General features: G+C 59.9%; 91 protein-coding genes (2 of these 91 running past the window's edge). 44 read left to right on the plus strand and 47 right to left on the minus strand.

Annotation, left to right across the window (positions count from 1 at the left end):
- A protein-coding gene (locus CLV84_RS07400) for a PKD domain-containing protein (RefSeq protein ID WP_104419076.1) crosses the window boundary here: on the minus strand, positions 1 to 3,017 show its start. 8,563 nt of this gene lie to the left of the window's left edge; the window shows 3,017 of its 11,580 coding nt (coding positions 1-3,017); it begins with the start codon at positions 3,015 to 3,017; the stop codon falls past the left edge of the window.
- A gap of 409 nt (positions 3,018 to 3,426) precedes the next feature.
- Complete coding sequence (gene tyrS, locus CLV84_RS07405) at positions 3,427 to 4,758, minus strand: tyrosine--tRNA ligase (RefSeq protein ID WP_104419077.1); 1,332 nt, start codon at positions 4,756 to 4,758, stop codon at positions 3,427 to 3,429.
- Between the two features lie 150 nt (positions 4,759 to 4,908).
- Between tyrS and CLV84_RS07410 the strand changes: the two genes are divergently transcribed.
- Positions 4,909 to 6,231: an ABC transporter permease gene (locus CLV84_RS07410; protein WP_104419078.1), complete on the plus strand. Its 1,323-nt coding sequence runs from the start codon at positions 4,909 to 4,911 to the stop codon at positions 6,229 to 6,231.
- Between the two features lie 9 nt (positions 6,232 to 6,240).
- Here the strand turns inward: CLV84_RS07410 and CLV84_RS07415 are convergent, their stop codons facing one another.
- Both CLV84_RS07415 and porV read right to left on the minus strand, forming a co-directional pair.
- Positions 6,241 to 7,284: a DUF1015 family protein gene (locus tag CLV84_RS07415; RefSeq protein ID WP_170067606.1), complete on the minus strand. Its 1,044-nt coding sequence runs from the start codon at positions 7,282 to 7,284 to the stop codon at positions 6,241 to 6,243.
- Between the two features lie 295 nt (positions 7,285 to 7,579).
- Complete coding sequence (gene porV, locus CLV84_RS07420; RefSeq protein ID WP_146088742.1) at positions 7,580 to 8,791, minus strand: type IX secretion system outer membrane channel protein PorV; 1,212 nt, start codon at positions 8,789 to 8,791, stop codon at positions 7,580 to 7,582.
- 186 nt (positions 8,792 to 8,977) lie between these two features.
- On the opposite strand from porV, the gene CLV84_RS07425 reads away from it, so the two are divergent.
- From CLV84_RS07425 to CLV84_RS07455, 7 genes are all read left to right on the plus strand, one after another.
- Positions 8,978 to 9,526, plus strand: a complete 549-nt coding sequence (locus CLV84_RS07425; protein ID WP_104419080.1) for a hypothetical protein — start codon at positions 8,978 to 8,980, stop codon at positions 9,524 to 9,526.
- 145 nt (positions 9,527 to 9,671) lie between these two features.
- The gene (locus CLV84_RS07430; protein ID WP_104419081.1) at positions 9,672 to 9,911 is read left to right on the plus strand and encodes an acyl carrier protein; all 240 of its coding nucleotides are present in this window, start codon (positions 9,672 to 9,674) and stop codon (positions 9,909 to 9,911) included.
- Between the two features lie 84 nt (positions 9,912 to 9,995).
- A complete protein-coding gene (gene fabF, locus CLV84_RS07435) occupies positions 9,996 to 11,261 on the plus strand; it encodes a beta-ketoacyl-ACP synthase II (RefSeq protein WP_104419082.1) in 1,266 nt (421 codons plus the stop codon).
- Positions 11,262 to 11,310: 49 nt separating this feature from the next.
- On the plus strand, positions 11,311 to 12,054 hold the full coding sequence (gene rnc / locus CLV84_RS07440) for a ribonuclease III (protein ID WP_245911409.1): 744 nt from the start codon (positions 11,311 to 11,313) through the stop codon (positions 12,052 to 12,054).
- Positions 12,055 to 12,132: 78 nt separating this feature from the next.
- The gene (locus tag CLV84_RS07445; RefSeq protein WP_170067607.1) at positions 12,133 to 13,308 is read left to right on the plus strand and encodes a sensor histidine kinase; all 1,176 of its coding nucleotides are present in this window, start codon (positions 12,133 to 12,135) and stop codon (positions 13,306 to 13,308) included.
- A complete protein-coding gene (gene mnmE, locus CLV84_RS07450) occupies positions 13,305 to 14,705 on the plus strand; it encodes a tRNA uridine-5-carboxymethylaminomethyl(34) synthesis GTPase MnmE (RefSeq protein WP_104419084.1) in 1,401 nt (466 codons plus the stop codon). The genes CLV84_RS07445 and mnmE overlap by 4 nt, the downstream gene beginning before the upstream one ends.
- 291 nt (positions 14,706 to 14,996) lie before the next feature.
- Positions 14,997 to 15,419, plus strand: a complete 423-nt coding sequence (locus tag CLV84_RS07455; protein WP_104419085.1) for a hypothetical protein — start codon at positions 14,997 to 14,999, stop codon at positions 15,417 to 15,419.
- 84 nt (positions 15,420 to 15,503) lie between these two features.
- Here CLV84_RS07455 and CLV84_RS07460 read toward each other — a convergent pair whose 3' ends face one another.
- A complete protein-coding gene (locus CLV84_RS07460; protein ID WP_104419086.1) occupies positions 15,504 to 16,223 on the minus strand; it encodes a glycoside hydrolase family 73 protein in 720 nt (239 codons plus the stop codon).
- A 149-nt stretch (positions 16,224 to 16,372) separates the two neighbouring features.
- Here CLV84_RS07460 and CLV84_RS07465 point away from each other — a divergent pair, with 149 nt between their 5' ends.
- Entirely contained in the window at positions 16,373 to 16,873 is a 501-nt protein-coding gene (locus CLV84_RS07465) for an OmpH family outer membrane protein (protein ID WP_104419087.1), read from the plus strand.
- Here CLV84_RS07465 and CLV84_RS07470 read toward each other — a convergent pair.
- From CLV84_RS07470 to CLV84_RS07490, 5 genes are read right to left on the minus strand one after another with little or no spacing between them, the layout of a single operon-like run.
- Positions 16,851 to 17,993: a M50 family metallopeptidase gene (locus tag CLV84_RS07470; RefSeq protein WP_170067608.1), complete on the minus strand. Its 1,143-nt coding sequence runs from the start codon at positions 17,991 to 17,993 to the stop codon at positions 16,851 to 16,853. The genes CLV84_RS07465 and CLV84_RS07470 overlap by 23 nt on opposite strands.
- A 10-nt stretch (positions 17,994 to 18,003) precedes the next feature.
- Positions 18,004 to 19,056: a lysylphosphatidylglycerol synthase transmembrane domain-containing protein gene (locus CLV84_RS07475; protein WP_104419089.1), complete on the minus strand. Its 1,053-nt coding sequence runs from the start codon at positions 19,054 to 19,056 to the stop codon at positions 18,004 to 18,006.
- A 19-nt stretch (positions 19,057 to 19,075) separates the two neighbouring features.
- On the minus strand, positions 19,076 to 20,383 hold the full coding sequence (locus CLV84_RS07480) for a Gfo/Idh/MocA family protein (RefSeq protein WP_104419090.1): 1,308 nt from the start codon (positions 20,381 to 20,383) through the stop codon (positions 19,076 to 19,078).
- Between the two features lie 35 nt (positions 20,384 to 20,418).
- Positions 20,419 to 21,825: an alpha/beta hydrolase family protein gene (locus CLV84_RS07485; RefSeq protein ID WP_104419091.1), complete on the minus strand. Its 1,407-nt coding sequence runs from the start codon at positions 21,823 to 21,825 to the stop codon at positions 20,419 to 20,421.
- 33 nt (positions 21,826 to 21,858) lie between these two features.
- Positions 21,859 to 23,370 (minus strand): family 20 glycosylhydrolase, encoded by a 1,512-nt coding sequence (locus CLV84_RS07490; protein ID WP_104419092.1) that lies wholly within the window; start codon positions 23,368 to 23,370, stop codon positions 21,859 to 21,861.
- A 422-nt stretch (positions 23,371 to 23,792) separates the two neighbouring features.
- On the opposite strand from CLV84_RS07490, the gene CLV84_RS07495 reads away from it, so the two are divergent.
- Both CLV84_RS07495 and CLV84_RS07500 read left to right on the plus strand, forming a co-directional pair.
- Positions 23,793 to 25,949, plus strand: coding sequence for a TonB-dependent receptor (locus CLV84_RS07495; protein WP_104419093.1), 2,157 nt, complete (start codon positions 23,793 to 23,795; stop codon positions 25,947 to 25,949).
- 67 nt (positions 25,950 to 26,016) lie between these two features.
- Entirely contained in the window at positions 26,017 to 27,153 is a 1,137-nt protein-coding gene (locus CLV84_RS07500; RefSeq protein ID WP_245911411.1) for a S1C family serine protease, read from the plus strand.
- Positions 27,154 to 27,232: 79 nt separating this feature from the next.
- On the opposite strand, the gene CLV84_RS07505 is transcribed toward CLV84_RS07500, so the two are convergent.
- From CLV84_RS07505 to CLV84_RS07535, 7 genes are all read right to left on the minus strand, one after another.
- Positions 27,233 to 30,367, minus strand: coding sequence for an ExeM/NucH family extracellular endonuclease (locus tag CLV84_RS07505; protein WP_146088743.1), 3,135 nt, complete (start codon positions 30,365 to 30,367; stop codon positions 27,233 to 27,235).
- A 636-nt stretch (positions 30,368 to 31,003) separates the two neighbouring features.
- A complete protein-coding gene (locus CLV84_RS07510) occupies positions 31,004 to 33,886 on the minus strand; it encodes an ExeM/NucH family extracellular endonuclease (protein ID WP_104419096.1) in 2,883 nt (960 codons plus the stop codon).
- A 97-nt stretch (positions 33,887 to 33,983) separates the two neighbouring features.
- Complete coding sequence (locus CLV84_RS07515; RefSeq protein ID WP_104419097.1) at positions 33,984 to 34,610, minus strand: hypothetical protein; 627 nt, start codon at positions 34,608 to 34,610, stop codon at positions 33,984 to 33,986.
- A gap of 34 nt (positions 34,611 to 34,644) precedes the next feature.
- Positions 34,645 to 35,319: an NrtR DNA-binding winged helix domain-containing protein gene (locus CLV84_RS07520; protein WP_104419098.1), complete on the minus strand. Its 675-nt coding sequence runs from the start codon at positions 35,317 to 35,319 to the stop codon at positions 34,645 to 34,647.
- A gap of 2 nt (positions 35,320 to 35,321) precedes the next feature.
- A complete protein-coding gene (locus CLV84_RS07525; RefSeq protein WP_211295200.1) occupies positions 35,322 to 36,080 on the minus strand; it encodes an SDR family oxidoreductase in 759 nt (252 codons plus the stop codon).
- Between the two features lie 36 nt (positions 36,081 to 36,116).
- Entirely contained in the window at positions 36,117 to 36,947 is an 831-nt protein-coding gene (kduI, locus tag CLV84_RS07530; protein ID WP_104419100.1) for a 5-dehydro-4-deoxy-D-glucuronate isomerase, read from the minus strand.
- A 117-nt stretch (positions 36,948 to 37,064) separates the two neighbouring features.
- Positions 37,065 to 37,649, minus strand: coding sequence for a M23 family metallopeptidase (locus tag CLV84_RS07535; protein WP_146088745.1), 585 nt, complete (start codon positions 37,647 to 37,649; stop codon positions 37,065 to 37,067).
- A gap of 128 nt (positions 37,650 to 37,777) precedes the next feature.
- On the opposite strand from CLV84_RS07535, the gene CLV84_RS07540 reads away from it, so the two are divergent.
- Entirely contained in the window at positions 37,778 to 38,764 is a 987-nt protein-coding gene (locus tag CLV84_RS07540) for a DUF4861 family protein (RefSeq protein WP_104419102.1), read from the plus strand.
- 3 nt (positions 38,765 to 38,767) lie between these two features.
- Here the strand turns inward: CLV84_RS07540 and CLV84_RS07545 are convergent, their stop codons facing one another.
- Positions 38,768 to 39,448, minus strand: coding sequence for a T9SS type A sorting domain-containing protein (locus CLV84_RS07545; protein WP_104419103.1), 681 nt, complete (start codon positions 39,446 to 39,448; stop codon positions 38,768 to 38,770).
- A 327-nt stretch (positions 39,449 to 39,775) separates the two neighbouring features.
- Here CLV84_RS07545 and metG point away from each other — a divergent pair, with 327 nt between their 5' ends.
- Positions 39,776 to 41,929: a methionine--tRNA ligase gene (metG, locus tag CLV84_RS07550; RefSeq protein ID WP_104419104.1), complete on the plus strand. Its 2,154-nt coding sequence runs from the start codon at positions 39,776 to 39,778 to the stop codon at positions 41,927 to 41,929.
- A 127-nt stretch (positions 41,930 to 42,056) separates the two neighbouring features.
- Here metG and CLV84_RS07555 read toward each other — a convergent pair whose 3' ends face one another.
- Complete coding sequence (locus tag CLV84_RS07555; RefSeq protein ID WP_104419105.1) at positions 42,057 to 45,449, minus strand: transglutaminase family protein; 3,393 nt, start codon at positions 45,447 to 45,449, stop codon at positions 42,057 to 42,059.
- Positions 45,450 to 45,630: 181 nt separating this feature from the next.
- Here CLV84_RS07555 and CLV84_RS07560 point away from each other — a divergent pair, with 181 nt between their 5' ends.
- The 6 genes from CLV84_RS07560 to CLV84_RS07585 all read left to right on the plus strand — a co-directional run bounded on the left by CLV84_RS07560 (position 45,631) and on the right by CLV84_RS07585 (position 51,667).
- Positions 45,631 to 47,091: a circularly permuted type 2 ATP-grasp protein gene (locus tag CLV84_RS07560; protein WP_104419106.1), complete on the plus strand. Its 1,461-nt coding sequence runs from the start codon at positions 45,631 to 45,633 to the stop codon at positions 47,089 to 47,091.
- Between the two features lie 187 nt (positions 47,092 to 47,278).
- Complete coding sequence (locus CLV84_RS07565) at positions 47,279 to 48,268, plus strand: alpha-E domain-containing protein (RefSeq protein WP_104419107.1); 990 nt, start codon at positions 47,279 to 47,281, stop codon at positions 48,266 to 48,268.
- Between the two features lie 12 nt (positions 48,269 to 48,280).
- Positions 48,281 to 49,066, plus strand: a complete 786-nt coding sequence (locus tag CLV84_RS07570) for a peptidase (protein ID WP_104419108.1) — start codon at positions 48,281 to 48,283, stop codon at positions 49,064 to 49,066.
- A gap of 33 nt (positions 49,067 to 49,099) precedes the next feature.
- Positions 49,100 to 49,765, plus strand: a complete 666-nt coding sequence (locus tag CLV84_RS07575) for a phosphatase PAP2 family protein (protein ID WP_104419109.1) — start codon at positions 49,100 to 49,102, stop codon at positions 49,763 to 49,765.
- A gap of 117 nt (positions 49,766 to 49,882) precedes the next feature.
- Entirely contained in the window at positions 49,883 to 50,626 is a 744-nt protein-coding gene (locus CLV84_RS07580) for an electron transfer flavoprotein subunit beta/FixA family protein (RefSeq protein WP_104419110.1), read from the plus strand.
- Positions 50,627 to 50,710: 84 nt separating this feature from the next.
- Positions 50,711 to 51,667, plus strand: a complete 957-nt coding sequence (locus CLV84_RS07585) for an electron transfer flavoprotein subunit alpha/FixB family protein (protein WP_211295201.1) — start codon at positions 50,711 to 50,713, stop codon at positions 51,665 to 51,667.
- Positions 51,668 to 51,791: 124 nt separating this feature from the next.
- Here CLV84_RS07585 and CLV84_RS07590 read toward each other — a convergent pair whose 3' ends face one another.
- From CLV84_RS07590 to CLV84_RS07600, 3 genes are read right to left on the minus strand one after another with little or no spacing between them, the layout of a single operon-like run.
- Complete coding sequence (locus tag CLV84_RS07590; protein ID WP_104419112.1) at positions 51,792 to 53,351, minus strand: helicase HerA-like domain-containing protein; 1,560 nt, start codon at positions 53,349 to 53,351, stop codon at positions 51,792 to 51,794.
- A 5-nt stretch (positions 53,352 to 53,356) separates the two neighbouring features.
- Positions 53,357 to 54,259, minus strand: a complete 903-nt coding sequence (locus CLV84_RS07595) for a DNA/RNA non-specific endonuclease (RefSeq protein ID WP_104419113.1) — start codon at positions 54,257 to 54,259, stop codon at positions 53,357 to 53,359.
- Positions 54,260 to 54,283: 24 nt separating this feature from the next.
- Positions 54,284 to 55,309, minus strand: coding sequence for a DUF2279 domain-containing protein (locus CLV84_RS07600; protein ID WP_104419114.1), 1,026 nt, complete (start codon positions 55,307 to 55,309; stop codon positions 54,284 to 54,286).
- Between the two features lie 134 nt (positions 55,310 to 55,443).
- On the opposite strand from CLV84_RS07600, the gene rpe reads away from it, so the two are divergent.
- The 6 genes from rpe (at position 55,444) to CLV84_RS07630 (ending at position 60,241) form a co-directional block, all read left to right on the plus strand.
- On the plus strand, positions 55,444 to 56,118 hold the full coding sequence (gene rpe / locus CLV84_RS07605) for a ribulose-phosphate 3-epimerase (RefSeq protein WP_104419115.1): 675 nt from the start codon (positions 55,444 to 55,446) through the stop codon (positions 56,116 to 56,118).
- Between the two features lie 93 nt (positions 56,119 to 56,211).
- Positions 56,212 to 56,796, plus strand: coding sequence for an adenylyl-sulfate kinase (gene cysC, locus CLV84_RS07610; RefSeq protein WP_104419116.1), 585 nt, complete (start codon positions 56,212 to 56,214; stop codon positions 56,794 to 56,796).
- Entirely contained in the window at positions 56,793 to 57,701 is a 909-nt protein-coding gene (gene cysD, locus CLV84_RS07615) for a sulfate adenylyltransferase subunit CysD (RefSeq protein ID WP_104419117.1), read from the plus strand. The genes cysC and cysD overlap by 4 nt, the downstream gene beginning before the upstream one ends.
- Positions 57,702 to 57,812: 111 nt before the next feature.
- Positions 57,813 to 59,075 (plus strand): sulfate adenylyltransferase subunit CysN, encoded by a 1,263-nt coding sequence (cysN, locus tag CLV84_RS07620; RefSeq protein WP_104419118.1) that lies wholly within the window; start codon positions 57,813 to 57,815, stop codon positions 59,073 to 59,075.
- 7 nt (positions 59,076 to 59,082) lie between these two features.
- The gene (locus CLV84_RS07625; RefSeq protein ID WP_146088746.1) at positions 59,083 to 59,901 is read left to right on the plus strand and encodes a hypothetical protein; all 819 of its coding nucleotides are present in this window, start codon (positions 59,083 to 59,085) and stop codon (positions 59,899 to 59,901) included.
- A 73-nt stretch (positions 59,902 to 59,974) separates the two neighbouring features.
- On the plus strand, positions 59,975 to 60,241 hold the full coding sequence (locus tag CLV84_RS07630) for a hypothetical protein (RefSeq protein WP_104419120.1): 267 nt from the start codon (positions 59,975 to 59,977) through the stop codon (positions 60,239 to 60,241).
- On the opposite strand, the gene CLV84_RS07635 is transcribed toward CLV84_RS07630, so the two are convergent.
- On the minus strand, positions 60,238 to 61,560 hold the full coding sequence (locus CLV84_RS07635; RefSeq protein ID WP_104419121.1) for an ABC transporter permease: 1,323 nt from the start codon (positions 61,558 to 61,560) through the stop codon (positions 60,238 to 60,240). The genes CLV84_RS07630 and CLV84_RS07635 overlap by 4 nt on opposite strands.
- Positions 61,561 to 61,570: 10 nt before the next feature.
- Positions 61,571 to 62,515, minus strand: coding sequence for an ABC transporter ATP-binding protein (locus CLV84_RS07640; protein WP_104419122.1), 945 nt, complete (start codon positions 62,513 to 62,515; stop codon positions 61,571 to 61,573).
- Between the two features lie 138 nt (positions 62,516 to 62,653).
- Between CLV84_RS07640 and CLV84_RS07645 the strand changes: the two genes are divergently transcribed.
- Together CLV84_RS07645 and CLV84_RS07650 are read left to right on the plus strand one after the other, a co-directional pair.
- Positions 62,654 to 63,559 carry a diacylglycerol/lipid kinase family protein gene (locus CLV84_RS07645; RefSeq protein WP_104419123.1) on the plus strand — a complete coding sequence of 302 codons (906 nt, stop codon included), beginning with the start codon at positions 62,654 to 62,656 and terminating at the stop codon, positions 63,557 to 63,559.
- 215 nt (positions 63,560 to 63,774) lie between these two features.
- A complete protein-coding gene (locus CLV84_RS07650) occupies positions 63,775 to 66,921 on the plus strand; it encodes a BspA family leucine-rich repeat surface protein (RefSeq protein ID WP_104419124.1) in 3,147 nt (1,048 codons plus the stop codon).
- Positions 66,922 to 66,931: 10 nt separating this feature from the next.
- Here CLV84_RS07650 and CLV84_RS07655 read toward each other — a convergent pair whose 3' ends face one another.
- Complete coding sequence (locus CLV84_RS07655) at positions 66,932 to 69,022, minus strand: ComEA family DNA-binding protein (protein WP_104419125.1); 2,091 nt, start codon at positions 69,020 to 69,022, stop codon at positions 66,932 to 66,934.
- On the minus strand, positions 69,016 to 69,957 hold the full coding sequence (locus tag CLV84_RS07660) for an NAD(P)-dependent oxidoreductase (RefSeq protein ID WP_104419126.1): 942 nt from the start codon (positions 69,955 to 69,957) through the stop codon (positions 69,016 to 69,018). Before CLV84_RS07660 ends, CLV84_RS07655 begins: the two co-directional genes overlap by 7 nt.
- A gap of 92 nt (positions 69,958 to 70,049) precedes the next feature.
- Between CLV84_RS07660 and CLV84_RS07665 the strand changes: the two genes are divergently transcribed.
- Complete coding sequence (locus CLV84_RS07665) at positions 70,050 to 72,641, plus strand: TonB-dependent receptor (RefSeq protein WP_170067609.1); 2,592 nt, start codon at positions 70,050 to 70,052, stop codon at positions 72,639 to 72,641.
- A gap of 170 nt (positions 72,642 to 72,811) precedes the next feature.
- Positions 72,812 to 73,930 carry a DNA polymerase III subunit beta gene (dnaN, locus tag CLV84_RS07670; RefSeq protein ID WP_104419128.1) on the plus strand — a complete coding sequence of 373 codons (1,119 nt, stop codon included), beginning with the start codon at positions 72,812 to 72,814 and terminating at the stop codon, positions 73,928 to 73,930.
- Between the two features lie 1,389 nt (positions 73,931 to 75,319).
- Here dnaN and CLV84_RS07675 read toward each other — a convergent pair.
- Positions 75,320 to 78,592, minus strand: a complete 3,273-nt coding sequence (locus CLV84_RS07675; protein ID WP_104419129.1) for a S41 family peptidase — start codon at positions 78,590 to 78,592, stop codon at positions 75,320 to 75,322.
- A 109-nt stretch (positions 78,593 to 78,701) separates the two neighbouring features.
- Here CLV84_RS07675 and CLV84_RS07680 point away from each other — a divergent pair, with 109 nt between their 5' ends.
- Both CLV84_RS07680 and CLV84_RS07685 read left to right on the plus strand, forming a co-directional pair.
- The gene (locus CLV84_RS07680; protein ID WP_104419130.1) at positions 78,702 to 79,088 is read left to right on the plus strand and encodes a hypothetical protein; all 387 of its coding nucleotides are present in this window, start codon (positions 78,702 to 78,704) and stop codon (positions 79,086 to 79,088) included.
- A 196-nt stretch (positions 79,089 to 79,284) separates the two neighbouring features.
- Positions 79,285 to 80,517 (plus strand): M16 family metallopeptidase, encoded by a 1,233-nt coding sequence (locus CLV84_RS07685; RefSeq protein WP_146088747.1) that lies wholly within the window; start codon positions 79,285 to 79,287, stop codon positions 80,515 to 80,517.
- A 152-nt stretch (positions 80,518 to 80,669) separates the two neighbouring features.
- Here CLV84_RS07685 and CLV84_RS07690 read toward each other — a convergent pair whose 3' ends face one another.
- The 5 genes from CLV84_RS07690 to CLV84_RS07710 form a co-directional block, all read right to left on the minus strand.
- On the minus strand, positions 80,670 to 82,421 hold the full coding sequence (locus CLV84_RS07690; RefSeq protein ID WP_104419132.1) for a sulfatase family protein: 1,752 nt from the start codon (positions 82,419 to 82,421) through the stop codon (positions 80,670 to 80,672).
- A gap of 236 nt (positions 82,422 to 82,657) precedes the next feature.
- Positions 82,658 to 83,908 carry an Nramp family divalent metal transporter gene (locus CLV84_RS07695; protein ID WP_104419133.1) on the minus strand — a complete coding sequence of 417 codons (1,251 nt, stop codon included), beginning with the start codon at positions 83,906 to 83,908 and terminating at the stop codon, positions 82,658 to 82,660.
- A 14-nt stretch (positions 83,909 to 83,922) separates the two neighbouring features.
- Positions 83,923 to 84,660, minus strand: coding sequence for a phytanoyl-CoA dioxygenase family protein (locus tag CLV84_RS07700; RefSeq protein ID WP_104419134.1), 738 nt, complete (start codon positions 84,658 to 84,660; stop codon positions 83,923 to 83,925).
- A gap of 835 nt (positions 84,661 to 85,495) precedes the next feature.
- Positions 85,496 to 85,900 carry an Hsp20/alpha crystallin family protein gene (locus CLV84_RS07705; protein WP_170067610.1) on the minus strand — a complete coding sequence of 135 codons (405 nt, stop codon included), beginning with the start codon at positions 85,898 to 85,900 and terminating at the stop codon, positions 85,496 to 85,498.
- Between the two features lie 52 nt (positions 85,901 to 85,952).
- A complete protein-coding gene (locus CLV84_RS07710) occupies positions 85,953 to 86,471 on the minus strand; it encodes an RNA polymerase sigma factor (RefSeq protein ID WP_104419136.1) in 519 nt (172 codons plus the stop codon).
- 118 nt (positions 86,472 to 86,589) lie between these two features.
- On the opposite strand from CLV84_RS07710, the gene CLV84_RS07715 reads away from it, so the two are divergent.
- The 5 genes from CLV84_RS07715 to CLV84_RS07730 all read left to right on the plus strand — a co-directional run bounded on the left by CLV84_RS07715 (position 86,590) and on the right by CLV84_RS07730 (position 90,595).
- On the plus strand, positions 86,590 to 87,672 hold the full coding sequence (locus tag CLV84_RS07715; protein WP_170067611.1) for a DUF3616 domain-containing protein: 1,083 nt from the start codon (positions 86,590 to 86,592) through the stop codon (positions 87,670 to 87,672).
- A 113-nt stretch (positions 87,673 to 87,785) separates the two neighbouring features.
- Positions 87,786 to 88,358, plus strand: coding sequence for an RNA polymerase sigma factor (locus tag CLV84_RS07720; protein ID WP_104419138.1), 573 nt, complete (start codon positions 87,786 to 87,788; stop codon positions 88,356 to 88,358).
- On the plus strand, positions 88,355 to 88,960 hold the full coding sequence (locus tag CLV84_RS21490; RefSeq protein WP_146088749.1) for a hypothetical protein: 606 nt from the start codon (positions 88,355 to 88,357) through the stop codon (positions 88,958 to 88,960). The genes CLV84_RS07720 and CLV84_RS21490 overlap by 4 nt, the downstream gene beginning before the upstream one ends.
- The gene (locus tag CLV84_RS07725; protein WP_104419139.1) at positions 88,957 to 89,841 is read left to right on the plus strand and encodes a hypothetical protein; all 885 of its coding nucleotides are present in this window, start codon (positions 88,957 to 88,959) and stop codon (positions 89,839 to 89,841) included. The genes CLV84_RS21490 and CLV84_RS07725 overlap by 4 nt, the downstream gene beginning before the upstream one ends.
- Positions 89,834 to 90,595 carry a hypothetical protein gene (locus CLV84_RS07730; RefSeq protein WP_104419140.1) on the plus strand — a complete coding sequence of 254 codons (762 nt, stop codon included), beginning with the start codon at positions 89,834 to 89,836 and terminating at the stop codon, positions 90,593 to 90,595. Before CLV84_RS07725 ends, CLV84_RS07730 begins: the two co-directional genes overlap by 8 nt.
- A 232-nt stretch (positions 90,596 to 90,827) precedes the next feature.
- On the opposite strand, the gene CLV84_RS07735 is transcribed toward CLV84_RS07730, so the two are convergent.
- The 4 genes from CLV84_RS07735 to CLV84_RS07750 all read right to left on the minus strand — a co-directional run bounded on the left by CLV84_RS07735 (position 90,828) and on the right by CLV84_RS07750 (position 97,963).
- On the minus strand, positions 90,828 to 91,088 hold the full coding sequence (locus tag CLV84_RS07735; RefSeq protein WP_104419141.1) for a hypothetical protein: 261 nt from the start codon (positions 91,086 to 91,088) through the stop codon (positions 90,828 to 90,830).
- Positions 91,075 to 93,345, minus strand: coding sequence for a T9SS type A sorting domain-containing protein (locus tag CLV84_RS07740; RefSeq protein ID WP_104419142.1), 2,271 nt, complete (start codon positions 93,343 to 93,345; stop codon positions 91,075 to 91,077). Before CLV84_RS07740 ends, CLV84_RS07735 begins: the two co-directional genes overlap by 14 nt.
- 313 nt (positions 93,346 to 93,658) lie before the next feature.
- A complete protein-coding gene (locus CLV84_RS07745; RefSeq protein WP_104419143.1) occupies positions 93,659 to 96,154 on the minus strand; it encodes an FtsK/SpoIIIE family DNA translocase in 2,496 nt (831 codons plus the stop codon).
- Positions 96,155 to 96,457: 303 nt separating this feature from the next.
- Positions 96,458 to 97,963 (minus strand): DASH family cryptochrome, encoded by a 1,506-nt coding sequence (locus tag CLV84_RS07750; RefSeq protein WP_104419144.1) that lies wholly within the window; start codon positions 97,961 to 97,963, stop codon positions 96,458 to 96,460.
- Positions 97,964 to 98,048: 85 nt separating this feature from the next.
- Between CLV84_RS07750 and CLV84_RS07755 the strand changes: the two genes are divergently transcribed.
- Positions 98,049 to 98,879: an alpha/beta hydrolase gene (locus CLV84_RS07755; RefSeq protein WP_104419145.1), complete on the plus strand. Its 831-nt coding sequence runs from the start codon at positions 98,049 to 98,051 to the stop codon at positions 98,877 to 98,879.
- Here the strand turns inward: CLV84_RS07755 and CLV84_RS07760 are convergent.
- The 5 genes from CLV84_RS07760 to CLV84_RS07780 are packed head-to-tail and all read right to left on the minus strand — an operon-like array spanning position 98,876 to position 104,160.
- Entirely contained in the window at positions 98,876 to 100,024 is a 1,149-nt protein-coding gene (locus tag CLV84_RS07760) for a mechanosensitive ion channel family protein (protein ID WP_104419146.1), read from the minus strand. The two genes, CLV84_RS07755 and CLV84_RS07760, sit on opposite strands and share 4 nt — an antisense overlap.
- A gap of 54 nt (positions 100,025 to 100,078) precedes the next feature.
- Positions 100,079 to 101,344 carry a hemolysin family protein gene (locus tag CLV84_RS07765; protein ID WP_104419147.1) on the minus strand — a complete coding sequence of 422 codons (1,266 nt, stop codon included), beginning with the start codon at positions 101,342 to 101,344 and terminating at the stop codon, positions 100,079 to 100,081.
- 9 nt (positions 101,345 to 101,353) lie between these two features.
- Entirely contained in the window at positions 101,354 to 102,358 is a 1,005-nt protein-coding gene (locus CLV84_RS07770) for a sugar phosphate nucleotidyltransferase (protein ID WP_104419148.1), read from the minus strand.
- 54 nt (positions 102,359 to 102,412) lie between these two features.
- Positions 102,413 to 103,465 carry a type IX secretion system protein PorQ gene (porQ, locus tag CLV84_RS07775; RefSeq protein WP_104419149.1) on the minus strand — a complete coding sequence of 351 codons (1,053 nt, stop codon included), beginning with the start codon at positions 103,463 to 103,465 and terminating at the stop codon, positions 102,413 to 102,415.
- Between the two features lie 35 nt (positions 103,466 to 103,500).
- On the minus strand, positions 103,501 to 104,160 hold the full coding sequence (locus tag CLV84_RS07780) for a toxin-antitoxin system YwqK family antitoxin (RefSeq protein WP_104419150.1): 660 nt from the start codon (positions 104,158 to 104,160) through the stop codon (positions 103,501 to 103,503).
- 202 nt (positions 104,161 to 104,362) lie between these two features.
- Between CLV84_RS07780 and CLV84_RS07785 the strand changes: the two genes are divergently transcribed.
- Positions 104,363 to 104,917, plus strand: coding sequence for an FKBP-type peptidyl-prolyl cis-trans isomerase (locus CLV84_RS07785; protein ID WP_104419151.1), 555 nt, complete (start codon positions 104,363 to 104,365; stop codon positions 104,915 to 104,917).
- Positions 104,918 to 104,926: 9 nt separating this feature from the next.
- Entirely contained in the window at positions 104,927 to 105,925 is a 999-nt protein-coding gene (locus CLV84_RS07790) for a hypothetical protein (RefSeq protein ID WP_104419152.1), read from the plus strand.
- A gap of 13 nt (positions 105,926 to 105,938) precedes the next feature.
- Here CLV84_RS07790 and CLV84_RS07795 read toward each other — a convergent pair whose 3' ends face one another.
- Positions 105,939 to 106,550 carry a DUF4294 domain-containing protein gene (locus tag CLV84_RS07795; RefSeq protein ID WP_104419153.1) on the minus strand — a complete coding sequence of 204 codons (612 nt, stop codon included), beginning with the start codon at positions 106,548 to 106,550 and terminating at the stop codon, positions 105,939 to 105,941.
- Positions 106,551 to 106,638: 88 nt separating this feature from the next.
- Entirely contained in the window at positions 106,639 to 107,448 is an 810-nt protein-coding gene (locus CLV84_RS07800; RefSeq protein ID WP_104419154.1) for a beta/alpha barrel domain-containing protein, read from the minus strand.
- 123 nt (positions 107,449 to 107,571) lie between these two features.
- On the opposite strand from CLV84_RS07800, the gene CLV84_RS07805 reads away from it, so the two are divergent.
- Positions 107,572 to 107,793 carry a hypothetical protein gene (locus tag CLV84_RS07805; RefSeq protein WP_104419155.1) on the plus strand — a complete coding sequence of 74 codons (222 nt, stop codon included), beginning with the start codon at positions 107,572 to 107,574 and terminating at the stop codon, positions 107,791 to 107,793.
- A 91-nt stretch (positions 107,794 to 107,884) separates the two neighbouring features.
- Here CLV84_RS07805 and CLV84_RS07810 read toward each other — a convergent pair whose 3' ends face one another.
- Both CLV84_RS07810 and CLV84_RS07815 read right to left on the minus strand, forming a co-directional pair.
- Positions 107,885 to 108,496, minus strand: coding sequence for an L-threonylcarbamoyladenylate synthase (locus tag CLV84_RS07810; RefSeq protein WP_104419156.1), 612 nt, complete (start codon positions 108,494 to 108,496; stop codon positions 107,885 to 107,887).
- Positions 108,497 to 108,665: 169 nt separating this feature from the next.
- Positions 108,666 to 109,904 (minus strand): ABC transporter permease, encoded by a 1,239-nt coding sequence (locus tag CLV84_RS07815; protein ID WP_170067612.1) that lies wholly within the window; start codon positions 109,902 to 109,904, stop codon positions 108,666 to 108,668.
- 128 nt (positions 109,905 to 110,032) lie between these two features.
- On the opposite strand from CLV84_RS07815, the gene hscA reads away from it, so the two are divergent.
- Positions 110,033 to 111,913, plus strand: coding sequence for a Fe-S protein assembly chaperone HscA (gene hscA / locus CLV84_RS07820; protein WP_104419158.1), 1,881 nt, complete (start codon positions 110,033 to 110,035; stop codon positions 111,911 to 111,913).
- Position 111,914: 1 nt separating this feature from the next.
- Here the strand turns inward: hscA and CLV84_RS07825 are convergent, their stop codons facing one another.
- Positions 111,915 to 112,238: an Hpt domain-containing protein gene (locus tag CLV84_RS07825; RefSeq protein WP_104419159.1), complete on the minus strand. Its 324-nt coding sequence runs from the start codon at positions 112,236 to 112,238 to the stop codon at positions 111,915 to 111,917.
- 361 nt (positions 112,239 to 112,599) lie between these two features.
- On the opposite strand from CLV84_RS07825, the gene CLV84_RS07830 reads away from it, so the two are divergent.
- Genes CLV84_RS07830 through aat form a run of 3 tightly spaced genes read left to right on the plus strand, consistent with a single transcriptional unit; the run spans position 112,600 to position 114,098 of the window.
- Positions 112,600 to 113,070 (plus strand): redoxin domain-containing protein, encoded by a 471-nt coding sequence (locus CLV84_RS07830; protein ID WP_104419160.1) that lies wholly within the window; start codon positions 112,600 to 112,602, stop codon positions 113,068 to 113,070.
- A 29-nt stretch (positions 113,071 to 113,099) separates the two neighbouring features.
- The gene (locus CLV84_RS07835; RefSeq protein ID WP_104419161.1) at positions 113,100 to 113,396 is read left to right on the plus strand and encodes an ATP-dependent Clp protease adaptor ClpS; all 297 of its coding nucleotides are present in this window, start codon (positions 113,100 to 113,102) and stop codon (positions 113,394 to 113,396) included.
- A gap of 3 nt (positions 113,397 to 113,399) precedes the next feature.
- The gene (aat, locus tag CLV84_RS07840) at positions 113,400 to 114,098 is read left to right on the plus strand and encodes a leucyl/phenylalanyl-tRNA--protein transferase (protein ID WP_104419162.1); all 699 of its coding nucleotides are present in this window, start codon (positions 113,400 to 113,402) and stop codon (positions 114,096 to 114,098) included.
- Here the strand turns inward: aat and CLV84_RS07845 are convergent.
- Positions 114,095 to 115,343, minus strand: the 3' portion of a protein-coding gene (locus CLV84_RS07845; protein ID WP_104419163.1) for a Gfo/Idh/MocA family protein. It continues 167 nt past the right edge of the window; only the last 1,249 of its 1,416 coding nucleotides appear in the window; its start codon lies beyond the right edge, outside the window; it ends in the stop codon at positions 114,095 to 114,097. The genes aat and CLV84_RS07845 overlap by 4 nt on opposite strands.

The raw sequence follows: 115,343 nt of genomic DNA on the forward strand, positions 1-115,343 counted from the left end.
GCGGGTTCCACGTTGCGGACCAGCACCACGATATCCTGGTAGTCAAAACCGGTGGTGGCCTGCTCGAAAGCCAGTAGGTAAGCGTGCTCCTCACCGGGGACGGGGTAAACCCGCAGGTGGCGCTTGACCGCGCTGTCGAAGGTGTTCAGGGAGGGATGTCCGTACACCACGCGGCCACTGGAGGCCGGCCAGAGGCTGTAGAATCCGAATGCCACCGGTCCGGGGTCGAAAGTTTGGTTTCCGCTTACTTTGGGTTGAATGGTCTGTCCGTTATCCGCCACCGAATTGCTTACCGTGAAGAGGGGAATGGTTTGTGAGGGGGTATTGCTCTCGTACCAGCCGAAGGCTACGATCGGATCCACGGATTCGTTTTCGAAGACGCCGAGCACTTCGAGTTCGACGGGGCCGTCGGAGGCACGTTGGAAGGACGACAGGTCAACCTCGTCACCGAGGAGCTGATCGTAAGTGCCGCCCGCCAGGTCGATGGGGCTGGTCAGTGGGTCCCGGTCCCCGACATCGATAGGTAAACGGTGGACATTAACGATTTGCTGAAGCGAGGGCTGCTGCCCCGTCTCGCTACCCTGGCGTCCGAGACCGCTCAGCGCTACGACTACCGGTCGGGCATTCACTCCCGTAACGGTCAGGGTCGAAAATTTCACGCCGCTCGAGGTGGGGCGGAAAAGGAGATCGACGGACGCCGAGTTGTTGGGGGGCAGGTTAGCGGAGAGTGCTGCTGCATCCAGTGAGAATTGGCTTGCATCGGACCCGGAGAGGGTCACCGTCGCCCCTTCGAGCGCGGCGTTTCCGACGTTGGCGACGTACACCGTGATCCGGACGGAGTCGCCTACCCGGGCGTCGGTCGTGATCGCTTCCGGGCTAAGGGTGATGGCCGGCTGGGCGGTGGCCTGATTGCCGGGCTTGAGCAGGACGATGGTACCCGTTCCGAAGTCCGATACGTACAGGTTCCCGGTTTCGGGATCTTCCACGAGGTCCAGGGGGTCGGTGAAGCCGGTGAAGCCCGGGATGCCGATTTTTTCGGTACGAATGTCTCCGTTCGGCCCGTCGGGGATCAGCGCGATCAGGTCGCTTCCCCCGCTGTACCGGCAGACGAGCAGGGCGCCCTGCAACTTTCCGTTTTCTGCGTTGCTGCGGTATTCGATCACCCCGTTCGGAGATTTGTTAAAGGCGAAGTCGTAAGCCGCTCCCCGGTAGTTGGCATCCTGGACTACACCGGCCGGGTAGGTCGATACATCCTGCGATCCGCGGTTCATGACGAATTCGCCGCGCAGGGGGTTGGGGTGGCCGTAGTAGCCCCGGCTGCGGCTGGGGTCGATCCGGAAGAGCCAGTCCCGTTGCGAATTATTGCCCAGTACTCCCGGAACGATCGGGTAGTTGCCACTCGGATGGGCGCTGGAATAGAGGCTACCGTCTGGTCGTCGGGTGCCGTCGATGGACGCGGGGGAGTTACTGCCGGCCGCGGTACCGTTGGCGGGGATGTAGAGCTGACCGTTGGAATGCCATACCAGATCGTAGGCGTTGCGTATGCCGGTGGCGAACAAGGTCAGGGGCGCATCAAGGTAGAAGGGATTATAGGTTCCGTCGTCCGGGAATAGCTGGTCGTTTTCCGTGTAGGTGCCGCTTCCACTTCCGAGCCGTGGATTTTGGGGGTCCGCTTGATTGATGGCCGCGGCGTCCATGGTTGTTTTGGCGTCGAGGGGCCATTCGCTTTCCGGCAATTTATCGAGGTCCAGTCGCAGGGCGGCGGCGGATAACAAGCGTTCGCGCCGGTTTCCCCATGCGTTGTCCGGGGCCCCGCCGGCGCTATTGCTGCCCTGCAGGAAGTATAGCACCCGCTGCTCCCCCGGCCGGAAGGCGATGCTGTTCGTGAGGTGATCGCGGCGGGAACGGGGTAAACGGGTGACTACGAGGTCCTCTTTTTCGAGGTTCGGTCCGGACAGCCGGCTGAGTTTTCCGTCCCACGCCGGCGCATTATTGAGTCCGCCGGAGCAGTGGGTGACGAAGGCGACCAGGTTCGAAGCCGTTGCGGTGGGGGAGAAGGTGAACCCGACGGCGGAGCGCAGGCCATAGGTGTCGGTCAGCACGGTCAGCGTTTGCCGGTTCAGGAGCTCCCCGGCGGGGCCCATTTCCCACCGGTCGATTTCCCCCGTGATGGCGAGGGCGTAGAATTTACCGTCCGGGCCGATGGTCAGCGAGGTGTAGTTTCCGCCCGTGGCCACGGCTCCGGCGGAGGTGAAGGCGACCTGGTCCAGGTTGCTGCCGGTGACTCCGCCGCTACCCCCGGTGGTGAAGGTCGAATGGAAGAGTTCGAAGGGGGCCCCGGTAAGGTCAGTGACCCCTTCGATCGTGAAGCGGTAATCCGTATTGGCCTCAAGTGGAAGAAGGGGGGTGAGATTGATGGCATCGCCGCCGCCGGTGCCGTTGACGGTGGCCGGCACGCGGGCGCCCCCCGGCAATTTCGTGAGGTAGACCGTGGATGGCGTGATGCGCTCGTTGGCTACCCCGTAGATGCCGTCGAAGGCATTGGGCAGGGCCAGCGCATTCGCGGAAATGGAAACGTTAGTGGATACCCCCTGGCTGCCCGACGGGGGAAATACCCCCGTTACCCGGGGCTGCCCGGGCGCGCTAGCTTCTACGGAGAGGGATACCGAGACCTCTGCGGCGGCGTACCCAGGCGCGGTAGCGATCAGGTTGGTCTGGTAGGTGCCGACGGCCAGTCCGGACCGAATGCCGATCGTAAACTGACCGGTAGCCGTGAGGGCGGGGTAGATGAGCCAATCGCCTGCGTGGGGATCATCCGACAGGGTGATCAGCGGTTGGCTTCCGTCGGCGGTCGATAAACCGATCAAGGCGGTCGGGGCGGGGCCCGTTCCCTTTTCAACGAAATTGATGTTTGCCCGGTCAAAGGAAAGCGTCGCGGTCGACTGTGCGGTTACCCGTTGCGGGACGAACAGGAAAGGCAATACAAACCCAAGGGCCGTAAGGTAAAGTGTATTCATTGTGTTGTCGAGTGTCGCTCTGGGGTGAGCTGGAAATGAACCAATCAAGCAAAACCGGCGATCAGCACCGGATGGATAAAAGCATAGTGTACCGCTACCGATATCAAGGATCGGTAGCGGATATCTTCCAGGTTCTAGGTAGGTGGGCTCCCTACGTCATGCTAGCCTCCGCACCAGAAAATTGCCGGATTGCGGAAACTAGGCATTCGGCGACGCGTAGGGGTGGTGAGCCAAAAAGCCCGGGGGCTAAACGTGTAGGTAGTGTTGCGTAAGCGCGATCGTGTACAATATTACAAGATAAAGGTAAGTAGCCTTCCGGCATTGAGCGTGTTAAATTACAAAAATATACGTTTCAACATTCGGTCGTGGTTTTGGGCAGTTCCTTTCTCTTTGCCGGTGGGAGACGGGCCTATTGAAACTGGAATAGGTACCGCTTCTTCTTCCCGTTTTCCACCATCAGGTAACGATCGTGCAGGAGATCGGTAGCGGCCACTTCGGCTTCTGCTTCCCCGATCTTTTCTTTGTTGACCGCGATGGCATTCCCCTGGATTGCGCGCCGGGCCTCGCTCTTGCTGGCCGTGACGTCGCTGTGGTCGGAAAGCAGGTCGACAAGGGCAACCGGCAGGATCGCCCGGTCGACGCTGAAGGTGGGAATGTTCCCGCTGAGGGCCCGGAACGCCTGGCTGTCGAGCGCCTGGAGGTCCTCCGGCGTGGCGCCCCGGCCCCACAGCAGATTGGTTACCCGTTGGGCGGTCTGTAATCCTCCCTCCCCGTGAATGCGCTCCGTCAACTCGGCGGCCAGGGCGGTTTTGATCTCGGTCACTTCCCGGTAACGGTCCTCCCCGCCGAGGTGGGCATCTACGGTGGCACAGTCAGCCAGGATCGCTTCCCTGTCGCGGAGGGAGAAGTATTTCAGGTACTTCGCCACGTCCGCGTCGTCCGTCCGGAGCCAGAACTGATAAAAATCATAGGGGCTGGTCAATTCGGGATCCAGCCAGATATTGCCCTCCGCGCTCTTGCCGAACTTGCTGCCGTCGGCCTTGGTGAGCAGGGGGGTGGTGACCGCGTAGGCCTTTTCCTCCAGGTTGCGGCGCACGAATTCGGTTCCGCTGGTGATGTTGCCCCACTGGTCCGAACCGCCCATCTGCACGCTTACGCCCCGCTCCCGGAACAGTTTCTGGAAGTCGTAGCCCTGTAGCAGCTGGTAGCTGAACTCGGTAAAGGACAGGCCGGTCTCCAGTCTGGTTTGTACGCTGTCCTTGCTCAGCATGTAGCTGACGGTGAGCGTCTTCCCCACCAGGCGCAGGAAGTCCAGAACGTTCATGTCCTTGTAGAAATCCAGGTTGTTGACGATCGTAGGTTGTTTACCGGCTTCCGCTACGGCCGTAGCACCCGCGCCCGGCGCCCTGGTTCCCCTGGCAAACAGGCGCTGCATCTGCTCCTGCTGGTGGGCGAGGTTGCGGTCCAGTTCGTCGTAGGTTTTCAGGTCCCGCTCCTGTTCTTTGAAGCTGGGGTCGCCGATGCGCCCGGTGGCACCGCCGAAGAGGACGACGGCTTCGTGCCCGGCCCGCATCCAGTGGAGCAGCAGCATCACCTGGACGTAGTTGCCGATGGTGAGCGAGGGGGCGGTGGGGTCGAAGCCGATGTAGCCACGCCGGGGCGCTTCCTGCAGGTGTTCGCGGATGCCCGGGGTGAGCTGGTGCAGCATGCCGCGCCATTCGAGTTCGGCGATAAAATCCATGGGGTAGGGGTTGCGGGGTCGGTTATGAGCGCGCAAATATAGCATCCTGCCGCAAGCCCGTGTTTTTATGGGCGCGCTCCCGATAGCGATCGGGAAAGGAGCAAGGCCGCCGACGTGAGACTGGGGGTTTTGGCTTTATCTTCGCGACCCATGAATCTGCCCTTATTCCTGGCGCGGGGTGTTGCCAAGGGCGGCGGTCAGTCGATCAGCCGTACCATTATCGCCATTGCCGTCGTGGCCGTGGCCATCTCCATGGCTACCATGGTACTCGCCAGCGCCCTGATCTCCGGCTTCAAGTCGGAAATATCGGTCAAGATATTCGGCTTCTGGGGGCACGTGCACATAACGGAGGAGAAGGCCGCCAACGACATTATGCTCACGGCCGAGTACCCGATCAGCAGCCAACAGGATTTTTATCCGAGCCTGGAGGAGATCGGTCCCATCACCTACCGCGATTTCGAAAACCCTTTCGGTGACAATACCTCCGAACTCCGCACTACCCAGGGGGGGATCCGGCACATCCAGCAGTTCATTCTCCTGCCGGGCATCGTGTCGGCGTTCCAGGAGGGGGAGCGGCTGGCGAGTACCGAGCCATTGATTCTGAAGGGGATCGCTCCGGATTTCGCGTGGGAGGATTTCGGCCAGTACCTCATCGAGGGGCAGCGCCTGGAGGTAGTGCCCGATACGACCTCTCGGGAAATACTGATCTCGAATTCCACCGCCAAACGCCTGCGGCTCGGCGTCGGGGATCGCCTCGATTTCGTTTACTTCAGCGGGCTACGCGAGGAGAAGAGTCGGGCCTTTACCGTGCGCGGTATCTATAAGACGGGCCTGGAGGAGTACGACAGCAAATTTGCCCTGGTAGACATCAAGCAGCTACAGGGGCTCCTTAATTGGGCGCCCGACCAGATTGGCGGCTTCGAGGTGATCGTGGACGATATCGACGACCTGGAGGCTTTTTCCAATTATATCCACTACGACGTGCTTCCCCAGAATTTGTACGCCGACAGCATCCGCAATAAGCTTCACGAGCTGTTCAACTGGCTGGATATCCAGGATTATAACGGTATCATCATCCTTATCCTAGTCGTACTGGTCGCCATCATCAACATGATGACGGCCCTACTGATCCTGATCCTGGAGCGGACCAACATGATCGGCACCCTGAAGGCGCTCGGCCAGGACAACTGGAACATCCGGAAAATATTCCTGTACTACGCCGCCTTTATCGTCGTGGTGGGGTTGTTGCTCGGTAATCTCATTGGATTGGGGCTGGCGTGGGCGCAAAAAACCTTTGGCATCGTTACGCTGGACGAAGAAAGCTATTACCTCTCGGTTGCGCCCATCAAGTTGGAATGGATCACCATCCTGGGCCTTAACCTGGGTACCTTTGCCGTGACGCTGCTCTTCCTCGTGCTGCCCTCCTATTTGGTTACGAAGATTGATCCCGTCAAGGCGATTCGCTTTAAATAGGAGCGGACACTATTCGGGAATCCACACCAGCAATCCGCTGGGCACCCGGGGTTCGAAACGGGTGCTCTTCGGGGGGAGGGTTTTGCCGGCCTGCACTTCGGAGAAAAAGCGGTCGCGGGTAATCGGTTTACCCAGGAACTTGGCCCGCCCGTGGTGGTCAGGGCTGAAATAAACTTCGCCGGCCAGTACCGCGGGCGGGTCGAGCGATTCGAATCGGCGGTCGGTGCGCGTATCCGTAATGCCGAAGACCTCGGGCAGGACGACCTGGTTGAGCCAGCCCGGATCGGTATCGGATACGGAGGTGTCCCGGCGGGTCAGATGGTAATGTACCCCCCGGTAACTGTACAACCATTGCCCGCTCGAGGCCACCAACCGGGGCCGGTCCAGCCTTTCACAGAAAAAGTGTTTTCCTAATTCCGCTAGCAGGGCTTCCGGCTCGCGGTCTTGCACGTCGATCACCCGCAGGAAGGTGCCGATGGTGAGGCGATCCGCGCCTGCTACGACGACGGGGATGTACTGAAATTCCTTGAGGCCGTCGGCCGCGAGGGCCGCGTGGGTGTACGCCCGGTGGTGGCCGTCGGCAATGACCAGGGGGCCGGGCAGCGCGACCGGCCGCCGTAGGGCGACGGGGGAAGCGGATAGCCGATAAATATGATTTTCACCGTAAAAGATGACCTGCCGGTCGCTGTCGTCCAGCGATTTGGGCGGTTCGAGGGTGCCGAGCGTCGGTACGGTGAGCAGGACCGGCTTACCCAGGGCACCACGATCGGCGGTCACCATCCGTTGCTGTCTCTCGAGCCGGGCGCTCAGGGTGCGTTCGTGGGGAAGCACGGTGCCATCGTGGAAAGCCGAAGCTGGCAGTAGCCCGCATATGGCGGTGATTTGGTGGCCACTTTCGCCGTTGCGTACGCTGAGGACGGGCCATCGCGCGCCTTCGGTAGCGACGAAGGGAAAAGGATGGAGCCCGCGGATTCCGTTGCGGGTTACCGGTAAGGCTTCGGTAATGCCCGGTGGTAGGTGATAGTAGCGGGGAAAGGGTAAGAGCTGGGGCATAGGCAATGGGACCGGCAAAATAAGTCTTGGCGGACAAACTGCTAAACAACGCAATGGCATCTGCTTCCCCCCCTTCCCGGGCGGGCGGCAAAAGCCGGTGCCGGGAAAAGAGAAAGGCGTGGCACGAGTGCCACACCTTTCCTGAACTAAACCCCAGTTATAAAAAATCTTGATGGTTGCGGCGTTATGCCGGCGAACTGATGCAATATACGTGGTTTACTCCGATAATATTGCAGCCTGGTACAAACTTTAACTTTACAACCCCATGAACGTGGGGTAGGGAAAATTAGTTTGCCTAGCCCTCCGTTTCGGCACCAAAATCGAAGAGGAGACTGAAGCGAAGCGTATTGTCGAGGGGGTTACGCTGGTTGCTGGTGGGCACCAGGTAGCTCAGATTAATACCGAAGATGTTGTACTTCAGTCCGAGACCGGCGGTAAGGTAGCGGCGACCGCCCTTGGTACCGTCTTCGTGGAAATAGCCGGCCCGGACGGCGAATTGCTGGGCGTACCAATATTCCGCACCTACCGACCAGGTGAACTCCCGTAGTTCTTCGCCAAAACCATCGGGCGCGTCGCTGAAGCTGGTGAGGATACCGGAGATGGGGGAGAGGTCGTCAACCTCGGTTTGGGTGCGGGTGCAGTTGGTTGCTCCGTCCGGGCAGGGGGTGGGAACCAGCAGTTTATTCGTTTCCCCGGTGATCGTGATCTGGTTGTACTGATCCAGGTTCATGGTGTAGGCAACGCCTACGCCGAGGTTAGCGGGGAGGAAGTCGCGGATGGTATCGAGGGTGTAGGAAATTTTGCTTCCGATATTGGTTATGGCACCACCGATGGCCAGGATGTTCCCGCTGGGACCGATGGGCTCGCTGCGGTAGCTGACGCCTAGGTCGGCGGCGACGGACTGGCCGGCTTCGATGACCTGGCCGTTGACCTCCTGGCCTGCCGCCAGATTGGAGTTGATGTATTTGGCAGTGATCGACAGGCCCAAATTCGGGGTAAGCCGGCGGGCGTAGGCTGCCGCGAACTCGAATTCGTTGGGCTTGCCAGTACCCAGGCTTTCTCCTCTGATATCGGTGTACAAAATGTCACCCAGGCTGAAATAGCGGAGACTGGCTCCGATCGTCTGGTTCTCGTCCAACTGTTTGAATCCGGAGAGGTAAGCTAGGTAGACGTCGTTCAGTCCCAGGGCCTGCAGCCAGGGGGTATAGGTAGCGCTTAGCGCGGTCTCCTGGTCGGTAAAGGCCAGGCGGCTGGCGTTGTAGTGCATGGCGTTGGCGTCCGGGCTGAGTGCCACGCCGGCGTCGCCCATTGCGGCGCCGCGGGCATCCGGGGTGATGCGGAGAAAGGGAACGGCGGAAACGACGGTATTCACGCAAGGGCCGCCCGTGCCGGGAGCAACGTTACCATCCGGGCCGGTCACGCAGGCGGTACGCCCCTGTGCGTAAAGGGCAGGGGAGAGCCCACCCAACAGCAGGAGGGCGAGAAGCTTAGGGAAGAGTTGTTGCATAGGTTGACAAAGATTCACATGCATGGGGGTAGCGGTCGACTACTCCTGATGAGGTTTAAGGCAATGGTAACGCGGTCAGGATGCCGCTTATTTTATCTTCCGGGGGGCAAGCGACCCTCCGGGGGAAAATCGGTGCAAAAGTAGGGCAGGCTATTCACAACCGATCGGCATTTTCGTTAAAGGGGTATGCAATCCCGATATTACCTGCTCCTGCTTGCCGCGTGGCTGCTGAATGCACCGGCCGCGGCCCAACTGGAATACCATCCCTACTTCGGACTATTCTCCGGCGATGCTCAAATCAGCCTCATCGGTGACGACGACGGCGTGGACGTATTCGATGGGCAGCGGTACGCCGTTGGCTTAGACGTTCTGGTGGGAGCGGGGCAATTGGCGCCCAGCGTGGGGTTGCTGTTCCGGCCGGGCCGCTACGAAAGCCCCACGGCCGAACCCTTCAGCCGGCACCGATTACAACTTCCGCTGGGATTGGCCTACCGGGTGCTCCCGCCGGCTTTCGATATCAACCTGGTGCCCTCGGTAGCCATCATTCCCGGTTTGGCACTCGGGGATGGGGTGGGGGAAGACCGGTCGGTGGATTGGAGCGGCCGGATCGGGATTCGATTATGTATCGATTGGTTTACCTGCGGGGCGCACTACTTCCGGACGTTTACGGATCCCTTCCCCGGCGGCGAACACGAAGCGGGCCGGGTGCTATATACGGTAGGCGCCCGCTTTTAGGCAATCCGTCCGCTTCGGCGCCGAATTGCGCCCAGGAGTGTTACCTTGTCGCCGGGCTAAGCGCCAATTGCCGCTGAACTTGCGCAAGTAAACCTTTCGGGCTTTCTTTGCGGCCGCATTTATTCACAAAAGCCACCATTCTACCATGGCAAGTATTGAAGAGAAAGTAAAGCAGATCATCGTTGACAAGCTCGGCGTTGACGAATCCGAAGTGACCCGCGACGCGAGTTTCCAGAATGACCTGGGCGCCGATTCGCTCGACACCGTCGAACTCATCATGGAGTTCGAAAAAGAATTCGACATCAGCATCCCGGACGAGCAGGCGGAGAACATCCAGACCGTCGGCCAGGCGATTACTTATTTAGAAAGCAGCGTGGACAAGTAACTTTTTCCTCCTGCGTTCCTGCCGCCGCCCGATTACCCTGCCAGGTAGCGGGCGGCGGTTCTTATTTTACAGACCCAGCCAACCATGAACAGAGTAGTAATTACCGGCATCGGCGCCCTCACGGCCATCGGCAATTCCGTACCCGAGTACCTCGAAGGGCTCCGCAGCGGGCGCAGCGGTGCCGGCCCCATCACCCACTTCGATGCCGAAAATTTTAAAACCCGCTTTGCCTGCGAGGTCAAGGATTGGGATCCCACCACGCGGATCGACAAACGGGAGGCTCGCCGGCAGGATCGGTACACCCTCATGGCGCTTTTCTCCGCCGACGAAGCCCTCCAGATGGCCGGTCTTCTCGGGGAGGATGGAAACACCATTAGCGCCGTCGACCCGGACCGGGCCGGATGCATCTGGGCCAGTGGGATTGGCGGACTGCGGTCGCTTGAAGAGCAAATCGAGATCTACGAAGGGGGGGACGGTACCCCGCGCTACAATCCGTTCATGATCCCACGAATGATTGCCAACATGGGCGCCGGCCACATCAGCATGCGGTACAATCTGCGGGGCCCCAGCTACGCTACCGTTAGTGCCTGCGCCTCCGGCGGTCACGCGCTGGCCGCCGCGGCGGACGACATCCGGCTGGGCCGGGCCGACGTTATGGTTACCGGTGGTTCGGAAGCCGTTATCAGTAAAGTGGCCATCGGTGGTTTCAATAGCATGAAGGCGCTTAGTACCCGCAACGACGACCCGGCTACCGCGTCCCGTCCCTACGATGCCGATCGTGACGGCTTCGTGCTCGGCGAGGGCGCGGGAGCCATCGTACTCGAAAGCCTGGAACACGCCAAGGCCCGCGGCGCTACCATTATCGCGGAAATCGGTGGCTACGCCGCCAGCTCCGATGCCTACCACATCTCCGCCCCCCATCCGGAAGGAGCCGGTGCGAAAATGGCGATGATCAATGCACTGAAAGACGCCGGACTACAAGCCGAGGACGTCGACTACATTAACACCCACGGTACCTCTACCCCGATCGGCGATACGGCCGAGTTAAAGGCGATCAAGCTGGCCTTCGGAGAGGCAGTGTACGGGGCCAATATCAGCTCCACGAAATCGATGACCGGCCACCTGCTGGGCGCGGCCGCCGCCATCGAAGCCGTCGCCTGTATCCTCGCCATCCAACACAATTTCGTGCCGCCTACCATCAACCACTTCAGTAAGGATCCGGACATTGACGAGAAACTGCAGCTAACCTTCAACGAGGCAGTAGAAAGACGGGTTGACGTGGCCATTAGCAACACTTTTGGTTTTGGCGGACACAACTCGGCCACTATCTTTAAGCGTTATAGTGAGTAAAGTGTCTGTTTAACCCGATTCCGCCCGACTTCCTATCCCACCGCTAGTAGTGATTAAAGCAATCAGAAGATTATACAACCGCTTCTTTTCTCCGGAGAAGGAGTTGGCCAGGAGATTGCGCCGCTTGCTCGGGTTCACCCCCGCGTACCTAAATGTCTTTAAGCTGGCCTTTGCGCACAAAAGCAACAACGACCCGCAGGCTAAAAGTCCGTACGGAGGTAAGAATAACGAGCGCCTCGAATACCTGGGCGATGCCGTTCTGGGAACCATCGTGGCGGAGTATCTCTACAAGAAGTACCCTACCGCCGACGAAGGTTTCCTGACGAAAATGCGCTCCAAGATTGTCAAGCGGAAATCGCTCAACACCATCGGTTACGACATGGGGCTCGATGAGTTACTAAGTACGTACAACAATACGCGTATCGCCCGGTCGATGCTCGGTAACGCGGTGGAGGCCCTCGTCGGCGCGGTGTACGTGGAGCAAGGTTACGTAGGTACGATGCATTTCGTGGTTCAACGCATGCTGCGCGATTACGTCGACATCGAAACCCTGGAAACCTACGACGACAACTACAAGAGCCAACTGCTGGAACACTGCCAGAAGAACGGACAAAAGGTCGACTACGAGATCCTTAAGCGCTTCAAACAGGATAAGCGCGACCGCTTCCGGGTGGCCGTGACGATCAACGGTCAGCAGATGGCCGTGGGGGAAGACTTCAACAAGAAGAGCGCCGAGCAGTTGGCCAGCCGCCGTGCCCTTAAGGACCTCGGCCTGAAAGTAGAAGCCAACTAACCCGTTACCGTTCCGTGGCCTAGTTTTGTGTTCCTGATTACGAGCAATGCTGCTCCGAGCCGGTGAACCTGCCCGACCATGACCCTCCCGACCACCTTTCGTTGGCCCATCTACCTGTCCGTGATCGGGCTGGCGATCGTAGTGGCCTCCGTGTGGTACACCAACCGGCTGGCCAACCAGCTTTCCGTCATCGAAGAAAATTACGTCCGCTTCTTCGAGGCTTCCGTCCGGGATATCAATAACTTCGAGAATGCAGCCGCCGATGCGGACTTTGGCGTACAGGGAGAGATCATCGGCAACAATACTACCATACCCGCCATCTGGGCGCTCCAGGGCGGCGGCTACGTCGAAGCCATCAACTGGGGGGGGCGGGAAGCGGATACCAGCTACATTTTGGAGCAGCTCGATTACCTGAAGGAGAACGGGAAGCCACCGGTCGAGATGCCGTACGGGGGGTTAATGTATTTCGGTACCAGTACACTGATTCAGAAGCTGCGGTTGTTTCCGTACATCCAATTGGCCCTGATCGGCACTTTCCTGGTGGTGGGCGTCTTCGGTATCAACCAGGCCAGGCGGGCGGAGCAAAACCGCGTTTGGGTCGGAATGGCCAAGGAAACCGCCCACCAACTCGGGACTCCCATTAGTGCCATCATGGGCTGGATTGAGCATCTCAATACCAGTTACGCGGACAATCCCGAATTGATGGAGGTCTCCGGCGAGCTGAATAAAGACGTGCTGCGACTGGAGATGGTAGCCAATCGCTTCAGTAAGATCGGTGCCACCCCCGAACTCCACCCCACGAATATTTACGCCGAACTGGACCACTGCCGGCAGTATATGCAGAAACGGGCCCCCCGTAAGGTCGTATTTGATTTTCCTACGGCGGCGGAAGGCAATTTGCCCGTAGCGATCAATCCCCTTCTGTTTGACTGGGTTATCGAGAACTTGCTCCGCAACGCCCTGGATGCCATGGACGGTAAGGGGCGCATTAGTAGCAAGGTGACCGAAAAGGACGATAAGGTGACGATCGACATCACCGATACCGGTAAGGGCATTACCGCGCGTAACGTCCGCCGAGTTTTCGATCCCGGGTTCACCACGAAAGCAAGGGGGTGGGGACTTGGTCTGAGCCTGGTCAAACGCATCATCGAGGAGTACCACCGGGGGAAGATCGTAGTGCTCCATTCCGAGCCGGGTAAGGGGACCACTTTTCGCATCACCCTTCCACGGGCCAAACAATTACCCCACGCATGAGCCAGGATGTCATTATTGCCGTTGCCACGCCGGCCGGGGAGGGGGCCATCGGGGTCGTCCGGCTCAGCGGTAGCGGATGTATCGGGATGCTCGATCCGTACTTCCCCAGCCGAAAACTAATCGATGCCCCCGCGCGGCGGGTTTATTTCGGAACCCTGGTGGACCAGAAAGGCGAAGCCATTGACGAGGTTGTCATGACCCTTTACCGGTCTCCCGCCTCCTACACCGGCGAAGATGCGGTGGAGATCAGTTGTCACGGCAGTCCGTACATCTTACAGCGGATAGTCCGGTTAGGAAACGAAGCGGGTGCACGCCCCGCGGCTCCCGGAGAATTCAGTCAGCGGGCATTTCTGAACGGTAAGCTCGATCTGAGCCAGGCCGAAGCCGTCGCCGATCTGATCGCTTCCCGATCCGCCGCCGCTCACCGCATTGCCCTTGGCCAGTTGCGCGGTGGAGTGAGTAACGAGATCGCCGAGTTGCGGGCTAAATTGATCGATTTCGCCAGCCTCATCGAACTGGAACTCGATTTCGGTGAAGAGGACGTCGAGTTTGCTGATCGGACTGCCCTATCGCGGTTGGTGGCCACGATCCGGGGGCGCATCGATAGCCTGACCACCAGCTTCCGATTGGGTAACGCCATTAAGGAAGGGGTATCAACGGTTATCGCCGGTCGGCCCAACGCTGGCAAATCCACCCTCCTGAACGCCCTGCTGAACGAGGAACGGGCTATCGTGTCGAATATTCCGGGTACCACCCGGGATACCATCGAGGAAACCGTAAACATCGGCGGTATTCCGTTCCGCCTGATCGATACCGCCGGCATCCGGGATGCCACGGACACGATCGAAGCCATGGGGGTCGAGCGTACCCTGCGGCAAGTAGCGGTAGGCAATATCCTCGTCTACGTCTTCGATGTAGTCGAGACCGACCCGGCTACCCTGGCCGCCGACCTCGATCGCCTGTACCGCGAGGAGCTGGAACTGGTGGTCGTAGCCAATAAAATGGACCTGAACCCCTATACCAAGTACGAACATTACTTCGGTGATGGCTACGCCGGAAAGTGGGCGGTGCCGCGGGAGCGGTGGATTCCCATGATCGCCAGCGAACGCAGTAATCTGGATTACCTGCGCCAAACCCTGAGCGAAGTCGTCACCGGGGGGCGGGGTGGGGTAGACGTCCAGGAAGTGATTCTCAGCAATGCCCGGCACTACGATGCCCTGCGGCGCGCCGATGGGGCGCTGGAGCGGGTAGCCGACGGTCTGGATTCCGGGCTCTCCCAGGATTTTGTAGCCATGGACATCCGGCAAAGCCTGCGGGATCTCGGGGAGATCACCGGCGAAATCACTACCGATGATCTGCTCGGAAATATCTTTTCCAATTTCTGCATCGGAAAGTAACCAGCCCGAAATTTTCGCTACCTTGGTGTCGTTCGTCAACCATCGGAATACCAGTTGGTTAGTCTCTCGAAGTAAAGGTTGCTATTTTGAATTCAGGAAATTTAGATTTTACCGATTGCCCGGAGCGCGATCGCCTAGAGGATATCTCCTCCGGGGCTACCGCCTCCCGAGCCCTTGCGCCTTCTCCGGAGCAGGCTACTGACTCCGCGGAACGCGCCGCCATCCGGTACCGGCGAAATCGAACGGAATCCGTGCAACTTTGTGAAGCATTTCATGCGTTCTACGCGTCCCATGCCTCCTTTCACCTCGACCTTTAATCGGTATTACGTCTACGCGTTGCGCCCGGAAGTGCCGCTTCCCTTCGAGTTCGTGTGCTGCCTTAGTTCCACGGAACTACAGCCCCGCTACCGGGTCGATAACGTGACCTTCGCACCCCTCATACCCGGCGGCCCGTACGCCGATAACGATCCCTTCCGCGTACCGCTCGACCCGGTGCCGGGAAACAACGGGCTCCGGATCACCCGTCGCATGTACGTGGCGGTTGACGCCCTCCAGACCATTAAGAAGGACGTATTCCTACCTAGCTCTCTCGGCCGGGTCAGTGCCACCGAGGAGCGGGAGATCCGGGAGAAGCTGGCTGCCTGGCTGGGACTTTTGCCGGTCGGAGATAGCGATCGGGATCGGTCGATCGATACACTGGCTGCGAAAGAGTAACTTTCCGAAACGTAAAATGCCCGCCCCCTCGGGGACGGGCTCTATACACTCAAACGTCAAACCTATAGTGTCTCAATAAGTGTCTCATCGGTCCAACCGGTAGAGCTGGAGATTTTCAATCGTCCGGATCAGCTTATCGGCGTACTTCGGGTCGGTAGCGTATCCGGCCTTGCTCAGTCCGCGGGCCCAACCACGGTAATCCTTGGAATCCAGGCTGAAAAGCGGGCGGTACCGATCTTTCTGCAGCAGCTGGCTGTGGGCGAGATAGCTTTCCTCCGGACTGGAGAAAATGCGGAAGAAGTCTTTGTGGTGATCGTCGCTGTGGTTGCTGCAGTGTCCTTTTTTGCACTGTTTGCTGAAGCATTTGAGCCCGAAGTGATTGTTGTTTCGGAGGGCGAGGGTGCTTTTGCCAATGCCGCTTTCCAAGATTCCCTGGGCCAGGGTAATACTGGCGGGAATGCCGTGGTCCTCCATTTGGCTCACGGCGATGTTTCCATACTGGGCAACGTAATTGAGCTGTTCCCGCTCCCGCGCCGTCCACTCCCGTTTTTCCGGGGTGTACCCCACCAGACTGGCAATGGAAGTTTCCGAATCCGCACTCCCGAATACGGAGGGAGCGGCCAGGCCGAACCACTCGCCACCGTTGATGCTCAAGGAAAAGCTCAACTCCTTGCGCGTGGCGAAGATGGCCAACAGGGCCAAAACCGCTAGCTTAGTCCAGGGGCTGGTAAATTGTCGATAAAGCCGGCGGTATATCCCGTTGAGGTAATGGCGCCAGCCGGCCGGTATGGGAAGGTAGATCATGGGAACGGCTTGAGTGCACAAGGTACGGGCATTTGTTTTAAATTAGCAAATAAAACAACAAAAAGTTCGCTACGCCTTTAACGGTCCGTTGGCAGTTCGGGCGTGCTGCGTCCCCTATCTTCGCGGCGAGACATTATCCCTACCAATTTATGCGCCAACTATTCCTTGTTTTATTCCTGAGTATTTCCGCTTTCGCTCCGCTCACCGCTCAGCAGTACGGTCATCTCAATTTCGCCAATTTACTTTCCGAAATGCCGGGGACGAAGGCCGCCGAAACCGAACTCCAAACCTATAATCAGCAGCTGGTGGAGCAGGGAGAAAAGATGGTGGCCGACCTACGCGCCCGCGTAGAGGAAGTCCAGGCGCAAGCAGAAGATCTCCCCCCGGTGCGACTAGAGGAGCTCCGCGCCGAGTTATCCCAGCAGCGGGACGAGATCGCCACCTTCGAGCAGCAGGTGCAGATGAATCTGGAACAGAAACGGCAGGAACTGCTCGGCCCGCTGATCCAGGAAGCCCGGGACGCCATCACCGCCGTGGCGGAGGAAAATGGCTACGTGATGATTTTCGACACTTCCCAGTTCAATACGGTCCTCTTCGCCGAAGACAGCGACGACATCATGGCCCTGGTCAAGGCGAAGCTGGGGATCTGAACCGCTTGTAAAAGCGCCGCCGAGAACGATCCAATAACCGAATAACGTCCTCGGTGAAGACGAAGCCGACAATCTCCCCCCCATCATAAATGGCCGCGCCGTAAACGTTGGCTTCGACGATCCGCTCCGTCAGTTCCAGCAGGTTGTCCGTGGGGCGGGCGGTGATGAACTCCGCTTCGTAGTAGTAGCGAACCGGGTGGTCGCGGTGGCCCTCCCGCTGAAGCACCTCCTTTTCTACGAAGCCGCTCAATTCGTTGTAGTTGTTGTAGACCGGCAGTACCGTGGCGTCGGTTAGCGCGAAGGCGGCGCGGGCCCGGGAAACCCGGTCGGTGACGTAAATCCGCCCTGCGGCTGACGGGCGGAGTACCTCTTCCATCACGGAGCGGGTCAGGCGGCGGCGCTGCCAGCCGCGATTTAGTTCGACGGCGGAAAAGGCAATGATGAACAGGGAACTGATGCCCAACAGGGGATCGCCCAGGAAATACGACACCGCGATGAGTCCGGCGCCGATCGTGATCCCCATAACGGTCGTGATGACCGTAGCCGCCCGGTCCGACAGCCCGCGTTTCAGCAGTGCACGCAGGATCCGTCCTCCGTCGAGGGGGTAGGCCGGTAACAAGTTACCCAGCGCGAGAACGACATTCACCGCCAGGGTGATCCCCAGCAGCCGCTCCGCCAGGGCGGGCATAACCACCAGGTTGCTGCTCTGGTCGAGATAGTAGCGGATGAGCATGGCCCCGTTGGGCTGACCGACCAGGACGAGTAGGGCCAGTGCGGCCACCAGCAGGTTAGCCAGCGGGCCCGCCGCGTAAATCAGGACCTGGTCGCGGGTGCGTTCCGGCTCGTCGGGGATGAGTGCGCCGCCGCCTAAGGGAAAGAGAATGATTTTCTCCGCCCGGATACCCCGCGCCCGCGCCGTAAGGGCATGTCCCAGCTCGTGGATTAGCACGAAAAAGAAGAGCAGCAACGTAATTCCCGACCACCATTGCACCTGCGTCCAGCGCAATCCAAATCCCGGTTGGTAGGCGTAAAATAAAATGGCCAGCGGCACCAGGACGAACGACCAGTGCAGCTCCGTTGGAACCCCGAAGATGCGGCCGATACGCCAGGTAGCGAACAAGGAAAGGAATTTAGGCGGGTGAGTACGAACGGTTGATGCGCGGGAGGAATAACAAAGCAATCAGCCCGATCAAAATGTTGCAACCGATGTTGATCGTAAAGAACGAAATATTCGCCCAGGCAAAGCCGTCTTCACCCGGCAGCCCGTATAATTCCAACGCGCTCTGCGCCAAATAGTGGTAGCTGCCCATGCCCCCCGGGCTGGGAATCACGATACCCCAGCCGCCGGAAACGAAGGTCGTCAGCGCCGCCTCCATGCCCAGACCGGCCGTCGGCTCGTAGGCCAGAAAGACGCACAGGCTCATCACGTAATACATCACCCAGATGTTGATGCTGTGGAGTACGAACAGCCAGGGACGCTTTACCGTCGCAATCGTTTTTAGCCCCTCCCAGAATCCCCGTAAAATGGCTTCCAGCTTCGTCCCCACCCGGGAGTCGCGCAACCGCCGGCGCTGAAACCAGGCCAGGGCCAGGGCCAGTACGAACAACACCACCATGGGTACGATCCAACCCTCCAGCACCGCCAGGCGATCGCCGACCGAAGCGTTCGCTTCCAGCCACGACCAGATTCGGTCGCCGGCAACGAGTACGGTCAGCCCCGAAAGCAACAGCAGCATCAGCACGTCGAGGGTGCGGCCCACCACCACGGTGCCCACTACACGCTCTACCTTGATGTTTTCGTACCGCGCCATGGCCGCCGGGCGCACGATCTCGCCCAGCCGCGGGAAGCCCAGGTTAGCCAGGTAGCCCAGGTTGATCGTCAGGAAGGCGTTGATCAGCCGCGGCTCCTTGCCGAGGGTACGCAGCAGCATGTTCCAGCGCAGCGCGCGGCTCAGGTTACTGACGCAGAAGGCCAGCAGGGTCATGCCGAGCCACCAGAAATTGGCGTTGGCGAAGTCCCGCAACACCTTATCGATGAGGCTGCATTCTTCCCCAACCACGCCCCTTAGCGCGCAATCCGCCGCGTAGGCCGCTTGCTGGTTGCGGTAGACGAGGTACAGGATCCCGAAACCGAGGCTGACGAAGACGACAAATTTTAATACGTTGGAAAGGGTCTGCGACATGGGCGCGAAGATAGCTTCCTCAGGGATGTCGGTAGGGGGAGCGGTAGGTCCGCGTCAGGAGGTCGTCGTCGCCCCCTTCCAGGGTCTGTCGTTCCGGGTTGTAGCGCATCGGCCGGTCGGCCACCATCGCTACGTTGCCCAGGATGCAGGCAACGGTACTGATTACCCCTTCCTCGATGTCGGCAATCGGTCGGCCGCCCGTCTCGATGGCACGCAGAAAGTCCTGGAAATGCGCCCGCGTGGCCGCCGCGGTGTGGAGCTCGATGCCCTCCTCGGTGACGTCCTCGGGGTATTTGTCTTTCTCGTAAACGGCTTCCCCGCGTAGGGGCGCTCCTTCGTGGGGGGTGAACACGTATTTATGCACGTCGGCTTGCAGCGTTCCCTTGTCGCCGTAGATGGTCATCGCCCAGGGGAAATCCGGGTCGGGGGCTTCCCCCCAGCTGCGGTGTTGCCAGACGCAGCTCAGGTCATCGTACTGGAAGGTGACCGTCTGGGTATCGCTGATGGTGGCGTCCGCCGCTTTCTGCACGTAAATCCCGCCCGTGCTGCTCACCTCCCGCGGGTAGCCTAGCCCCAGCATCCAGCGCGTCATGTCGTACATATGGACGCACATGTCCCCCACGATGCCGTTGCCGTAAGCCCAGAAGGAGCGCCAGCGGCGGTGGGGTAGGCCCCGGTACGGCAGTAGCGGCGCGGGGCCGGTCCACTTATCGTAGTTGAAAAAGTCGGGAACCGGCTGAACTTCCCGGACGGCATTGTCGCGCATCGGGTAATAGCAGCATACCTCCACGTGGCCGACGGTACCGAGTTTGCCGGCGTCGACGATCGTTTCTTTCGCCTCCACGAGGTGGGGGGTACTCCGGCGCTGGAGGCCGACCTGTACCACCCGCTTATGTTGCCGGGCGGCACGGAGTACCGCTTCGCATTCCCGGACGTCCGCTCCGACGGGCTTCTGCAGGTACACGTGCGCCCCCGAGCGGATGGCGGCGATGGCCTGCAGGGCGTGCCAGTGGTCCGGCGTGCCGATGAGCACGATCTCGGGTTGCTCCCGGTCGAGTAGTTCCTGGTAGTCCTCGTAGCGGTTGGGGTTCGCCCCGGGCAGCCGTTCGCGCAGCAGTTCGGCGGCCCCGTCCAGCATGTGGCGGTCCACGTCGCAGAGTCCGACCACCTCCACCTCCGCCACCTGGATCAGGCGCATCAGGTCGCTCTTTCCGTACCAGCCGCAGCCGATCAGGGCAACGCGTAGGGGCGCGCCGGCGCGCGGGTGCAGGGCCTGCGGCAAGGCGAAAAGGGCGGGGGCGGTCTGGAGAAAGGTGCGGCGTTTCATTCCGGATTCCGGTCGGTTTAGTGCGTAAGTTAGCGTTAATCGAAGCGTTGATTCAGCCACTCGGTTACCACCCGTAGGGCCGCTTCGTCGATGGTGGTCGCTATCGTGCCGTACTCCGCCGGCAGTCCCGAGGTGGCGGGTTGCAGCAGGTGGTTTAGGCCGGGTAGCTGTTTGGCGGTGACGTCCGGGTTTTCCGCTTCGGCCAGCGCCCGTTCGATGCCCTGCAAGTTCCGCGGACTCACTTGCGTATCTTTTTCCCCGTTGACGGCGAGCACCGGTACGCTAATTCGCCGCAGGTAGGGTAGAGGGTCGTGCGCCAGGAAATAGCGCATCCAGGGGCTGGTCAGCTCGTTGGCGAAGGTTTCGGCGAAGGTCTCCGCGTCTACGATGCTTTCCCGCGCCGGGGCGGGAAGCGCGGGGATCACGCTTACAATGGTGTCTCGCAACCCCCTGCGAAAAGCTCCTTCGTCCATATCCGGATGGGCCTTAATGTAGGAGGTAGCCGCCGCCATGACAGGTTCCGTAGACGGCATGACGCTGCCGAGGAGGCGACGCTGATCGGCCATCAATTCATCGATGGGCAGTCCTGGGGCGGCCAGTAGGATGATAAAGTCGGCTTGCTCGGGTTCCGCTGCAACTATCTGGGCGATCATTCCCCCTTCGCTGTGGCCGACAAGCCCGATCGCCAGTTCATCCTCCGTAAAGCGCTCGTGCAAAAACCGCAGGGCGGCAGTCGCGTCGCCGGCAAAGTCCAGACTGGTGGCGGCAGCAAAGTCACCGCTGCTTTCCCCGACCCCGCGATCGTCGTAGCGCAGCACGGCGTAGCCATTTCGGGTGAGCCGGTCGCTGAGCACCAGAAACGGGCGGTGGTTGATACTAGGCCCCAGATATTCGTTCCGGTCCTGGGGCCCGCTGCCGGAAACTAGGACTACGGCGGCTTTCGGCGTCGCGGAAGTAGGCAGCGTAAGCTCCCCGGCGAGGGTCACGCCGGGCGCACCGCCTGGAAAGCTGACCGCCTCGCGTTGGTAGGGGAATTCGGTAGGTTCCTGCGGTCGCGGGATTGCTTCTTCCGGTGTCAGCAGGCTGGTGTAGGCGGCAGGGCGGTCACGGGTCCAGGTGAGGGGAGCGGAGAACGCGCCCTGCCAGAAGGTTCCCGTGAGTTTTTCTTCGCTCTGCATGCCGGCAAACCGGATGGCAAAATTCGACACCTCGAAGAGGATGCTGTCTGCGTTGACTACAACCGAGGAGAGGGGGATTCGTACGTCCGATTGGGCGGGACTGAGGAGGCCGCCGGTGTAGCCCTCCGGCGTTTCCGTGATCTCCAGATCCAGCGGAATTTGCCGTCCACCGGCCTCCAGAATGGCGTACCAGTTTCCGGATACCTGGGCGCGTACGGCTGAGGTGGTCAGGAGGAACAGCAGGAAAGCAACCGGGATGCGCATACGTTTGAAGGTACCCTTTTCCGGGTAACGGGCTTACTGTACGTTATCCTGATCGGCGAGCGCCCGTGTTTCATAGGTGCCGATTCCCTGTTCCCTGAGCCAATCCTGGTGCGCGGCCAGTCGGCGAAGGAAATCCGGGTAGTCGCGCTTTTCCTGGGGTGTCCAACCGATCTCCGCGTGGGCGAGCAGGCGGGGGAACGTTAGGTAGTCGATGTCCTCCAGGTTGCGGATGGTCTCCCCCCAGAGCGGACTTTCGACGCCGAGGATGTCCCCGTCGGTGAGCCCTTCGGCCACGGTGGCGGGGTCCCACTGGTAGGCGGAATCCACTTCGATGTAGGCGGCCCAGTGCAGGCCGATCCGGGAGGTGCTGTCGTACTGCATATCCAGGTAGGTCCGGGTAGCCGGGCTCATGATCACGGCATTGCCGGCTTCCCGGGCTCGGAGGGCGTAGTCGGGGTGGGCCCACAACTGGACAACCGTTTCTTCCGCCAGCTCGGAGGTGGCTACCTCGTCCCACCCGATCGGGATTTTGCCGTTCTCCTGGACGATTTGTTGGGCACGATTCACGAAGTTTACAAAATCCTCGTGCTCGGTGGCATCGCTTTCGTCGCCGCCTAGGTGGAAGTATGGGCCGGGGGTAAGGGCGCCGATCTCCCGCACGACATCGTCGATGAAGGTATAGACGGAGTCCTGGTCGGTATCCAGGGTGCTGAAGCCAACGTTCGTACCGGTGTAGGGTTCCCGGGCGACACCGTCGGCGTTGAGGATGGGGTAGGCCGAAAGCGCGGCGTTGGTGTGGCCGGGCATATCGATCTCCGGCACGATGGTGATGCCGCGCGATTGGGCGTAATTCACGATTTCACTGTAATCGTCCTGGGTATAGAACCCGCCGGGGGTGCCGTCTACTTCCGATTGACCGCCGATCTCGGTCAGTTTGGGCCACGATTTGATCTCGATGCGCCAGCCCTGGTCGTCGCTGAGGTGGAGGTGGAGGTGGTTGATCTTGTAGGGGGCAATGCGGTCGATCACGGCCTTCACCTCCTCGACGTCAAAGAAATGACGCGCGACGTCCAGCATGTACCCCCGGTAGTCGAAGCGGGGCTCGTCGGTGATGGTGCCCGATGAAATAAACACTTCTCCCGCATCGCCACCGGAGAAGTGAAGCACCTGGCCGAGGGTTTTGGCGGCGTTGAGCATGCCCTCCCGGGTGCCGGCCTCCAGCTCGATCTCTTCGTTCTTGAATTCGATGCGGTAGGCCTCCCCCTGTAGCGTCTCCGAAATGGCAAACTGGAGCGGAAGCGCCAGCTCCGGCCACCGGTCGGAGAGGTAGCGCTGGGCATCGCCGATGGTCGGGTTCAGGCTGGGCAGCACCTCGCCTTCGTAGCTGTCGTAGTAGTAGACTTCGTCGCCCCCGTCAATAGATACCGGGAGCGGAATGAGCGGCAACACATCCAGGTCGGGTACGTCCTCCGGCTTCGTCGGCGGGTCTGACACACAGGCGGTCATCACTAGAAAAAGGAGGGCTGGGGCTAATCGTAGTATCATCTATTACCTAGGTTGCCGGGTGAAAATACGGTAAAGCCGGGGTTCGCTTTCGCCGAATTACGGGGGCCGGGGTAATCCGACCTTAGGCTGCGGTCACTACGGGCCGATTGGGCTATGTTCCTCTCGCTCGGTTCAGACAGCGTGTTTTTACGAACTTTCCGAGCCCTGGTCCCCCTGTTCGCCAGGTGGGAACCGGTGGTAGCCATCCCCTCCGAGCGTTCGGCCGGGGCGGGAGCGGGGAAATTGTCCAGCTTCGTCGGAAAGCGAAAACATTTCGCCCAAACCATCCGGAAAATTAAAAGGCGAACTACCTTTGCGGCGACAACGGGGTGCTGTCCCGATCCGGGACGGCTGAGATCATACCCTTTGAATCTTATCAAGGAACCTGCCCGGGTAATGCCGGGAAGGGAAAACAAGTCCGCATGAAGCGTCTGCTACTTAGTGCTATCGCACTACTTTCCATCCAGTTTTTACGTGCCCAGGAATCCGTCGACACCATCTCCAGTGTCTACGACTTCGATTACCCCATCACCGTAACGGCCACCGCCGCCCGGGCCGAAACCCCGGTGACCTTCGTCAACCTCGACCGCGAGGACATTGCCGTCCGCAACCTCGGCCAGGACGCCCCCTACCTGCTGAAGTGGACACCCTCGGTGGTCGTCAACTCCGACGCGGGTACCGGCATCGGCTACACCGGCATCTGGATCCGCGGCAGCGACCCCACCCGCACCAACATCACCATCAACGGCATCCCCTACAACGACTCGGAAAGCCAGGGCGTCTACTGGGTGAACCTGCCCGACTTCAGCAGCTCGGCGGATATGATCCAGATTCAGCGGGGGGTGGGCACCAGTACCAACGGGGCAGGTGCCTTCGGTGCTTCGATCAACTTTACCACCGTAGGCGAAGAAAGCGACCCCGGCATTCACCTCGACGGCGGCGTGGGCAGCTTCGGCACCCGCCGTGGCGTCGTCCGCTACCGGGGCACGACCGACAATGGGTACACCATCGACGCCCGCTACAGTAAAATCCATAGTGACGGTTACATCGACCGGGCCTCCGCCGACCTGGACGGCTACTACGCCGCCGTCAGCAAGAAGGTAGGTAACGGACTGATCAGCCTGGTAGCCTTCGGTGGCCACGAGGTCACCTACCAAAGCTGGAACGGCGTCACCCAGACGGAGATCGATACCTTCGGCCGCACCTTCAACTCGGTAGGCACCGAAAAAGCGGGCGATCCCTACGATAACGAGGTCGACAATTACCGCCAGAACCACTACCAGCTTCACTACAATAGCAAGCTCACCGATGCCCTCGACCTGACCCTCAGCGGCCATTACACCCGCGGCCTGGGTTACTTCGAGCAGTACAAGGCCAATGAAACCCTGGCGGATTACGGCATCGAAGCGGAGGTGGACGAAAGCGACCTGATCCGCCGCCGCTGGCTGGACAATCACTTCTACGGAACAGTATACAGCCTGCGCTACCGCCAGGATCGCTGGGATCTCACCTTTGGTGGTTCGGCCAACGAGTACCTGGGCGGCCACTACGGCGAGGTCATCTGGGCGCGCTACGCCGGCGACTCCGAGATCCGTGACCGCTACTACGACAACGATGCTACCAAGCGCGACTTCAGTAATTACCTGCGGGCAAACTACCGCCTGGTTGACGAGGTAAGCGTTTACCTCGACGGCCAGGTCCGCCACGTGCAGTACGATTTCATCGGCCTCGACGAACGCCTCAACCAGCTCGAGCAGGACGCCAGCCACACCTTTTTCAACCCGAAAGCAGGACTGGTCTACCTCCCCGCCACCGGCACCCGCCTGTACGCCAGCTTCGGCGTAGCCCAGCGGGAACCCAACCGGAACGACTTCGTGGACAATCCGGTCTCCACCCGCCCCGTAGCCGAGAAGCTCTACAATACCGAGATCGGATTTAGCCGCATGCTTTCCCGGGCCAACTACGGGATCAACCTGTACTATATGGATTACCGCGATCAGCTGGTCCTGACCGGTGCCCTCAACGACGTCGGCGAATACATCCGGACCAACGTACCCGAAAGCTACCGCCTGGGCGTCGAGCTCCAGGGTGGGGTGCAGGTCGTACCCAACCTTACCGTAGGCGGCAACCTGACCCTGAGCCGCAACCGGGTGAACAGCTTCACCGAGCTGCTCGACGACTGGAACGAGGGCGGACAGGTCGAAGTCGTGCGCGAGGACACCCCGCTCAGCTTCAGCCCGGACGTAACCGGGGCCCTTGAAGTGGCTTACGACCGGAAATTCCAGCAGCACCGGATCGGCGCCGCCCTCCAGACCAAGTACGTAGGCGACCGCTACGTCGACAACAGCGGGGCCGACCAGAGCAAGCTCGACGGCTACTACTACAGTGACCTACGCCTGTCTTACGGACTCAACGACCGCTACCGCCTCACCTTCATGCTGCGCAACCTCACCAACCAGCTCTACAGCAGCAACGGTTGGAGCTACCGCTACCAACTGGACGGTGCCGCGAATACGATGCTCGGTATGTACCCGCAGGCCGGCCGGAACTTTATGCTCAGCTTAGGGATCGATTTGTAGGAAATAACGTTTTCGAAACATCCCGCGGTGACGGTAAGTCGTTATACAGTCCGTCAAACCGCGAACCGTGAGAAACTTCCTGCTCTCTTTCCTGATCGTACTGGCCGCCTTCGCCGCCGGCCGCTACCTGTTTCCCGCCGAAACGGAATCTGCTTCTCCCTTCCTAAACGTCGTGACCCGCAACACGATGCCCGATCGGGCCAGCCGCCCCGACCGGGTGGCCGTGGAGGACGTGGATTTCGCCTACACCGATGAGGAACAACGGACCATCCGTCTGTTCGAAGAAGCCTCTCCCGCCGTCTGCTTCATCACGACCAAGGCCATTCGCCGCTCGTTCTGGAGCTACGGAGAGGTGGAAAGCGGCTCCGGATCCGGCTTCCTCTGGGACCGGAACGGACACGTGATCACCAACTTCCACGTCATCAACGGCGCCAACACCAGCTCTATCGCCGTTACCCTCAGCAACGGTAAAACCTACGACGCCAGCGTCGTCGGTTTCGAAAAGGAGAAGGACCTGGCCGTACTGAAGATCAACGCTCCGGCGGCGGAACTCCAGCCGATCCGCGTGGGTAGCAGCCAGTCCATTCGGGTGGGGCAGTCCGTCTTCGCCATCGGCAACCCCTTCGGCCTCGACCAAACCCTCACGACCGGTGTGGTCTCCGCCCTCGACCGCGAGATCCGCAGTCAGGCCGGCGTGCCGATCAAGGGCGCAATTCAGACCGACGCGGCCATCAACCCCGGTAACTCCGGCGGCCCCCTGCTCAACAGCGACGGCGAACTCATCGGAGTGAATACCTCCATCTACAGCCCCTCCGGCGCTTCGGCGGGCATCGGCTTTTCGATTCCGGTGGACGTGGTGCGTTACGTGGTGGACGATGTCATCCGCTTCGGGGAAGTACGACGCCCGGTGTTAGGAGCGGACTTGCGTCAGTATGGCCGGATTAAGGGATTGATCGTAGTAACCGTTGATCCCGAAAGTAGCGCTTCCAAGGCGGGCCTCCGAGGGCTTAGTCAGGGACAGCGGGGTGGGTATGTGCTTGGTGATGTGCTGGTCGGCATCAATGGAAACCCGATCCGGACGACCTCTGATCTCTACCTGGAATTGGAAAAATATCAGCCCGGCGATTCCGTAGCCCTCAACCTCATGCGGGGCGACCGGAACATTGAAGTGACTGTCCGTCTAGGTAGCACCGTAGACGGGTAGGCGTCACAACAGCCGACTACCAAAAGGAAAGGGGGAACCAGCGATCGCTGGTTCCCCCTTTCTCGTAAGACCAGTGCCCTTACGGCACCAGGATCTTGACGGGCTCCCGCGCAACTTCCGCATCCGTAAGATAGAGCAAGTACATACCGGCCGGCAGCGCCGCGGCATTCACTTCCCCGCCGGTGTTGGCAAGCTGACCGCGCTGCAGCACCTGGCCGCTAAGCGACACCAGGGTGAACGTGGTCGCTTCCGTATAGGTAGCAATCCGGTAGACGCCGGGACCCGTTGCCTGAGCCACTGCGGCAAGCGACTTTCCTAATAGCGCGACACTCACTTCCTCGGAGTAACGCGCCGTTCCGTCCGCTTCCACGACCCGCAGGCGGTAGGTATTCGCTCCGCTCGGGGCCGTCTGGTCGTTGAAGACGTACTTACGGTTGCCGTTGCTGTTGCCGCCTGAAACCCGGACCGTACCGATGGTGGTGAAAGTCCCGTCTGCAGTCAGCCGCTCGATGGCGAAGTAGGAAGCCGTGATGTCGCTGACCGTCTTCCAGGTAAGCTGGACCTTACGGCCGAGCGCGCGACCCGTGAGGTTGACGACGTCCTCGGATAGTGCGGGACCGAGATCAAGGCCCACCACGATGGGATTGTGGTCGCTGAAGCGGAAGTAATCCGGTGCGAAAACATCCCCGCCCGGTCCTTCCAGGTTGTAATCCACAGCGGTGGGTTCGGCGGCGTTGACGTCCCAGGCGGCCGCGCCGGTCAGGGCATCACTTAGGCTGTTGCTGGCGAGGGCGTAGTCCAGGCTGCCCCACTGGCCCATGAAGCCATAGGAGGCCGCGCCACCGCCGCAGGGGAAGCTGGCGGGGTCGGCAACGGCAACCTTGGTGTTGAAGTAGCCGGCGGCGAGGATGGTCTGAATGGGATCCTCCATACGGTAGGCGTTCAGGTCGCCGAGGATCAGGATGTCCTCCTCTTCCACGCCGGTAGGGTAGGTAGCCAGCCAGGCGGTTAGCTCCCGGGCGGCCGCGTCGCGAATGGCGTTGCAGTTGCCGGCACCGTCACCCGCGTCGTCGTTGCAACCGCTTCCTTTGCTCTTGAAGTGGTTAATGGCCACGGTGAGTTCCTGGCCGTAGTTTTTGCTGGTCGGATCGATGACGCGGAAGGTCTGGGCCAGTGGAACCCGGTTGGTACCCGGGCCTATGAATACGGAAGCCGGCGTATCCAGCGCTGCGGCGAACCCGCTTTCTTCCACCCGGTCGGGGCGGTAGATCAGGGCCACCATGATCTGGTCGGAACCGGTATTCGGCGATACGACGTAGCCATAATCCACGCCACAGCGCTCGGCGATAGCGGCGATCAGGGCTTCCAGGGCCACGTAGTCGTTGTTCTCGATTTCGACCAGTCCCACGATGTCGCCCCGCAGGGCGCAGAGGGCGCTCACGATCTTCGCCTGCTGCCGCTCGAATTCCTCCGCATTATCGGCACCGCGTTGGTTGAGGGTCGTGAAGTAGTTCAGCACGTTCGCGCTGATCACCCGGATCTCACCGCCTACTTCGGGTGGGCCTTCGGGGCGGACGTTACCGCCGAAGGTCACCGCCTCCGTTTCCGTCGGCTGGATCCGGTATTGGTTGAAGCCGTATCCGAGGATCCCCGTCAGGTTCTCGATGGTCTGACCGGACCGTAGCGTATTCGACGCGGTCAGTTCGGTGCCGTCCGGCAAAAGGATCGGCGTCAGGTTGCTACCGTTACGTCCGTCGTCGATCAGGATCCGGTCGTTTTCCTGGGCGGCGGTGTAGGCCGCGAATGCCGCCGCATCCGGCGCGTTGCATTCGGTGAATTGGATCAGGCGCTCACCGGAGGTAACCGTAATTTCTCCGAAGCGCGCGAGGTCGAAGGTTTCCGTCACTATCAGGTCGACGGGGGCTACCCGCATGCCTTCGAGGGCTTCCAGGCTGCTGTCGGCCAGGGGAAGGGACAAGCTTACGGCAGTCGGAAGCGGCAGGCCGGTAGCCAGTAATTCGTAGGTGACGCCACCCAGCTGAGTTTGGCCCGAGAACTCGGCGGCCTGCCCGCTTAGTTTCAGCAGGTCACCTACGCTCACGTCCGCATTGTCCGAGAAAACAAAGATCCCTTCCGAAGTGGTCGGGTTGCCGTCGCTGTCGGCTTCCTCTTCCTGCAGATAAAAGCCCCGCAGTCCGCCATTGCCGCCGTCGTTGAATACGCCGGTGACCACCGCTTCCACGGTCACGGTCTCCCCGAGCAGGGGCGTGGTGAAGCCGGGGCCCTGCACCGTGCTGATCAGCACCGTACCGGCCAGGTCGTCGTCCGCAACTACGATGGCGGCACTCCCCGTAGCACGATAGGTAGCGTCGGATACGCTCACCAGTGTCAGTTCGATGGTTTCCTCGCCCTCAATTTCGGCGTCGTCAATGACGATCAGGTCGACGGAGAAGTCGGTCGTCCCCGCCGTCAGGGTGACGCTGCCACCGTTCGGGTCGGTGTAGTCCGTGCCAAGTTCCGCCGTGCCGCTCAGGGTATAGGTGACGTTTACGGCGGCGTCGGCCGGTTCGGATAGGGTGATCAGGAAACCGCCGTTGCCGGCCGGTTCGGCGAGGTTCGCTCCGCTGGTCACGGTTACCGTGGGCCCGGCCGCTCCCGCCGAGTAAGTGCCGAAAGGAATGGCGGCTCCCATTTCCGCGTAGCTCAGCCCGTCGAGCAGGCCGTTGCCCCCGGTCCATTTGTTGAGGTCGAATACCGGTGTCGGACCGGTATTATCCGTACGGTAAAGGAAGCCGTCCTGGTAAACGTTGGACGCATCGCCCAGTGACCCGCCGATCAGGTCGATCGGGGTGCCGGCCAGTTGGAGTTCGAATTGGTCGTTGCCGTTACCGCTGATCGTGCCGCTCACGATCGGGTCCGCAAAGTCGCCCGCCGTGCCGAAGGTTTCCGCGAGGGCCGTGGCGTTATTCGTCAGGTAAACGAAGCGATCGGAATAGACGCCGGAAAGGCTGAGCGGGGTTCCGGAAGTGCCGCCGTTGGCGTACCGCACGATGGTGTAATTCCCGAGATCCACGGTGCCTTCGACGTACAGTTCGATGGCCTTGGGCAAGCCGCCGGTCGCATCGCCGTCGACGATCCCCGTCAGGATAACCCGCTGGGAATGAAGGGGTAGGGCGATGCTAAGCAGCATCGCAAAGAGTAAAAGTGCTCGCATAGACTGAGTAATCTGGTAGTTAGGTCAAACCGGCCCGGGCAGTTTCCGGACCGGCCGCGAAAGTACCTATCCCGGCTCAGTCATAGGTTAACGGCGTATGAAGTTTGTGACCGTTCCGGACAGTGTAGCGGTTTGCGAAGTTCCGACCGTTTTTTTTGCGCCGGAGCGCGGGTGTCAGGTAACTACCGGCATGAAAGTATCCTGTGGACCCAGAAGCCTAACCGGTACTAACCTGGCCTAATGCTCTGTTAAGTTAGCATCTGCAGGTTATCTGCGATCTCTTTTGGCGCGATGCTTCGGAAAAAATACTTCTGGATCGTTGCGACCCAAAAGTAGGGGACCACAGGGCGGGCAGGGTTTACCGCTCGTGCCTCGCCGCTCAACAAGTCCAATATTACGGACCTCAATCCTTAACAAGGTTACAAGCTATTCAGGACCGCAGCGCGGCCCAACCCAAATTGCCCGGAGTACAACTCCGGGTAGGTGGAGGTAAAACGCCATCGACTGCAACGCAGTCGAACCCCAGCGCCCGAACAAGGGGATAGGCTATTGATTAGTGAGGTGGTTAGCCTTGCATGTAAAGCGAGCCAGGGGCAACTCTTGGCGGAAAGGCTCCATCGCTAAGTTGACGGAAGATTAGGGCGTGAGGATCTTGAAGGTCACCGGCCCCTTACCGGCTTCCCGCACCGTCAGAAAATAGATGCCGGTGTGTAATCCGGCGGTAGTGATCGCGTTCGCTTCGCCGCGGGTTACCGTTCCGGTGGCGAGGACTTGTCCGCTCAGGTTCGTTAGGAAATAAGCGGCCCGGCCGTTCAGTCCCGTGAGGGTGTAGGTAGTGGCGTCGCGACGTTCCAGGCGAATCGTCGAGTTCTCCGTAGCCCCGTAGCCGACCCCGTCGATGATGGGGCTGAAATCCAGGTCTACGATAATTGGATCGTGATCGCTGAAGCGGTAAAAGTCGGGGGCGTAGAGGGAATCACCGGCACCTTCCTGGTTGTAATCCAGTATCTCCGGCTCGGGAGCGTTCACGGTCCAGGCCGTAGCCATGGTAACGAAAGTGGTCAAGGACGCACTGGCGAGGGCGTAATCGAGGCTGCCCCAGAATCCACCGAAAACGTAGGAGGGCGGGCCGCCGGCGCAGGGGAAGCCGGCGTCCGTCAGGGTTTTGGTGTTCACGTAGCCCGCGTCCAGCAGTACGTCGATCGGGTCTTCCATCCGGTAGCTGTTCAGGTCGCCGATGATCAGTACCCCGGTATCCGCTACGCCGGTCGGGTTGGTAGCCAGCCAGTCGGCGAGTGCTTCGGCCGCGGCCGTGCGGGTACCGTTGCAGTTGCCGGCCCCTCCGTCATCGTCGTCACCTTCCCCGCAGCCGCTGCCCTTGCTCTTGAAGTGGTTGACGCAGACGGTAAAGACCCCGCCGGGGTTGCCATCCGTAGTATCGATTACCCGGAAGGTCTGGGCGAGCGGCACCCGGTTGGATCCCGGCCCAACGAAGAGGCTCTCCGGCGTGGCAAGGGTGGCCGCCGTCCCCGCTTCGGCGATGCGTAGCGTATCGTAGATCAAGGCCACCATGATTTCGTCGTCGCCGGTGTTCGGAGATTCCACGTAGGTATACCCGCGGTCGCTCACGGAGTTTAGGGTATCCACCAGTCGCCGCAAGGCTACGAAGTCGTTGTTTTCAATCTCGATCAGGCCCACCACGTCCGCGTCCATGGCATTCAGGGCGGCGACGATTTTGGCTTCCTGGCGGCGCAGTTCCGTTTCGGTATCCGCCCCCCGGCTACCCAGGGTCGTGAAGTAGTTCAGTACGTTGGCGCTCACCACCCGCACTTCTCCCGTCTGTTCCGGTGCCGTGACCGGTCGCTCGTTCCCGGTTAGCGTCACGGCGGTCCGGTCGGTGGGCTGGATGCGGTAGCGGTTGAAACCGTAGCCGAGTACGCCGGTAAGTCCGGCAATGGTTTGACCGGCACGGAGCGAATTATCGCCGGCAAGCACGCTGCCATCGGGCAACAGGATGGGCTGTGCATTCGTGCCACTGCGGGCGTCGTCCAGCACGATGACGTCCCGTTCCAGGCTGTCGAGGTAGGCATTCAGGGCCTGTGGATCGGGATCGTTGCATTCCGTAAATTGAACCAGCCGTTCTCCGGAGGTCACCTCCACTTCCCCGAAGCGGTCCAGGCCGTTCAGGTTGGTGATGACCAGATCCTGTGGCTGGACGAGCATGCCCTCCAGGCTTTCCAGCAGGGAATCCGGAGTGGGGAGCATCAATACGGTAGGGGCGGGCACCGGGAAAGCATTCCCGTTGATGACTAACGTTGCACCTGCGTCCGCGCCATCCAACTGCGTTTGCCCGAAAAACTCTTCTACCTCCGCGGTCAACGTCACCCGGTCGCCAACCATCACCTCCGCATCGGGAGCGTACACGAAAATGCCCTCGGAGGTCATCGGGTCGTTGTCGGTATCCGCATCTTCCTCCTGGAGGTAAAAGCCGTCGAGTCCGGCGGTGAAGTCGGCGGTCACGATCGCATCCACGGTGACCACGTTGCCCACCAGCGGCGAGGCAGCGCCGTCACCCTGCACGAGGTGGATGCCGATGGGGTCGGTTCCGAGGTCGTCGTCAATCAGGTCGAGGGTAGTACCCGGACCGGCGAGATAGGAGCTGTCGGACAGGTAGGTGATCCGTAAACCGATGGTTTCGGTTCCCTCGATCAGGGCATCGTCAATGGCGAGAAACAGCACGCGCTGAAAGCGTTCGCCGGTGGGAAAGCGGAGCGTATCCGACACGCTTTCCCGCTGGTAGTCAGTACCCTCAGTGGCGGTGCCGTATAGCTCGTAAGCTACGGTAAGTTCGGAGGCCGGCGCTTCGGATAGTTCCACCGAGAAGCCTTCATAGGTCTCCGTTTGCGATTCGTTCAGTGGCTCTCCGGAGATCGTAATCGTCGGCCGGGGTTCGCCGGGAGCGTAGGTGCCGAAGGGAACGAGGGCGCCGATTTGGGCGGCATCCAGGCCGTCGAGGAGGTCGTTGCCGGGGATGTCCCAGTCGGCTGCCGTCCAGCTACCCGTGGCCGACGTACCGCGCTTGCGGTAGAGGTAGCTATCCTGGTAAATATCGGCCTCCGGCCCACCGATCGGTCCACCGACCACGTCCACCACCGTACTGCCGGCCACCAGCGCGAAGGCGTCGTTGCCGGTTCCGGTCACCGCGCCGCTGGCGATCACGTTGGCGAAGTCGCCCTGGTCGCCAAAGGCGGCGGTGAAGTTCTCCGTCCCGTTGACCACGTAGACGAAAGCATCGGTGAAGGTCCCAGTCAGGGCAATGTCGGTAGGGTCGGTGCCGCCATTAGCGAAACGCTGGATGCGGTATCCGGAGAGGTCGACGGTCCCCTCTACGTATAGTTCAAGGGCTCGTGGCGTCGCTCCGCTGAGGGTGCCGTCCAGGAGACCGGTAATGATTACGCGATCCTGGGCATTGACTTGGCACCAAAGCAGGAGAAACAGGAGTAGGGTAGAGAAGCGCACGGCACGGGGATATTGGTCAGGGAAGGCGCTAATATACCCAGCCGTTGGCGTCCGGCCGGCAGCCGGCGGATTAAATCACGGTAAATTAATCCGGTTCCTAATTGATCGTGTACGGCATCCGCTTACTGGCGTTGCGCATCAGCGTTTCCACGAGATTCTCTGGTGAATTGAATACGGTACCGTTCGCTTCCCAGTCGTAATTCCACACCATTCCTTCCTGGGCGTCGTGCAGATCCATATTCACCGTGGTGCTGTTGGTGGTGCCCCAGGCGCCGAGCAGGACGCCGACGGCGATGGCGGCCCCCTGGCTCATGGGCTTGCTGGTATTAAAGCGGGTAATCAGGATGCCATCCACCTGCAGGGCGGCGGCGATTTCGGCCGGGGTAAGTTCCCGACTGTCGAGCGTATACCCGGCCCGTTCCAGTTTGGCGTTGGTGGTTTCGGGATCCATTATTTCCAGCCGGCGGATTTTACCCTGCTGCTTCCGGCGCAGCATCCAGCTGTATATCTCGCGCTGAAAGGTATAGGTATCTTCGCGGGCGGCCGCTTCCAGCTGGGCGGGATCGTCCTTGGGGCGTCCTTTAATCGCCACACTTGGCGGCAGGATGGCGATGATCTGGTGCCGGCTCGTCGTCGCTGCCATGTTCGGTGCCTCGTAAACTTTGGGGCCGCAGGAGGTAAAAACGAGCACGAATAGCAAAAGCAGGGTAGCGGTAAACTTCATTTTCAAGTGTGAAGGTGAGGTAAAGGAAGGAGGGCTATCGCGGGTACGACAACGCCGCGGAGAAGCGCTCGCGGTCGATACGGTATAGCAAAGGTCCTCCCTTAACGCCCGACCGCTTTTCCTTCGTCTCCACGAGAAAATCATAATTCTGAATCTTCCGACGGAAATTCCGTTTGTCCAGGGGCTCCCCGATGATGTCTTCGTACAGCCGCTGCGCCTCGGTCAGTGTAAACCGTTCGGGCAGTAAATCGAAAGCAAGCGGACGGGTGCGCAGGTGCCATGTGAGCCGGTCGTGGGCATCCACCAGGATCCGGTGGTGGTCGAAACCGAGGGGCGGTACGTTAGCCACCGGATGCCACGACGCATCACTGGCGTGTCCCCGCGCTACCGGGGTGTGTTGGTGTGGCTTGACTAGGGCGTAATACGAGGTGGTCACTACCCGCCGGACGGGGTGGCGGTCGGGCTCGCTGTAGGTGGCTACCTGCTGCAGGAAAATATTTTTTACGCCCACCATATCCAGCAGTACCCGCCGGGCGGTGGCCTCCAGGGTTTCATCGCTGCCCATTGCCCCGCCGGGAAGCACCCATTCATCGGCGAAGGGCTCCACAGCGCGGCGGACCAGCAACACCCGCAGTTCTTTATCGGCGAATCCGAAGATGACGCAGTCCGCCGTATGAGCCGCCGCATTCGATGTCGGTGTAACCCGCATGCCTAGCGACCCATCCAACCACCGTCGACTACGAGGATGGTCCCGTTGACGTAGCTCGAGGCTTCGCTCGCCAGGAAGACGGTCGGCCCCACGAAGTCCTCCGGCGTCCCCCAGCGGTTAGCCGGGATACGCGCCAGGATGGAAGTGGACCGTTCCTCGTTGTCCTGCAGGGCCTGGGTATTGTCGGTGCGGATATACCCGGGTGCGATGGCGTTGACCTGCACGCCCTTTCCGGCCCACTCGTTAGACAGAGCCATGGTCAACTGGCCGATAGCCCCCTTGGACGCGGCGTAGCCCGGAACGGTGATCCCCCCCTGGAAGGTCAGTAAGGAAGCGGTAAAGATGATCTTGCCGCTGCCCCGCTCGATCATGTCGCGACCGAACTCCCGGGAGAGAATGAACTGGGCGGTCTGGTTGACCTCGATCACCTTGTCCCAGTATTCATCCGAGTGCTGGGCGGCGGGTTCCCGCAGAATGGTTCCGGCGTTGTTCACCAGGATGTCGGGGGTGCCGTGGGCTTCCTTGACGGACTTGACGAAAGCATAGAGGCGGTCGCGATTAGAGAAATCACAGCGGTAGGCGGTAAACTTCCGCCCGGCGGCCCTGACCGCTTTTTCAATGGCGGAGTCAGGGCCCAGGCTGGCGGATACGCCGATGATGTCGGCACCGGCTTCGGCCAGTCCGAGGGCCATGGCGTAACCGATACCGCGTTTGCAACCGGTAACTACGGCGAGCTTGCCGGAAAGATCGAATAGATTCATGGGGAAAATTGCGGAGTGGAGAAAAGGCGGATGTAGTTAGCGGATGTCGCCGAGCGTGGCGGCGTCCATGTCGCTGAATGCCTGGTTCTCACCGGCCATCCCCCACACGAAGCGGTAGTTGGCGGTACCGGCACCGCTGTGGATGGACCAGGGCGGGGAGATCACGGCCTCGAAGTTGCGGACGGCCAGGTGACGGGTTTCGTCCGGTTTGCCCATGAAGTGCATCACCAACTCGTCGCCGGGTACGTCGAAGTAGAGGTACACCTCCATCCGGCGTTCGTGGGTGTGGGGGGGGAAGGTGTTCCAAATGTTCCCGCTGAGGAGCTCGGTGAAGCCCATGACCAGCTGGCAACTCGGGATGCCGTTCTCGTGAATGTACTGGTAGAGTACCCGCTTATTGGCGTGTTCGTCGTCGCCGAGGTCGACCCGGTTGGCCTGGTCCTGGGTGTTTCTGGTAGTCGGGTACTCCTTGTGGGCCGGGGCGCTGTTCAGGTAGAAACGGGCCGGGCTGCCGCCGTCGGCACTGGCGAAGGTGACGCTTTTGGATCCGCGACCTACGTAGAGGCAATCGAAGCGGTTCATCTCGTAGGCCGTCCCGTCGACGGTGATCGTTCCCTTGCCACCCAGGTTCAGTACGCCAAGCTCGCGACGCTGCAGGAAGAAGTCGGCCCGCAGATCGGCGTCGTTCTCCAGTTGGAGCGAACCGGAGGTAGGCACGGCACCGCCAAAGATGAAACGGTCGTAGTGGGAATGAACGAGATTGACCTGTCCTTCCTGCATGAGCCCGGAAGCGAGAAACTCATCGCGCAGTTCCTGGGTGTTCATTCGGGTGAAGTGATCGGGGCGGACGCCGTAACGGGATTGCATGGGAAATAATTTAGTGTGTCAAATGTACACGGAATACTTTGTATACGTCCAGCCCCGCCGTACGGTTCGGCAACTGAGGCGCTGATTACCCGCCGATCGACCTATTTCCGCGGCTACTTATTCGGTCAACGACCAGTACCGAAGCGGATCTACCGGGCTTTTTCTTTTTCCGACCAGCACTTCGAAGTGCAGGTGGGGGGTCGTTCCTTGGGCGTTACCGGTATCCCCGACGGTGGCCAGCGTATCTCCCGCGCTTACGGCGTCAAATTCGCCTTTCCGCCATTCGTCGAGGTGGGCGTAATAATAAAGGCGGCCCCGCACGTCCCGCAAATACAATTGCCGGCCGCCGCTTCCGCCGGAGTTGATGCGTTCCACGAAACCGTCCGTGACGGCCACCACCGGCGTGCCCTTCGGGGCCTTGATGTCGATGCCTTCGTGTAACCGTTGGCTGCCCCGGCGGTCGCCGAAGACGCTGATCACGGCCGCGGTGCCGAAACCGGCCACCGGGAAGGTCAGCCCGCCCGGCGTGTCGCCATCATCGGGCAGGGGGACGGTCCCTTCCGTCGCCACGATGGGCTCCTCCTTGATCACGAAGGTCCGATCGCCTACGGTGAGTTCCGTAGCCGGTAGCTGGCGGTGGACGAAGAAAGCCAGCAAGCCGCAAATAACCACGGCTTCCAGCACGAGCATTTTCGTCAGCATAGCGGTGAGCGTTTCCTTTCGCAAACGGGGAAGGCCTCCCAAAAGTTAGTTAAGGCCGGCTCCCCGAAGTTTGGCGGCGGATCGAAATTCTCCCACCCACCGTACCTTTTCTCCTAAATCAACTTGCCATGCCCGGACGAATGCATTCCTTCCCCTACCTACTTTTATTCCTGCCAACCTTGTTGCTGGTCGCCTGCGGGCCTTCCCCCACCGACGATTCGGGTTCGTCCGCGACCGATACGCCACCAGCCGAACCGAATACCAACATCCGGATGGCCCGCGCCGACGGCGACGCCTGGGTAGAAATGGAGGAAGTCACTCGTGACCCCGACCATCTCGGTCAGGAGATACCCTTCGTGTACCAAATGGAGGGGCCGGCCTGGGAAAACGAAAACGTGGGCTTCCGCCTCTACTTCGACGAGCGGAACGGAATCGATATTTTCGGCAAGCATAGCCGGGAAATGATCCTCGATAGCATCGGCAACCGCCGCGAGTTGGGCGCCCAGCAGAATTACCACGAGATGGCCGACTGGGGCATGGATGTGCTGAAAGTCGGTACCTCCCTCGGGGCGGGCAGCATCGCCCTGATGATCGGCGACAGTATTTACCGCCTCGGCGACGTCGCCGAAGAGCACTACCGCAAACTCGAGGAAGGCCCGGACGGATCCCGCTTCCTGCTCGACTACAACGGTTGGGAGGTGGCTGGCCGGACGCTGGATCTCGACTGGGAGATCAGCATCGAGCCCGGTACCTGGGGCTACGAATCCTCCGTCACCCTCACTGGACTCCAGGGCGATGAGGAACTCCTCACCGGAATTGTCAACCTCCACATCGATACCCTGTACACCGAGGACCGCGGCGATCGTTTCGTAATGTATACGTACGGTCCGCAGGCCGAACTCGACCATACCTTAGGCATGGCGGTCACCGCCGATGCTTCGCAGGTACTCGGCCACGGGGAGTTGGCACCCGATGCCACGCCGGTGGCCTCCACTTATTACGTGCGGCTGCAGTTGGAGAACGGCGAACCCACTACGTACCGCTTTACTGCCGGGTGGGAGCCGGGCAACCCGGCCTTCGGGGAGCAGTCGGCCTTCGTGGAAGCTATTTACTAGCCGCTACTGGACCACTACCCGGTGGGATTGGTTCCCCGCTTTCAACACGTACGTACCGCTGGCGATATTGGCGGGCAACGTTAGCTCGGAGATCGAATCCATATCGTCACGATAATTGGCGACGACCGTCCCCTCCAGGTTATAGAGGGTTGCTTCGTGCACCCCTTCCGGGCTCACCAGGCCAAGGGTTTGTCCGGGCTTCACCGGATTTGGATGTACGAGCGCGGCGTCGGGTTTGGCTACTTGTACCGAGCGGATGTCATAGTGGGTGAGCGTTCCGTCAACATCGTACTGGGCCAGGCGGTAATAATTGGTGCCGACAGCAGGATACTGATGCACATAGAAGTATTCCCGCAGCAGTCCTTCGTAGCTCGTCTGTGGCTCCGTGATCACGATCAATGGCTCGAAGGACGCACCGTCCGCGGAGTGCTCCACCACGAAGTAGGCGTGGTCTTCCTCTTCGTGGGTCGTCCACCGCAGCTCGATGGATTTGCCATCATGGCGGGCGATCCAATTGGAGAGCGCAACGGGGGGGACCAGGTTACCGGAGCCTGGTTGCGGCCCGGCCGTTTGGAAGAAAGGCGTAGCGTACGGGGTAACGGTGGAAGCATCGAGGGTGAATACCCGAGCGTGGGCTTGGCCGCCAAAAATGGCGACAAGCAAGAGAAAGTAAAATTCTCGCATTCGAAATGTGTTTGTAAAGTGTTCTATCAAAAAATACCCGGAACAATCCGGCAAAAAAGGGTCGCAACGGCTCATCACTTCCGTGCGGCTGTCTATAAAACGGACCGCCGGAGGGAGGAGTATCTTAGCGTGGCGTTTTCGAAAAAACAGAATTGTCAGGTTGACTTTATACCTTTTTAGCCTATTCGTAACCTATAAATAGAGCTTTGTCACCGATAAACGGCGATAATTTTATTTGAGAATCTGTTAAAAAAGCGCCGGGCTACCTTTGTTTCCCCCTGCAGGCCAGCTTCCCCGGCCTGCTTAGTCACCATTTTACACGATCCCATGCCGCATCTGCTTACTTCCGCCCTTCCCTACGCCAACGGTCCGTTACACCTGGGGCACCTGGCCGGTGCCTACCTGCCCGCCGACATCTACGCCCGCTACCTGCGGCTGATGGGTAAGGATGTCCTATGGGTATGTGGCAGCGACGAACACGGTGCGGCGATCACCCTCCGCGCCAAAAAGGAAGGCATCGACCCGAAGCAGATCATCGATAAGTACCACGAGCTAAATAAACACAGCTTCGCCGCCCTGGGTATCAGCTTCGACTACTACCACCGCACCAGTGAGCCGCTACACCACGAAACCAGCCAGGATTTCTTCCGAAAGTTGGATCAGAAGGGCGGTGAGTTCATCATCCGTTCCACGGAGCAGTACTACGACCCCGAGTTCGGGCAGTTTCTGGCCGACCGCTACATCAAGGGAATCTGCCCCAAGTGCGGTTTCGCGGAGGCCTACGGAGATCAGTGCGAAAACTGCGGCAGCGACCTGTCGCCCACCGAGCTCATCGACCCGGTATCGGTGCTGAGCGGCGCCAAACCCATTCTGCGGGAAACCAAGCACTGGTACTTCGACCTGGCCCGTCACGAGGAGTTCCTCCGTACCTGGATCCAGGAAGGTACCATCGACGGCGAACCGCAGCACGATCCGCGGCAGTGGAAAAAGCACGTTATCGGTCAGTGCATGAGCTGGCTCAACGAGGGGCTGCAGCCGCGCGCCATCACCCGCGACCTCGACTGGGGCATCAGCGTTCCCCATCCCGACGCGGAGGGCAAAGTGCTCTACGTCTGGTTCGACGCCCCCATCGGCTACATCAGCAGCACCAAGCAGTGGTGCCTCGAGAACGGTCGCGACTGGAAGGACTACTGGCAAAACCCGGACACCGAGCTGGTCCACTTCATCGGCAAGGACAACATTGTCTTCCACTGCCTGATCTTCCCGGCCATGCTGCGCGCCCACGGCGACTACGTACTGCCTAAGAACGTGCCCGCCAACCAGTTCCTCAACTTCGAGGGCGACAAGTTCAGCAAGTCGCGCGGCTGGGGCATCGAGCTCCACGAGTACATCGAGGAATTCGATGCTTTCCCGAACGGGGAAGACGCCTTGCGCTGGGCGCTTATCCGTAATCTGCCCGAGCAATCGGACGCCGATTTTACCTGGGACGGCTTCACCGAGTACTACGATAAAGACCTGGCCGACAAGCTGGGTAATTTCTTCAACCGCGTGACCGTACTGACCCACAAGTTCTTCGACGGGGCCGTGCCCGCGCTGGCGGAAGCGGGCGCCGGTGCGCAGGTGCAAAGCAAAATCCGGGAAGCCACCGCCTCCATTGGTAGCCACATCGAAGCCTTCCGGTTTAAGGATGCCGCGTCGGCTTTTGTCGAGCTCGCCTCCTACGGGAATACCTACCTCCAGGATGCCGCTCCCTGGTCGCTGGCCAAGCTCGACCCCGAGGATCCGCGCATCGGCACTATCCTGTTTAACTGCAACCAGATCGCTGCCGCCCTGGCCCTGCTGGCGCATCCCTTCGTGCCACTGGTCAGTGCCAAACTACGCACCGTACTTAAGCAGGAAGTGGCCGATAACGGCGACTGGGCCAAAACCCGCGACTTGCTGGAAGCCGGTAAGCCGCTGCTCGAACCGGGCCACCTCATCGGAACGGCCGGAGTACTCTTTCCGAAGATTGTCGATCGCAAGGACGATACGCTCCAAAACCTGATCCAACGGCAGCGGGACAAGCTCACCGCCGCCCTGGAGCGTCGGGATGGCGCGACCACCCTTACTGCCCCGCCGGCCACTCCCCAACCCCTCGAACGACCCGCCGAGAAAGCCGAGGTATCCTTTGACGACTTTACGAAACTGGATCTGCGCACCGCCACCATCGTATCGGCCGAGGCCGTCAAGAAATCCAACAAGCTGCTGCACCTCACCATCGACCTGGGGGGGGAGCGCCGCAGCGTCGTTAGTGGGATCGCCAAACATTTCGACCCGGCTACCCTGATCGGGCAGCCGGTAGTGGTGGTGACCAATCTCGCGCCCCGTAAAATGGCCGGCGTGCTGAGCGAGGCCATGATCCTCATGGCCGAGGACGCCGACGAAAAGTTGCAGTTCGTCGCCCCGCCCGCCGGCTTCGGCAACGGGTGGACGGTGCGGTGAGCCCGTGGTCTGCCGAGCGCAGCGGTAGGAAAGTTCGTCCGCCCACGGGTGGTGGAGGAAAAGGCATCCTAAAATGACTACAACCCAGTCTCCTGGGCAGACGTGGCGCCCGGCGGATTAGGAGGCGCTACACCCACCGCAGATCCAGCGTACGCCCGAACTCTTTCTTCGGCGGCACCCGTTTGATCTCGATACTTTTTGGTGGTTGGTAGTTGTCGTTGACGTAACGGGAGGCGGTGGTCGCGGCAGCCTGCTCCACCACCTGCTCCGTTTGCCGGGGGGTATGGTTGTGCTCCCAGAAACGATTCACGCGGCGACTTTCCGCCTCGAGCGTATTGACCGGAAAGGTATCGTAGCTCCGGCCGCCGGGGTGGGTAACGTGGTAAGTGCACCCGCCGATGCTGCGCTCGTTCCAATTGTCGTAGACGTCGAAGACGAGGGGTACGTCCGGCTTAACCGTGGGGTGAAGGGCAGAGGGCGGATTCCAGGCCTTGTAGCGGATCCCGGCCACGTACTCCCCTTCTTTCCCGGTAGCCGACAGGGGGATCTCCGTGCGGTTGCAGAGGATGCTGTAGCGGTCGGGGTTCAGGTTGGTGACGCGGACTTGCAACCGCTCCACCGACGAATCGACGTACCGGGCCGTACCCATGCTACCCAGTTCCTCCCCGAGCACGTGCCAGGGTTCGATGGCGCTGCGGAGTTCCAGCTGCATGTCACCCTGCTTGATCTGCCCCAAGACCGGGAAGCGGAATTCGAAGAAGGGTTCCAGCCATTCCAGCTCGAAGGCGAAGCCGGCTTCGCGCAGGTAATCGCATACTTCCCGCAGATCTTCCCGAACGAAGTGGTGGAGCAAAAATTTATCGTGCAGCGCCGTACCCCAGCGGATCAGCGGGCGGCGGTAGGGCTTCGCCCAGAAGGCAGCGGTTAGTGCCCGGATAAGCAGTAGCTGCGTTAGGCACATATCCCGGTGGGGCGGCATATCGAAGCCGCGCATCTCCAGGATGCCGAGCCGGCCGGAAGCGCTGTCGGGACTGTACAATTTGTCAATGCAAAATTCAGCCCGGTGGGTATTCCCCGTGACGTCGATCAGCAGGTTCCGGAACAGCCGGTCCACGATCCAGGGGGTAGGATTTTTGTGGCGATCGAGCTGGGAAAAGGCGATTTCCAGTTCGTAGAGCATGTCCGGCCGCCCCTCGTCCACTCGCGGTGCCTGGCTCGTCGGGCCGATGAACGCCGAACTGAAGAGGTAGCTAAGGCCGGGATGATTCTGCCAGAAATTGACGAAGCTCCGCAGCAGATCGGGCCGGCGGAGAAGGGGGCTGTCGGCGGGGGTAGTGCCGCCCAGGGTGATGTGATTGCCCCCGCCGGTGCCGGTGTGGCGGCCGTCGAGCATGAATTTATTGGTGCCCAACTGGCTTTCCTTCGCCAGGTCGAAGAGGGTAGTATAGTTGCCAACGATCTCCCGCCAGGCGGTGGCGGGGTGGACGTTGATTTCCACGACGCCGGGATCCGGAGCCACCACGAGTTTCGTAAGCCGGGCGTCCGAAGGCGGCTGATACCCTTCGATGACGACCGGAATGCCCTCCTCGCCGGCCGTGCGCTCGACGGCGGTGAGCAGGGCCGTGAAGCTCTCCGCGCTTTCCAGGGGCGGCAGGAAGACGTGCAGTCGTCCTTCCCGGGGCTCCAGGCAGAGGGCCGTGCGGATCGTCTCCATTCGGTACTCCGGCTCGAATCCGTTTTTAGATCCATTTACCGCTGCCGCTACGGGGGGAGTCTGGCGGGTGATGCCGGGAGCGAGGGGCTCCGGCGATGCGCCGTAATCGGGTAGGGCGGGGAGGGTTTCCTGGGGGCTGGCCGGTAGTTCCGCCGGTTGCTGTTCCGCCACCCGGTGGGGTAGCCGGTCAAGGGGAAGCCGAAAGCCCATTCCGGAGTTACCGGGCAAAAGAAAGATGTGACCGCGTTTCATTTCCCAGGGGCAGCTCTTCCACTGCCCTTCGTTGTGGTCGAAGGTCAGGGGAAGGACGTAGCCACGGGGTTTTTCCATGCCAATTTCCAGCAGTTGCTGTAGGGTTTGGCGCTCGAGTTTGTCGGCCGGGTCCACCCGGCGGGGGTCGATGTTGACCGGCAGATTGCCCGTCTCCCAGAGGAAATAAAAGTTGTCTTCGTAGGCCGGCTGGCAGTTTTCCGGAGCCAGGTCCAGCTTCCGGGCCAGGGTGCGGCCGAAACGGTCGGCGGTGGTGGCCTTCGCCTGGTAATCCTCGGTAGGGTCGGCCAGCAGGGCGTCATCCTTCCAGAGCGGCGCACCGTCGGTCCGCCAGTAGATCGCGTACTGCCACCGGGGAATCGGTTCGCCCGGGTACCATTTACCCTGGCCCTGGTGAATGAATCCCCTGGGCGCGAAATGCTGCTTCAGTTTGGCGGTAAGTTGGTAGGCAAGCTTGCGCTTATCGGCGCCGTCGGCGGCCTCGTTCCACTGCTCCGATTCCATGTCGCGGTCGGAAACGAAGGTCGGTTCGCCCCCCATGGTCAGGCGGACGTCCCCCTGTTCCAGGGCATCGTCCACCCGGTCGCCCAGTGCCAGGATCTTTTCCCATTCCGCTTCGGAGTATGGCTTGGTGACCCGGGGCGTTTCGTGCACCCGCTCCACGACGTTGGCAAAATCGAAAGTGACCTCGGCCGGGTCGCTGAATCCGCTCAGGGGAGCCGCGCTGGCGGGGTCGGGGGTGGCCGCCAGGGGGATGTGCCCCTCCCCGGCGAACAGGCCGCTGGTGGCGTCCAACCCTACCCAGCCGGCCCCGGGGAGGTAAACTTCCGCCCAGGCGTGAAGATCGGTGAAGTCTTCGTCCGGCCCGTTCGGCCCGTCCAGTACTTTCTCGTCCGGGGTCAGCTGCACCAGGTAACCGGAAACGAAGCGGGCGGCGAGGCCGAAGCGCCGTAAAATTTGTACCAGCAGCCAGGCCGAATCCCGGCAGGAGCCATTGGCTTGCCCGAGGGTGGTTTCGCAGGTCTGCACGCCGGGTTCCATGCGGACGTTGTAGTGGATGTCGCGTGCCAGTTGTTGGTTGAGCCCTACTAACCAGGTTACGGTTTGCACCGGTTCCTGCGCTCCGGCGCCCCCAAATTCCTGGATCCACCGGTCGAGCAACGGCCCGGATTCACTGAGCTCGAGGTAGGGAGTGAGTTCTTTTTTCAGTTGCTCGTCGTACGTAAAGGGGACGGTCTCCGCGTATTCCTCGAGAAAAAAATCGAAGGGGTTGAAAGTGACCATGTCCGCGATTACCTCGACGTCGATGTGCAGGTGGTCGGTTTTTTCCGGGAATACCACCCGCGCCAGGTAGTTGCCAAAGGGGTCCTGCTGCCAGTTGATGAAGTGATTTTCTGGAGAAATTTTCAGGCTGTAGGCCTGGATGGGCGTACGCGCGTGGGGAGCGGGCCGCAGCCGGATGACCTGGGGGGATAACTTCACCGCACGGTCGTAATCGTAGTGGGTTCGGTGTCGGAGAGCAACGCGAATGGGCATGGGGCGGCTGGTTTGCTGGGAAGTAGGAAGTCCTGGTTCACGGAGGGGGAAAGCCGGAATCCGGGAGTACAAGGTATACCATATATCAGCGATGTTCGTACTTTGTTGGGGTAAGTACAGCCTCGCACTTCCCGCGATCCGTACTTGCGCGCCTTTGAATCCCCATTAAACCAGGTCTCCCATGAGCCAGCCGACCGGACTCTTTGCGGGCTACACCGTTCCGGACGGTACGCTCGACGAGGTGTTCACCTCCTTTACGCACGCCTACCCAAACTATCCGGGGATTCAGGAAGTATTCAACGAATTGCACGCCGGCGACTTCCAACGGCTCAACGAAAGCGCCAAGCTATCTTTCCTTAATCAGGGCATCACCTACGCCGTCTATTCCGAAGAAGGTGGCGGGAGGGAAAAGATCTTCCCCTTCGACCTCTTTCCCCGCATTATCGACAACAAAGAATGGAGTATGCTGGAGCGGGGGCTCGAGCAGCGCAACCGCGCCCTGAACCTGTTCCTGGGCGACGTTTACGGCAAGGCCGCCATCCTGCGGGAAAAGGTCGTCCCGGCGGAGCTGGTCAAGAGCAGCAGCCACTACGTGAAGGCGATGGAAGACTTCCGGCCGCCGGCCGATATCTACACCCACGTTTGCGGAACGGACCTGGTGCGGCATACCGACGGCGATTTCTACGTGCTGGAAGATAACCTGCGCAGCCCCTCCGGCGTCAGCTACGTGCTGAGCAACCGGGAAGCCATGCGCCGCACCCTCTACGGTATGTTTCGCCACGTACCGGTGGAGGCCGTGAACGAGTATCCGGCCATGCTGCTGCGTACCCTCCATTCCGTCGCTCCGGTACGGGAGGATAGTCCGCGCTGCGTGGTGCTCACTCCCGGTCCCTTCAATTCCGCTTACTACGAGCACAGCCTGCTGGCCCGCCTCATGGATTGCGACCTCGTGGAAGGCCCGGACCTTTACGTGGACGACGATACCGTTTACCTCAAAACCATCGAGGGGCGCAAGCGGGTGGACGTCATTTACCGCCGTATCGACGATGCCTTCCTCGACCCGGAGGCCTTCCGAAAGGATTCCATTCTGGGGGTCGCCGGCCTGATGCGGGCCTATGCGAAGGGCAGGGTCGCGATCGTGAACGCCCCCGGCACCGGCATCGCCGACGATAAGGCCATCTGCGCCTACGTTCCGGATATGATCAAGTTTTACCTGAAGGAAGACCCCATCATCAGCAACGTACCGACCTACATCTGCGGCCGGCCCGAGGATCTGAAGTACACGTTGGAGCACCTCAAGGAATTGGTCGTCAAACCGGTCGATATGTCCGGCGGATACGGCGTGATGATCTGCGACCGGCTGAGCAAGGCCGAACTCCAGGAACTCGCCGCTAAAGTCACGGCCGACCCCCGCAACTTCATTGCCCAACCGAAGATCATGCTCAGCACCCACTCCACGTACATCGAGGAGCAGAACCGCTTCGAACCCCGCCACATCGACTTGCGCACCTTTACCCTGCTGGGGGCCGATAAAACCCGCATCCTCAAGGGCGGGCTCACCCGGGTGGCGCTCAAGGAGGGCAGCCTGATCGTCAACAGCAGCCAGGGCGGAGGATCGAAGGATACCTGGGTGATTTGCTAGAATCCTTTAATTAGTGAATGGGTGAATGGTTGAATTAGTGAATATGCGGACCCTGCTTTGGTACCTGAACGCCGGTGGAATGTGTATCGGAAAGGACATACCTAACTTACCAGCTTTGGCCGGGCCCGCGCCATTCACTACTTCAGTCCTTCACTAATTCAGTCCTTCACCCACTAATCAACCCGGCATGTTAGCCAGAATCGCTTCTACTCTTTACTGGACCGGCCGCTACATCGAGCGGTCCGAGCACCTGGCGCGTTACCTGCGCGTGCAGTATTTCTCGATGCTCGACGCGCCGATGAACCAGAGTAAGGATTTCGTTCTGAAGTCGATCCTGACCATGTACGGCTCCGAGTTCGAGGAGGGGAGCAAGCTGGTCGAGTCGGAGGTACTGCAACGGGTGGGCATGGATTATTCGGTTCGGACCAGCATTCGGTCCACCGTCAAAATGGCCCGCGAGAACGCGGGCAGCGTACGCCACGTCATCTCCACGGAGCTGTGGGAGGCGATCAACTCCTTTTACCTGTACAGCGACCGGACGAACCCCCAAGATTTTGCAGTCCGCGGACTCTACGAATACACCACCGAAGTCGGGCGGCAGTGCGCCATCATTCGCTCCCGCATCCACGATACGCTGTTGCACGACCAGGCCTGGGTGTTCGTCAAGCTGGGCATTCACCTGGAGCGGGTAGCGCAGGTCATCCGGATCGTCAACAGCAAACTCCACGATGCCGATGTCATTTCCGACTCCGGCGGGCCGAACGAGAACAAGGTGCTCAAGCTGTACCAGCAAACCATTTTGCTTAAGGTGGTCGAGGGCTTCGACATGCACCGCCGGGCCTACCAGCGCCGGCAGACACGGCGGACCACCCTCGAATTCCTGATCGGCCACCCGCAATTTTCGCGCTCCATTACCTACAATCTGGAGCGCGTGCTCGGATTGCTGGCGCGCCTCAACGGAGGAGAAGACGTCCGGGAGCCGGTACAGTACCGCGCCGGCAAGCTTTACGCTTACTTCCGTTACCTTGACTACGACGTCATTAGCGACAACCCCATCGAAACCCTCAACTCAGCACTCGCGGAAGTCTACGCTCTGCACGACGACATCGAACGCAGGTACTTTAATGCGGTTAGTACACCGACTTCCACGCAGTCGCAATCACAGCATCAGCGCTAAACTCCAACTTACATGACCTACTGTCTGGGCATCCGCGTAAAGAAAGGCCTGGTGGCCATTGCCGACACCCGGATCACTTCGGGGAACGAGACCACCTCGGCGAAAAAGATCTCCATCCACAAACAGGGAAAGAACAACATCTTCCTTATGACCAGCGGGCTGCGCTCGGTTCGGGATAAAGCCGTCACCTACTTCGAGGAAGTGCTCGAGAACGAGTCGATCCACTTCGACAAGATGTACAAGGCCGTCAACGCCTTCGGCGAGCAGCTGCGCCGCGTGGCCGAGGAAGACAAGGCCAGCCTGGCGGCCTCCGGTTTGTCGTTCAACCTCTTCACCATCGTCGGCGGCCAGCTGGAAAGCGACAAGGACCATAAGCTCTACCTCCTCTACCCGGAAGGCAACTGGATCGAGATCGGCGAGGCTACTCCTTTCACCATCATCGGGAATTCGGGCTACGGCAAACCCATCCTGAACCGGACCCTCACCTACGATTCTCCCCTCAACTTCGCCATCAAGTGCGGCTTCCTCAGCTTCGACAGTACGCGGGTGAGCGCCAACGACGTGGGCTATCCCATCGATATGGTGATCTACCACAAGGACACCGGCTTCATGCACGAGACCCGCTTCGACGAAAAGGATACCGGTCACCTGGCCAGCATGTGGGGCAGTAAACTGCGGGACGTGATCCACGAAATTCCGGACGACTGGATCGACGACCTGGTGACCAGGGTCGAAAAGCAGGGGGAAGACAACCGCGTCCGCCAGATCCAGGTACAGCAGCAACAGCAACACCACTAAGTTCGCTACCGGGGCTTACTATCTTCCGTATTCATGCCATTCCAACTCCGCGCCGAACGTGAAATTGTATTGCTGCTCGCGGGTGCGGGTTTTTTGGCCGCGGCGGTTTGGGCGGACCGGCACGACGTCGAACCGGTGTATTCACCGTACTCCGGGAAATACCAGGGGCACGAGATCAATCCGATTGACCGCCTGGGCTACACCGTTAAGAACGAACGTGCCGGCGATCTGGCGGACTTCGGCCTGTACGGCGGCCCGACCTTGCCGCTCTTACTGAGTTTCGATCCGGTTACCCGCAAGCATTACCCGGCAATCCTGCTGATTTGGTTCGAGACGATGTTGCTGACCTTTGCCCTGAGCAGCCTGGTTAAAAACACGGCGAACCGCCCCCGCCCGTACATTTATAACGCCGACTGGATGCCCGACCGGATCCTCACCCGCAAGGATCGGGCGGCCTTTCTTTCGGGGCATACGGCCAACGCTAGCGCCGGGGCCGTACTTTTTGCCGCCCTCCTGGGGGCATATGACCGGCCGCTGGCACGATACGGACGTTGGCTGGCCGTGGGCGTGGCGGGCCTCACGGGGTATCTCCGGGTGCGGGCGGGGAAGCATTGGCCAACGGATGCGCTAGCCGGGATAGTTTTGGGCGGCGGGATCGCAGGTGCCATGGTACGCATACACCGTAAGGCGAATTGGTAAGGGGCGGAAGCGCTTTTCGGTAAACTATCCGCATTCCCGCGCCGTTGCACTTGCGAAAATTCGCTGGTCGCACTTTTGGGCGTCCGGTGCCTTTATATTTGCGCTTAAACGATCTACATGAAATTGCTAGTCTGCGTCAGCAAGACGCCGGAAACCACGACCAAGATTCAGCTCACCGCCGATGGGAAGAACATCGACACCACCGGGGTGCAGTATATCATGAACCCCTACGACGAGTGGTACGCCCTCGTGCGCGCGCTGGAGCTCAAAGAGTCGGCTGGCGGCACGGTGACCATCCTGAACGTGGGCCCGGCGGATAACGATTCCATCATCCGCAAGGGCCTGGCCATCGGCGCGGACGATGCCGTACGGATCGACGTCACCGACGAAAAAGACAGCCTATTCACGGCCCGGCAGATAGCCGAGTACGCCCGCGGTAAAGACTATGACATTATCTTCTTCGGCAAGGAAACCATCTCCTACAACGCCTCCGAGGTAGGTGCCATGGTCGCCGAATTTCTCGATCTGCCATACATAGGCGACGCGATCGCCCTGGAAATGGAAGGGGGAAGTGCTACCGTCACCCGGGATATCGAAGGCGGAGAAGAAGTGATCGAAGTCGCCACGCCCATTGCTTTGAGCGCCGCTAAGGGACTGGCCGAGCAACGTATTCCCAACATGCGGGGCATCATGATGGCCAAACGCAAGCCACTGGAAGTGGTAGCTGCCGTCGACTACCCGGACACTACCCGCATTGCCGGGTACACCAAACCGGAGGAAAAGGGTAGCGTCAAACTGATCGACCCCGAAAATATGGACGAATTGGTGCGGTTGCTGCACGAGGAGGCCAAGGTTATTTAGCCAGCAGTACCTATCGCCATTCAATCACCAACAAAATAATGCGGTGCCATACCGATCAAGCGCCGCCCCCAAAATAGCATCATCATGGTCTTAGTATACGCCGAGCCAACCAACGGAGCCTTTAAAAAAGTAGCCCACGAACTCGTTAATTACGCCAGGAAAACGGCGGACGTATTAGGCGTCGAATGTCATGCTCTCGTTCTGGGCGACACGCCAGGTGCCGAAGCCCTCGGTGCCTACGGTGCCGGCACCGTTCACCGGGTTATTTCTCCCCAACTGGAAGCCTTCGACGCCGCGGTCTACACCGTCGCCATTGCCGATGCGGCTAAAAAACTGGGGGCTACCGTCATTATTCTTCCCCACAACAGTACCGGGAAGAACATTACGGGGCGGCTGGCTGCTCGCCTCGAAGCCGGTTCCGTAGCCGGAGCGAACGCGGTGCCGATGATGAAGGATGGTTACTTCACCGTGACCAAGCCCGTGTTTTCCGGGAAGGCCTTCGCCGACGTGCAGTTGCTCACCGACGTCAAAGTGATCAGTCTGGCCGGCAACTCCATCCGGGTGGAAGAAACGGGTGGCGAAGCTACCGTTACCGATCTTGCGATCGACCTGCCCGCAGCGAAGACCAAGGTCGTAAAACACCAAGTGGCTACCGGTAGGGTGCCGCTGCCCGAAGCCGAGCTCGTCGTGAGCGGCGGCCGTGGCGTCAAGGGCCCCGAGCATTGGGACGTCATCACCGACCTCGCCGAAGCGCTGGGTGCCACTACGGCCTGTAGTCGCCCGGTAGCCGACAGCGACTGGCGTCCCCACCACGAGCACGTCGGACAAACCGGCGTAGCCATCCGCCCGAACCTATACATCGCGGCCGGTATCAGCGGCGCGATCCAGCACCTGGCCGGGGTGAATAACTCGAAAACGATTGTCGTCATCAACAAGGACCCCGAAGCACCTTTCTTCAAAGCGGCGGATTACGGCGTCGTAGGTGACCTCTTCGAAGTGCTGCCCCGGCTTACGGAGGCGGTGAAGAAGTTTAAGGGGTAGGCTGCTCGTTGGGGCCCCTGGCCCGCCGAGCGATAGCTGCTGGTCTACCCAGGGGTGGGTTGGAATGCTGTCGACGCGTGGGTGGACGAACTCCGCTTTGCTGCGTTCGGCAGACCACGGACGATCACCGCCGCCGCAATCCTAGTACCCCCAGTATCCCCCGCGTCACCTCGCGGGCCACCGTCCGGCTGACCTGGCGCGCCAGCGTGCTGTCCATTACTTCTTCCAGCATCGATTTTTGTCTGGTTGGCCGTCCCTGGCGGGTAGAAGTAGTCCGGGATGCTTTTTCCCGTTGATCCTGCATGGCTTCCCGGTGTTCGGCTTCCTTCGCGCGCGCGAGCTTCTTCTCCAGGATTTCGTAGGCGCTCTCCCGGTCCAGGGTCTCGTTGTATTTCCGCACCAGTGAGGAAGCATCCACCAGTTTCCGGATTTCCTCCTTCGTCAGCACGTCCATTCGGCTTTCGGGGGCCCGGAGCAGGGTCCGGACCAGCGGGGTGGGGCGGCCTTTGCGATCCAGTGCGGTGACGAAAGCTTCCCCGGTACCGAGCTCGGTGAGGGTTTGGTCGGTATCGTAAAATTCGGTGAGCGGGTAGTTCTCACTGGCCAGCTTGATAGCCTTGCGGTCCTTCGCCGTAAAGGCGCGTAGGGCGTGTTGCACTTTCAGGCCCAGCTGACTTAGCACAGCGGCGGGAATGTCCGCGGGGTTTTGGGTGACGAAAAAGAGGCCCACCCCCTTCGAGCGGATCAGTTTGACGATGGCTTCCAGCTGGTCGAGTAGCGCATCGGTGGCTTCGTCAAAAACCAGATGGGCTTCATCGATGAACACGGCCAGCTTCGGGCGATCCAGATCACCCTCCTCGGGAAAGGTGGCATAGATTTCGGCCAGCAGCTGGAGCATGAAGGTAGAGAAGAGTTTGGGCCGGTCCTGCATATCGGTCAGCCGCACGATCGATACGACGCCCCGGCCGCGTTCGTCGAGTCGGGTCAGGTCCGCGACCTCGAAGCTCCGCTCCCCGAAGAAATCGTCGGCACCCTGGCCTTCCAGTTCCACGATGCGGCGCATGATGGCCCCCACCGAAGCGGAGGAGATGTGCCCGTACTCCTTTTCGACTTCCTCCTTGCCTTCGTTGGTAACGTACTGTAATACTTTCCGGAGATCCTTCAGGTCGAGTAAGGGCAATTCGTTATCCTCCGCGTATTTATAGGTGAGGGCGATGATGCCGGACTGCGTATCGTTCAGGTCCAACATCTTTGAAAACAGGACCGGTCCGAATTCCAGTACGGTGGCCCGCAGTCGGGCACCCGGTTCGTCGCTCAGGCTCAGTAATTCCACCGGGCTGCCACTTGCGGTATAAGGAATACCGATGGCGGCGTGGCGCTCGTCGATCTTCGGATGGCCGGCGCTGGCCACGGCGATCCCGCTGAGGTCGCCCTTGATGTCCATCAGCAGGCTGGGTACCCCCTCCCGGCTGAGCTGCTCAGCGATGATCTGTAAGGTTTTGGTCTTGCCGGTTCCCGTCGCGCCGGCGATCAGCCCGTGGCGATTCAGCGTACCCAATGGAATGCGGACCAGGGTGCCCGCTTCAGCGGAATCTCCCAGCATGGCGCCACCGAGCACGAAGGCGGGCCCTTCGAAGGTGTACCCCGCTTCCATTGCCTGTTTAAATGCTGCCTCGTTTGCCATGCTGTCTATTTTACGTTGTTCCAAAGATTGATTCGACGGTCGAACCGCTGTTTGCTGAAGTGCCAAAGGTCGGGGTTGGCGGCTTCCTCGATCCGGGCTTCCAGGTCGGGGGGCATGAGCTCCGGGAAGAAGTCGATATCCGTGACCGTTTCGACGGAATCGATGGTGACCACGTAATCCGGCAGCGGACGAAAACTGACCGCGTTGGGAATGATGAACCCGATGCCTTTTTGCTCCGGGGCTTCCAGGTCGAGGATCACTTTGTAGTAGGACCGAGGTATGGCGATGCGGTTGTCGTGACCGATGTACCCTTTGGGTGCTTCGGTCATGACCGGACCGGTGACGATATACAGGCGTTGCTCCCGATCGGCCCAATCCCGGATCAGCTCCTCCAATTCCCGCCATACCCCCTGGTTGAACTGGCGGGCCTGGGGGCTGATATTGGAGAATAGAAAGGTCTCGTCGGCCCAATCTTCCCGCCAGGCAAAATCGGCGAAGGGGGCGAGATGGCCGCGGTCGTAGCCGCTGCCCCGATAATCGTCGTCGGTAGCCGAACGGGAATCGATCAGCGGGTCGGGTCGGAAGTTATCCTGTCGGGCGACCCACTGTCGGTCGAGGCTGTCGCCGTCAAGAATGTAGGCTACCCACGCGGCCTGCTTCCATTCCTCGTCGTAAAGGAGGGAAAACCCACCGTGGCGAATAACCGGCCCGCTGCCGCCTTCCGGTAGGTACCAATTCTTGGCATCGTACTGGGATGGCCCTGGCACCTGCGCTCCGGCGCCCTTGCGCCAGTCGTGAAACGCCCAGATCAGGCCGAACAGGATGAGGGCGAAGATGGTGACCTTGACAAGGGTGGTGCCGGCCGCCGCGCCGCCCCGGGTGCTATGGTTCCTGCGAAGTTTAGCCATCGGTCACAAGGTAGCCTGCCGGATTTACATGATCCAGTGGGCGCTGAATTTCCCTTTGCTGTACTCCAGCGCGGGGGCGGGAAGCTTGAAGGAATCGAGTATGCCAAGCACCAGGCGTACCCACCGCTTGCGGGTCGGGATACGGCTGAAGTAAATGTCGGGACTAAGGTAATACTGGCGGTAGCGGTCCTCTCGGTACGCAAACCGGTGACCATTGTCGCTCCAGGAGTTGTAATAGGCTCCGTAAACGTTCTCCGAACCGTAGCCGACCGCCAGGTTCAGCCACCCGGGCAGCCCGCTATTGGGTAAAAATGAAGCCGGGTTGACCGACAGCCAGTAGGTCAGGGCGTTGTAGTCCTTGATGTAGCGCTCGAAGGGATAGTCGCCGAAACGGACTTGGCTGATGTAACCGAGGTTAGAGGTGTATTCGCCATTACCCGAAGGGATGGGGATATCCGGATGCGGCCGCAAGTCGTTACTCACTTTGATGAGTATCCGTTGCTCCTTCCAGGCGATGTCCTGGAGGGTGAAGACCAGGCTACCGGCAACGTTGGCGCCCATATCGCTCCAGCTGAAGCCCCACTCGTCGCTAAAGCCATCGAAGACCTCGATGGTCCCCTGGAGTAAATTCGCCACGCCGAGCGTGGTATACCGGGCCGCGGGTCGCTTCAGTCCGGCCCACCGCAGGCCGGCGAAAACGTGCCGGCTATACATGTAGGCGGAGTAGACGTGGCCACCCTTGTCCATCTGGTTCCACTCCGGCCAGTCGTTGAAAGTGTGGAAGCTGGCACCGGCGTAGTCCTTGTACCAGATGTCGTACAGCCCGTAGCTGAACGCACCGTAAACGATGGCACCCGTACCCGCCGCGGTGTAGAAACGGCCGGGGTGGAAGGTATCGGCGGGCGTCAGCCAGTTATCCTTCTTGGCGTAACCGGCCAGGGGGTCGCGGTCGGTATAGTCGAAGCGGGAGGGCGCGCTCGCCTGGGCCTCCAGGATGCCGGAGGCCGTCACGCATACATACAGCAGTAAATAGGGTAGCAGTCTCTTCATTAGCGGTCGCGTGCCACCTTAACGCATACGCGGCTTAGTTTAGCGCGGATTGGATTTGGAGGGGTAAAGGTGCAAAATTTGGCAGGAGATTCGACCTTAAGCCCGGTCTGGTGGTTCGGTAACAAAGTTTCCGTATGTCGCATTTTGTCGCTCCCTCCTTACTGGCCGCCGATTTTCTCCATTTGGATAAAGCCATCGATCTGGTGAATACCAGTGAGGCCGATTGGTTTCACCTGGACGTCATGGACGGCAGTTTCGTGCCGAATATTTCCTTCGGCCAGTTCATTATCGAACAGATTGCGGGGCGGGCGGAGAAGTACGTGGACGTGCACCTCATGATCGACGACCCTTCCCGCTACATCGACAGCTTCGCCCGGGCGGGGGCTAGTGGCCTCACGGTTCACGCCGAAGCCTGCACCCACCTGCACCGGGTGATCCAGCAAATGAAGGAAGCGGGTGTTAAAGCCGGGGTCGCGCTCAATCCGCATACCCCGGTCAGCGTACTGGAGAACGTGATCGAAGACCTTGACCTGGTGCTGATCATGACGGTCAACCCCGGATTTGGTGGCCAGCAGTTCATTTACCAAAGCATTCCGAAGGTGCGGCAGACCGCCGAATTGATCACTACCCACAACAGCCGCGCCCTCATCGAGGTCGACGGCGGCATCGGCGAACAGAACGCGGCCAAGGTACTCGAAGCCGGCGCGCGGGTGCTGGTGGCGGGCAGTTCGGTCTTTAAATCCGACGATCCGGCGGAGGCCATCCGGCGGCTGAAGCACATCGATGCCAACCCGGTAGCCTACGTGTGACCGCGAAATATGAAGATTACATCCTGGTTAAAGCTTGTCGCAAAGACGGCAAAAACTACTTCGTTGCTTTATCTTTGCGACTGATTTCCACTTATGGCTGACAACATTCACCCTATACACGATCGCCTGGTCCAACGACAGGAGCGGGAAGCGGCCAATGGCCACCGCGGCGGCGTGATCTGGCTCACTGGTTTATCGGGAAGCGGGAAGAGCACCATCGCCGCCGAAGTAGAGCGCAAACTCTTTGAGCGGGGCGTGTTCGCGCGGGTGCTCGATGGCGACAACGTCCGCGACGGGCTTAACGCCAATCTCGGCTTTAGCCTTGAGGACCGCAAAGAAAACACCCGCCGCGTTGCCGAGGTCGCCAAACTCTTCGCCGAAACCGGTGCCCTCGTACTCTGCTCCTTCGTGAGTCCCACCCGCGAAATGCGGCAAATGGTCGCCGATATCGTGGGGCAGGACGACTTTATGGAGGTATTTATCAATACCCCGATCGAACTCTGCGAGCAGCGGGACGTAAAGGGTCTTTACGCCAAAGCAAGAGCCGGCGAGATCAAAAACTTTACCGGTATCGATAGCCCCTACGAGGCGCCCGATGCGCCCTTTCTGGACATTAAAACCGCGGACCTGAGCATCGAGCAGGCCGCCGACCAACTCATTGAAGCATTATCACTATGACCGCCAATTACCGATTGAACCACTTGCGCGAACTCGAATCCGAAAGCATTTTTGTGCTGCGGGAAGTAGCCGCCCAGTTCGAAAATCCCGTCCTCCTCTTCAGTGGGGGCAAGGACTCCATCCTGATGGTTCACCTGGCCGTTAAGGCCTTCCACCCCGCCAAGATCCCCTTCACGCTACTCCACGTCGACACCGGCCACAATTTCCAGGAAACCATCGACTACCGCGACCAACTGGTGGAGCGCATCGGTGCCAATCTCGTGGTGGGCTCCGTGCAGGAAGCCATCGACAAGGGCATGGTGCGGGAAGAAACCGGCTTCAACGCCACCCGCAACTACCTGCAAACCGCCGTCCTGCTGGACTCCCTCGAAAAAGGGAAGTACGATGCCGCTCTCGGTGGGGGACGCCGCGACGAGGAGAAAGCCCGCGCCAAAGAGCGCTTTTTCAGCCACCGCGACGAATTCGGCCAGTGGGACCCCAAGAACCAGCGCCCCGAACTGTGGAACCTGTTCAACGGCCGCAAGCTCTACGGCGAGCACTTCCGCGTATTCCCGATCTCCAACTGGACGGAACTCGACGTATGGCAATACCTCGCCGTCGAACAGGTAGAGCTGCCTAGCCTTTACTTCGCCCACGAGCGGGAGGTTTTCAAGCGCGACGGTATGCTACTCGCCGATTCCGAGGTACTGCCCCGCCGCCCCGAAGAGCAACTGGAGAAGAAGATGGTCCGTTGTCGCACCATCGGCGACATCACCTGCACCGGTGTATGGGAATCCCAGGCCTCGACCCTCGAGGACATCATCGCCGAAGTCAGCATCGCCCGCCAGACCGAACGGGGTGGACGCGCCGACGACAAGCGTTCCGAAACCGCCATGGAAGACCGCAAGAAGCAGGGGTATTTTTAGTACGGTATCCTCATGGTACGGTAGCCCTTCGCCAGCACCCTGCCAGCTTACGACCGCTGCCCCTCCACCCCGGATGACGGCTCATTCTACATTATAAAATTTATATTCTTAATGCTCAATACACTAGAACACACCGAGCTGCTTCGCTTCACCACCGCCGGATCCGTTGACGACGGTAAATCCACGCTGATCGGCCGCCTGCTGTACGATTCCAAATCCATCTTCGAGGATCAGTACGAGGCCATCTCTCAGACCAGCACGAAGCGGGGCGAAGTCGGCGTGAATCTCGCATTGCTTACCGACGGTCTGAAGGCCGAGCGGGAGCAGGGCATCACCATCGACGTAGCTTACCGCTACTTCGCCACCCCCAAGCGTAAGTTCATCATCGCCGATACCCCGGGTCACACCCAGTATACCCGGAACATGGTTACCGGCGCCTCGACGGCCAACGTCGCCCTGATCCTGGTCGATGCCCGCCACGGCGTGGTCGAGCAGACTCGCCGCCACTCTTTCATCGCCTCCCTGCTCCAGATTCCCCACCTGATCGTCTGCATCAATAAGATGGACCTGGTAGACTTCAAGGAGGAGACCTTCAATCAGATCAAGGAAGACTTCAGCGCCTTCAGCCACCGCCTCGACGTTAAGGACGTGGAGTTCATCCCCATGTCGGCCCTCCTAGGCGACAACGTTGTAGACAAGTCCACCCACATGGACTGGTACGGCGGCTCCACCCTGCTGTATGCCCTCGAAAACGTGCATATCGGTAGCGACAATAACTTCATCGACTGCCGCTTCCCGGTTCAAACGGTTATCCGTCCCTACAGCGACGAATACCACGACTACCGCGGCTACGCGGGCCGCATCGCCGGCGGCGTCTGGAAGAAAGGCGACGAAGTCGTCGTGCTACCGAGTGGCTTTACCTCCAAAATCGCCAAGATCGACACCTACGACGGCGAGATCGAGGAGGCGTTTCCGCCCATGTCCGTTACCATGCTGCTCGAAGACGATATCGACATCAGCCGGGGCGATATGATCGTACGGGAAAACAACCAACCCGAGGTTACCCAGGACGTAGAAGCGATGCTTTGCTGGTTCAACGAGAAGCCGCTCCAGCCCCGGGGTAAATACGCGATTATGCATACCACCCAGGAGGCCCGCTGCATCATTAAGGAAGTTCGCTACCGCCTGGACATCAATACCCTGCACCGCGACGAGGACAACAGGGAGGTAAAGATGAACGACATCTGCCGGGTGCAGCTGCGTACCACCGCACCCCTGCTCACCGACCCCTACCGTAAAAACCGGATCACCGGATCACTGATTCTCATCGACGAGCAAACCAACGAAACGGTCGCGGCGGGGATGATCATCTAACTCGCCCATGCGCCTCCTGTGTTGTTGTCTTGCCATCGGATGCTTGCTCTTGCCTGCCTGCTACGAAGAGAGCGTAGGTTGCCTCGACCCCGACGCGAATAACTATGCGCTCGGAGCCGACGAAGCTTGCCCGGATTGCTGCACGTACCCGGAGCTTTCCATCCGCGTCTCGACCGTTTGGAACGATACCGCCGTCGTGGCCGGAAGCACTTACCGGGATGCTACCGGTGCAACCTTTCAACTGATCGATTTTCGGTACTACCTCGCCGACCTGCGGCTGGTATCCTCCGCTACCGAACTGCCGGAACCATTTCGTCCGGTGGAGTTAGTGGAAAATAATGCCGGTACCCTACGGGAAGTTACGCTGAACGGGAACTACCTCCTGGCCGGGACCGCCAGGAGGACTACGATCGTCGGTGCCGTTCGACTCGGCGAGCTTCCCCTGTCCGGTCTGTCCGGTGCCTACGGCCTACCGGACCGCTACCGCAATGTCGTGCCGGCCGAAGCGCCGAGTGGTGACCCGCTGCGCACCCAACCCCGGTTGTTGAATTACCGCGACGGCAGGGGATACGTGCAGTCGCGCCTGGAATTCACCCGTACACCGGGAGGGGATACGCTCTCCGTCAATTCCTACGGCAGTATTCCGTTCGCGCTAGCTTTTGCCGAAGACATACCTCCCGTGCGCGGCGCCGATATCCTGCTCGATCTGGAGGCCGACCTCCGGCAACTGATCGGCGAACTGGACCTTGGGGCCGATTCCGCTATCATCGCCGAGGGATTGTCCCAACCGGTCGATTTTCTCCGACCCACGGCTATTACGTATTAACTTTATCGCGCCGGAGCGCGGGAGCAACCAACATTCGTAGTACCCATACTTATTCCCACCTAAAACCCACGCCATGATGATTTCCGCGGAATTGTCCCTTTATCCGCTTACCTCCGATTACGAAGCGCCCATCATCGACTTTATCAAGCGGCTGCGGTCGCAGCCGGGGCTTCGCCTTGCAACCAACGGACTAAGCACCCAAGTGACCGGTGCGTACGACGACGTAATGGCCGCCCTTACGGAAGCCATGCGGCCAACGATGGACGGGAGTACTTCCTGTTCCTTCGTCATCAAGATTCTGAACGTGGGGATCGAGCCCGGAGAGGAGGTCACGATTTAGTATTTGGCGGTTATCCACTTACCCATATCATTCAGGCTCGACTTTTTACCGTAGTTCAGGATCCCGATCCGGTAGATGCGGGAGGCCATCCAAACCATCAGGGCCGCGAAGAGGAAAACGAACAGCAAACTCAGCAGCACCTGCCAGATCGGCGGGTCGAAGGCCAGGCGGGCCGGCATAACGATCGGCGCGAACAGGGGAAAGATCGACGACCAGACCGCCAGGCTGGAATTAGGGTTCTGGATGGCGGCCATCATGATGTAAAACGCCAGGATGACGGGAATGGTAATGGGTATCGTCAGGGTCTGGCTTTCTCCCATATCGTCGCCCATGGCGCTGCCGACTGCGGCGAAGAGGGCGGCGTACATAAAATATCCCCCCAGGAAATAGAGGATGAAGCAGGGGATGATGATCCACCAGTTCAAGTCGCTCAGGCCAGCGATCGCGCGGTCGATCATGCTCTGCATCTCTTCCGGATTCATATCGGGCGAATTGGGCATCTGGGAGGGTTCGCTATCCAGGCCGAAGAAGAGCCCCACCAGGAATAGCAGGCCCGGGATCATGATCATCCAGGCAACCACCTGGGTGAGGCCCAGCGCGCCCACCCCGATGATCTTGCCCAGCAGCAGGGTAAAGGGGCGTACGGAACTGATCACCACCTCCACGATGCGGTTGGTTTTTTCTTCCATCACCGAACGCATGACCATCATTCCGTAGACGAAAACGGAGATGTACATCAGAAAGCCCATCACGGTGCCAATACCCGCGCCCAGGGCGGAGGCCATGCTGCGATCGTCGCTTTCTCCCTCCTCGGACTGGGTCAGGCTGCGGACACTCAGGGATACGTCGGTATCGAGGCTAGCCAGTGTGGTCGCATCGATCTCCAGAGCTTCGATCTTGTACTCCCGCAGCGCATCCTCGATCCGATTGCGGATCCGGCTCTGGGCGTCCATGCTGAGCGTTTCATCGCTGAAGAGCTGCACCCTAAAGTTGCGGCTGCGCGGATTGGTGACCCGGGGGATCACGAGGATGCCGGCGAAATCGCGGTCTTCACCCGTTTCTTCCCGGAGACTATCCAGCGGCTGATCGACGAAGCGGAAATACAGCCCGTTCTCGTCCGGAAGGGCCCCGTCGAAGAGGTTCCCGTCGTCGATGACCGCGATGCGCTGGACGTCGTCGTTACCATAACTGAATACGGCGTTCGCGATGACCACGAAAAGCGCGAAGCCTACCGGTGTAAGCAGGGTAGCGAGAATGAAGGAGCGGCGACGAACGCGGGTGATGTACTCGCGGCGGGTAACTAGCCAGAGGTTATTCATTCGGAGGGTGTTAGGGGGTGGTCGAAGGTTGCTCGGCGGCGGCAACTCGGCTGACGCGCTTGATGAAAATTTCGTTGAGGCTCGGCAGGATCTCCTGGAAGCCCTGGATCTCCACGCCTATGTTTAGTAAATCTCGGAGCAGGTCGTTGCTGGTGAGGTGAGCGTCCAGTTGGATGTCTACGCCGGAAACGGTGGGATTCAGCAATGTGTACCGCTCGGCCAGTGCCGGGGGCAGTTCGCCGCTAAAGTTCAGGCGGTACCGGTGTTCCATGAACTGCCGACGGATTTCCCGCACCTTTCCCTGCAGGATGTTGCGGCCGCGGTCGATCAGTACGATATACTCACAGAGTTCTTCCACCTGCTCCATGCGGTGGGTACTGAAGATGACGGCCGTTCCGTTGGCGTGCATGCGGAGGATCTCGGCCCGCATCCGGTTGGCGTTGACGGGATCGAGGCCGCTGAAGGGTTCGTCCAGGATGAGGAGCTTCGGCTCGTGGAGTACCGTGGCAATAAACTGTACCTGCTGCTGCATCCCCTTACTCAGCTCTTCCACTTTTTTCTGCCATTGCCCCTCCAGTTCGAACTTGGCCAGCCACTCCCGGGCGCGGGATTCGGCGGCCTTGGCGGTCATTCCCTTCAGCTGCGCCAGATACAGTAATTGCTCCCCGACGTACATCTGCTTGTACAGGCCCCGCTCTTCCGGCAGATAGCCGATCTGGGTAGGATGGTAACCGTTGAGGGCCTGCCCCTGGAAAAATATCGCTCCGCTATCGGGGGCCGTGATGGTAGTGATCATCCGGATCAAACTGGTCTTCCCGGCACCGTTCGGGCCCAACAGCCCGAGAATCGCGTCGGGAGGCATCGTGAAGGTGACGTCGTCCACGGCTACCTTTTCTCCGTAGGTCTTGGTTACGTTTCGGACCTCTATAACCGGGGCGGTAGTGGTTTCATTCATGGGTGAGTGCCTGTATTTCTTCCGCAAGATGGCCAAATGTGGCGGGACTTATGGAACGATATATACGAATCAACGTCCGCAATAGACTAATCCATTCCGCGAAAACGTAGCTGTCGGTACCCAACGTATCATTGCAGCATGTTTGATCGTCCCCACTTTATCGTTAACCCGGCAGCCGCGGGGGGACGAGCCGCGGCCTGGTGGCGGGCCGCCGAGCCCGTTATTCGAAAGCGGGTACCGGAATGCAGCGCAACCGTGGCGGCTAAGCGGGAAGACATTTACCGTACGCTGCAACGCACCTTGGAGTCAGGCCCCCGCGACATTATCGGGGTGGGGGGTGACGGTACCCACCACGATGTGGTCAATGCCCTGATCAAACTGGGTGCCCTGAACGAATGTACCTACGCTCCGCTCCCGGTGGGATCCGGCAACGACTGGTGCCGAACCCTGGCCGTACCACGCCACCTGCTGCGGTGGTTCCAGACGATGGAAAAGGGATGGTTGATCGATCACCGGATCGGTCAGCTATCCTTCCCCTCCGGGCCACCCCGCTATTTCATCAACGTAGCCGGTATGGCATACGATGCCGAGGTAGTACGCCGCGCGGAGCAACACCCCTTCAAGCACCGGTTGACGTACCCGCTGCTCACCGCCGCCCACCTTGCCGGTTTCACCCCGCCCCGACTGTCCCTTACGTACGACGGCGAGTGCGTAACCGACCGCTTCCACACCATCAATTTGGGTATCGGCCGGTACAACGGAGGCGGAATGCGGCTAGTGCCGCAGGCCAATCCCCTCCGGGATTCCCTGGCGCTGACCTATGCCCGGGCGCTGCCCCTGCACCGCATTGCCCTCAACGGTTGGCGGTTCTTTACCGATTCGATCGGCGCGGTCCGGGGCGTCACCACCACCCACGCCACTTCGGTGCGGGTCGACGGGCTAACCGGGGTGGAAGCTGACGGCGAATATTTGGGCACGGGCCCGGTGGTGGCTGAATTGCTGCCGGTAACCCTTCGGGTACGGTGCGGGCGAACTGCCTTCTAGTTTACTGGTCTGCGCTTTCCCTAGTTCGCCATCAGGTCGGTTCCAGCGATGGCAGAAAATAGTTAATCCGCACTAAGGTATCCGCTTTTGGGGTTTACATATCGGTGGACACACTCATGCAGCGCCGTTTTGTACGGCGGCGTGTAATCAGTTCCAGGTTTTAGACACTACTATATCTCGCATTTGCGGAGGTATGGCTTACACAAATTTTTCTTATGCGTATCACCTTGCATAAACTCGTACGAGTAGGAGCGTCGGCCCTGTTCGGCGTGTTCTTCCTCTTTTCCGCGGCCCCGTTGGTTGCCCTGCAACAACTGCCCTTCGTAACCACGTGGAAAACCGACAATCCCGGTCACTCCAACCCTACATCCATCACCGTCCCTACCGCCGGACCGGGCTACCTGTACGACGTTGATTGGAATAACGATGGTATCTACGATACTACCGGCGTCACCGGTAGTATTTCCCACAACTACGGCAAGGCGGGAATCTATACGATCCGGATTCGCGGTGCCTTTCCCCAGATAAAATTCGATGGCGGCGGCGACGCGGCCAAATTGCTTAAAGTGCTGTCCTGGGGGGATATCGAATGGCGCAGCATGGAAGGCGCCTTTTCCGGGTGTACGAATATGTTACTGCTGGCCACCGACGCCCCCGACCTGTCGCAGGTTACCTCAATGCGGAACATGTTCCGGGGCTGCGAACAGCTGAACGCCCACCTCAATGACTGGAACACCAGCCACGTCACGAATATGTCCGGGATGTTCGCCGGCGCCTCTACCTTCAACCAGCCGCTCGATAATTGGGACGTAAGCCACGTAACCGATTTTTCGGAGATGTTCCTGGATGCCCACAATTTCGACCAGAAATTGAAGTCATGGGACACCGGAAGCGTCACCGATATGCGACAGATGTTTGCTTTCGCCACCAATTTCAACCAGGAGCTGCAACAGTGGAACACGGCCTCGGTGACCACCATGCGCGGCCTGTTTCGCTCCGCCCGTCAGTTTAACCGCGAGATCGGTACCTGGAATACGGCTTCGGTAACCGATATGTCGCGGATGTTCGAGGATGCCAGCGAGTTCAACCGCGACATCGGCAGCTGGGACGTCTCCAGCGTGGTCACCATGGCCCGTATGTTCTACAGCAGCAAAGCCTTCGATCGGCACATCGGTTCCTGGAATACCGCTCGCGTCACTACCATGACGGATATGTTCCGATATACGCTGGCGTTCAACAAAGACATTGGCAGTTGGGATATGTCCAGCGTAACGGACATCGCCGGTATGTTCTACAGTGCCAAAGCGTTCAATCAGGACGTTTCCGGCTGGGACGTCAGCAACGTCACCAAGATGAACGGCACCTTCGCCTGGACCACCGAGTTCAACCACGATCTCAGTGGCTGGGATGTTTCCTCGGTCACCGATATGACCGAAATGTTCTGGGGATCGAAATTCGACCAGGATTTACAAAGTTGGGATGTCAGCCAGGTCACTAATATGAGCGATCTCTTCGCCAAAGGCCAACTGAGTCAGGAAAACTACGACGAACTACTGCAGCAGTGGGTGCAACTCGATCTGCAGCCGAATGTCCGCCTCGATGTTGGCCAAACCACTTTCTGCGCGGGGGCGGAGGCGCGTACCGCATTGATGCTGGAGCACGGCTGGACCATTTTCGACGGTGGTAGCGCGAATTTACCCCCTACCCCCGTCTGTCGCGACATTACCGTATTTCTGGATGCCAACGGATCGGTAACCATACGGCCCGATACGCTGGACGGCGGATCTTTTGACCACTGCGGCGAAACCGAGCTTCAGTTCAGCGCGTCGCGTACGGTCTTCGACTGCTCCGATATCGGTCAGGTCGAGGTCGTACTGACGGTGAAAGACCGGGACGGTAACGCCGAAAGCTGCACGGCGACCGTCACGGTCGAGGACGCTCCCGCCGCCATCTATAAGCTGCCAAAGAACGTCACCGTGGCCGCGGATGTCGACGGTTGCAAGGCACGCGTTTTCTGGACCCCCCCTACCACCAACTGCCGGTCTACCCTGACCGCCACGCACCGCAGCGGCGACCTCTTTCCCGTCGGTACCACGGTAGTCAGTTACATGGCTACCGAAGGAGCGGGAGAACCCATCGTGGCCTCCTTCGTGGTAACGGTTACGACGAATTTGCAGGTTGGTAAGCTCGAAACCGCCGCCGTCTCCTGTCGGTCGGCAAGCGATGGCCACGCCGAGGTCACCGTCTCCGGCGGCCGCTTGCCTTATCACTACGATTGGCAAGCCAGCGGAGCGGGAGGCTATGGCGACGAGCGGATCGCAAATGGACTGCCGGTCGGGCCGATATCGCTCACCGTCCGCGATGCCATCGGTTGTGAGGTGAAGGCGACCGACACCATCGATTCCTCGCCCTTAACCGTGCGGAACCTGCCAACCGACATCGTAGCAACGACGAATACCGATGACTGCCGTGCCGTTGTCAGCTGGATACCGCCAACCTTCAGCTGCGATGCCGGCACCGTAACCTCCAATTACGTCAGTGGCGATACCTTCCCCGTTGGCAGCACCAGCGTGGTCTATACGTACACCGACGAGCGGGGAGAACGCCTCAGTAGTGGCTTCCTGGTCACCGTCCGGTCGGATCTCCGCCTGGTAGTCGAGGAGATTGTCATGCCGTCCTGTTTTGCGGGTCAAGATGGGGAAGTGCTCGTAACCGCCTCCGGTGGCCGGGCACCCTTTTCCTACGATTGGGATGCCGACGGGACGGGTGACTTCGACGACGCCGCCATTGCCTCCGGCCTTGCCGCGGCGCAGTACGACGTTCGCGTAAAGGACAGCACCGGTTGCGTGGCAAGCGGTACCGTTCGCCTGAGTGAACCCGAAGCATTGGTCGTATCGGCGGTCCCCGTCACTACCGAAGGAGGAGAGCGCACGATCGACCTGTCCATCACCGGTGGAACGGCACCCTTCCAACCACTCTGGTCCGGTATCGGTATTGCCGGTCACGACGATGCGGAAGACATCCGGGTGACCGCTAACGGCACCTTCGAGGTCGTCGTTACCGACGGCGGGGGCTGTACGGCCGCCACCCAGGTGACGGTATCGGACCTGCCGGAAATCTGCAAAAAAATGGATTTCGATGTCTTCCCCAATCCCACCACCGGGGAATTCGCCGTCAAGTTCGAGCAGTGTGCCTACCCGGTTCCGATCACCGTCTACGACTCCTTCGGCCGTCACATTGCGGTTACGACGAGTGAGGATCTGTCTACGGATCTCGACTTCAGTAACCTGGCCAAAGGACTCTACTACCTTAGAGTCGACGGCCGGTACGAAGTAACCACCCGGACCGTGCTGGTACGGTAAGCGCCCGCCATCACCACCGCCAGACTACCTGCCCGGCGATCTCCGTGCGGTGGGTCCGGTCGGTCGCTTCCAATCCGCTGCCCAGGGTGCTACCGTCAGTGTTCTGGGTACGGGCGATCCTGGTCTCGAGGGTAAGGTTGCGAATGCCCTTGTAGCGAAGGAGTAAAAAACTCCGCAATCCGTTTCCGTAATAGGGTAGCACCCGGGCATTGTAGGTCAGTCCGTTCTCGTACTCGTAAAAGCGCACGTCGTAGCCGGGAGTGGAAAACACCGCTACCCGGGCCGAGCAACCGAAGGGCCCGAGCGGACGGTAATGCAGGTCCTGGAAAAACATGAACCCGCGTTGCCGGCCTTTCCACTCGTCTTCGGTATAGCCGACGTCGAACCGCGAGCGCCATTCCAGGGCGGAGGTGATGCGGTAGCCGGCATGCAGGCGGGCCTGAAATCGGGTCCGGTTCACCACCGGGTCCAGTTTGAGGGCTTCGCCACCGTCGATCCCGTACCCCTTGGTCTCGCTGCGCAACTCGGCGTACGCGTCGAGTTTGCGCTTCACGGTATAGGTAATCCGGAAGCGGTACTCCTGGCCGCTACTCGGCGCGTCGATGGTGTACCGCAGCCAGGGGTGGCGCCACAGGTCGACGTATCCGTTAATGCGCCAACGGAGGGCGGGGCGAAGCTCCAGGCCGAGGTACAACCCGGTTTCGTTGCGCCCCCCTGCGGTTTCTCCGAAGGGGCGGGCATTGAGCGCCCGGTACCCGGGTGCATACCGTCGGTAAACGAGCGCCAGGTCCGCCTTAGGGTCAAGGCCCACATTGACGCCGTGGAGCATGGCCAGGCCCCGGTTTTGCGAATTTCCTTCCGTTCCGCAACAAAACGCCGCACCTGCGACCTCGCCAAAAAAAGAAAAGTTGCGGAGGCGGTAAGCGTAGTCAACGCTCACGTTTCCCAGGTCGGTACCCCGAAAATAAAAGCGGTTGTAGGGCTGGTTGCGGGGTAGCAGGGTCGTATTCAGGTGCTCGCCGACGAAGTTCAGTCCCAGGGTGATCCGGTTATGGGGTCGGTACTTCAGCTGCCCGCCGTAAGTTGTTTGCCCTACGAGCCGACGGTCCGCCAGCTCGTTCAGGGTGCGGTGGTAGCCACTGAGGCTTAGCGAGCTGACGCTAAGGGAGTCCGCCGCCAGGTTTCCCGTCCGCCGTTGCCGCCCCGCAAAGACGCTGGTTTCCCACCGCTTGCCCAGCGCCAGGGTGAGCCCCGCTCCCCGCACGAAACTGAACTCGTTAACGCTGGCGTAGGGTTGCAGGGTAGGGGAGCTGCGGGCCACCGTAGTCGTGTAGCTGCTTTTTCCGAAACCGAAACCGGTGTAGAGGATAAGGCCTTGCCCGAAGCTTACCGAGAAATCCCCGAGTGCCAGTGCCCGGACGCGCCGGTTGAGGTTGCGGACAAAGAAGTGCAAACCGTAATAGTCGAATCCCCGGCGGACGTCCGCTCGCCCGAAAAACACCTCCCCGGGGTCCTTCTCCGCCACGATGCCCAGGCTGAGTTGGTTGCCGTAGCGCTGGCGGAACTTCAGGTACAAGCGGTCGGGACTGCCCAGATAGCTCGGATCCGGTAGCGCATACCCCCGCGCGCGTTCCAGCCGCCGCCCCCCGCGCACGTAAAGTTCCCGCTGCCCACGGGTAAGGAGCGTGGCTAAGGGTACGGTGACGTCGTCCAATCCTTTGCCTACCGCGACGAAGGGAAGCATCCGCCGGATCGTTTCCAGGTCTAGCCCCGGTACCGCCTGGAGTTCGTAGATGCTGATGAAGCCCCCGAGCATTTCGCGGTAGGCGAGGAGTCGGTCCGTTTGCAGCGGACTCAGAAGGTAGGTGGCATTTAGCTCCTCGGCGGTTGCCGCGTTGAGGTCGAGGGGCCGGCGTTCGTAGCCTTCCAGTAGGGAAAACGCATCGTTGAAAGTAAATTCCCCGCCTTCCTCCGCGTCCTGGGCGATCACGTCCTCGATCAGTTGTTCCGTCGCTTGTTCCTGACCGTTCAGGGTAAGGCCAAGCACGGACAAACCAAGCAGGGCGCCGGAGCGCAGGAGCAAAGATGGGGCCCCTACCATCCTTCCCGGATGTTATCGCGGATTCCGGCGAGCAGCCGCGTGCGGGCCTCCACGCTCGCCCAACCCACGTGGGGGGTGAGAAACAGGCGATGCCGGTTTTTGACGGACAGATAGGGGTGGCTGCCGGGCAAGGGCTCCTGGGTGAATACGTCCACCGCCGCCCCGGCGATGACGCCCTCGTCGATGGCCCGCGCCAGATCGGCCTCCACTACGATACCGCCCCGGGCCACGTTGACGAGGTAGGCCGAGGGAGACATCCGTTTGAGTTCGTTGTAGCCGATGAGCCCTTCCGTGGCCTCGGTAAGCGCACAGTGGATACTGACCACCTGGCAACTGCTGAGTAATTCATCCAGCTCCAGCCGGGGATAGGGCACGTCGTGGTCGGTACCGCTGGTACTGTGGTAGACCACTTTGGCGCCGTAAGCCTCGGCGAGTTGCGCTACCCGCCGCCCGATCGTGCCCAGCCCGATAATGCCGAAGCGGGCGTGCCCCAATTCGTAGAAAGGATGACGCCACAGGGTGAAGTCTTTCGCCTTACTGTATGCTCCGTTGTATACCGCCTCGTTCAGATAGGGGAGGTCCATGGCCATGGCGAGGAGGGAAGTCATCGCGAGCTGGGCTACCGAATCGGTACTGTAACCGGCGACGTTGCGGATGGGAATGTTCCGTTCCCCGGCTGCCTCCTTGTCGACATTGTTGACCCCGGTGGCGGCGACACAGATCAGGCGAAGATCCGGCAACTCGCCGATGATTTCCGCGGTCAGCCTGACTTTGTTGACGATGACGACCTGCGCTCCGCCGGCCCGGTCGACCACGTCGTCTGGTTTCGTATGGGAATAAGCGGTGAAGTGGCCAAGCTCGTTGAAGGTATCGAAGGCGGGGAGATCCTCGACGCTGGCGGCATCGAGGAATGTTATCTTTGTTGCGGTGGGCATCTGCGGAATTTTAGGTCCCGTAATTTATAAAGCCCGCCGTAAACAAACCCAAGAGCCCGGTCGCTTTAGTCGGTATGCGTTGTAAACCCCACTTGATTCTCCTATTGATCTGCCTAGGTTCCATCTCCTTGTTCGCCCAGGAAGCGGAAGTGAGGGGCACGGTGACCAACGTGGAAGGGGATACGCTGGTCGGCGGATCGGTGCAGGTGGTGGGCTCCGTGATCGGGGCGATCACCGATATCAACGGCCACTATACCCTCGAGGTACCCCCGGGTCGTATTCGCATCCTAGCTTCCTACATCGGGTACGAGAACTACGACACTACGCTACGGATCAGTACCACCGAACGGGAGGTCGAGCTCGACATCGTACTCAGCGAATCCTTCGTCGACATGGGCGAAGTGATCGTCTACGGCCGCCGCGCCTCGGGGCAGGCACAGGCGCTGCGCATTCAGCAGTCGGCAATCACCCAGCAGACGGTTATCCACTCCGAACTCTTCAACAAATACCCCGACATCACCCTGGCGGAAACGGTCCAACGTATGCCGGGCGTAACGATCACCCGCAACCGCGGTGAGGGCGAACTGGTACAGGTGCGGGGGTTGCCGGAGCAGTATACCGCCATTTCCCTCAACGGGCAGCGCTTGCCGGCCGTACAACCGGAGGCGGACCGGGCCGGCAGCCTGGACATCATCCAATCGAACCTCGTGGAACAGGTGCGGGTGGTCAAGGCCCGAAGTGCGGATATGGACGCCGATGCGATCGGTGGAACGGTCGATTTCCGCATCCGGCAGCCGGAGCAGCAGTTCGAGGTACTGGTTCAGGGGGGAGCGGGCACCAACTTCGGCTTTGACCGGGCGGATGACATCAACACCGGCATCGCCCAGGGTGCCGTCGTGCTGAACTCGGAATTAAGCGACGAGCAGGTGTACGGTCTACTGGCCGGCAGCTTCTTCCGCCACGCCCGTGGCAACCGCATGCAACGCTACGACTACGGGGAGAACGGGGTGACCGGGAGGAGCATCAGCCGGGTCCGGCCGATCGATACGGATCGCATCACGAACAAAACCGGCATTATCGGGGCCGTGGAGCTCCGGCCGAGTATCTATAATCGCCTCCGGATCAGCTATAACTACAGTGCCATCGACGAAGATGTCTACACCCGGGAAACCAACTTTGGTAGCCTTGGCAGTGGCTTCGAAAATCGGATCACGAGCAAGTGGAACGAGGAGCGCCGCCTGAATATGGTAGCGTTGGAAGTTGAAAACAACTTTAACAAGACTCAGCTGGATTACGCGCTGAGTTTTGCCAGCACCAGTGAGCGCTTGATCGATCGGCAACGGGCGTACCACTACCTGCCGTTTGGCGCTTCTCCCGACCTTTCGGAAGACGAATACCTCAACCTGACGCCCTTCGATACGAAAAACCCCGCTACGGAAATTCCCCGGCAGAGTACCGAGCAGCAGAACCTGGATTTGGAGGAAGACATTGCCATCGGCGCCGTCAACCTGACCCGCTACCTCAATACGGGCCGTACCCGGTTTGTACGCGTGGGCGGCCGCTACCGCATCAAGGAGCGGAACTACCGGGAATTTTTCCTGCGGGATTCATTTCCTACCGCAGCTAGTATTCCGGGGGGGAGCTTTGCCGACCTCAACGAGGAGGCCCCGCTTACTGAGGATCCGGACCTCGACGGCGGACCCAACTACTTCGCGGGAGAAAAGATTGCCGCCGCCTACCTGATGTTCGTCAACAACTGGAACGCTAAAGTGAGTACCTCGGCCGGTCTCCGCTACGAGTATACGAATATCGATTACGAGCTGAGCGGGTCGGGTGGAGCCGATTCCCTGTCGTACAACGACCTCTTCCCCAGCCTCAACATTACCTATCGCATTCGCCGCGACCGTCAGTTTCGATTTGCTTATTACTCGGCGATTGCCCGCGTGCCATACTCGACACTGGTGCCCACGAGCGACTTCGAAGAACGGCGACAAGCCCGCCTGGACGTCTTCAGCCTTGGCAATACCGACGTCGAACCAACGTATAGCAACAACTTTGATCTGGTATTCGAGCGCTACGGCCGAAGTGACGGGCTGATCAGCATCGGTGTATACGCCAAGTTCCTGGACAACCCGACCGTACGTACCGCTGAGTACCGCCTGGTCAACCATCAACCCGCACTGGGCTATAGCCTGATGAACACCGCCGATGCCCGGCTGCTCGGGGTAGAGTTAGGCTTCTACCAGAACCTGGGCTTTATCAACCAGGGGTTCCGCTTCCTGAATCTTAACGGCAACCTCAACTTCAACGACTACCGCCTGGCGGATTCCGCTCTGGAAGGCGCTACGTTAGCCCAGGCCCCGCGCCGCTCGGCCAACCTCAGCATCGTCTACAGTAACCCCCGCCAGCGCCTCAATCTCGTCATCGCCGGCAACTACCGCAGTTCCACCCTCGATCTGCTGCAGGACGGGGAGCCGATCTGGATCAACGCCGTCATCAGCCTCGACCTTGCCGCCGACTATGAGCTGTTCAAGGACATCTCCGCCTACGCCCGCCTGAACAACGCCACCGATCACCGTTCCGAACGCTACATCGGCAAACCGGACCAGGACGACTCCCTGCTGCTATCCTCTACGAACTACGGGGTGTGGGGAGTGCTGGGGCTGCGGTGGCGACCAGGGTAGGGGCGATATCGAAACTCGATGGTCGCTAAAGTTTGAAGGTTCTATTCTCCCGCGTAGCCGCTACCGCGAGCGTAGCGAGGTCTATCACCGCGACCGCGGGGAGCTGGACGTACACTTCTATTCCCGCCGAAGGTGATATTTCCGTAAGTTTGCCAAAAGCTTGAATCACTATGAAATTTTCCGTTTCCAGTTCCGATCTGCAGAAGAAATTACAGCTGGCCGGGGGGGCTATTGCTTCGAACCCGGTACTGCCGATTCTGGAAGATTTTCTGTTCACCATTGAGGGGAATATGCTCAAAATCGCCGCCACCGATCTGGAGACTAGTGTGGTGACCAGCCTGGAGGTAAACGCGGATGGAGACGGCCAGGTAGCCGTTCCGGCGAAGATTCTCATCGATACGCTCAAGGCCCTGCCCCAGCAGCCGATCACCTTCGATATCAACGAAGACAACTACGGCATTTCGATCACCTCCGCCTACGGCAAATACAAGCTAGCGGGAGAACCCGGGGGCGACTATCCCGACATCCCGGAACCCAGCGAAGCGGACGAGATCAGCGTAACGGCCATGAATCTGCAGGAGGGTATCAACCGCACCCTTTTCGCCACCTCTACCGATGAACTTCGTCCCGCGATGACCGGGGTGTTCTTCCAGGTGGACTTTTCGAAGCTGACCATGGTAGCCACCGACGCCCACAAGCTGGTCAAATTCAGCCTCAGCGACCTCAGCGGCGAAGTGACCAGCAGCTTTATTATCCCGAAGAAAGCATTGAACCTGCTGAAAGGTGCCCTGCCGCACAGCGACGTGGCCGTCAGCATCAGCTTCGATAAGTCGAACGCCTTTTTCGAGTACGGCGACACCAAAATGGCCTGCCGCCTGATTGACGCCCGCTATCCCGACTACAACGCCGTCATTCCGGTCGATAATCCGAACACCCTGCTCGTTAACCGTGCCGACTTCCAGAACAGCCTCAAGCGGATCGTCATCTACGCGAACAAGACCACCAACCAGGTCATCCTCAACATCGCCGACGGCAGCCTCACGGTCAGTGCCCAGGATCTGGACTTCAGCAACGAAGCCACCGAGCAATTGAGCTGCAGCTACGACGGCAGTCCGCTCCAGATCGGCTTCAACGCCAAGTTCCTCATCGAAATGCTCGGCGTCCTGGAAGGCGAGGAAGTTCGCCTGGAGATGTCTACCGCCACCCGCGCCGGCATCCTCCTCCCCACCGAGCAGGAAAGCGGGCAGGATATTATGATGCTGGTGATGCCGGTGATGCTTAGCAATTAGTGAATTTTTGAAGGACTGAATTAGTGAATGGGTGATGCATTTGTCGCTCGCTTCGCTCGCGTGCGTGCGTGACAGCATACTCTCGGGCTGGAAGCCCCCGACCTTTGGGCGAGGCGCTATCCCGTGTTTGTACCTAATGTCGAGGCTTTCTAAGCCGAGCTATCGTGCGGGAGTGCATTATCTCGGGCTGGAAGCCCTCGACCTTTGTGAGTCGTTTTATCCCGTGTAAATACCTAAGGTCGAGGCTTTTTAAGCCGAGATGTTGTGCGGGAAAGCATTATCATCGGGCTGGATGTCTTCGACCTTTTATGCGAGGCGCTATCCCGTGCACGCACCTGAGGTCGAGGCTTTCCAAGCCGAGCTGTCGTGCGGGAAAGCCTGATCTCGGGCTGGAAGCCCTCGACCTTGACGCGAGGCTTTTTCCCGTGTACGCACCCAAGGTCGAGGCTTTCCAAGCCGAGGTGGCGTGCGGGAAAGCCTGATCTCGGGCTGAAAGCCCTCGACCTTTTATGCGTGGCACTATCCCGTGCACGCACCGAAGGTCGAGGCTCTTTAAGCCGAGCTGCCGTGCGGGAAAGCATTATCTCGGGCTGGAAGTCTTCGACCTTTTATGCGAGGCGCTATCCCGTGCATGCACCTGAGGTCGAGGCTTTCCAAGCCGAGTTGTCGTGCGGGAAAGCCTGATCTCGGGCTGGAAGCCCTCGACCTTTGTGCATAGCGCTATTCCGTGTACGTACTTGAGGTCAAGGCTTTCCAAGCCGAGTTGTCGTGCGGGAAAGCATAATCTTGGGCTGAAAGCCCTCGACCTTTGTGCGTAGCGCTATTCCATGTACGCACCTGAGGTCGAGGCTTTCCAAGCCGAGGTGGCGTGCGAGAAAATATACCCTCGGGCTGGAAGCCCCCGACCTTTGTGCGAGGCTCAATCCCATGTGCGCACCTAAGGTCGAGGCTTTCCAAGCCGAGGTGGCGTGCGAAAGGCATCATCTCGGACGAAATCCCTCCACCGTAAAATAGTAGCGCACGGAACCCCTCACGCGAGCGAAGCAAGCGGATACTACAACATCTATTCAGCAATTCACGAATTCAAGCATTCAATCTTTATCGCCCACGAGCGAAGCAAGCGGATACTACAACACCTATTCAGCAATTCACGAATTCAAGCATTCAATCCTTACCGCCCACGAGCGAAGCAAGCGGATACTACAACACCTATTCAGCAATTCACGAATTCAAGCATTCAATCCTTACCGCCCACGAGCGAAGCAAGCGGATACTACAACACCTATTCAGCAATTCACGAATTCAAGCATTCAATTCTTACCGCCCACGAGCGAAGCGAGCGGCTACTATGCCGCCCATTCAGTCCTTCACCAATTCAATAATTCCCCCTTATTTACCCCCCACAGCAGGCGTAGGATAAGCCGGATTTCGCACCTCCACCGGTTCCTCCGCCTCCAGCAATCGCAGCACCTCCTCCACCGCCCGTTCCAGCTGGGGGTCACGACCCTCACCGAGCGCTTTTGCGTCCTGCCGCACGGCAATGTCCGGTGCGATGCCCACGTTTTCGGCGATGAAGGCGCCGGCCAGCGGGTCGAAAACCGCGTTATCGGGGGCGGTCATGGAGCCGCCGTCGATGAAGCGGTAGTGGGTGGAGGACTTGACGAGCCCGCCCCAGGTGGTGGCGCCGATGAGGGGGCCGGCCTCCTGCTGGCGGAAGACCCAGGGGAAGAAGTCGCCGCCGGAGCCGGCGCGTTCGTTGATCAGCAGGGCTTTGGGGCCCAGGATGCCGGCGGGTAGCCGGAAGGGCGTGCCGTCGGGGACCTCGTTGGTAAGGGCGGCACGCAGCGAGCGGGTCATCAGGTCGACCATGTAGTCGTCCAGGAGGCCGCCGCCGTTGAAGCGCTCGTCGATCACGGCGCCTTCCTTGTCCTGCTGGGCGAAGTAGTAGCGGTTGAAGTTGACGAAGCCGGCACCGCTGGTATTGGGTACCCAAACGTAGGCCAGGCGACCGTCGGACAGGGAGTCGACCATGCGCCGGTTATCTTCCACCCAGGCGCGCTGCCGCAGGGCGTTCTCGTCGCCGATGGGTTCGACGATCACCTGCCGGTTGCCGGCGAAGGCGGGTCGGTCATTCAGGTGCAGTACCGTCTGCTTGCCCTGGGTACCGTCCAGGAAGCGGTAGGGATTGTCTTCGGCGGTCAACGCTTGCCCGTTGATGCCGACCAGGTAGGTGCCGACGCGCACGTCGAGGCCGGGACGATCAAGGGGACTAGACAATCCCGGGTTCCAGGTTTCGGTGGTGTAGATGCGTTGGATGCGCCAGTGGCCGTTGACCGCCGCCAGGTCGGCTCCGAGCAAACCTACCTTGGCATCCTCGGTATCGGGGGTGTCCCCGCTGGATACGAAGCTGTGGCCGACCGATAATTCTCCGCCGAGCTGGTCGAGCAGGTAGGTCAGGTCGTCGCGGTGCCGGATGTAGGGGACGAGCGGGGCGTACCGTTCGTACACCTCCTTCCAGTCGCGGCCGTGGAGGTTGGGATCGTAGAAATAATCGCGCTCGTAGCGGTAGGCTTCCTCGAAGATCTGCTTCCACTCGGCGAGTCGATCCAGTTTCATGGTCAGTTCGGGGGTGACGGTTTCGCCCGACTTTCCGTTTTCGCCGCCCGTATCCGCGATCTTCCAGCCCCCGCCGGACTGAAAGAGGATCTTTTTCCCGTCGGACGACACCGCGAAGTTGCGGACCTCTTCGGCGAAGTCGCTGGCCTCCCGTTTTTCCAGGCTGAATTTCTTCAGGGTGGCGCCACTGCCACCGGGCTTTTCCTCGGCCAGGAAGAGCGTCCCCGCCGGGCCGGCCGCCGTGGCGTAGTAGTTGGCCCCCGACACTGGCAGGGCAATGGTGCGGCGGCTGATGTTGTCGAAGTCGATGACTACCCGGACGGTTTTTTCTTCCTGCGCTCCGTCGCCCTGCTCTTCTTTCTTATCGGTGTCCTTGTCCGCTTCGGTGTCTTCTTCTGCTTGCTCCACCGGCTCCTCGTCGCTTTCGGGGATAAAGGGGCTGTCGAGATCACCGGGCAGCACGACGACGTAGGCTTTGTAATCGGGGTCCGCCTGCATGCTGCTGGTATTAGCCCAACCGGCGCCGAGGGCCAGGTTGGTGCTGGCGAGGAGGTAGAGGTGCTGCCCGTCGCGGTCCCAGGCGGGGGAGAAGGAATCGGCGAAGGCATCGGTCAGGGGTTGCGATTGTTCCGTTTCGGTGCTCCACGCCCAGATGCGGCGGAAGTTATTGGACCCGCTCTTGACGTAGGCCAGGTAACGACTGTCGGGCGACCAGCGGGGTTCGGCGCGGCTGCGGTCGAGGTTGTTGCCGCCGACGTCGATGGTGCGGACTGTTTGGGCGTCCAGGTCGATTACGCGGATACGGACGTCGTCGTCGATGAAGGCGATCTGCTTGCCGTCCGGCGACCAGGCGGGGTCCCAGGCCATCTTGGATTCGCCGATGGGGATGCGGGTGGCGTCGCCCATGCCCGTCTGATCGGTCAGGTGGAGGGCATAGCCTTCGCCGTCGGTATCGGTGAACCAGGCGATGCGGTCTCCCTTTGGCGACCAGATCGGGGCCCGGTCGGCCGCGCCGCTGGACTGGGTCAAGTTCCGGGAGTCGCCCTTATCGGTGGGGACGGTGAAGATGTCGCCGCGCGCGGCCATCAGGGCCCGCTGGCCGGTGGGGGAGAGGGAGACGGACTCGGCGCGGTCGTTGACGTCCTCCCAGCTGGGTTCGGCCCAGGGGAAGTCGCCGATGACTTCGATCTCCAGTTGCTCCAGCTCGCCGGAAGCGGGATCGAGCAGGTGCAGGTAGCCGTCGCGTTCCACGATCAGTCCCTGCGCGCCGCCGGCCAGCCACTTGATGTCGGAGCCGGTGAGCTCGGTCACCTGCCGGAGCTCGCTGCTGGGCACGTTGTAGGCGTAGACATTCATGGTGTAGTCGCGGTCCGACAGGAAGTAGACCTCGTCGCCGACCCAGACGGGATGCACGTCGGTGGTTTGCTCGTTGGGTAGCAGGGTTTCCTCCTGGGTGGCGAGGTCGAGCAGGATGATCGGGGTGTTCTGCCCGCCACGGTAGGCGCGCCACTCGCTGTCCCAGCGGCTCATCTTATCCAGGGCCAGGCGCGTGCCGTCGGCGTTGTAGCTGCCGTCGTAGCCCCACTGCTCGCTAACCAATTCGGCCGGGCCGCCCTGGACCGAGACGGTCCACAGCCGGTTGTAGGGCGAGGGGGCGGTCTGGCGGGTCGAGGCGAAGAGGACGCGGCTGCCGTCGGTCGTCCAGCCCCGCACCTCGTCGGCGGAGGGGTGCCAGGTCAGGCGGGTGGGGATGCCGCCGCGGCTGGAGACGACGTAGACTTCTTCGCTGCCATCGCGGTCGGAGGTGAAAGCCAACCACTGCCCGTCGGGGCTCAGTTTCGGCGACCCCTCGACGGCGGGCGTACTCGTGATGCGGCGTACGTTGTTGCCCGCGCGGTCGGCCGTCCAGATATCTGCTCCGTACACGAAGGCGATGGCGTCGCTTCCAATATCCGGCTGGCGTAGCAGGCGGGTTTCCTGGGCGGTAAGCGTGGATCCCAGGGCGAGAAGCAGGAAAAGCAGGGGGCGGCGGAAGCGCGGGAGCATGGCAAGGTCGTTTGGGCGATGAATATAGTTAGCGTTTCCGAGGGCCGCTATAATTCCCGTAAGACGTTGCACCCGCGCCCCGGCGCCCTATATTTCTGACCCAAAGCCTATGCATACCATCCGCCACCAAGTTTACGCCACCCTCCAGGGGAAATCGCTGAATCAGGAAGTATTCGAGCAGCTACCGGAAGTGTCCGGTGTCGGCCGCTACTTAAATGCAGACGATCCGGGCATCCGCTACCCCGAGCGGGCGCAGTTTCACCTGCCGGAAGTAAGCCATACTCCCTCCGCTGTGTCGGACTACATTTCCGGATTGGAAAAGTACTACGCAACCCTGCAGCGGGGGGGCGTACGTCACATCATCCTGCGGTGGACCATATTGTCCAATGATCACCGACACCAGATAAACACGGAGGTATCCGCCGAAGATTTGGCCCGCCTGGCCTCCATGAATGCGAGTCTGGCGATAACCTTTTCCGCGGCAGCGAAACGGTAGAAACGGGATCACCATCGGTACAGGCCCATTTCCCGCGCCCTGGCGACCCTGAACCACCGGACGCCTGAGGGGTTCCCAACAGACATTATAAGTACGTATCGTTATCAAAAACCGCCAAGCCCCTCCCATCCGTACGCCCCGCGTACCCGCCCTGCCGCCGGCCCGTCGCTGGACGCTTTCCAACGGCCTGCAGGTGGTGGCCATCCACGTAGCCCAGGCACCGATTCTGATGGTGGAAATGATTTGGCGCGCCGGACGGCCCTACGAGGCGCAGCGGTTCGTCTCCGATGCTACCAATGGCCTGCTGGTGGAGGGTACGCTCCGGCGTTCGGCCAGTGAGTTGGAGGCTACCTTCGAGCAGTACGGTACGAGTCTGGAAACCCCAGACGACTACGATACGGCGAGCCTGTCGCTGGCCACCATCACGAAGCACGCCCACCACCTCCTACCCGTGATGACGGAGGTAATGGCCCAACCCGCCTTCTCTGAACCGGAACTCAAACGCTTCAAAAAGCGAAGCCGGCAGCAGCTGCGGGAAGACATGGAAGATGCCGACTGGCTGGCCTACCGTACCCTGTCGGAAGCCGCTTTCGGAGCCGACAACCCGTACGGCTATGGGGGTACCAAGGCCGATTACGAAGCCCTTACCGTAGCCGCCGTTCGGGATCACTACGAGCGCTACTACGGTGCCCGGAACGCTACGCTGCGGGTAGTGGGCCAGCTCAGCGATGAAGTGGAACGACTGCTGGAGAAGACATTCGGGCAACTCCGCCCCGGACCCGCCATTTCGGCACCGGACTACCGGATACATACCGCGCCCCCCAGCTTGTTGCAGATCCACCGGCCCCGCGCCCAGCAGACGATGATCCGGCGTGGTCGGCGGGGGTTCCGCATCGACGACGCCGACTACCCGGGTATCGCCGTGCTGGAAACCATCCTGGGCGGCTACTACGGCAGCCGGCTCATGCGCAACATCCGCGAGGAAAAGGGCTATACCTACGGCATCGACAGCGAACTCGACACCTACCGCTTTGACGGCACCTTCGGCATCTCCGCCGACGTAGCCAACGAAAACCTGGAGGAAGTACGGCGCGAGATATTGGTCGAAATGGATAAACTCCGCCAGCACCTGGTTCCCGACGCCGAACTGGATATGGTCCGTGCCTATCTCCTCGGCGGATTGGTCCAGGATCTCGACGGACCGCTAGCCGTAAGCAGCCGCTACCGATCGGCCATCATTAAGGAGTACGATCCGGTAGACCACCTCCGTCGCCTCGACGAGACCATTCGCACTATCTCCGCCTCCGAAATACGTGACCTGGCCCAACGCCACCTCCGCCCCGAACTGGACTGGGAGGTATGCGTTGGCGGTCAGATCCTGGAGGACGCTACCCAGATGAACGCCACCGGCAATGGAGTGGGCATTTAGCAATAATGCACCTTATCCATACCCCCCGAGCCTTCCTACTTCGAGACCACCCGGCGAAGCCGACTAAAAGACTACCCGACTAAAAGACTAAAAGACTACCCGACTAAAAGACTAACGAACTACCCGACTAAAAGACTAAAAGACTACCCCCCCTACCACCCCTCACTAATTCCGCTCTCCCGAAACCCGATCCGCTGCGCCACCGCCCGCAGGGTATCCCCACTATCCAGGTCGAATTCAATGGGTTCCGTATACACGCGCCAACCCTCCCGATCGGCATCTTCGGGCAAGATGCGATAGGCGATCTGGGCGCCGGGGGTCTTGCTTTCCAGAATGAAGCGGCCGATGCTGTCGCGGCGGAGTTGCGGCCGACCGGTGACCGGCATCTCGTCCGCCCCGTTCCAGAACCGTTGTACCATTTCCACTTCCGGTTCGCCGCCGAGGTCACCGACGCGTTGCAGCCAGGCGTCGGTGGCGTTACGCAGTTCGACCAGTTTATCCTGGTATTCCGCGCGGCCAGCCAGGTTTTCCAGTTCGTAGCCGTCGTTCCAGGTGTCGAAGAGTTCCTCCGTGGACTTGCGGTCGCGGAACCACTGCGCCTGGGCGTCGGTGAGGCTCCCCTCGTCGCGTTTACGCAGCAGTTCCTGCATGCTGGCCATCTGTTCGCGGTAGGCGAGGGGGAGGTAGTAGCCACGCTCGGGGTAGTAGTTACGCAAGTACTTGAAGCGGTGGTCGCGGGCGGCGCGGATGCGGTCGTAGTGCTCGTCGAGGCGGTCGCTGGCGCCGAAAACGTACGCCCGTTCATCCGCTTGGTACTCCCCGAAGGTTGCTTGCCCCTGGAGCCATTCCGGAGGCTCGATGCCGGTCATGCTGAACACCGAGGGCGCGAAATCCACGAAACTGAACAGCAGACTGTCAATTTCCCCGGCGCGGCGGTCGTCCGGCCAGGCCACGATCATCGGCACGCGCAGGCCGCTGTCGTAGAGCAATCGCTTCTGCCGGGGCAGGGGCCCGCCGTGGTCGCTGTACCAAAAGATGATGGTGCTGTCGGTGAGTCCGTCGGCCTCCAACTGGTCAAGTAGGAAACCGACCTGCCGGTCCATGATGCGAATGTTGTCGTACACCCGGCGGACGTCCTCCCGCGTGGCTTCGGTATCGGCGAGATAGGGAGGCAGCGGGAAATTGACGTCCGGCGGGATCTGCGGTTCCGGCCGGTCTGCTCCGGTGTATATATCCTCCCAGCCGTAAATGGTCGAGGTGTCGTTCTCGAAGCCCGGGCGGAAGCGCAGGTTACCCTTGCTGGTCTGCCACACCTGGCTTTCGTGGGTGATTTCCAGGTTGAAGATGCTGAAGAAGGGCTGCCCCGGCGGGCGATGGCGCCAGTGGGCGCGCGGGCCGTTCTCGTCCCAGGCGGTTTTGGGGGCCTGGAATTGGTAGTCGGTTTTGGCGTTGTTGGTGGTGAAGTAGCCGTTTTCGCGCAATACCTGCGACATCATTTTGACCTCGGGGTCCACCAGGGCTCCGTAGGCCCCGGGTAATCCGAGTTCGCGAAGCCGCTCTTCGTTGCCCTGGGTGCGCATATGGTGTCCGCCCCCGCTGATCGGGTACACCCCCGTAGCGATGGCAAAGCGGCTGGGCGCGCAGACTCCCGCCACGCTAAAGGTGTTCGGAAAGCGAACGCCCCGGGCGGCCAGGCGGCTGAGGTTGGGTGTCTGGATCGTGCTGTCACCGAAGGCCGCAATGAGGGGACTCATATCCTCGCAGACGATCCAGAGGACGTTCGGGCGCTCCGGGAGCCGAGCGGCTTCGACCTTGGATACGTCCGAATCACCCTGGCAGGTACTTAATAGCAACAGAAGCAGGGCGGCGGGGGCGCAGGAGAATAGCCTGTTCGGAAAGCGCATGGGTGGCAAGCATGATTCCTGGTTAAGGTAATCCGCATTTCCGGGACGGGGTGGTGGTCGGACGAGTAGTGGTCGCGCCAGTTGTGGTCCGACCACTATTCGTCCGACCACTTGACGTACCGACGAGGGTGGGGAAATTAACACTGAGTTAACATGCGAGGCGTAAAGAAGGTGATCGATACCCGCGCCATAAAATCACCAGGCATTGTACGGTACGGCTGTCAATCGCCGCAAAGTCAGCCGGGTATCGCTAATTGGGTGGCCAACAGGATCAGAAACAGCAGCAGGCTCACCCCCAGCACCGCATTCGTCAGCCAGCCGTTATGCAGGGGGCGTACCCAGGCCTTCCGGTTATTCAAATACAAAAGGGTGCCGGCCAGGAAGGGCATGAAGGCGGCCCCCGACACGGCGTAGGCGATGCCGATCCAGGCCGGCTGCTGGTAGATCGTCAGCAGTACGGGCGGTAGGGCGAGATACAGCAGAAAATAGGGGTAGGCGGCGGTTGTCCGCAGGGCGGCGACGGGATTGGGGCCGGCGGCATACCGACGGCGGTAGCGCTGCCAAAGGTCGGCGAAGAGGTAAGGAACTCCGCTCCACACCCCCACCATCGAGGTGAAGACCGCCGCCCAGAAACCGAGCAAGAATACCCAGTAGCCGGCCTCCCCCAGGATGGTAGCCAGCTGTTCCGCAAGGCCGGTCACCATCCGGTAGCCGCCTACGTCCTCCGGGCGGAGCTGGGCGGCGATGACCGTCACCGCGATGCCGAATAGCGCCGTCAGGAAGTAGGCCACGCCCAGGTCGAGGCGCACCCCGCGCAGGGATACCTCGTCCAGCGCCCGCTTTTCCCGCAACCAATACGCGTAGCACATGATGGTGAGCGTACCGCCGACGCCGCCAATCAGGGCCAGACTAAATAGGACGGATTGCCGGTCGGCGGGAAGGGTAGGCAGCAGGACTCCCCGCAGCACCTCCCCGGCCGGGGGAAGTACGGCCACCGCGCAGCCGATCACGATCACGAACATGATGGAGATGACGACTTTCATGGCCACCTCCACACTACAAAAGCCCCCGAAGCGGACTAGCAGCAGGGCCACGACCGAATGCAGCGCCCCCCACACCGCCGTTCCCCCCGCGTCCGACAGGGGGAGGGGCAGCAGGGTATGCGCCACGAGGCCGGTGTAGGAAATGAGGGTGCCGGCCACGAGACACGCCCAGAAGCAGAGGTAAACACCGAAGTAAATTACGAGATAGCGCGGCAGCCGCTCCACCCAACCCTCCAGCAGGGTAGTGCCGGTGGCCAGTTCCCACCGCGCCAGCCCTTCGTTCAGAAAGAACTTCAGCACGGCCCCGACGGCAATGGCCCACAACAGGGTGTATCCGTACCGCGCACCCGCCAGGGCCGAGATGACCAAATCGCCCGCACCGACGCCGGTGGCCGCCACGAGCAGGCCGGCGGAAAGGGTGGGGAGAAGGGGCTTTCCGGACATTACATCGGCATTATTTACACGTCCAGTATCGCCCGCCCCCTCGCACCGATCCGCTCCCGGGTTTCGGGGGTGATGTACCGCTGCTGGTCGATCTGCTGGGGTTGGTCCTTCGTACAGAAATAGCTGTGAATGCTTCGGCGGTCCCGATCGGTATGGTTGGTCGTGCCGCCGTGCCAGACGTGTGAATTGAAGATGACTACGGATCCAACGGGCGCGACGATCAGGATCTCATCCGGGTGCCGGTCCTCGGCATCCCGCATGACGGCTTCGGGCAGGTCCTTCGACCGGTGGGTGCCCGGGACGATCCGGGTGGCGCCGTTGCGTTCGGTGAACTCGTCCAGTAGCCAGATGCTGTTGCACACTTTGAAGGCGTCTTCCGCCACGGCATTTTTATAGTCGACGTGCAGTTTTTGGTGCCCCTTTCCCGGTTTAGCCGCGCGGTAATTCAGGGAGGATAGTTTAAAGTCGGCACCCAGTACCGCCTCGATGCCAGCCAGTACTTTGGGATGGGTGTAACACACGTCGAATACGGGCCCTTTATTGACCAGATCCGCCAACCGATCGGCCCCCTCCTCCTTCGGATGGCGGATATACTTCGAATCCACCAATTCGGCCCCGGCTCGATCGCCTTCGAGCCGCTGTAACTCCGCAATGCGTTCGTTGATCCGATTTACTTCGGTGGGGGTCAGCAGTTGGCCTAGGTTCAGGTAACCGTTGGCGTGTAAAAACGCTGTTTCCGCTTCGGTGAGCATGGCATGACTAGTTGTGAAGGTGGATTGGTTCGGGCTGCGGGTACTATCCAACGGCGAACGCTCCATCCAGCCGGATCTGTAGAAATATCGAAGTATAAACCAGGGTTGCGAAGGAAATATAAGGTTGCTGGTGTAACGGAGTGGCGCTCACCAAAAGAAACCCCCTAAATTATTTCCGCATCCCCGTTCGGCCATTCTTTGGATGCGGCCCGTAGTTACCCGATCCCGGTAGCCCGGGTCCCTTATCGTCGGTTGGGATGTAGCTTTCGGTCGTTGTTTCCATCGCCACCTATGGAACATGCATACGGATCTACATTGACCGGCCGAGCGTGACAGGGCAGGCCGCGCAGCGTGTGATTCGCGGCCAGGCTACTGGGTGGACAGCTGGCAATGGCGCAAGCTAAGGGCGAATTTCAAGTGATCGGTTTCCCTGAATCAACCGCTGTAAGGGCAACCGGATTCTACCACACAGGATACCCGCACGGCGCGTTCATGTGCCTTATGTCCGGAGGCTACGGGAAAAGTGAGATTGGGCCCCGGGAATTCGGCGGTGGCCGTATCGCCTGCCCTATTTCCGCCGGCGTAGTCAGGATGGGCAAATCCGGGATACAAGGATCCGTAGATTGGCATTTCATGCTTGATTTTGTGGGCGTAGGTCACATCGTAGCGGACCCTACGGCGGCCCGACTTCTTGACAAACCGGCTCTACGGATCGGCTGCCCCGAAAAGCATGATCAAGGACCGGAAGCGTAGCGTAACCTTCGGGATCGCGCCCTTGATCGGGTAGTTGCCGGTCGGGATACTATTCTCGTAGACGGTTACTCCGCCGACCACGCTACTGGATCGGTACTTCCCGTTCCGGTCCCCGCGCCTCTGGTTTGACCGGCGCCTGGATGATGAGTATGCCCTCCTCGAACCGGGCGCTGATTGCTTGTTGGTCAACCTGATCGCTGAGTTCGAACCACCGCTCGAACGACTTGACGGGATATTCTTGCAGCATGAAGTCCGGCTCGGGATGCTCGGGTTGGCGGGTTCCGCTGATGTAGATGACGTTATTGGTGAGCGTAATCTGGATGCGATCCTTGGGGAATCCTACGCAGAAGATACGCGCCTCGAAACCGCCATCGGTGTGCTCGATGTTGACCGGTACATTGTGCTTCGGACGGCGAGGACCGTACTGGGGGCGGTGTTGCTTCCTGCCGCGGCCGGGGCCCTGTTGCTGGTGCATGGATTGGTACATGTGCTTTCTTGGTTGGTGGTATGCAGGAAGTCGTTGCGGACGGGCAATTACTTTATTCCGGCCCGAAATAATCGTCATATAATTCCTGGAGCAGGTCCCGAAGCCGCTGCCGGGCATATCCTTTGCGCGAGATGACGGTCTTCAGGGGCACCCCGAGGTCTGCGGCAATCTCGCGAAGGGTTTCGCCCCGTACGGCATTGCGGATAAACACCTCTCGCTGTTTGGCGGGAAGGGTGTCGATGGCCCGGTCGATCTCTTCCCGGAGGTCCCGCGGTGCGCTATAGGGTACATCGGCTACTTCCTCCTGGTCCACTACGGTAGGATCCAGGAAGTCCGGCCGGCTTGATTGACTGCGGAAGCGATCGGTCAGCCGGTTACGGGCAACGCGGTAGAGCCAGGCTCTTGGATTATCCAGTTGCTGGTTTTCCAAGGCGGCGGATAGCGCAGCCCAGACATCCTGTAAGATATCCCGGGCCTCCTCGTCATCGATGCGGGAGTGGACAAACGCCTCCAGCTCCGACCGGTACCGGGCGTAAATTTCCTGCCAGCGAACGGTGGTGGAGTATCGCATTACCTCCGAAGACGTTTGGCAAAGGCGAATACTCGGTACGTTGGGAAAAAAGTTTTCGGGTTCACTTTTCTTCCTGCGCTCCGGCGCACAAATGGGTTGCCGACGGAATTTGAGTGTTATGAAAATGAAGCGACGGGATCCGGTGCGCCAGGTCAAGCTGGTTTTTAATAAAAACCACAAGAAACTGGAGGACGTGCGGGGGGAATTATCGACTTCGGTCCTGGCCGACCGTACCCTCTTCCTGGCCTACGACGAGAGCTCGGCCATCGAGCGGCTCCTGGAGCAGGACGGAGCGTTCACCAAGCACAAAAGCTTCGAACTGGCCGAATTTTTCGATTTGCCCGACGGCGGGGAGGGAGAAATGGACATTGAGGGGCTGGCGTGGGAGGAGCCTTACCTGTGGTTCACCGGGAGCATGTCGCTGAAGCGCAATACCCCGGAAGAAGGGGATGATGACGCAACCGGTGCGGAAAAGCTTCAAACCATCGGCGTGGATAAAAACCGCTTCTCCCTGGGCCGGATTCCTTGCCAATACGACGCGAAAAAGGGGAAGTGGACACCGAAGAAAAAGGTGAAATCGAATGGCGAAGTGTACCGAGCCATGCTCCTGGAGGGCGGGTCCGACAGCACGGTACTGACCGAATTACTCAGTACCGACCCCCACATCAGCCGCTTCATGAACATTCCGTGCAAGGACAATGGCTTCGACATCGAGGGGCTCGCGGTTTTCGCGGGCCGGATCTTTATCGGCTTGCGGGGGCCGGTGATCGGCGGCTGGGCGATCGTCTTGGAATTCGGCGTTCACGAGCACGGCGACTTCCTCCACCTCGACGGCCGGGGCCACCGCGACAAGCCCTACCGCAAGCACTTCCTGAAGCTGGCGGGAATGGGTATCCGGGAGATCAACGTGGAAAATAAAACGGGTGATGTCCTGATCCTGGCCGGACCGACGATGGACCTCGACGGTACCATCAGTGCCTGGTGTATTCGCGGGGGCTTTCCGAAGCGGGAGGTGTCGATATGCCACGAGGCCGAACGATTGTACGACGTGACGTACGGCGGCCAGCATGCCTACGGCAAAGACAAAGCCGAGGGGATGGCCATCATGCGCGACGGCATGCACCTGGTGGTGTACGATAGCCCGCTACCGGACCGGCTGGTGGGGAAGAGCGGGGTCTGGGCGGATGTGTTTCATCCTTAGGAGCCCGCCGGGTTTAGGAGGTTGGCGGTATTGGGAAAGGCATCATATGCTGAATTTTAGTTCCTTCACTCACGTCGCTACCCGGTCGGGCGTCAGGATATGTGAACGGACTAATGCACCTTCCTTTGACCCCTACTTCTCCACATGCCGATCTGATCGATGCCTGCCTGCGGGGAGAGCGGCGGGCGCAGGAACAATTTTACCGGAGCCACTTTCCGAAATTGCTACCCATTTGCCTGCGGTACCTGGGAAACCGGGAGGAGTCGGTGGAAGTCCTGAACCAGGCCATGCTGAAAATCTTCCAATCGCTCGACGGCTACCGGGGAGACGGCTCCTTCGAAGGCTGGCTGGCCACCATCGTACGCAATCACGCCCTGAGCTTTCTGCGCGAGCAGGCGCGCGCCCAGCGCAAGTTGGTGGATAAGACGTTCGTCTGGCCTCCATCGGTACCCAACCGGGCACTGGATCAACTGGCGGTCGAAGATATTCTGAAATTACTCGAGCGCCTGCCGGATCACCTGCGGGTGGTCTTCAGCCTGGTGGTATTCGATGGCTACACCCACGCCGAAGTAGCCGCCGAATTGGAGATCACGGAAACCGCCAGCCGGTGGCGGCTGATGAAGTCGCGGGACCACTTACAGCGCGGCTACCGCGCCACCCACGCCGATAAAACGTCCGAATCATGAGCGCACCCGAGCCCTTTGAAGCACACTGGCGGCGACAACTTGCGGACTATCGGTCCGAAGCTACCGACGCGGATTGGTCCGCCATGGAGCGCCACCTTCCACCCACTCCCGGTGGTCGTTCCGCCTGGCCCTACACCTTGCTGTTAATTGCCGTGGTTGCCCTGGCTGGTTGGGGATTGTTTGCTCCGGCCACCGCCCCCCCACTTTCCTCCTTCCCGGTGGAGGTACCGGCGCCGCTGGGGCCGACCTATAACCGACCTGACCGGGTACCCTCGCTTTTGCCGGCACTGCCCCGGGATGGCATCAGCACCGCAGCGGGTAAGGCCGCGCTATCCCTTCCGGCCTTGCCGACATTGCGCCTTGCTGCTATCGGCTTCGTGGCGGATACGATGCCGGCGAGGCGCTCCGCGCGGCTTGCTTCGGTGGTGACGGAACTCCCTTCACTAGGGATTCCAAAGGTACGGTCATCCTCTCCGGACCATCTCGCTACCATCGGTAAAACGCTGATTGTGGTACCCTACGCTCCGAGCGAAGCAGGTTCCAACCCCCGGTATAACGGACTTTACCCCCGCCTCCGCCAACCTACAAAGGATAACCGATGAAGCTCCTTCGACTCGTACTGTTCACCATGCTATGGACCCCGACACTTACTGGGCAGGATGCCGCCACCGATACCGTGCCGTTTCCAATGCGGCATAACGGTCGCTCTTCCGGCCTCCAGGTGAGCTACGGTCTTAATGCTTACGTTCCCGTCTTCGGCGGAACCACCTTCGGTGCGTCCCTTGACCTCGAAGGGCGCTTCCATCGTAACTTCAGTTTCCTGGCCACGCTGGGTCGTCAGATCGAAACGACCACTGACGTCTGGGGGAACATGCCACTGGATACGATCGGGCCGCCGCTTCCGCCGGCATGGCCGCGGGAACGGGTGGGCTCCGACGTAGGACAGCACCAGCGTTGGACCTATTTGGGCGGCGGTGTCCAGACTAACCTGCGAATCGGCGCCGGGGACTTTTGCCTGGGCGTGCTGCTGACAGTTGGCTTGGATCAATTGCGTCAGTTCATCCCCTACGGTAGCCTTGTCCTTCCTACCGTGATCGATCCGCCAAAACCAAATACCATTGGTGCCCCGCGCGGGCTCTCCGGGGTGGCAACCGTCAACTACCAGCCCCTGATCCGGCTCGGGGGCCGGCTGCAGCTGCACTACACCCGTTGGTTCTCCCGCCACCTTGCCCTGCGGGTTGGTGCCGCGATCGACGGTCGAGGCACCGTCATCTCCGGAACGTACAACGATCGCTCCCCGGAGCGTAGTCGGTACCAAGTGAGCGAGATAAGCTACTCCGAATTGTTCCGCTCAGGGATTGAGAACTATGGTTTACCTATCCCGGAATTCTTCCAAACGTCCGATCCTACTTCCCGACGCGCAGCCGTCTTAGTGAACGTCGGGGTTATCTACAAACCTTCGAAAAATTTACCCGGTGAATAGCTATTGGCTACCATGGCTGCTCCTGCTAGCCCCCGCCCCCTTCGTGGCCCAGATTACGCTCGAACCCTCCACTTCGGCCGGAACGGCCTGGTTCAAAGAGGAGGTAGGAGACAACCGGGGGGCAAAATTTTCCTACGGCCTCGGCTTACATTACGCCTTCAATGATACCGACCGGCGAAGCTTAGGGGTCGAATTCGCCCGGGAGGATTATGGAGGGTTTCATATTCCCCGCAGTTTCTCGCAGATCGTCCCTGCACCCGACGCTACCGGTGAGTTGCGGGCGGTCAGTATGCAGACCAGCTACCAGACACTGGGTGCCTACCGTCTTTCACTGGTGTATCGTGAGGCGCTAAGCCGTACCCTCTCTCGGTTCACCGTAGGCCTGGCCAGCACCCTCGTGCGACTGAAAACCGACGGGGGCGTCATAAACAATGTCGTACAGCAGTCGCTCGATGGCGAGATCGTACCTTATTCCTACTGGCTGCGGGAAAGCGTGAAATTGGAGGAGGGTGTTCTACGGCGAATACTTCGTACGGAAGCACCTATGAAAGAGGACAATCAACTCCACCGCTACCGGTATCAGTATAGCGTAATCGCTTACTACGCATTATCTGCCGACCTAAAGGTTTTTGTGTCTTTCGATTCCACGATCGGAGCGCTCGGCAAGCGGTACGGGCGGGGGGGCAACCAGTTAATGTTAGGAGAAGTAAGAAGCTGGAACCTGGGTTTTTCGGGTTCTATTTTCCAGTGGTGATCATACCGGTCACGGCATCAGGAACGCCACATAATGAAGTGGACTGCTGCCTGACTGAGCCATCACTTTGCCGCAACCCGAAATTTTCGCCCGGGGCTTACCCGTAGGGGTTTCTTCAATTAGGCATCAAAGTCGAATACCGCCTGCCTTCACGTCCGCTTGCCGTGTAACGCGCCTACGACTGGCCAAGGCTATCCAGCGCCGCCCGATTGGGGCACGGTGACCGAAGCGCTTACAGCAGGTTCCAGATGGAAGCTGCCAGGTAGTTCAGGTGCACTATGCTCGAAACCGTCGCCATCTTCGGGCGGGCCGACGAAGAACGAGCGGATAGTTTTAGACCGGACGTTGCCCGCCGCGCGCGGGTGCGCTCGATGTGGCCCGCGCGATAGGAACCGCCGGGGAAGGGGAGTCCGCTGCCAAACCGCCGCGGGCTGAGGTTACCGTAGCGGCCGAATGGAGGAAGATTCAGGGGGTTTGATTTATCGTACGACATATAAAGGGCTAAGCATCAAATTTTTGCCGGGAGTGAAGGCGGATACCACGTAGCTACCGGCGGGTAAGTGGTCGACGGGTAAGTCCAACGTATTCTGTCCGACGTGCCCGCGGTATTCCCGTTCCGCGACTACTTGACCGCCCATTGTCACGAGGCGGAGCGTAACGTCCTTTTCCACGTCGAGGTCGATCGAAAGCTTGGCCAGGTCGCTGGCGGGGTTGGGATAAATATTCAAGTGGGGAGATTCTTGGAGCGCCCTGGTAACGGCAAGTACGCTACTGATGGTGCTGCTCCCATCCAGGTCTTCCGTAACGATCCGGTAGTACGACAAGTCTTCCGGGTAGCGGTCATAGAATTCGTAGTCAAGGATGTCGTCGCTGTTCCCTGCCGCCGGTAAGCTGCAAATAATCTCCCAGTCACCCAGTCCCGTCGTACTCCGTTCTACGTGGTGGTAAGCCGTCTCGTGCTCAAAGGCGGTACTCCACGAAATCAGGTTATAATCCCGGAGGGCTTCCCCGGTGACCAGCAATAGCTCGACTGGGAGTGCCGCCGCATTGTAGGCGGGGTTGCTGGAAATGGTGATATGGTCGATCGGCGTACCGTCTTCGCGCATGGCGAAGGTCAGCTTATGAATGCCGGTCGAAGGGACGTTGATCGTCGGTAGATCCTCGTAGAAGGTCCAGCTGCCTGGTGACAGAACGTTAAATTGCTGTTCCCCCAGCTTTACGTCATTGAATAAGTAGGTGTAAGAATTATCGCTACCGGTGGGCGCTCGGTGCCGGACGTTGAGGTAGTGGATACCGGTTTGTACGAAGTTGATGTCGAACTCCTCAACGGGCGCGTTGTACGACAGCGCTCCGTTCAGCAGGTTATTGACCAGGCCGGGATCTTCCACCTGGGCGTACATTCCGCCGAGGGCGGTGGGATCCGTTTTGACTTCCCAGCCCAGCTGGTTGAACAAACCGATACCGGGCAAGCGGCGGCTCGGCGTCTCCATCGGTAGCTGTACGAGGTGATCGGGAGTATTATCCTGCTGGTAGACCAACCGGGCGGGGAACATCGTCGTAGGGATCGGTCCGGTACCGGTAGGATTGAAATAGGGATCCGTGGTCACTACGATCTTGTCGATCGGCGCGCCGTCACTCCGCATTACCAGACTCAACAGGAAGGTACCGGAAGTCTTGTTCGTGTAGCCAAGATAGTATCCATTCCACCGCCAGCCGGTGGAGTTCGTTAATCCGCGTGCGTACTGATAGGTGCCGCTGTAATCGAGGGCGGTGAAGATGGTGTTGTTCCCGTTAGAAGCCTTGTGCCGGATGAATACGTAGTAGTAATCAGCTTGCGCCACGGTGATCTCGAAATCCAACATCGGCGCGGACCAGATGGAACCGTTCGGAACTTCCACGCCGTTGTTCTCGGTGGCCATATACTGGCCTCCGCTCGCGGTGGGGTCGGAGCGAATGATCCAGGGCTGGCATTCGTAGTCCCGTAAACCGGACATATTGTAGGTGAAATCCTCGGCTTCGATCACCGCGTAGCCTTCACCGGTACGGTAGTCCATGTGGTGCTCGACGCGTTCGTTCATGCCGCGTGTCAGGGAGGTCCCGTCCTCCGTGGCATCGGGGCCGATGCCGGTAAAGGGATAATTGGTGGTCGTACTAATGGCCAACCGATCCAGGTCGAAGCCATCTTCCCGGTGAAAGATCGTGAGGGTATGCACGCCGGTAGTGGGCACGGTAAAGGTGAGGGGGGCCTCGATCCACGTCCAGCCGGTCACGTTCGTGGGCACGTTCCAGTTAGCCTGAAACACCGTGCCGTCGAACGCGGCATGAATGGAATTGTCGCTTCCGTCATCCGCGAAATAGCGGATATAGAAATGGTGGATACCCGTCTTGACGAAGGTGATGTCAAAATCCAGGCGGGCCCCGGCGGGCGGGAGGGTCAGGGCATTCTGGTTGGTAGAATTGACCCGCACGTACCCCCCGTTTCCGGCGTCGTTGGAGGTGTACTCCAGCCAGAGGGCGTTGGCGTCGTGCGTCGGTACCTGGGATGCCAGGCTGCGGGTGGATGCCTCGGCTTCCATTACCGCCAGGCCATCACCACTACTGTCGTCTTGGTAATAGGCGGTAGCGCCACAGCCGGGGGCAACCGAGGCTGCGCCAACGGTAGTTGGCCGTCCGAAGAAAAAGAAACAGATGAGCGTGGCCACGAAGGTGGCCCGGCGGACTATGTCCTGGCGAGTGATCAAGGTTTGCACCTGTATTTGTTTAGTCGCTACCGATGTCCTTCAACTACTAAATAGTGTCGAAAATCAGGCGGTACGAGATAAATAAAGCAGTGTCAAGGGCCTATGATGTCGTAAAGTCAAATGTCGAAATGAACGGATGCTACTGCTGCCGAGCGACAGCTGATTCCGCGGGGCCGATAAGCGGCATATGCGGAATGAAATTAATGCGGAAGTCCTAGGTAATAAAAGCTACCGAAGTCTTCCCCGGTTGAACGTGTTTAAAGGCCGGTGGAGTATGCCGGGCAGCCGGATTTAGCACAACGGGTAGGCTACGGCGGCCCGATCAGCTCCGGTTCCGCAAATCATCGATAAAGCGCGTCAACTCCATCTCGTCGTAGACCAATACTTCCCGGGGTTTACTGCCCTGTGAAGGCCCTACGATGCCGAGTTGTTCCATCTGGTCCATGATGCGGCCGGCGCGGTTGTAGCCGAGCTTGAGGCGACGCTGCACCATACTCGTGGAACCGTGCTGCTGCTGGATGATCAGCCGGGCGGCATCTTCGAACATGTCGTCGAGATCGGCGTAGCTGAGCGCTCCGGAGCCGGCCATTTCCTCGTCGGTGTTGTATTCGGGCAGGAGGTAGGGCTCCACGTAGCCGCGCTGCTGGCCGATGTAGTTGATGACTTCCTCCACTTCCGGCGTATCGACGAAAGCTCCCTGCAGGCGGACCACGTCGCCCCCGTTGCTGAGCAGCATGTCTCCCCGTCCGATCAGCTGGTCGGCACCGCCGGAGTCGAGAATGGTACGGGAGTCCACCTTGGCGGTAACCTTGTAGGCGATCCGGGCCGGGAAGTTGGCCTTGATCACGCCGGTAATGATGTTGACCGAGGGGCGCTGGGTGGCAATCACCAGGTGAATGCCTACGGCCCGTGACAGCTGCGCCAGCCGCGCGATCGGCATTTCCACCTCCTTACCCGCCGTCATGATGAGGTCGGCGAACTCGTCGATGATCAGCACGATGAAGGGGAGGAATTTGTGCCCTTTTTCGGGGTTCAGCCGCCGCGCCACGAATTTTTCGTTGTACTCCTTGATGTTCCGCGCGGCCGCCTTCTTGAGCAGGTCGTAGCGCTGGTCCATCTCGATACAGAGCGAATTCAGGATGTGGATCACCTTGGTGGTCTCCGTGGTGATCGGCTCCGTCTGCCCCGGCAGGAAGGCCAGGAAGTGGCTCTCCAGCTTGGCGTAGGGGAAGAGCTCCACCTTCTTCGGGTCGATCATCACGAGCTTCACCTGGCTGGGGTGCTTCTTGTACAGGATCGACATGATGATCGAGTTGATACCGACCGATTTACCCTGACCGGTAGCACCGGCCACCAGCAAGTGGGGCATCTTCGCCAGATCGGCCACCAATACCTCGTTCTTGATCGTTTTGCCGAGCGCCAGGGGAATGTCCATCTTAGCGGTGCGGAATTTCTCGCTTTCCAGTACCTCCCGCATGCTCACCATCTGGGGGTTCTTGTTCGGCACCTCGATACCGATGGTACCCCGGCCGGGTATCGGCGCGATGATCCGGATCCCTAGGGCCGCCAGCGACAAAGCGATGTCGTCCTCCAGGTTCTTGATCTTGGATATGCGTACGCCGGGGGCCGGCACGATCTCGTACAAGGTGACGGTAGGCCCGATCGTGGCGCGGATCTTCGTGATCTCGATCTTGTAGTTGAGCAGCGTCTCGATGATCTGATCCTTGTTCGCCTCCAGTTCGGCCCGGTCCACCTCGTGCTTACCGGTTTCTCCTTCGAGAAGCAGTTGCAGATGCGGCTTCTCATAGGAAGGTAGGTCGGCGGTAGGATCGTAGGGCTCCGAGTGATCGGCGTTTTCCTCGGTCACCGCCAGGCTGGTATCGATCCCTTCGTCGCCGTCGGCTACGATCAGGTTGTCGCCACCCACCGCCAGGGGGTCCTTTCCGACGAGGGTGAGGTCGCCCACGGACTCCAGCGGCATCTCCATCTGGTCGCCCCGCAGCTGTTCGCGGCCTTCCTCGGACAGTGTACGCGGCCGCGGCCGGGGGCTTTCGATCTCGAAGTCGCCATGATTGCCCGGAGCGAGTGTCTGCGGGCGGTCCGTCTCGCGTTTAGGCGAAGAAAGGTTGGGCGCCGGGGGCGCAGGTGCGGGGGCTGTCCGGGGAGCGGTGGCGGGCTTTGGTTTGCCCCGAAAGCGAACCATCTCGGAGAAGTGGTCGACCACGTCGTTGCGGATCTGCCGGGGTGAGCCGTTGAAGTCGATCCGGGCTTCGAAGATCAGGTACAGCCCGAATAGCAACAGCAGCAGCAGGATCACCCCGAAACCACCCAGCACCCCGGAGAGGTGGGATACTAGATAGTCACCGATCCCCCCACCCAGCGGAAAATCCGTCAAACTACCGAAGGCGAAACTCAGCAACACCGACAAGCCGAGCGTGAAGAGCATCAGCTTCACGAAAAGGTTCGTCATCGGCCGCAGCGGTGCCCTCCGCAGCCGGTTGAGGCCCAGCCGCCCCAGGAAGTACACCAGGATAAAACTCGGTAACCCGAAACAGAAGTAGATGAAGAAATTGGACAGGAAAGCACCCAGTCTTCCCAACCAGTTGTCGACCGTAGCCGCATCCTCACTCAGCAGTTTCCAACTGAAGCGCAGCACGCGGTCCTGATCGATCTTCCACGTAAAAAGGTAGGAGACGAAAGCAACGGTCAGGTAGACGGAGATGAACAACAACAGCAGACCGAATAATTTCGGAATACGCTCGTCCTTCAGTCCCATTCGAAGACCGAGTTGTCCGCTCTGTTTCTTTGTTTTGGCCATTCAGTAAGTGGCTTGTTAGCCTAAGCGGCGAAATTACGATAAATGAGGGGAACGGCAGGGGTGCCCACCGGTGAAGTTTGCGCTGTTAATTTTACGACGCTGCCTCCCGCCCCTCGTTCATAGGCGGCGGCGCACTAAAACCCGGATGTTAGGACGCGGTATTTTCTCTAGTAGATTGCTCGCTCCCGCATCGCTCGTAGTTCGCTGTCTCCACGTCGAATAGGGAGCCGCCTGCTCCTGCGCTTGCCGCCATCACCAAGGTACAGTCCGCCGGTAATTGCCGCGGGCTACGGACCAGTCGCTTTAGGCTAGCGGAAAAGGCTGGCGACCCTGGCCGGCGGGCTTCCCTTTTTGCTCCTTGCCTTTCTTCGGGCGCCAGTGGGTACTGTTGACGATGGCATGGGGGTAATCGGTGCCGAGTTCGAGGTCGTATTCCGCCTGCTGGGAAGCGCTCAGCAAGTCGGGCTGGTGGACGTACTCCTCGGGCACTTCCGCTAGCTCGGGGCACCAGAGCCGTACATATTCTCCCTTCGGATCGTATCGTTCCGCCTGGCTGAGCACGTTGAAGTGCCGATCTTCGCGGGGGTCGGTACCCACGCCGGCGGCGTACTGCCAGTTGCACCAGTTGCTCGTGACATCGTAGTCGATCAAGGCGTGCTCGAAGTATTCCGCCCCGAGTCGCCAGTCGAGTTGCAGCTCCTTGACGAAATAGCTGGCTACGTTTTGTCGGCCACGGTTGCTCATGTAACCGCTGCGGGCGATCTCCCGCATATTGGCATCCACGAAGGGGGTGCCGGTTTGCCCGTCGATCCAGCGGCGCAGCAGACTGCGGTCGGTAGACCATTCCGAATGCTCGGTCTCCGAAAAACCGTTCTTGTGAAAGATCCGCTCCCCGTGTTTTTTACCCATCAGGCGGAAGAAGTCGCGCCACAGCAACTCGTAAATGACCGAATACGTACTGTCGTTTGCTCCGTTCTTGGTTTCGTAGGCCTTGATCTCGGCGTAAAGTTGCTTGGGGCTCAGGCAACCCTGCGCCAGCCAGGCACTGAATTTCGTGCTGTAGTCGCTGCCGATCAGGCCGTTACGGGTTTCCTTGTACGTGGAAATTCCCTGACGGTCGAAGAGGTAATAGGCCAGTCGGTCCAGACCGGCGGTTTCGCCCCCGTGCCAGCGAAGGGCCGCGCGTTCGTCCTCGGGGGGCAACGCCATCCCGAACTCGGAAAGCTCGGGAATATCGCCGCTCTCGATGCCGGTACCCTGTGGGAAAGGGATGCGGGCCGGGGTCGGGATCGGTTCCCGAATTGGGGTCAGCCGCTCGGTTTCCTTCCGAAACTGGGTGAAGGTATCCGGCGTCTGGGTAATGGGAAAGGGCAAATCGGAAGTATAGTAGAGTAACTTGCCCCGGGAGTAGTACACCTCGCGGCCGATGGACCAAAGATTTAGCTCGACGTCGTTCTGCACCCGCAGCTCCTCCCGAGTACGCTCCCGGTTGCAGAACACCCAGCTCGCGCGGCACTGTTTGGACAACTCCGGCAGGATATCCTCGGGATAGCCGATGCGTACGATCAGATCGGCCCCCCGGTGGCGGAGGCTTTCGCGCAGGTCGGTGACACTCTCGAGCACGAAGCGGGCCCGGTGCGGACCGATCTTCGGCAGGCCGGTAAGGGGAAGGGTGCCCCGCCATTCCCGGGGGTCGATAATGTACACGGGAAGCAGCTCGTCCCCCTGCTTCAGCGCGTCGTTCAACGCTTCGTTGTCGTGCAACCGGAGGTCTCTTCGAAACCATACTATTGCCGCTCGCTTGCTCATTTTTGCTGGGATTTGTCGCTGCTAGGGTAACCCCGGGGAGCGGCTATGGTTGCGACATCCCGCGGATGGGGAGCTATCTTTGAGCATGCGAATCGCTCTCTTCTTCCTCACGCCGATTTTCTTCCTGGGCGGACTTCCGGGAATGCACCTTGGCTCCTGCGCTTTGGCGCAAGCAACGTATACCACCCTCGAAAACGTCAATTATCGTCCCGACAGCGCGGATGCCTACGTACGCGAACGCTGCGTGTTGGATCTGTACTATCCGCAAGACAGCGCCGGCTTCGCCACCGTCGTTTTCTTTCACGGGGGCGGACTGAGCGCAGGTGACAAGTTCATTCCCGAACAGTGGCGCGAACAGGGCATTGCCGTTGCGACCGCCAACTACCGGCTGCATCCCCGGGTACAAAATCCGACCTACATCCGCGACGCCGCCGCGGCTGTCGCCTGGGTAATGGAACATATCGCGGAATACGGCGGCGACCCCACCCGCATCTACGTCAGCGGCCACTCCGCCGGCGGCTACCTAACCAGCATGATCGGCCTGGATACCACCTACTTGGCTGCCTTTGGCAAGCATCCGGATAGCCTGGCGGCCCTCATCCCCTTCAGCGGGCATACCATCACCCACTTTACGGTTCGCCAGGAAAGGGGGTTGGAGTGGAACGACGTGGTGGTCGACCGGTACGCGCCCATCCGTCATCTTCGCCCCGGCGCCCCACCGATCCTCCTCATCACGGGCGACAGGGAACGGGAGCTTTTCGGGCGGTACGAGGAGAACGCCTACTTCTGGCGGATGCTCCGGCTCTCCGGTCATGAGGAAAACTGGCTGTACGAAATGCAGGGTTTCGACCACGGGGGCATGGCCCGGCCCGCCAGTATCCTGACCCTCGATTTTATCCGCGGAAACCTCGATTAGCTCCGGTCGCCTTCGGGGAGGGGAAGCTGCTCGGCGTCGGGGTGGGGTACTCTGGACGTTTCGGAGGGACTCATTTCCACCCGAGTTTTCGGCAGGTGATCGGGGTAGGTTTCCTGAATCCACCCGATCAGGTGCTCCCGGATGGCACAACGCAGGTTAAAGGTTTGCCCGCTGTCGGCCGCGCTGGCAATGATGCGGATGGTAATCACGTCCGCGTTGTTGTCCGTTACCGCCACGCCGAACACCTGCTTGTCCCACAGTTCCTGGGTTTCGGTAAACCGCTGGGCTTCTTCCCGGAGTTTTTGGACGGGAAACGTATAGTCCACGTACATAAACACGCTGCCGATCAGCTGGGTGGTGCTGCGCGTCCAGTTCTGGAACGTATCGTCAATGAACTTCTGGAGGGGCACGATCAGGCGGCGCTGGTCCCATATTTTCAGGGTCACGTAGGTTAGCGTGATTTCCTCCACGCGACCGAATTCGCCGTTTACGATCAGGGCGTCGTCGATGCGGATCGGTTGGGTGAAGGCGATCTGAAAGCCGGCCAGGAGGTTAGCGATCGATTTCTGAGCCGCGAAACCGATGATGATCCCGCCGACGCCCGCCGAGGTGAGCAAACCGGTACCGATGCTGCGTACGGCGTCGAACTGGAGCAGGATAAAGGCCACCGTAACGATGAAGATGATGATCCCGATTATCCGTTGGATGTACTGCAACTGGGTGAGGATTTTCCGCTCCTGCAGGTTGTTCGAGGTTTCGATGCTGTAGCGGTGGCGGACGGTATCGGCGGCCACGTTCACAATCCGGATCAGCAGCAGGGCACCGGCGATGTACAGGATCGTCCGCACCATGCGGATACCCCAGTGCAGGTACCAGGGAGAGGTATCCGGTTCTGGGAAAACGGTGGCCTCGAGTTGGTTCCAGAGGATGACGGTCACCGTCAGGGTTAGCACCCAGTAGAAGGCGTTCCGGGTATTGTCCACGATGGCTTCCAGCGTGAAGCTTTCCGTGCGCCGACCCGTGCGGCGCAGAATGGCGTAAAGCACCAGCGTGATCAGGGCCGCGACCAGCGCGGCAATCCCGAATCGAACGGCCATACGAATGAACGGTGGCGTAGCATTGATAATATCGATAAGGTCATTCATCGGCGTGGGGCTCGTTTCAAAACCGGGAAACAAGGCTGGCCGCAACCGGTTCGCTCAATCCGGCTGTTCCGGCGGTAGGACGTGCAGATGCACCACTTCGATCCGGGTATTGCTGACCTCCAGCATGCGGAAGTTGAAGCCTTCGAGTTCCAGGCTTTCGTCCTGCTCGGGCACCCGCTCGGCGGTGGTCACGATGAAGCCGGAAAGGGTCTGGTAGTCACCCTCCGGCAGCGTGAGGCCGTATTTATCGTTCAGGTAGCTGATCTCCAGGCGGCCGCTGAAGCGGTAGTACCCGTTGCCCTCATCGATCTCTACGTACTCGTCTTCGTCGTATTCGTCTTCAATTTCCCCGAAGATCTCTTCCAGCAGGTCTTCCATGGTGGCCACACCCGCGATGCTGCCGAACTCGTCCACCACACAAAAGATGCTAAGTTGCTCCTTCACGGCGCGATCGAGTAAATCGGCCACGCGCGCTACTTCCGGTACGAAGGTGATTTCCAGGATACACTGCCGGATAGTGTCGGGGAACTCCAGCAGCTGCTGATGATGGACGTATCCCAGCACATTGTCAGCGTCGCCATCGATCACGATGAGCCGGCTGAGGTGGGTGTCAATAAATTTCGCCTCCAGTTCTTCCACGGTGGCCGATACGTCGATGCTTTCGATCTCGGTCCGGGGCACCATACAATCCCGGATGCGGACGTCGGCCAGGTTCAGGGCATTGCCGAAGAGCTTGGTGTCGATGGCGGATTCCTGCTCTTCGGAGGTTTGACTGCGGTTCACGAAGTTTTCCAGGTCCAGCCGGGTGAGCACGGTGTCGAGTTCCGCGCTCGGGCGCTTGAAGAACAACCGCAGCAACCAGTCGCTAACGGTGGTCATCACGATGCTAGGTATCCATAGCAGCGCCTGCAGGATCCGCAGGGGAAGGGCCCAGAAGTAGAGCGCATTGTCCGAATACATGCGGAAAACCGTCTTGGGGACGTACTCACCGAAGATGAGCACGACAATCGTAATGATCAGGGTGTTGAGCAGCAGCACCAGGATTTCCGTCTCGATGCCGAGGTAATTGTTCACCATCAGCGTGAGGGGCACCGTCATCAGCGACGTGAAGGCCACCAGGGCGATGTTGTTCCCGACAAGCATGGTGCTCAGAAACTGGGCTGGCTGCTCGAACCAGCGCGTCAGGATCCGACTGCGGGTATTGTTGCGCTTTTTCTTTAGCTCGACCCGCAGTTTGTTAGCCGACACGTACGCGATCTCGGAGCCACTGAACAGGGCCGATAGCAACAAGCAAACAATGATGGCGATCGTCAGGCTCATGGAGTGAATTTAAAGCTGACCGCCAAAATCGATCTCGGTGTTGTCACCGATGTTAAGGCTATGCCGCATCCCACCGATACTGGCGTCGTTGCCGACCACCGATTTACGGAGAACGATGTCGTAGATGCGGGCGTAATCGCCGATGATGCTGTCGGACACGATGGCGTTTTCCAGCTTGGAGTTCGCGCCGACCGTGACGTGGGGGCCAACGATGGAATTGCTGATCACGCAGTCCTCCCCGATGTGGACCGGGTGAATGATGATGCTGTTGTCGTACGGCGGCGGATCGTCGGTCGCGAACCCGGGCCGGTCGAGAAAGATGGCGTTGGTTTGCAGCAACACCTCGCGGCGCCCGCAGTCGAACCAGTTGTCCACGCGAATGGCCCGGAGCTCGGTACCCCATTCCAGCATCCGCGCCAAGGCATCGGTGAGGGGGTATTCGCCGATGCTGCGGATCTTGTGCTCGAGATTATGGGCACAGGCTTCGATGAATTGTTGCACCTCCCGGATCTTGTAGCAGCCCACCATGGCCAGGTTGGATTTCGGGATGGTCGGCTTTTCGATGAGGCCGCGGATGTTTCCCTCCGCATCCTGCTCGACTACCCCGAACTGCCGTGGATCTTCCACCGTCTTTACGCCGACGCAGCTGGTACGGGAATTGACGAATTCGCTTAGGTCTGCATCGATAATGGCATCGCCGAAAAAGATCATGATCTGGTCGGCATCCACGTAGTGGTCGCGCGCCAGCCAAATGGCGTGGGCGGACCCCATGCGCTCTTCCTGATTGACGAATTTTGTATTCAATTGCGGATAAACCCGCTCGATGTATTCCCGGATCTTTTCCCCGAGGTACCCGATAATGAACACGAAGTCGTTTACCCCGAGCTCGATGAGCTGATCTACGATGAAGCTTAGAATCGGTTTGCCCGCAACCGGGATGAGGGGTTTAGGCTGGGTGTAGGTAAGGGGTCGCAGACGCATGCCCGCCCCGGCAACGGGGATGATGGCTTTCATATGGTAAAGGTACGTAGGGGGACTGGTTTGTTGGGGTAGACTTACGGAGTCGCCTTACCGTATTATCGTCCCCAGGCCCAGCTGGTTCACTCCGCCACCCAAATGGTAGGTGGTCCGTCCGTAGCTGATGCGAAAGCGTTTCGTCCGCCAACCAAAGCCGAAGCTATAGCCTGCCCCGGAACGAAAATCGACCAGTCGGAGTTCGCGCCGGAGGCCGTGGTTGTAGCCCACCCGCAAGCTGAGGTTCCGTTGCTTGCCGATAAGCAGCTCGCCGTTGAAGACGAAGTGGCGCGCCAGGTTGTCAAAAAACAGGGCGCCCGCTCCCCGGGTATTGTCGGTGCTTTCGTCGTTGATGAGAATAGGGGAATCGTCGGCCGTATTAGGATTATCGTACAGCACGTTCCAGCGATCCAGGTAGCGGTAGATGACCGAAAAGCGAAATGGCAGGTACTTGAGTTCCCGGCTCAGTCCGACCTGGAGCTCGAAGGGCATGGGCTCCCGGTAGCCCCCGTCGGCATAATGGGTGAGCTGCCGGCCGAAGTTGCGGGCCAGGAGGGTGATGCCGAAACGCCCGGAGGTATCGCGGTAGAAGACCCCGGCGTCGAAGCCGATGCCGAAGCTTCCGTAACCGGCGAGCTGGGAGCCGATCAGCTTCATGTTCACTCCCACCGACAGCCGTTCCTCGATTTCGCGCGCCGCCCCGAGGGTAAGCGCGAAATCGCCCGCGCTGAAAGTGCCGATCGCCTGTCCGGTCACGTCCCGGCGCACCAGGTCCGAACCGTAGCCAACGTACTGCAGCCCGCCCTGCAGCGTGAGTTTCGGGTCGTCGAGGTAGCGGCCGTAAGCCAGGTAGCTGTTGTGGATACCGGCGGGTACGAAGGCGTGGCTGAGGGCGACCTGACCGTGCATATCGCGATTCAGCAACGCCGGGTTACGGGCCGCAAGCGTGAGGTCGTCGTTCCGTACGGAGATGTGATGGCCCCCCAGTCCCGCTACGGCGGCGGAGGTGGGCAGGTTCAAAAATTCGTAGGCGGAAATCCCGCCTACCTGGCACGTAAGCGTAGCGGTAAACAGGACCAGGACGGAAACGAAGCGGCATCGGCTCATACGGGACAAGATAGGAAAGTCGGCAGGGGCGTGGCCTAGTCTGCTGCGTTAAGGTCGGGCGGACGCGTCATATCCGGGGCCGCCGCCGGGGGCTGCCCGCCTTCCGCCACCTTCCACCTGGCCAAACAGATACCATCCTCGCAGTTCCTGACGGCGATCAACTGGCCCGTTTCGTCGAATTGCCAGAGGGTGCCGCTCTCCTTGCCGTCGGTGTACGTGCCGGCGGCCCGCGGCTGGCCGTTTTCGTACCATTCCCGGAAAGGGCCATTTTCCTTATTGTCCGTAACGGCCACCACCTCCCGGACCCGGCCATTGGGCCAGTACCGGATCCAGTCGTCGCTCATAACGCCCGCCGTGTACCTGCCGCGGAGCCGTAAGTTCCCCAGGGAATCGTAGGTGATGTACGGCCCGTCGAACTGGCCGTCGCGGTAGGTTTCTACCAGTTCGATTTTTCCGTCGGCGTAGTAGGCGGTTCGTTCCCCTTGTAGCTGGCCTTGCTCGTACAGTTCCTCGCTGATCAGGTTGCCGGCCGGGTCGTAGCGGCGGGAAAACCCTTCCCGTTCCCCGGTTTCGGGAGATACCTGGTACTCGGTTCGGTAACCCTGCCCGTCCGTTTCTTCTTTTGTTTCGAGCGCCGGGCCGCAGGAGCAGAGCAATAGCGTAAACACCAAGGCTGATTGGAAACGGATCATCATCGGTCAATCGGGTTTGTCTACGGTAGCGTTTTATCCGCCCCCCGCTTTTCGATGTAACGTCAGACCCAACCGAAGTGTTATCGTCAGCGTCCGGGGTGGGGGAGTAGGACACGGCCGTACCCGGTGGAGCCGTGGCACAATAATTCATCCTTCTTGGTCCGAGGGTTAGGTCGGACCCATTCCTTTTTTGCACATTTGTACCATGCCGGTTTTTCTGTGTTTTCTCATCCTATGGTTGTCTTCCTGTGGGCCATCCACACCTCCGGATGACGACTCCGATCGGGCGCCGGCCGAGCGGTCAGCCATCGAGGAGCGTTTGATTACGGAACTGAGTCCGACCGAGGATCTCGCCGGCCGACAGCGGAACGCCATCATCAACCGCGCCATCGACCGGCATTACGACGTCTACGTGGCCCCGGAAGGCTATTTCTACGAGGTGCTCGACTCGGGGAACTACAATCCGCTCGCTTCCGGCGATATCGTTTCGGCTCACTACACCGGCTGGTTTTTAGACGGGACCCAATTCGACGGCAGCCGGCGACGGGGCGAACCGCTTCGGTTCCGTATCGGCGACCTCATTCCCGCCTGGAACCTCGCCCTGCCGCGGGTACGGCCGGGAGCCCGCTTACGTATTCTGACACCGAGTAGCCTGGCCTACGGGACGGAAGGGCTGGTGGCTCCCGACGGAGATACGCTGGTGCCGGCAAATGAGCCCCTGGAGTTTTTGATTGAGGAAATTACCATCCTGGAAGAGTAATCCACCACCATGCCACCATCCGATTTTCAGAGCAGGTACTTTTCGAACCTGAAAAAGCGCTTTTCGAGTAAGCAGGCCATGATCGAGGCGGTGGCCGAGGAACTGCACCTGAGCCGCGACGCCATCTACCGGCGGGTAAGGGGAGACAGCCAGCTGACGGCCAACGAACTGGCGACCCTCGCCCGTAGCTTCGAACAGCCGCTTCCCGATGGCCAACAGCACATTCCCTTTAAATACAATCGGTCGGAAGGAACCATCCGCCGCCCGGAAGACTACTTCGCGCAGCTGGCAACCCACTTCGAGCAGGTGCGGCAATTGACCGACCCCCGCCTCTATATCGCCAATCCGGGTATTCCGATCTTCTACGAGATGCTATATCCCCGGCTGTTAACGCTAAAGCTCTACGTATACGGTAATACCTGCTGGGATTTTCCGGGGTGGCGGGAAATGGCCTTTTCCAACGCCCTGATCGACCCACAACTCCTGGACCTGGCCTTCGAGATGGGCTTAGCTTCGCTGGACATTCCCGGGGTGGAACTCTGGTCGCTCGGCCTGTTGAATACTACGCTGGACCAGATCGAATACCTCCACGTGGCGGGGCGTTTCGAAGACCCGGAAGGGGCGTTATTGTTGCTCGACGATACGGAGCATATGATCAATCACCTTCACGGGATGGCGCGGGTCGGCAAAAAGTATCGCCCCGGCGGACAGCCTACGGAAAATAGCGCCCCCTTTCGGCCGGTACATAACGAACTGGCCAACAACGACAACGCGATTATCGTGGAGTCGAAGCACCGCAGTACGCTGTTCGTTACCTTCATCACTCCCAACTTTTTGCAGACCGAGGACGCGCAGACCTGTCGCGTAACCCGCGAATGGTTCGACCGGATGGCGGCTGTGTCCGGTTCGCTGGGGCCGGAAGCCAATAAATACCGGGAGTGGTTCTTCAACCGCCTGCGGTCACAGGTCGACCAGGTTCGCCGCCGCGTGCTGGCGGGGGCCTACTGATGGGACCGGGAAATTAGCGGCGGACTTGCTGCTCCGGCAGCTGGTAGCTAACGTCGAAATCGTCCAGCACGGCATCCAGAATGCGGTCGTCGCCGATCTCGTATTTCTGCTTGAGTTTGTGGCCATAGAAGCCCGCGAGCGTGGCCCAATAGCGGGCTGTGAGCCCGCCGCGCAGATCCTTGATCAAATCGTAGATAGGCTCGCCGGTTTCCCGTTCGATCATGGATATCAGCACTTTGCCCTGCGTTTTCGACATGCTCTTCAGCGGCTCTTCGAATTTTTCCTCCAGTTCTTTCTGCAGCCGTTTGATGTAGCGGCGGCGGTCGCGGTTGTTCATGTTCTGGGTCATGTACTCCGTTTCCCGGAAGATCCGAATGGCATCGACGGCGTAGGGGTAAACGCGCTGGGCGTAGATGCGGTAGCGGCGGTACAATTTGTATTCCTCGTCGGACTCGAAAAATTCGGGCGAACTGACGGAGACATCTCCCAGCTGCGCAATAATGATGGTGTCCCCACAGTCATCCAGCGTATACGGATAGTAGGACCCGTTCACCTTCGTGTATCCCGTCTGAGCAGTAGCCGAGGCGGCAAGAACTATATAAAGACCGAGAAGTAAAAGGCGCATAAAGGGGGTTGTCTGACGTAAAGTAAATGCGCGGTGGCCGTATTTCGGTGGGTTCAGTCGGACGATTTGTCGCGCATCCTCCGTCAATTTACGTAAAAACGGCCAGGCTGGCCTGCATGGCTTCCGCAAAGTCATTGGCATTCACGCCGGTAGGGCGGTTTCCGAAGTATTCAACGAGATGCTCCGTGGGCATATTGCCGGTAAGCTCGTCCCGGGCCATCGGGCAGCCGCCAAACCCGCGAATAGCCCCGTCGTACCGTTTACAACCCGCTTCGGCCGCGGCAACTACTTTTTCCCGCCAGGATGTCGGAGTGGTGTGCAGGTGAGCACCGATTTCCAGGGCGGGATACCGGGGAATCAGGTTGGAAAACAGGTAGGAGATGCTGGCCGGCGAGCCCACCCCGATCGTATCCGAAAGCTGGAAAATGGAGATATCGAGTCGGGCGAGGCGTTCCAGCCACAATTCGACGACGTCTACGTTCCAGGGGTCACCGTAGGGATTGCCGAAAGCCATACTCAGGTAAATCACCAGTTCCTTCCCCCGGGCGCGGGTAAGCTCCTGAATCTGTTTAACCCGCTCGACGCTATCGGATAGGGTGGCGTTCGTATTACGCAACTGAAACGTTTCGCTGACGCTAAAGGGGTAGCCGAGGTAATCGATCTGCTCGTGTTCCAGGGCGGCCACGGCGCCCCGACGGTTGGCCACGATGGCGAGCAGTTTCGTATCGGTGTCCTGCAGATCGAGGCCCCGAACGACCTCCGCCGTATCGCGCATCTGAGGGATGGCCTTGGGCGATACGAAGCTTCCGAAATCAAGGGTGTCGAATCCACAGTGTAGCAACCGCTGCAAATACGCCGTTTTCACCTCCGTAGGGATGAACGCGTGGCGGCCTTGCATGGCGTCGCGTGGGCATTCTATTATCTTGATTTCTGGCACGTAGAACGGCTTGTTAAGGGATATTTCCCCCTGGATCCGACAACACCTACCGGTGCGCGGGAGTTTTGTTGCAAAGTTGCGGCTATGCTCAGACACTCCACCACGCTTACGGTCATCGGATTTTTGCTCCTCTTCCTCGGGCTGGTGTCCCTGGTGCTGAACTACGTCGGCGTCGACATTTTCTTCCTGGCCTGGATCTACGATCTCGGCGTCGGGGTGTCCTTCGCGATCCGTCTGCTGATGGTGCTGATTGGGTTTACCCTGATTTACATTGCCCAAATCGACTGGGACCGGGAGGACGTCTGAACGCTCCCGGTCGCTCAGCCGTAGGGGGATACCGAAGCCCGTTAAGTTTGGCGCCGCTGCGGATAAACGCCCCACCGGGCCGCCATACGGCCTACTTCAGTACGCCCGCGCCGGCACGCTCCAGCAGTGCTTCCTCGCCGGTACAGTCGATGATCGTGCTGGCCTCGTTGCCGCCGATGCCCCCGTCGATCACCGCGTCCACTCGCTTTCCGTACACTTCGTGAATGTCGCGGGGATCCGTGTAGTATTCCACTACGTCGTCGATGTGTTTGACGCTGGCGGTGAGGATGGGCCGACCGAGGCCGCGTACCAGGGCGTCAACAATATTGTTATCGATGATGCGGACGCCGATGGTTTCCTTGCGGTTTTTCAACACCTTTGGAGTCCGGTTATTGGATTTCAGAATAAAGGTGAAGGGGCCGGGAAGGTTATGTTTCATCACCCGGAAGATGTCGTTGTTGATCGTGGCGGAGTACTCGGTAACCTGGCTGATATCCTGACAGATAAAGCTGAACATGGCCTTGTTCGGGTCGATACCGCGAATTTGCGCCACGCGCTCCACCGCATTCTTGTTGGTGATGTCACAGCCAATACCGTAGACGGTGTCGGTGGGGTAGATGATCACGCCGCCCTCCTCGAGAATGTCGATCATTTGCTTGATGAGGCGAGGCTGGGGATTGTCTGGATTAATGGTTACTAACATATTGCGGGTTTTAACGACAATATACACAGGATGGTGAACGGCGAAAGGTACGCGCTGCTGTTCAATCCGGCGGAGCAATCGGATGTTCGCGGAATGGGGCACAAGCTTTCCGGTGCACCCACTCTAGCCGGGGTTCGCTCGCTACCGGAACGTTCCGGTAGCCACACCATCAGCTCCGATGAATCGCCGCTACCGGATCCAGGCGGGCCGCCCGGCGGGCGGGGTAAGTGCCGAAAACGATGCCGGTGACCACCGCCACCCCGAACACAATCGCCAGGGTACGCAACCTGAACACCGCCTCAAAGTCGGTTTCCAACCACAGGGAAATGACGGCGGCAATGGCAACCGCAGCCAGGGAACCGACCGCCAGTCCGATCAGGCTACCCAACGTGGAGATGGCGACGCTTTCCGACAGGAACTGGGCGAGGATACGGCGGGGATCAGCCCCCACCGCTTTCCGGATGCCGATCTCCGGGGTCCGCTCCGTGATCGACATGAGTAACACGTTCATGACCCCCACGCCGCCAACCACCACGGCGATCCCGATCAGGAAGCTCATGACGAGCCGGAATACCGTAAAGCCAAGTTCCAGTTGTTTCACCAGGTCCAGATTGGCCACCGCTTCCACCGGGTCCTCGATGTGGGCAAAGCGTTCACCGAGCCACTCCAGCATGAAATCGCGACCGGGCGCGATGTCTTCCACGCGGTCGAAATTCACGATGGCGAGCAACGGGGAAGTCTGCTGCTCCGGTAAATTTTCCACCACGCGGAGGGGTAGGATGGCCTCCATCCGCTCGTCGCCCGCCTCCGCGGGGTAAATGCCCACCACCTCGACTTCGCCGCCGAGGATGCCGATTGATTGTCCGAGTGCCGCGGACAAGGAATCGCTTCCGGTAACGAGCCGGCGGGCGAGCACATGGTTGATGACCACCGACCCCCCCGACGGCCGATCGTCCGCTGCTTCGAGTTGGCGGCCGTAGGTGGGTGTGGGTGCCTCTTCGGCGAAGGGGAGGGACGCCGCCGTATACCGCACCGCCAGGGCTTCGGAGGTGTCGAGCCGTTGCACCATTGTCGCCCCCGCCAGGTAACTTTGTCCGGCCGCCGGGTAGGGCATAGCGAGGAGCATACTATCGATGAGGTCCCGGCGTAAGTCGGCGGTTTCCCGCATCGGAACCACTACGCCGTCTATCCGCCGACTCGTTCTGGCGCGGACCAGCACCGATTCCATACTTGAGTTGGCGGCAATGCCTTCGCGGGCCAACTTTTCCAGTCCGTCAATGATCGCCAGCATGGCTACCAGCGCCGCCACGCCGATGATGATGCCGAGCACGGAGAGGAAGGTCTGGAAGAAATTGTTGCGTAGGTTCTGGAAGGCTTCCGCGAAAGCGGTCCGGACGGAGGTGAGCATAGGGTAGTGGGCGTTTGCACCGAAATAAATCGGATGCCACCGCATTACGCACTTTTTTCGACCGGGGGGTGAGTCACATCGTCCACCGAAGCGCCAAACCAGCCCCGCCGCTTCGGTGTATACCCACTATGGCAAAGTATAGTATTGACCTCCAAGCAGGAAAAGTAAAGGAAGACGACGTCGTAAAAACCAGGGGCGAGACCATTGTCGGCATCGACTTGGGCACGACCAACAGTCTAGTAGCCATCGTGCGGAACGGCAAGGCGGAAGCCGTGTCCGGACCGGACGGAAAGAGCGTGCTGGTGCCGAGTATCGTTCACTTTAAACCGGACGGGACAACGCTGGTGGGCGACGGGGCGCGGGAGCAGTTACTCGCGGAACCCGAAAGGACCATCTACAGCGTCAAGCGCCTGCTCGGCAAATCCTACCGCGACCTGGCTGGGGTAAAGCATCGCTTCGGGTACCGGATTATCGACGAAGACGAGGATCGACTGGTCAAAGTCGCCGTGCCCGATACAGAAGGGAACGATCGCTACTACAGCCCGATCGAGCTTTCCGCCCAGATCCTGAAGGCCCTCAAAAGCCGGATCGAAGCGGAATTGGGTACGCAGGTCAGCCGGGCGGTCATCACCGTGCCGGCCTACTTCAACGATGCCCAGCGCCAGGCAACCCGCGATGCCGGGAAACTCGCCGGACTGGACGTATTGCGAATCGTCAACGAACCGACCGCTAGCAGTCTCGCCTACGGCATCGGCCTGACGGAGGAAGACGAGGGCCGCACGATTGCGGTCTACGATCTCGGCGGCGGCACCTTCGACGTGTCCATCCTGCGTATCGAACAAGGGATTTTCGAGGTGCTCTCCACCAACGGGGATACCTACCTCGGAGGTGACGATTTCGATCAGGCCATCGTGGATCTGTGGCGCGATAGGTACAATCTGGAACTGCATACCGCAGCGCAACGCGGAGAACTCAGGCTGCTCGCGGAACGCGCCAAAAAGCACCTCGGGCGGGAAACGCATTTCACCGCCGATTATGGGGGGCGTCAACTGGAACTGACGCGCACCGAAGCGGAAAACCAGTGGGCACCACTCGTTGAACGTACCCTTAGCTCCTGCGCCCGCGCCCTGAAGGATGCGAAGCTGGAAAAGGAAGCGATCGACCACGTTATCATGGTGGGGGGGAGCACCCGCGTACCCCTTGTCCGGCAAGAAGTAGCCAGCTTCTTCCAGCGGGAAGTAAACGACAGCCTGGACCCGGATCAGGTCGTGGCTCTCGGTGCCGCGATCCAGGCCGACGTGCTGGCCGGTAACCAAAAAGACGTCCTGCTGCTAGACATCACGCCGCTGAGCCTCGGCATTGAAACCGTCGGTGGATTGATGGACCCGATCATTCCCCGCAACGCCAAAGTGCCGACCAAGGTGGGCCGGAAGTATACCACCAGCGTGGACGGCCAGGTAAAACTGAAGGTGGCCGTGTACCAAGGAGAACGCGACATGGTAGCCGATAACCGGAAACTTGGCGAGTTCGTACTGGAAAACATCCCCCCGATGCCCGCCGGCATCCCCCAGATCGAAATTCAGTTCTACCTCGACGCAGACGGTATTCTACGGGTTAAGGCGATCGAGAACCGTAGCGGTACCGAGCAGAGCGTGACGATCAAATCGCAGTACGGGATATCGGAGGAAGAAATGGCCATGATGCTGCTGGATAGCCTGCAGAACGCCGAAGCCGATATGGTGACCCGGGGATTGGTAGAAGCCAAAACGGAGGCGAACAACGTCTTGCTGAGCGCCCGGAAGTTCCTGCGACAGAACGAAAGCTGGCTCACCGAACAGCAGGTTACCGACATTACCACCTACGTCGAAGCACTGGCGAAAAGTATCGATGGTAGCGACAAGGACGAGATTAACCGGAGGCTGGAGGCACTGAATGAATTTACCGCTCCGCTGGCACACGAGGCCCTGGATCGGAACGTAGCAGCCGCCATGCGGGGCAAGGATATTTAATTTACCATTTCTCGCGGCTCAGCGCCTGGACCAATTGGCGCATCATCTCCAATAGCCTGGATTTGCGCGACGGGGAAATCGGCCGACGGTGGCGCAAATCTTCCGTTATAGCGGTTAGTTCGTCGCGGATGGAAGTTGCGTCCACCAAGTGGAGGCTGGTCTTTAGTTTGTGCTTTAGGTCCGCTACCTGCTGCGCATCCTCCCGGGAAAGCGCGGTAGCCAATTGATCGATCGCGGTGGATAGTTCCCGCTCGAGCACTTTCGCGAATTGCTTCAGGTCGTTGCTATCGTGGTCCATGGCTTCCCGTAGTTCCAGGTAGTTCATGACAGTAGGGTTTAATCGCTTCGCTACTGGTAGGTGCGAAGCCTTTGGGGCGAAATAGTTACCTCGATCGACCGATCCTCCGTGGTAAAGATGGTGGTGTCAACGAATGGGTATGCAATAATAGCAAGCTTTCGCGGCCCGGCCCGGAATTAGCAAGTCGCCGAGGTTTATCGCACCGCTTTTCCGCCGGGGAAAAGCAAACGGGAGGAAGGAACCAATTTTACCGTCGATGGCGGGGTGGCCTCCGGCCGAAATAACCGGCTTGGGCGGATTACAAATGAGTCTGCCCCGGAACGCGGCGAGCGGTAAACATTAGCGCCGACCCCTTGTCTTAAATTTATACCTACCAAAAGCCACCTAAATGAATTTGAAATCCGGCGACAAAGCACCGCTATTTACGCTGTTCAGCGACACCCAGCAAGCGGTCAGTTTGACTGATTACCGCGGGCAAAATCTCGTCCTGCTTTTCTTCCCGCTTGCCTTCACCGGCGTTTGCACTGAAGAGATGTGTACGATGCGCGACACCCTCGAAGCCTACAATAAACTGGATGCGGCCGTCGTAGCTATCAGTGTGGACAGCCCGTTTACCCTGGCGCGCTTTAAGGAGGCGGAGGGACTGAATTTCGCCCTACTCAGCGATTTCAATAAGGAAGTGAGTCGGCAGTACGGAGTCCTCTACGAGCGCTTCGTTATGGAGATGCAGGGCGTCAGCAAGCGAGCAGCTTTTATTATCGATGGGGAGGGAATCGTTCGCTATACGGAGGTGCTTGCTTCCGCCGGGGACCAACCGGATTATTCCGCGATCCAGGAAACTTTGGCCCATCTGCAGTAGTTTTTTTATCGAATTTAGTGCGTGAACTTATGAGTATATATGCATCTGGTCAGGAGGATGTCCTTTTGGAGGAAGACATTGACGTTGGCACCGGCGAACCCGCCGATCTGATCGTATTCAACGACGACCATAATACCTTCGATTGGGTTATGCAAAGCTTCGTCGAGATACTCGGCCACACCGCCGAGCAATCCGAGCAGCTTGCCTTGATGATTCACCTGAAGGGTAGGGCAACCGTAAAGTCCGCCGCCTTCAACGAACTTCGCCCCAAAAAGGAAGCGCTCTGCGATCGGGGCCTGAGTGCCGTGATCGAGGGCAAAGGATAATGAATGCCCCTGTACCGTCTCGACCCCCGGTTTCCGGAATTATTCCCCGACCCTCAGCGAACGAATGGGGACGGACCTGCCTGCTTCGGGGGTGACCTGAGTCCGGAACGGCTCTTCAACGCTTATCGATTAGGATTCTTTCCCTGGTTCGCCGAGGGAGAACCCATCCTTTGGTGGCATCCGGACCCGCGCTGCGTGCTGTACCCCGATAAGCTCCGCGTCAGCAAGAGTATGCGGCCCTATTTTAACCAGGAAAAATACCACGTCACCTACGATCAGCGATTCCGCGAGGTCATGGAATCCTGCCGCGGCCTCTACCGGCCCGGGCAGTGGGGGAGCTGGATCACCGACGAACTCATCGAAGGCTACGTAGGGCTCCACCAGCTTGGTATAGCCCACAGCGTCGAGGTCTACGAAGGAAGCGACTTGGTTGGTGGGCTATACGGCCTTTCCCTCGGGAAAGTATTTTTCGGGGAAAGTATGTTTTTTACCCGGCCGAATGCTAGCAAGTTCGGCTTTATAAGCCTGGTTCGGCGGCTCAGCGACCACGGTTACCGGCTGATCGATTGCCAGCAAGAAACGAATCACCTATTGAGTCTCGGGGCGGAATCGATTCCCCGCTCCACCTTCCTTGAGCATCTGACCGAGATTGATGCCGGGAACACGGAGCGGGGGAAATGGTCGATCGGGAACGGATACTAAAAGTTCCGTAGCTCTCCGGGGCCGACGAAGCGGTTCATGTCTTCCACGTTCGTCACCCGCATGTTTTCACCGTCCCAAAGCAGGCGCGTACGGCCGCGCAGTTCGAATTCACCTTCCTCGCCGTTGAGCTTTGGAAAGCGGTATTCGTAGCCCCGTACGGCGAGGTTACCCATCAGGATGGTTTCCGTCAGCGGGCCGGCCTTGCCGAGGTGACTGCTGGGTTGGTAGCCTTCCTTGATGCCGTTGATCCAGTCCATTTCGTGGGATGTCTCGACCCGGGCCAGCGTTTCGGGCACGTTGATGTCCTCCATGCGGCTGGTGGGCAGCAGGCGGGGATTTTGACCGTAGGTGTCGGCCATCAGTTTACCCTTGTCGCCGACCATCAGGAAACCGCCATCGCTGCCGCCCATCGGTTCGTCGACTCCGAGTTCTTCGGGGCGTCCGGGTAGGATGCCGCCGTCGGTCCAGATAAGTTCGACGGGCGGGCGCTCGCCGCGCTGGGGGAACTTCACGTGAATTTTGGCGGCGGGGGGGCAGGTTTCGGGAGTATAGTCCGGATTCCAGTTTTGACTAAATACCTGTACCACGCTGGCCTCTGCGCTTACGGGGTAGCCCAGTTCCAGAATGTAGAAGGGGGTGTCGAGGATGTGGCAACCCATGTCGCCGAGAGCTCCGGTACCGAAATCCCAGTATCCCCGCCACGCGAATGGATAGTAAGCGGAGTTGTGGGGCCGCATCTCGGCGATACCGAGCCAGAGGTTCCAGTCGAAATCAGCGGGAATGGGGTCGGTACCCTGGGGCAATTTGCCGCCCTGGGGCCAGATGGGGCGGTTGGTCCAGGCATACACGGTATGAACGTCGCCGATGAGCCCGGACTCGACGAGTTCCTGGGTGCGGCGGATGCCGTTGCCGCTGGCGCCCTGGTTGCCCATCTGGGTGATGAGCTCCGGTTTGCGTTTGGCCATCTCGGTGAGCATCCGTACCTCCGCGATGGTCCGTGCGAGGGGTTTCTCGATGTAGACGTGCTTACCAATTTCCATGGCCGCGAGACCGGCGGTAGCGTGCATATGGTCGGGAGTGGTAACGACCACGGCGTCAATATCCTTCCCGTATTTCTCGAGCATGACGCGGAAATCCCGGTCGTAGGAAGCGTCCGGGAACCGTGCTCTGGTATCGGCGGCGCTCGAGTCGTGTACGTCACACAGCGCCACGACGTTTTCGCTCATCAGGTTTCGCAGCGTCCCG

Source organism: Neolewinella xylanilytica, assembly GCF_002934605.1.
Taxonomy (GTDB): domain Bacteria; phylum Bacteroidota; class Bacteroidia; order Chitinophagales; family Saprospiraceae; genus Neolewinella; species Neolewinella xylanilytica.

Excerpts from the sequence above, each read along its gene's own strand:
- CLV84_RS07425 (WP_104419080.1), top strand. The coding sequence starts at position 8,978 with ATGCAATCCCGATATTACCTGCTCCTGCTTGCCGCGTGGCTGCTGAAT.
- CLV84_RS07765 (WP_104419147.1), bottom strand. The coding sequence starts at position 101,344 with ATGAGCCTGACGATCGCCATCATTGTTTGCTTGTTGCTATCGGCCCTG.
- CLV84_RS07455 (WP_104419085.1), top strand. The coding sequence starts at position 14,997 with ATGCCTCCTTTCACCTCGACCTTTAATCGGTATTACGTCTACGCGTTG.
- CLV84_RS07700 (WP_104419134.1), bottom strand. The coding sequence starts at position 84,660 with ATGCTCACCGAAGCGGAAACAGCGTTTTTACACGCCAACGGTTACCTG.
- CLV84_RS07695 (WP_104419133.1), bottom strand. The coding sequence starts at position 83,908 with ATGTCCGGAAAGCCCCTTCTCCCCACCCTTTCCGCCGGCCTGCTCGTG.
- CLV84_RS07525 (WP_211295200.1), bottom strand. The coding sequence starts at position 36,080 with ATGAATCTATTCGATCTTTCCGGCAAGCTCGCCGTAGTTACCGGTTGC.
- CLV84_RS07800 (WP_104419154.1), bottom strand. The coding sequence starts at position 107,448 with ATGCAAGGCCGCCACGCGTTCATCCCTACGGAGGTGAAAACGGCGTAT.
- CLV84_RS07490 (WP_104419092.1), bottom strand. The coding sequence starts at position 23,370 with ATGATACTACGATTAGCCCCAGCCCTCCTTTTTCTAGTGATGACCGCC.
- CLV84_RS07630 (WP_104419120.1), top strand. The coding sequence starts at position 59,975 with ATGATGATTTCCGCGGAATTGTCCCTTTATCCGCTTACCTCCGATTAC.
- cysD (WP_104419117.1), top strand. The coding sequence starts at position 56,793 with ATGACCGCCAATTACCGATTGAACCACTTGCGCGAACTCGAATCCGAA.
- CLV84_RS07805 (WP_104419155.1), top strand. The coding sequence starts at position 107,572 with ATGCTCAGACACTCCACCACGCTTACGGTCATCGGATTTTTGCTCCTC.
- CLV84_RS07475 (WP_104419089.1), bottom strand. The coding sequence starts at position 19,056 with ATGTCGCAGACCCTTTCCAACGTATTAAAATTTGTCGTCTTCGTCAGC.
- CLV84_RS07780 (WP_104419150.1), bottom strand. The coding sequence starts at position 104,160 with ATGATGATCCGTTTCCAATCAGCCTTGGTGTTTACGCTATTGCTCTGC.
- CLV84_RS07810 (WP_104419156.1), bottom strand. The coding sequence starts at position 108,496 with ATGTTAGTAACCATTAATCCAGACAATCCCCAGCCTCGCCTCATCAAG.
- hscA (WP_104419158.1), top strand. The coding sequence starts at position 110,033 with ATGGCAAAGTATAGTATTGACCTCCAAGCAGGAAAAGTAAAGGAAGAC.
- CLV84_RS07750 (WP_104419144.1), bottom strand. The coding sequence starts at position 97,963 with ATGAGCAAGCGAGCGGCAATAGTATGGTTTCGAAGAGACCTCCGGTTG.
- CLV84_RS07660 (WP_104419126.1), bottom strand. The coding sequence starts at position 69,957 with ATGCCCACCGCAACAAAGATAACATTCCTCGATGCCGCCAGCGTCGAG.
- CLV84_RS07745 (WP_104419143.1), bottom strand. The coding sequence starts at position 96,154 with ATGGCCAAAACAAAGAAACAGAGCGGACAACTCGGTCTTCGAATGGGA.
- aat (WP_104419162.1), top strand. The coding sequence starts at position 113,400 with ATGCCCCTGTACCGTCTCGACCCCCGGTTTCCGGAATTATTCCCCGAC.
- metG (WP_104419104.1), top strand. The coding sequence starts at position 39,776 with ATGCCGCATCTGCTTACTTCCGCCCTTCCCTACGCCAACGGTCCGTTA.
- CLV84_RS07560 (WP_104419106.1), top strand. The coding sequence starts at position 45,631 with ATGAGCCAGCCGACCGGACTCTTTGCGGGCTACACCGTTCCGGACGGT.
- kduI (WP_104419100.1), bottom strand. The coding sequence starts at position 36,947 with ATGCAATCCCGTTACGGCGTCCGCCCCGATCACTTCACCCGAATGAAC.
- CLV84_RS07735 (WP_104419141.1), bottom strand. The coding sequence starts at position 91,088 with ATGTCGTACGATAAATCAAACCCCCTGAATCTTCCTCCATTCGGCCGC.
- tyrS (WP_104419077.1), bottom strand. The coding sequence starts at position 4,758 with ATGGATTTTATCGCCGAACTCGAATGGCGCGGCATGCTGCACCAGCTC.
- CLV84_RS07480 (WP_104419090.1), bottom strand. The coding sequence starts at position 20,383 with ATGAAACGCCGCACCTTTCTCCAGACCGCCCCCGCCCTTTTCGCCTTG.
- CLV84_RS07825 (WP_104419159.1), bottom strand. The coding sequence starts at position 112,238 with ATGAACTACCTGGAACTACGGGAAGCCATGGACCACGATAGCAACGAC.
- CLV84_RS07635 (WP_104419121.1), bottom strand. The coding sequence starts at position 61,560 with ATGAATAACCTCTGGCTAGTTACCCGCCGCGAGTACATCACCCGCGTT.
- CLV84_RS07580 (WP_104419110.1), top strand. The coding sequence starts at position 49,883 with ATGAAATTGCTAGTCTGCGTCAGCAAGACGCCGGAAACCACGACCAAG.
- CLV84_RS07770 (WP_104419148.1), bottom strand. The coding sequence starts at position 102,358 with ATGAAAGCCATCATCCCCGTTGCCGGGGCGGGCATGCGTCTGCGACCC.
- CLV84_RS07545 (WP_104419103.1), bottom strand. The coding sequence starts at position 39,448 with ATGCGAGAATTTTACTTTCTCTTGCTTGTCGCCATTTTTGGCGGCCAA.
- CLV84_RS07835 (WP_104419161.1), top strand. The coding sequence starts at position 113,100 with ATGAGTATATATGCATCTGGTCAGGAGGATGTCCTTTTGGAGGAAGAC.
- CLV84_RS07725 (WP_104419139.1), top strand. The coding sequence starts at position 88,957 with ATGAAGCTCCTTCGACTCGTACTGTTCACCATGCTATGGACCCCGACA.
- CLV84_RS07595 (WP_104419113.1), bottom strand. The coding sequence starts at position 54,259 with ATGGCTAAACTTCGCAGGAACCATAGCACCCGGGGCGGCGCGGCGGCC.
- CLV84_RS07445 (WP_170067607.1), top strand. The coding sequence starts at position 12,133 with ATGACCCTCCCGACCACCTTTCGTTGGCCCATCTACCTGTCCGTGATC.
- CLV84_RS07715 (WP_170067611.1), top strand. The coding sequence starts at position 86,590 with ATGAAAATGAAGCGACGGGATCCGGTGCGCCAGGTCAAGCTGGTTTTT.
- mnmE (WP_104419084.1), top strand. The coding sequence starts at position 13,305 with ATGAGCCAGGATGTCATTATTGCCGTTGCCACGCCGGCCGGGGAGGGG.
- CLV84_RS07690 (WP_104419132.1), bottom strand. The coding sequence starts at position 82,421 with ATGCGCTTTCCGAACAGGCTATTCTCCTGCGCCCCCGCCGCCCTGCTT.
- CLV84_RS07585 (WP_211295201.1), top strand. The coding sequence starts at position 50,711 with ATGGTCTTAGTATACGCCGAGCCAACCAACGGAGCCTTTAAAAAAGTA.
- CLV84_RS07430 (WP_104419081.1), top strand. The coding sequence starts at position 9,672 with ATGGCAAGTATTGAAGAGAAAGTAAAGCAGATCATCGTTGACAAGCTC.
- CLV84_RS07485 (WP_104419091.1), bottom strand. The coding sequence starts at position 21,825 with ATGCGCATCCCGGTTGCTTTCCTGCTGTTCCTCCTGACCACCTCAGCC.
- CLV84_RS07720 (WP_104419138.1), top strand. The coding sequence starts at position 87,786 with ATGCACCTTCCTTTGACCCCTACTTCTCCACATGCCGATCTGATCGAT.
- CLV84_RS07785 (WP_104419151.1), top strand. The coding sequence starts at position 104,363 with ATGCCGGTTTTTCTGTGTTTTCTCATCCTATGGTTGTCTTCCTGTGGG.
- CLV84_RS07815 (WP_170067612.1), bottom strand. The coding sequence starts at position 109,904 with ATGCTCACCTCCGTCCGGACCGCTTTCGCGGAAGCCTTCCAGAACCTA.
- CLV84_RS07760 (WP_104419146.1), bottom strand. The coding sequence starts at position 100,024 with ATGAATGACCTTATCGATATTATCAATGCTACGCCACCGTTCATTCGT.
- CLV84_RS07655 (WP_104419125.1), bottom strand. The coding sequence starts at position 69,022 with ATGGTAGGGGCCCCATCTTTGCTCCTGCGCTCCGGCGCCCTGCTTGGT.
- CLV84_RS07520 (WP_104419098.1), bottom strand. The coding sequence starts at position 35,319 with ATGCGGGTTACACCGACATCGAATGCGGCGGCTCATACGGCGGACTGC.
- CLV84_RS07555 (WP_104419105.1), bottom strand. The coding sequence starts at position 45,449 with ATGCCCATTCGCGTTGCTCTCCGACACCGAACCCACTACGATTACGAC.
- CLV84_RS07625 (WP_146088746.1), top strand. The coding sequence starts at position 59,083 with ATGCGCCTCCTGTGTTGTTGTCTTGCCATCGGATGCTTGCTCTTGCCT.
- CLV84_RS07650 (WP_104419124.1), top strand. The coding sequence starts at position 63,775 with ATGCGTATCACCTTGCATAAACTCGTACGAGTAGGAGCGTCGGCCCTG.
- CLV84_RS07515 (WP_104419097.1), bottom strand. The coding sequence starts at position 34,610 with ATGAAGTTTACCGCTACCCTGCTTTTGCTATTCGTGCTCGTTTTTACC.
- CLV84_RS07495 (WP_104419093.1), top strand. The coding sequence starts at position 23,793 with ATGAAGCGTCTGCTACTTAGTGCTATCGCACTACTTTCCATCCAGTTT.
- dnaN (WP_104419128.1), top strand. The coding sequence starts at position 72,812 with ATGAAATTTTCCGTTTCCAGTTCCGATCTGCAGAAGAAATTACAGCTG.
- CLV84_RS07570 (WP_104419108.1), top strand. The coding sequence starts at position 48,281 with ATGACCTACTGTCTGGGCATCCGCGTAAAGAAAGGCCTGGTGGCCATT.
- CLV84_RS07795 (WP_104419153.1), bottom strand. The coding sequence starts at position 106,550 with ATGCGCCTTTTACTTCTCGGTCTTTATATAGTTCTTGCCGCCTCGGCT.
- CLV84_RS07565 (WP_104419107.1), top strand. The coding sequence starts at position 47,279 with ATGTTAGCCAGAATCGCTTCTACTCTTTACTGGACCGGCCGCTACATC.
- CLV84_RS21490 (WP_146088749.1), top strand. The coding sequence starts at position 88,355 with ATGAGCGCACCCGAGCCCTTTGAAGCACACTGGCGGCGACAACTTGCG.
- CLV84_RS07705 (WP_170067610.1), bottom strand. The coding sequence starts at position 85,900 with ATGTACCAATCCATGCACCAGCAACAGGGCCCCGGCCGCGGCAGGAAG.
- CLV84_RS07675 (WP_104419129.1), bottom strand. The coding sequence starts at position 78,592 with ATGCTCCCGCGCTTCCGCCGCCCCCTGCTTTTCCTGCTTCTCGCCCTG.
- porV (WP_146088742.1), bottom strand. The coding sequence starts at position 8,791 with ATGCAACAACTCTTCCCTAAGCTTCTCGCCCTCCTGCTGTTGGGTGGG.
- CLV84_RS07640 (WP_104419122.1), bottom strand. The coding sequence starts at position 62,515 with ATGAATGAAACCACTACCGCCCCGGTTATAGAGGTCCGAAACGTAACC.
- CLV84_RS07790 (WP_104419152.1), top strand. The coding sequence starts at position 104,927 with ATGCCACCATCCGATTTTCAGAGCAGGTACTTTTCGAACCTGAAAAAG.
- CLV84_RS07710 (WP_104419136.1), bottom strand. The coding sequence starts at position 86,471 with ATGCGATACTCCACCACCGTTCGCTGGCAGGAAATTTACGCCCGGTAC.
- cysC (WP_104419116.1), top strand. The coding sequence starts at position 56,212 with ATGGCTGACAACATTCACCCTATACACGATCGCCTGGTCCAACGACAG.
- cysN (WP_104419118.1), top strand. The coding sequence starts at position 57,813 with ATGCTCAATACACTAGAACACACCGAGCTGCTTCGCTTCACCACCGCC.
- CLV84_RS07575 (WP_104419109.1), top strand. The coding sequence starts at position 49,100 with ATGCCATTCCAACTCCGCGCCGAACGTGAAATTGTATTGCTGCTCGCG.
- rpe (WP_104419115.1), top strand. The coding sequence starts at position 55,444 with ATGTCGCATTTTGTCGCTCCCTCCTTACTGGCCGCCGATTTTCTCCAT.
- CLV84_RS07600 (WP_104419114.1), bottom strand. The coding sequence starts at position 55,309 with ATGAAGAGACTGCTACCCTATTTACTGCTGTATGTATGCGTGACGGCC.
- CLV84_RS07415 (WP_170067606.1), bottom strand. The coding sequence starts at position 7,284 with ATGCCCCAGCTCTTACCCTTTCCCCGCTACTATCACCTACCACCGGGC.
- porQ (WP_104419149.1), bottom strand. The coding sequence starts at position 103,465 with ATGAGCCGATGCCGCTTCGTTTCCGTCCTGGTCCTGTTTACCGCTACG.
- CLV84_RS07535 (WP_146088745.1), bottom strand. The coding sequence starts at position 37,649 with ATGCTGACGAAAATGCTCGTGCTGGAAGCCGTGGTTATTTGCGGCTTG.
- CLV84_RS07465 (WP_104419087.1), top strand. The coding sequence starts at position 16,373 with ATGCGCCAACTATTCCTTGTTTTATTCCTGAGTATTTCCGCTTTCGCT.
- CLV84_RS07830 (WP_104419160.1), top strand. The coding sequence starts at position 112,600 with ATGAATTTGAAATCCGGCGACAAAGCACCGCTATTTACGCTGTTCAGC.
- CLV84_RS07755 (WP_104419145.1), top strand. The coding sequence starts at position 98,049 with ATGCGAATCGCTCTCTTCTTCCTCACGCCGATTTTCTTCCTGGGCGGA.
- CLV84_RS07410 (WP_104419078.1), top strand. The coding sequence starts at position 4,909 with ATGAATCTGCCCTTATTCCTGGCGCGGGGTGTTGCCAAGGGCGGCGGT.
- CLV84_RS07460 (WP_104419086.1), bottom strand. The coding sequence starts at position 16,223 with ATGATCTACCTTCCCATACCGGCCGGCTGGCGCCATTACCTCAACGGG.
- CLV84_RS07680 (WP_104419130.1), top strand. The coding sequence starts at position 78,702 with ATGCATACCATCCGCCACCAAGTTTACGCCACCCTCCAGGGGAAATCG.
- CLV84_RS07645 (WP_104419123.1), top strand. The coding sequence starts at position 62,654 with ATGTTTGATCGTCCCCACTTTATCGTTAACCCGGCAGCCGCGGGGGGA.
- CLV84_RS07505 (WP_146088743.1), bottom strand. The coding sequence starts at position 30,367 with ATGCGAGCACTTTTACTCTTTGCGATGCTGCTTAGCATCGCCCTACCC.
- fabF (WP_104419082.1), top strand. The coding sequence starts at position 9,996 with ATGAACAGAGTAGTAATTACCGGCATCGGCGCCCTCACGGCCATCGGC.
- CLV84_RS07590 (WP_104419112.1), bottom strand. The coding sequence starts at position 53,351 with ATGGCAAACGAGGCAGCATTTAAACAGGCAATGGAAGCGGGGTACACC.
- CLV84_RS07540 (WP_104419102.1), top strand. The coding sequence starts at position 37,778 with ATGCCCGGACGAATGCATTCCTTCCCCTACCTACTTTTATTCCTGCCA.